Annotated in this window: 90 protein-coding genes and 2 tRNA genes (1 of these 92 running past the window's edge); 43 read left to right on the top strand and 49 right to left on the bottom strand. The window is 75.0% G+C overall.

What is annotated here, in order from left to right; genetic code table 11:
• Positions 1 to 2,161, top strand: partial view of an EAL domain-containing protein gene (locus WAA21_RS06715; RefSeq protein WP_336922004.1) — the 3' portion only. It extends 5 nt beyond the left edge of the window; the window shows 2,161 of its 2,166 coding nt (coding positions 6–2,166); the start codon falls outside the window, past its left edge; its stop codon occupies positions 2,159 to 2,161.
• A gap of 57 nt (positions 2,162 to 2,218) precedes the next feature.
• Here WAA21_RS06715 and WAA21_RS06710 read toward each other — a convergent pair whose 3' ends face one another.
• Positions 2,219 to 3,004, bottom strand: a complete 786-nt coding sequence (locus WAA21_RS06710; protein WP_336922003.1) for a hypothetical protein — start codon at positions 3,002 to 3,004, stop codon at positions 2,219 to 2,221.
• A gap of 57 nt (positions 3,005 to 3,061) precedes the next feature.
• Positions 3,062 to 3,409 (bottom strand): bifunctional 3-phenylpropionate/cinnamic acid dioxygenase ferredoxin subunit, encoded by a 348-nt coding sequence (locus WAA21_RS06705; RefSeq protein WP_336922002.1) that lies wholly within the window; start codon positions 3,407 to 3,409, stop codon positions 3,062 to 3,064.
• 538 nt (positions 3,410 to 3,947) lie between these two features.
• Between WAA21_RS06705 and WAA21_RS06700 the strand changes: the two genes are divergently transcribed.
• Both WAA21_RS06700 and WAA21_RS06695 read left to right on the top strand, forming a co-directional pair.
• A complete protein-coding gene (locus tag WAA21_RS06700) occupies positions 3,948 to 4,643 on the top strand; it encodes a hypothetical protein (RefSeq protein WP_336922001.1) in 696 nt (231 codons plus the stop codon).
• 21 nt (positions 4,644 to 4,664) lie between these two features.
• On the top strand, positions 4,665 to 5,675 hold the full coding sequence (locus WAA21_RS06695; protein ID WP_336922000.1) for an LLM class F420-dependent oxidoreductase: 1,011 nt from the start codon (positions 4,665 to 4,667) through the stop codon (positions 5,673 to 5,675).
• On the opposite strand, the gene WAA21_RS06690 is transcribed toward WAA21_RS06695, so the two are convergent.
• On the bottom strand, positions 5,597 to 6,883 hold the full coding sequence (locus tag WAA21_RS06690; protein WP_336921999.1) for an EAL domain-containing protein: 1,287 nt from the start codon (positions 6,881 to 6,883) through the stop codon (positions 5,597 to 5,599). The two genes, WAA21_RS06695 and WAA21_RS06690, sit on opposite strands and share 79 nt — an antisense overlap.
• Positions 6,884 to 7,043: 160 nt before the next feature.
• On the opposite strand from WAA21_RS06690, the gene WAA21_RS06685 reads away from it, so the two are divergent.
• The 7 genes from WAA21_RS06685 (at position 7,044) to WAA21_RS06655 (ending at position 16,542) form a co-directional block, all read left to right on the top strand.
• Positions 7,044 to 7,892, top strand: a complete 849-nt coding sequence (locus WAA21_RS06685) for a glucose 1-dehydrogenase (RefSeq protein WP_442893242.1) — start codon at positions 7,044 to 7,046, stop codon at positions 7,890 to 7,892.
• A gap of 83 nt (positions 7,893 to 7,975) precedes the next feature.
• Positions 7,976 to 9,598: a SpoIIE family protein phosphatase gene (locus tag WAA21_RS06680; RefSeq protein ID WP_336921998.1), complete on the top strand. Its 1,623-nt coding sequence runs from the start codon at positions 7,976 to 7,978 to the stop codon at positions 9,596 to 9,598.
• 88 nt (positions 9,599 to 9,686) lie between these two features.
• The gene (locus WAA21_RS06675; protein ID WP_336921997.1) at positions 9,687 to 11,759 is read left to right on the top strand and encodes a SpoIIE family protein phosphatase; all 2,073 of its coding nucleotides are present in this window, start codon (positions 9,687 to 9,689) and stop codon (positions 11,757 to 11,759) included.
• Positions 11,760 to 11,863: 104 nt separating this feature from the next.
• Positions 11,864 to 13,030: a mechanosensitive ion channel family protein gene (locus WAA21_RS06670; RefSeq protein ID WP_336921996.1), complete on the top strand. Its 1,167-nt coding sequence runs from the start codon at positions 11,864 to 11,866 to the stop codon at positions 13,028 to 13,030.
• Between the two features lie 48 nt (positions 13,031 to 13,078).
• Entirely contained in the window at positions 13,079 to 13,990 is a 912-nt protein-coding gene (locus WAA21_RS06665; RefSeq protein ID WP_336921995.1) for a potassium channel family protein, read from the top strand.
• A 180-nt stretch (positions 13,991 to 14,170) separates the two neighbouring features.
• On the top strand, positions 14,171 to 16,096 hold the full coding sequence (locus WAA21_RS06660; RefSeq protein WP_336921994.1) for a putative bifunctional diguanylate cyclase/phosphodiesterase: 1,926 nt from the start codon (positions 14,171 to 14,173) through the stop codon (positions 16,094 to 16,096).
• Positions 16,097 to 16,143: 47 nt separating this feature from the next.
• Entirely contained in the window at positions 16,144 to 16,542 is a 399-nt protein-coding gene (locus WAA21_RS06655) for a VOC family protein (protein WP_336921993.1), read from the top strand.
• Between the two features lie 123 nt (positions 16,543 to 16,665).
• On the opposite strand, the gene WAA21_RS06650 is transcribed toward WAA21_RS06655, so the two are convergent.
• Positions 16,666 to 16,738 (bottom strand) — tRNA-Arg (locus WAA21_RS06650).
• Positions 16,739 to 16,870: 132 nt separating this feature from the next.
• Here WAA21_RS06650 and WAA21_RS06645 point away from each other — a divergent pair.
• A complete protein-coding gene (locus tag WAA21_RS06645) occupies positions 16,871 to 17,257 on the top strand; it encodes a phage holin family protein (RefSeq protein ID WP_336921992.1) in 387 nt (128 codons plus the stop codon).
• 7 nt (positions 17,258 to 17,264) lie between these two features.
• On the opposite strand, the gene WAA21_RS06640 is transcribed toward WAA21_RS06645, so the two are convergent.
• From WAA21_RS06640 to WAA21_RS06630, 3 genes are read right to left on the bottom strand one after another with little or no spacing between them, the layout of a single operon-like run.
• Positions 17,265 to 18,431 (bottom strand): NAD(P)/FAD-dependent oxidoreductase, encoded by a 1,167-nt coding sequence (locus WAA21_RS06640; protein WP_336921991.1) that lies wholly within the window; start codon positions 18,429 to 18,431, stop codon positions 17,265 to 17,267.
• Positions 18,428 to 18,697, bottom strand: a complete 270-nt coding sequence (locus WAA21_RS06635; protein ID WP_336921990.1) for a helix-turn-helix domain-containing protein — start codon at positions 18,695 to 18,697, stop codon at positions 18,428 to 18,430. Before WAA21_RS06635 ends, WAA21_RS06640 begins: the two co-directional genes overlap by 4 nt.
• Positions 18,698 to 19,177, bottom strand: coding sequence for a DUF2975 domain-containing protein (locus WAA21_RS06630; protein WP_336921989.1), 480 nt, complete (start codon positions 19,175 to 19,177; stop codon positions 18,698 to 18,700).
• Between the two features lie 105 nt (positions 19,178 to 19,282).
• Here WAA21_RS06630 and WAA21_RS06625 point away from each other — a divergent pair, with 105 nt between their 5' ends.
• A complete protein-coding gene (locus tag WAA21_RS06625) occupies positions 19,283 to 20,749 on the top strand; it encodes an MFS transporter (protein ID WP_336921988.1) in 1,467 nt (488 codons plus the stop codon).
• Between the two features lie 151 nt (positions 20,750 to 20,900).
• Positions 20,901 to 22,811: a diguanylate cyclase gene (locus WAA21_RS06620; protein WP_336921987.1), complete on the top strand. Its 1,911-nt coding sequence runs from the start codon at positions 20,901 to 20,903 to the stop codon at positions 22,809 to 22,811.
• A 22-nt stretch (positions 22,812 to 22,833) separates the two neighbouring features.
• Here the strand turns inward: WAA21_RS06620 and WAA21_RS06615 are convergent, their stop codons facing one another.
• From WAA21_RS06615 to WAA21_RS06585, 7 genes are all read right to left on the bottom strand, one after another.
• A complete protein-coding gene (locus WAA21_RS06615) occupies positions 22,834 to 23,832 on the bottom strand; it encodes a Gfo/Idh/MocA family protein (RefSeq protein WP_336921986.1) in 999 nt (332 codons plus the stop codon).
• Positions 23,829 to 25,289, bottom strand: coding sequence for a GH1 family beta-glucosidase (locus WAA21_RS06610; RefSeq protein WP_336921985.1), 1,461 nt, complete (start codon positions 25,287 to 25,289; stop codon positions 23,829 to 23,831). Before WAA21_RS06610 ends, WAA21_RS06615 begins: the two co-directional genes overlap by 4 nt.
• On the bottom strand, positions 25,286 to 26,176 hold the full coding sequence (locus tag WAA21_RS06605) for a carbohydrate ABC transporter permease (RefSeq protein ID WP_336921984.1): 891 nt from the start codon (positions 26,174 to 26,176) through the stop codon (positions 25,286 to 25,288). Before WAA21_RS06605 ends, WAA21_RS06610 begins: the two co-directional genes overlap by 4 nt.
• Positions 26,173 to 27,150 carry a carbohydrate ABC transporter permease gene (locus WAA21_RS06600; protein WP_336921983.1) on the bottom strand — a complete coding sequence of 326 codons (978 nt, stop codon included), beginning with the start codon at positions 27,148 to 27,150 and terminating at the stop codon, positions 26,173 to 26,175. Before WAA21_RS06600 ends, WAA21_RS06605 begins: the two co-directional genes overlap by 4 nt.
• A 73-nt stretch (positions 27,151 to 27,223) precedes the next feature.
• Entirely contained in the window at positions 27,224 to 28,558 is a 1,335-nt protein-coding gene (locus WAA21_RS06595; RefSeq protein WP_336921982.1) for an extracellular solute-binding protein, read from the bottom strand.
• 430 nt (positions 28,559 to 28,988) lie between these two features.
• The gene (locus tag WAA21_RS06590) at positions 28,989 to 29,996 is read right to left on the bottom strand and encodes a LacI family DNA-binding transcriptional regulator (protein WP_336921981.1); all 1,008 of its coding nucleotides are present in this window, start codon (positions 29,994 to 29,996) and stop codon (positions 28,989 to 28,991) included.
• Positions 29,997 to 30,117: 121 nt separating this feature from the next.
• Positions 30,118 to 30,816, bottom strand: coding sequence for a FadR/GntR family transcriptional regulator (locus WAA21_RS06585; protein ID WP_336921979.1), 699 nt, complete (start codon positions 30,814 to 30,816; stop codon positions 30,118 to 30,120).
• Between the two features lie 27 nt (positions 30,817 to 30,843).
• Between WAA21_RS06585 and WAA21_RS06580 the strand changes: the two genes are divergently transcribed.
• Positions 30,844 to 32,067 (top strand): MFS transporter, encoded by a 1,224-nt coding sequence (locus WAA21_RS06580; RefSeq protein ID WP_336921978.1) that lies wholly within the window; start codon positions 30,844 to 30,846, stop codon positions 32,065 to 32,067.
• Positions 32,068 to 32,077: 10 nt separating this feature from the next.
• Here WAA21_RS06580 and WAA21_RS06575 read toward each other — a convergent pair whose 3' ends face one another.
• Positions 32,078 to 32,749, bottom strand: a complete 672-nt coding sequence (locus tag WAA21_RS06575; RefSeq protein WP_336921977.1) for a TetR/AcrR family transcriptional regulator — start codon at positions 32,747 to 32,749, stop codon at positions 32,078 to 32,080.
• Positions 32,750 to 32,800: 51 nt separating this feature from the next.
• Here WAA21_RS06575 and WAA21_RS06570 point away from each other — a divergent pair, with 51 nt between their 5' ends.
• Complete coding sequence (locus WAA21_RS06570) at positions 32,801 to 33,769, top strand: NAD(P)-dependent alcohol dehydrogenase (protein WP_336921976.1); 969 nt, start codon at positions 32,801 to 32,803, stop codon at positions 33,767 to 33,769.
• A 91-nt stretch (positions 33,770 to 33,860) separates the two neighbouring features.
• On the opposite strand, the gene katG is transcribed toward WAA21_RS06570, so the two are convergent.
• The 14 genes from katG to WAA21_RS06500 all read right to left on the bottom strand — a co-directional run bounded on the left by katG (position 33,861) and on the right by WAA21_RS06500 (position 48,091).
• Positions 33,861 to 36,125 (bottom strand): catalase/peroxidase HPI, encoded by a 2,265-nt coding sequence (gene katG / locus WAA21_RS06565; RefSeq protein WP_442893241.1) that lies wholly within the window; start codon positions 36,123 to 36,125, stop codon positions 33,861 to 33,863.
• Positions 36,126 to 36,177: 52 nt separating this feature from the next.
• A complete protein-coding gene (locus WAA21_RS06560; protein ID WP_336921975.1) occupies positions 36,178 to 36,603 on the bottom strand; it encodes a Fur family transcriptional regulator in 426 nt (141 codons plus the stop codon).
• A 48-nt stretch (positions 36,604 to 36,651) separates the two neighbouring features.
• Positions 36,652 to 37,008: a hypothetical protein gene (locus WAA21_RS06555; RefSeq protein ID WP_336921974.1), complete on the bottom strand. Its 357-nt coding sequence runs from the start codon at positions 37,006 to 37,008 to the stop codon at positions 36,652 to 36,654.
• Between the two features lie 61 nt (positions 37,009 to 37,069).
• Complete coding sequence (locus tag WAA21_RS06550) at positions 37,070 to 37,870, bottom strand: IclR family transcriptional regulator domain-containing protein (protein WP_336921973.1); 801 nt, start codon at positions 37,868 to 37,870, stop codon at positions 37,070 to 37,072.
• A gap of 10 nt (positions 37,871 to 37,880) precedes the next feature.
• Entirely contained in the window at positions 37,881 to 38,666 is a 786-nt protein-coding gene (locus tag WAA21_RS06545; protein WP_336921972.1) for a CoA-transferase subunit beta, read from the bottom strand.
• Positions 38,663 to 39,478 carry a CoA transferase subunit A gene (locus WAA21_RS06540; protein ID WP_336921971.1) on the bottom strand — a complete coding sequence of 272 codons (816 nt, stop codon included), beginning with the start codon at positions 39,476 to 39,478 and terminating at the stop codon, positions 38,663 to 38,665. The genes WAA21_RS06545 and WAA21_RS06540 overlap by 4 nt, the downstream gene beginning before the upstream one ends.
• Before the next feature lies 1 nt (position 39,479).
• A complete protein-coding gene (locus WAA21_RS06535; protein ID WP_336921970.1) occupies positions 39,480 to 41,255 on the bottom strand; it encodes an FAD-dependent oxidoreductase in 1,776 nt (591 codons plus the stop codon).
• A complete protein-coding gene (locus WAA21_RS06530) occupies positions 41,252 to 42,229 on the bottom strand; it encodes a dioxygenase family protein (protein ID WP_336921969.1) in 978 nt (325 codons plus the stop codon). The genes WAA21_RS06535 and WAA21_RS06530 overlap by 4 nt, the downstream gene beginning before the upstream one ends.
• Positions 42,226 to 43,335: a maleylacetate reductase gene (locus tag WAA21_RS06525; RefSeq protein ID WP_336921968.1), complete on the bottom strand. Its 1,110-nt coding sequence runs from the start codon at positions 43,333 to 43,335 to the stop codon at positions 42,226 to 42,228. The genes WAA21_RS06530 and WAA21_RS06525 overlap by 4 nt, the downstream gene beginning before the upstream one ends.
• The gene (locus tag WAA21_RS06520; RefSeq protein ID WP_336921967.1) at positions 43,332 to 44,396 is read right to left on the bottom strand and encodes a branched-chain amino acid ABC transporter permease; all 1,065 of its coding nucleotides are present in this window, start codon (positions 44,394 to 44,396) and stop codon (positions 43,332 to 43,334) included. The genes WAA21_RS06525 and WAA21_RS06520 overlap by 4 nt, the downstream gene beginning before the upstream one ends.
• Complete coding sequence (locus WAA21_RS06515) at positions 44,393 to 45,259, bottom strand: branched-chain amino acid ABC transporter permease (protein WP_336921966.1); 867 nt, start codon at positions 45,257 to 45,259, stop codon at positions 44,393 to 44,395. Before WAA21_RS06515 ends, WAA21_RS06520 begins: the two co-directional genes overlap by 4 nt.
• Positions 45,256 to 45,966 carry an ABC transporter ATP-binding protein gene (locus WAA21_RS06510; protein WP_336921965.1) on the bottom strand — a complete coding sequence of 237 codons (711 nt, stop codon included), beginning with the start codon at positions 45,964 to 45,966 and terminating at the stop codon, positions 45,256 to 45,258. Before WAA21_RS06510 ends, WAA21_RS06515 begins: the two co-directional genes overlap by 4 nt.
• A complete protein-coding gene (locus WAA21_RS06505) occupies positions 45,963 to 46,736 on the bottom strand; it encodes an ABC transporter ATP-binding protein (RefSeq protein WP_336921964.1) in 774 nt (257 codons plus the stop codon). Before WAA21_RS06505 ends, WAA21_RS06510 begins: the two co-directional genes overlap by 4 nt.
• Positions 46,733 to 48,091, bottom strand: coding sequence for an ABC transporter substrate-binding protein (locus WAA21_RS06500; protein WP_336921963.1), 1,359 nt, complete (start codon positions 48,089 to 48,091; stop codon positions 46,733 to 46,735). The genes WAA21_RS06505 and WAA21_RS06500 overlap by 4 nt, the downstream gene beginning before the upstream one ends.
• 947 nt (positions 48,092 to 49,038) lie before the next feature.
• Here WAA21_RS06500 and WAA21_RS06495 point away from each other — a divergent pair.
• From WAA21_RS06495 to WAA21_RS06460, 8 genes are all read left to right on the top strand, one after another.
• Positions 49,039 to 50,916: a phosphoenolpyruvate carboxykinase (GTP) gene (locus tag WAA21_RS06495; RefSeq protein WP_336921962.1), complete on the top strand. Its 1,878-nt coding sequence runs from the start codon at positions 49,039 to 49,041 to the stop codon at positions 50,914 to 50,916.
• A 96-nt stretch (positions 50,917 to 51,012) separates the two neighbouring features.
• Entirely contained in the window at positions 51,013 to 51,159 is a 147-nt protein-coding gene (locus WAA21_RS06490) for a hypothetical protein (RefSeq protein WP_336921961.1), read from the top strand.
• Positions 51,160 to 51,323: 164 nt separating this feature from the next.
• Positions 51,324 to 53,309 (top strand): penicillin-binding transpeptidase domain-containing protein, encoded by a 1,986-nt coding sequence (locus WAA21_RS06485; protein ID WP_336921960.1) that lies wholly within the window; start codon positions 51,324 to 51,326, stop codon positions 53,307 to 53,309.
• Positions 53,306 to 53,962 (top strand): NUDIX hydrolase N-terminal domain-containing protein, encoded by a 657-nt coding sequence (locus tag WAA21_RS06480; protein WP_336921959.1) that lies wholly within the window; start codon positions 53,306 to 53,308, stop codon positions 53,960 to 53,962. Before WAA21_RS06485 ends, WAA21_RS06480 begins: the two co-directional genes overlap by 4 nt.
• A 273-nt stretch (positions 53,963 to 54,235) precedes the next feature.
• Entirely contained in the window at positions 54,236 to 55,093 is an 858-nt protein-coding gene (locus WAA21_RS06475; RefSeq protein ID WP_336921958.1) for a copper resistance CopC family protein, read from the top strand.
• Entirely contained in the window at positions 55,093 to 56,448 is a 1,356-nt protein-coding gene (locus tag WAA21_RS06470) for a hypothetical protein (RefSeq protein WP_336921957.1), read from the top strand. Before WAA21_RS06475 ends, WAA21_RS06470 begins: the two co-directional genes overlap by 1 nt.
• Positions 56,449 to 56,552: 104 nt before the next feature.
• Entirely contained in the window at positions 56,553 to 57,617 is a 1,065-nt protein-coding gene (locus WAA21_RS06465) for a copper resistance D family protein (RefSeq protein WP_336921956.1), read from the top strand.
• Between the two features lie 78 nt (positions 57,618 to 57,695).
• Positions 57,696 to 58,061, top strand: a complete 366-nt coding sequence (locus WAA21_RS06460) for a hypothetical protein (RefSeq protein WP_336921955.1) — start codon at positions 57,696 to 57,698, stop codon at positions 58,059 to 58,061.
• A 46-nt stretch (positions 58,062 to 58,107) separates the two neighbouring features.
• Here the strand turns inward: WAA21_RS06460 and WAA21_RS06455 are convergent.
• Positions 58,108 to 58,196, bottom strand: a tRNA-Ser gene (locus WAA21_RS06455).
• Positions 58,197 to 58,240: 44 nt separating this feature from the next.
• Positions 58,241 to 59,734 carry an LCP family protein gene (locus WAA21_RS06450; protein WP_336921954.1) on the bottom strand — a complete coding sequence of 498 codons (1,494 nt, stop codon included), beginning with the start codon at positions 59,732 to 59,734 and terminating at the stop codon, positions 58,241 to 58,243.
• A gap of 382 nt (positions 59,735 to 60,116) precedes the next feature.
• Between WAA21_RS06450 and WAA21_RS06445 the strand changes: the two genes are divergently transcribed.
• Positions 60,117 to 62,465, top strand: coding sequence for a glycoside hydrolase family 43 protein (locus WAA21_RS06445; RefSeq protein ID WP_336921953.1), 2,349 nt, complete (start codon positions 60,117 to 60,119; stop codon positions 62,463 to 62,465).
• A gap of 112 nt (positions 62,466 to 62,577) precedes the next feature.
• On the opposite strand, the gene WAA21_RS06440 is transcribed toward WAA21_RS06445, so the two are convergent.
• Positions 62,578 to 62,940, bottom strand: a complete 363-nt coding sequence (locus WAA21_RS06440; protein WP_336921952.1) for a nuclear transport factor 2 family protein — start codon at positions 62,938 to 62,940, stop codon at positions 62,578 to 62,580.
• Positions 62,941 to 63,018: 78 nt separating this feature from the next.
• On the opposite strand from WAA21_RS06440, the gene WAA21_RS06435 reads away from it, so the two are divergent.
• Positions 63,019 to 63,813 (top strand): MerR family transcriptional regulator, encoded by a 795-nt coding sequence (locus tag WAA21_RS06435; RefSeq protein ID WP_336921951.1) that lies wholly within the window; start codon positions 63,019 to 63,021, stop codon positions 63,811 to 63,813.
• A gap of 12 nt (positions 63,814 to 63,825) precedes the next feature.
• Here WAA21_RS06435 and WAA21_RS06430 read toward each other — a convergent pair whose 3' ends face one another.
• Positions 63,826 to 64,641 carry a glycosyltransferase family 2 protein gene (locus WAA21_RS06430; protein WP_336921950.1) on the bottom strand — a complete coding sequence of 272 codons (816 nt, stop codon included), beginning with the start codon at positions 64,639 to 64,641 and terminating at the stop codon, positions 63,826 to 63,828.
• 346 nt (positions 64,642 to 64,987) lie between these two features.
• On the opposite strand from WAA21_RS06430, the gene WAA21_RS06425 reads away from it, so the two are divergent.
• From WAA21_RS06425 to WAA21_RS06410, 4 genes are read left to right on the top strand one after another with little or no spacing between them, the layout of a single operon-like run.
• Positions 64,988 to 66,070 (top strand): glycosyltransferase, encoded by a 1,083-nt coding sequence (locus WAA21_RS06425; RefSeq protein WP_336921949.1) that lies wholly within the window; start codon positions 64,988 to 64,990, stop codon positions 66,068 to 66,070.
• Positions 66,067 to 68,211, top strand: a complete 2,145-nt coding sequence (locus tag WAA21_RS06420; RefSeq protein WP_336921948.1) for a hypothetical protein — start codon at positions 66,067 to 66,069, stop codon at positions 68,209 to 68,211. The genes WAA21_RS06425 and WAA21_RS06420 overlap by 4 nt, the downstream gene beginning before the upstream one ends.
• Positions 68,208 to 69,167 carry a WcbI family polysaccharide biosynthesis putative acetyltransferase gene (locus tag WAA21_RS06415; RefSeq protein WP_336921947.1) on the top strand — a complete coding sequence of 320 codons (960 nt, stop codon included), beginning with the start codon at positions 68,208 to 68,210 and terminating at the stop codon, positions 69,165 to 69,167. The genes WAA21_RS06420 and WAA21_RS06415 overlap by 4 nt, the downstream gene beginning before the upstream one ends.
• Positions 69,164 to 71,581 carry a glycosyltransferase gene (locus tag WAA21_RS06410; protein WP_336921946.1) on the top strand — a complete coding sequence of 806 codons (2,418 nt, stop codon included), beginning with the start codon at positions 69,164 to 69,166 and terminating at the stop codon, positions 71,579 to 71,581. Before WAA21_RS06415 ends, WAA21_RS06410 begins: the two co-directional genes overlap by 4 nt.
• A gap of 9 nt (positions 71,582 to 71,590) precedes the next feature.
• Here the strand turns inward: WAA21_RS06410 and WAA21_RS06405 are convergent, their stop codons facing one another.
• Positions 71,591 to 73,303, bottom strand: a complete 1,713-nt coding sequence (locus WAA21_RS06405; protein ID WP_336921945.1) for an MFS transporter — start codon at positions 73,301 to 73,303, stop codon at positions 71,591 to 71,593.
• A 110-nt stretch (positions 73,304 to 73,413) separates the two neighbouring features.
• On the opposite strand from WAA21_RS06405, the gene WAA21_RS06400 reads away from it, so the two are divergent.
• Together WAA21_RS06400 and WAA21_RS06395 are read left to right on the top strand one after the other, a co-directional pair.
• Complete coding sequence (locus WAA21_RS06400; RefSeq protein ID WP_336921944.1) at positions 73,414 to 74,313, top strand: MBL fold metallo-hydrolase; 900 nt, start codon at positions 73,414 to 73,416, stop codon at positions 74,311 to 74,313.
• Between the two features lie 27 nt (positions 74,314 to 74,340).
• A complete protein-coding gene (locus WAA21_RS06395; protein ID WP_336921943.1) occupies positions 74,341 to 75,342 on the top strand; it encodes a hypothetical protein in 1,002 nt (333 codons plus the stop codon).
• On the opposite strand, the gene WAA21_RS06390 is transcribed toward WAA21_RS06395, so the two are convergent.
• The 4 genes from WAA21_RS06390 to WAA21_RS06375 all read right to left on the bottom strand — a co-directional run bounded on the left by WAA21_RS06390 (position 75,339) and on the right by WAA21_RS06375 (position 84,870).
• A complete protein-coding gene (locus tag WAA21_RS06390) occupies positions 75,339 to 78,860 on the bottom strand; it encodes an adenylate/guanylate cyclase domain-containing protein (protein ID WP_336921942.1) in 3,522 nt (1,173 codons plus the stop codon). The genes WAA21_RS06395 and WAA21_RS06390 overlap by 4 nt on opposite strands.
• A gap of 268 nt (positions 78,861 to 79,128) precedes the next feature.
• Positions 79,129 to 82,341 (bottom strand): MFS transporter, encoded by a 3,213-nt coding sequence (locus WAA21_RS06385; protein WP_336921941.1) that lies wholly within the window; start codon positions 82,339 to 82,341, stop codon positions 79,129 to 79,131.
• A gap of 133 nt (positions 82,342 to 82,474) precedes the next feature.
• Complete coding sequence (locus tag WAA21_RS06380; protein ID WP_336921940.1) at positions 82,475 to 83,122, bottom strand: response regulator transcription factor; 648 nt, start codon at positions 83,120 to 83,122, stop codon at positions 82,475 to 82,477.
• On the bottom strand, positions 83,113 to 84,870 hold the full coding sequence (locus tag WAA21_RS06375) for a sensor histidine kinase (RefSeq protein WP_336921939.1): 1,758 nt from the start codon (positions 84,868 to 84,870) through the stop codon (positions 83,113 to 83,115). Before WAA21_RS06375 ends, WAA21_RS06380 begins: the two co-directional genes overlap by 10 nt.
• 141 nt (positions 84,871 to 85,011) lie before the next feature.
• On the opposite strand from WAA21_RS06375, the gene WAA21_RS06370 reads away from it, so the two are divergent.
• Positions 85,012 to 85,518: a quercetin 2,3-dioxygenase gene (locus WAA21_RS06370; protein ID WP_336921938.1), complete on the top strand. Its 507-nt coding sequence runs from the start codon at positions 85,012 to 85,014 to the stop codon at positions 85,516 to 85,518.
• 43 nt (positions 85,519 to 85,561) lie between these two features.
• Here the strand turns inward: WAA21_RS06370 and WAA21_RS06365 are convergent, their stop codons facing one another.
• Positions 85,562 to 86,305 (bottom strand): NmrA family NAD(P)-binding protein, encoded by a 744-nt coding sequence (locus tag WAA21_RS06365; RefSeq protein ID WP_336921937.1) that lies wholly within the window; start codon positions 86,303 to 86,305, stop codon positions 85,562 to 85,564.
• On the opposite strand from WAA21_RS06365, the gene WAA21_RS06360 reads away from it, so the two are divergent.
• A complete protein-coding gene (locus WAA21_RS06360; protein ID WP_336921936.1) occupies positions 86,258 to 86,863 on the top strand; it encodes a WHG domain-containing protein in 606 nt (201 codons plus the stop codon). The two genes, WAA21_RS06365 and WAA21_RS06360, sit on opposite strands and share 48 nt — an antisense overlap.
• A gap of 109 nt (positions 86,864 to 86,972) precedes the next feature.
• On the opposite strand, the gene WAA21_RS06355 is transcribed toward WAA21_RS06360, so the two are convergent.
• Positions 86,973 to 87,413, bottom strand: a complete 441-nt coding sequence (locus WAA21_RS06355; protein ID WP_336921935.1) for a pyridoxamine 5'-phosphate oxidase family protein — start codon at positions 87,411 to 87,413, stop codon at positions 86,973 to 86,975.
• A gap of 608 nt (positions 87,414 to 88,021) precedes the next feature.
• Here WAA21_RS06355 and WAA21_RS06350 point away from each other — a divergent pair.
• Entirely contained in the window at positions 88,022 to 90,505 is a 2,484-nt protein-coding gene (locus tag WAA21_RS06350) for an amidase (protein ID WP_336921934.1), read from the top strand.
• Positions 90,506 to 90,569: 64 nt separating this feature from the next.
• On the opposite strand, the gene WAA21_RS06345 is transcribed toward WAA21_RS06350, so the two are convergent.
• Complete coding sequence (locus WAA21_RS06345; RefSeq protein ID WP_336921933.1) at positions 90,570 to 91,403, bottom strand: alpha/beta fold hydrolase; 834 nt, start codon at positions 91,401 to 91,403, stop codon at positions 90,570 to 90,572.
• Positions 91,404 to 91,553: 150 nt separating this feature from the next.
• Positions 91,554 to 91,964: a hypothetical protein gene (locus WAA21_RS06340; RefSeq protein ID WP_336921932.1), complete on the bottom strand. Its 411-nt coding sequence runs from the start codon at positions 91,962 to 91,964 to the stop codon at positions 91,554 to 91,556.
• A 597-nt stretch (positions 91,965 to 92,561) separates the two neighbouring features.
• On the opposite strand from WAA21_RS06340, the gene WAA21_RS06335 reads away from it, so the two are divergent.
• The 6 genes from WAA21_RS06335 (at position 92,562) to WAA21_RS06310 (ending at position 98,184) form a co-directional block, all read left to right on the top strand.
• Positions 92,562 to 93,395 (top strand): alpha/beta fold hydrolase, encoded by an 834-nt coding sequence (locus WAA21_RS06335; protein ID WP_336921931.1) that lies wholly within the window; start codon positions 92,562 to 92,564, stop codon positions 93,393 to 93,395.
• Positions 93,392 to 94,228 (top strand): alpha/beta fold hydrolase, encoded by an 837-nt coding sequence (locus tag WAA21_RS06330; protein WP_336921930.1) that lies wholly within the window; start codon positions 93,392 to 93,394, stop codon positions 94,226 to 94,228. The genes WAA21_RS06335 and WAA21_RS06330 overlap by 4 nt, the downstream gene beginning before the upstream one ends.
• Positions 94,225 to 95,157, top strand: a complete 933-nt coding sequence (locus WAA21_RS06325) for an alpha/beta hydrolase (RefSeq protein ID WP_336921929.1) — start codon at positions 94,225 to 94,227, stop codon at positions 95,155 to 95,157. The genes WAA21_RS06330 and WAA21_RS06325 overlap by 4 nt, the downstream gene beginning before the upstream one ends.
• A gap of 33 nt (positions 95,158 to 95,190) precedes the next feature.
• Positions 95,191 to 95,964, top strand: coding sequence for an MBL fold metallo-hydrolase (locus WAA21_RS06320; RefSeq protein WP_336921928.1), 774 nt, complete (start codon positions 95,191 to 95,193; stop codon positions 95,962 to 95,964).
• Positions 95,965 to 96,043: 79 nt separating this feature from the next.
• Positions 96,044 to 97,027, top strand: a complete 984-nt coding sequence (locus tag WAA21_RS06315; RefSeq protein ID WP_336921926.1) for a helix-turn-helix domain-containing protein — start codon at positions 96,044 to 96,046, stop codon at positions 97,025 to 97,027.
• Positions 97,028 to 97,161: 134 nt separating this feature from the next.
• The gene (locus tag WAA21_RS06310) at positions 97,162 to 98,184 is read left to right on the top strand and encodes a helix-turn-helix domain-containing protein (RefSeq protein WP_336921925.1); all 1,023 of its coding nucleotides are present in this window, start codon (positions 97,162 to 97,164) and stop codon (positions 98,182 to 98,184) included.
• Positions 98,185 to 98,308: 124 nt separating this feature from the next.
• On the opposite strand, the gene WAA21_RS06305 is transcribed toward WAA21_RS06310, so the two are convergent.
• Complete coding sequence (locus tag WAA21_RS06305; RefSeq protein ID WP_336921924.1) at positions 98,309 to 98,902, bottom strand: TetR/AcrR family transcriptional regulator; 594 nt, start codon at positions 98,900 to 98,902, stop codon at positions 98,309 to 98,311.
• Between the two features lie 68 nt (positions 98,903 to 98,970).
• Between WAA21_RS06305 and WAA21_RS06300 the strand changes: the two genes are divergently transcribed.
• Positions 98,971 to 99,810 (top strand): alpha/beta fold hydrolase, encoded by an 840-nt coding sequence (locus tag WAA21_RS06300; RefSeq protein WP_336921923.1) that lies wholly within the window; start codon positions 98,971 to 98,973, stop codon positions 99,808 to 99,810.
• Between the two features lie 663 nt (positions 99,811 to 100,473).
• Here the strand turns inward: WAA21_RS06300 and WAA21_RS06295 are convergent.
• The 6 genes from WAA21_RS06295 to WAA21_RS06270 form a co-directional block, all read right to left on the bottom strand.
• Positions 100,474 to 102,585, bottom strand: coding sequence for a glycoside hydrolase family 31 protein (locus tag WAA21_RS06295; RefSeq protein WP_336921922.1), 2,112 nt, complete (start codon positions 102,583 to 102,585; stop codon positions 100,474 to 100,476).
• Complete coding sequence (locus tag WAA21_RS06290) at positions 102,567 to 104,420, bottom strand: glycoside hydrolase family 127 protein (protein WP_336921921.1); 1,854 nt, start codon at positions 104,418 to 104,420, stop codon at positions 102,567 to 102,569. The genes WAA21_RS06295 and WAA21_RS06290 overlap by 19 nt, the downstream gene beginning before the upstream one ends.
• 139 nt (positions 104,421 to 104,559) lie before the next feature.
• Entirely contained in the window at positions 104,560 to 105,321 is a 762-nt protein-coding gene (locus WAA21_RS06285) for a carbohydrate ABC transporter permease (RefSeq protein ID WP_336922033.1), read from the bottom strand.
• Between the two features lie 101 nt (positions 105,322 to 105,422).
• Entirely contained in the window at positions 105,423 to 106,448 is a 1,026-nt protein-coding gene (locus tag WAA21_RS06280; RefSeq protein WP_336921920.1) for a carbohydrate ABC transporter permease, read from the bottom strand.
• A gap of 96 nt (positions 106,449 to 106,544) precedes the next feature.
• Positions 106,545 to 107,831: a sugar ABC transporter substrate-binding protein gene (locus WAA21_RS06275; protein ID WP_336921919.1), complete on the bottom strand. Its 1,287-nt coding sequence runs from the start codon at positions 107,829 to 107,831 to the stop codon at positions 106,545 to 106,547.
• A 105-nt stretch (positions 107,832 to 107,936) separates the two neighbouring features.
• On the bottom strand, positions 107,937 to 108,956 hold the full coding sequence (locus WAA21_RS06270) for a LacI family DNA-binding transcriptional regulator (RefSeq protein WP_336921918.1): 1,020 nt from the start codon (positions 108,954 to 108,956) through the stop codon (positions 107,937 to 107,939).
• 490 nt (positions 108,957 to 109,446) lie between these two features.
• On the opposite strand from WAA21_RS06270, the gene WAA21_RS06265 reads away from it, so the two are divergent.
• Together WAA21_RS06265 and WAA21_RS06260 are read left to right on the top strand one after the other, a co-directional pair.
• Positions 109,447 to 113,655 carry a LamG-like jellyroll fold domain-containing protein gene (locus tag WAA21_RS06265; protein WP_336921917.1) on the top strand — a complete coding sequence of 1,403 codons (4,209 nt, stop codon included), beginning with the start codon at positions 109,447 to 109,449 and terminating at the stop codon, positions 113,653 to 113,655.
• A gap of 135 nt (positions 113,656 to 113,790) precedes the next feature.
• Positions 113,791 to 115,200 (top strand): LacI family DNA-binding transcriptional regulator, encoded by a 1,410-nt coding sequence (locus WAA21_RS06260; protein WP_336921916.1) that lies wholly within the window; start codon positions 113,791 to 113,793, stop codon positions 115,198 to 115,200.
• The last annotated feature ends 143 nt before the right edge of the window (positions 115,201 to 115,343 follow it).

Raw genomic sequence — 115,343 nt, 5'->3', positions numbered from 1 at the left:
GAGGACCCCCTGGTCGGCGTCGCGGCGCGCGGCGTCCTCCCTCGCCCTCCTCCAGGCGACCCTCGACGCCTCGACCGACGCCGTGGTCGTGGTGGACGGCGACGGCGTCGTCCTCGCCGCGGGCCGGGCTGTCGCCGCCACGTGGGGGCTCGCCCGCGCGAGCGTCGCGGGGCTGTCCGCCGAGGAGCTGCTCGACCTCACGGCGGCCCGGACCACGGACCCGGCGGCCTTCCGCACGCGGATGTCGCTCGTCGGCGCCGACCCCGACGGCGAGGCCACCGAGGACGTGGAGCTCGTGGACGGCCGGGTCCTCCGCCTCCACACGGCACCACAGCTCGTGGACGGGGCCCCGGTCGGGCGGGTGTGGTCCGTGCGCGACCGCACGGCGGAGCGGCGCCTGGAGCAGGACCTGCGCCGGATGGCCTTCTACGACGACCTGACGGGGCTGGCCAACCGGGCGCTGTTCATGCAGCGCGGCCGGGCGATGGCCGACCGCGCGGTCGCCACCGGGCGCCCGCTCGCCGTCGTGGTCCTCGACCTCGACACGCTCAAGGTCGTCAACGACGACCTGGGCCACCAGGCCGGTGACGCACTGCTCCGCACCACCGCGGCGCGGCTGACCGCCTCGGTCCGGCCCGGCGACCTCGTGGCCCGCCTCGGTGGCGACGAGTTCGCCGCCCTCCTGCCCGACACCGACGGCGGCGTCGCCCTCGCCCTCGCCCAGCGCATGACGGACGCGCTCGCGACGTCCGTGGTCGTGGAGGGCCGGCCGGTGCACGCCTCGATGAGCGCCGGTACCGCCGCCGCGGCCGGCGAGGTGTCGCTCGAGCGCCTGCTGCACGAGGCAGACCTCGCGATGTACCGCGCCAAGGCCGACGGCCGCGGCCGCGTGCGGGCCTACGACTCCGCGGTCTCCCGCTCCGACCCGCGGCAGGCCGCGGCGGAGGTCGCCCGGCTCCTCGACGACCCCCGCAGCCTCACGACGGTGCTGCAGCCGATCTGCGACCTGGCCACCGGGCTGCTCGTGGGGCACGAGGCGCTCACGCGCTTCCCGAACCACCCCCACCGCGAGGTCGGCGAGTGGTTCACCCTCGCCCGCGCCGCCGGCCACGGCGCGGCGCTGGAGGCCCGGGCCGTGGCTCGCGCCCGGCGCCACCACGACCCCGACGAGGGCCGCTACCTCACCGTCAACGTCTCACCCGCGGTCCTCGGCGCGCCCGAGGTGCAGCGCTCGCTAGCCGGCGACCTGCGGGGCGTGGTCGTCGAGGTGACAGAGGACTCGCGGCTCGACCTGCCCTCGGTCGCGCTGCTGCTCGACGACCTCCGGCAGCGCGGCGCCCGCATCGCCATGGACGACACGGGCGCCGGCTACGACGGGCTGCGGCGGCTCGTCGAGCTGCGGCCGGAGATCGTCAAGCTCGACCGCGAGCTCGTCCACGAGGTACACGTCCGCCCCGAGAAGCGGGCCCTCGTGGAGTCGCTCGTGTCGTTCTGCCGCCAGACCGGCGCCGCCCTGTGCGCCGAGGGCATCGAGACCGCCGAGGAGCTGCGGGCGCTCGCGGAGCTCGGCGTCCAGCTCGGGCAGGGCTGGTTCGTCGGCCGGCCCGCGGCCGGCGCCCCCGAGGTCAGCGCGCAGGCCCTCGCCGCGTGCGGCGCGCTCCCGGTGACGCTCGGCGCGGGCGACCTCGGGCCGCTCCGGCAGCGCCTGGAGCGTGCCCGCACCGACTTCGACCTCACCCAGGCGGTGCGGGGGTCGGCGACGGCGCTCGGCGCCGACGACGTCCTGCTGTCGGTGCTGCGGCTGGACCGTCTCGTCGTCGTGCAGCCGCCCGGCTGGACCAAGGACGAGGTGAGCTACAACCTCGCCGACTACCCCGCCACCGTCCGCTGCCTGCAGGACGGGCGCCCACTGTCGGTGCGCACCGACGACCCGGACGCCGACGCCGGCGAGGTGCGCGTGCTGCGCGAGCTCGGGTTCCGCTCGGTCCTCGTGCTGCCCCTGCTGCACGACGGGGCCGCCATCGGCGTCCTGGAGGTGTACTCCCGCGCACAGCGGTCGTGGTCGGACCGCGAGCTGCGGCTGCTCGCCTACGTCGCCGACGAGGTCGCCGGCGCGCTCGACCGGGTGGAGCGCGGCGTCGGACCGGCCGGCGGGCTCTGAGCCCGACCGGGGGCTCCGAGCCGGCCCGGGGGACCGACCCCAGCCGTGCGCGGCCGCTCAGCCGCGCTCGCGGGCGACGGGCTCCTCGAGGAGCCCCGCGCGGTCCACCTTGCGGTGGTAGCGCGTGCCCGCGGCCCCGCCCAGCACGGCGCCGAGCAGCGCGACGAGCGCGGCGACGACCGCCGCCACGATGCCGCCGGTGGTGAGGTCGCCCTCGTTGACGGGGAGCCGCGGGAAGGCGTTGACCTGCGCGAGGACGTCGAAGCGGTCGCCCGCCAGCAGCCCGAGCACGGCGACCACCACCGCGACGACGACCGCCCAGAGCCACACCGCCACGCCCTGCTTCGCGCCGTCGAAGCGCGCCATGCGACCGGCGACGTAGCCGCCGGCGAAGTAGGCGAGGAGCAGCACCACGAGCAGGACGACGCCTGCGGCGATGCCGATCGTCTGCGGGTCGGACTGGACCGCGTCCTCCACCACGTCGGGCGAGGCCAGGCCGAACACGGCCCCCGCCCCGCTCAGCAGTCCCAGCAGGAGCGCGAGCAGCCCGACGGCCACGAGCCACCCGAAGAACGCCGAGCCGACCTTGACGCCGCCGTAGGCGTCCTTCTCCCGCGCCACCACGTCGTCCGGGTGGTTGGTGAAGAAGGTCGTCCCCGGCCCGCGCGGGTCCGTCGTCGGGCGCTCGCTCGGCCGGCCGGCCGCCACGGGGCGCTCCTCGACGCGGGTGTCGTCCTCGGCCCGGTGCTCGGCCGCGTGCTCGTCGCCGCGGCCGCCGTACCCGAGCTCCTCGGGCGGCACGGAGTCGTGGGGACGGTCGTAGCGGGGGTCGTTCGTGCTCATGGGGGCCTCCGGGGCGGGGACGCTCGTCACCCTCCGGGTACCCGGCCCCGGCGACCGCTAACCGGCCTGGGCCTCGCAGGGCGTGCCCGGCAGGAGCCACACCTCGCCGTCGCGGACCTCGACCCGGTGGCAGCGGGCGCGGACGACGGCCGGCAGGGACAGCGCCTCACCGGTCCGCAGCGAGAAGCGGGCGGCGTGCAGCGGGCACTCCACCTCGCCGTCCTCGACCCACCCGTCGGCGAGCGACGCCTCCTGGTGGGTGCACGTGTCGTCGAGGGCGAAGACCTCGTCGCCGTCGCGGAACACGGCGACGTCGTCGCCGGTGCCCGCCACGGTGCGGTCGACGACGAGCGCCCCGCCCTCGGGGACGTCGTCGAACCTCGCCACTCGGATGCCGTCAGCCACCCGCCCATGACAGCAGAGGGCACTGGACGACACCTCCCCGGGGCCCGCGCCCCGGTCCCGGAGAGCCTCCGGTCGAGGACGGACGCCGGGGTCCACGCGGTCCGCGTGCGCCGACGGGCGCCGTCGACCGGCGGGCGCCGCGGACCGGGGACCCGTCGTGCACGACCGTCCTGAGGGAACCCGTGCCCGACCTCGCTCATGCGCGACCGTGTCGCGCACGAGGGAGCCGCGCACAACCGTGTCGCGTGCGCCGCAGTCGTGCACGACACAGTCGCGTGCACCGCAGTCGTGCACGACACGGTCGCGAGCACCGCAGTCGTGCACGACACGGTCGCGTGAACCGCAGTCGTGCACGACACAGTCGCGGACGACGGACGTCGCGCACCGCCCCGCCTCGGCAGGGTCGTGCACGACACGGTCGTGCGCGACCGACCCCCTGCACCGCCCGAGGTCGGCGTGTCGCCCTCACCTCCGTCGGGTACTCCGGCTCCGCCGCGCAGTGGCGCGCCCACCGACCAGCACCCCACCGGAGGACCCCATGACCGTCGTGCTCGCCGTCGTCTGCGCGGACGGGGTGGTGATCGGCTCGGACTCCCAGATCACCGAGAGCGACCGCGGTCTCAGCTTCCCGGCCCAGAAGCTGCACGCCATGGGCGAGTGCGCCGCGTGGGGCGGGAGCGGCGCCCGCGGGGTGCTCAACGACCTCAAGCCGATCCTCGAGCAGTCGGCCGCCGCCATCCTCGAGTCGCCGGACATCGGCGACGAGATCCAGGAGCGCGTGCTGCCCGTCATGCGCAAGCACTACGCCAACTACATCGAGGACGTGCCCGGTGAGGGCGACGGCGGCGGGGTGTCGGCGTACCTGCTGGCCGCGGGCGTGAGCCAGGGGCAGCGCTGGATCGTCGAGATCAACCCCAACGGCCTGATCGGTCGCTACGAGGACGTCGGCTTCCACGCGATCGGCTCCGGTGCCCCCATGGCCCAGCAGGCGGGGGCGCTGCTGTCGCACTTCCGCATGACGGAGCGGCCCGTCGAGTACGGCGTCGTCGCCGTGGTCCGGGTGCTCGAGGCGCTGTCGCTCACCTCCCCCTCGGTCGGCGGGCCGCTGAGCGTCGCCCGCATCCGCGAGGAGGGCGCCCACCACCTCAGCGCCGAGGAGGTCGACGAGGCGCGCCGGCACGCCGAGCGCTGGGAGCAGCTGGAGAAGGACGCCCTCGACCACCTCTTCGACTGAGCACGGGTCTAGCGTCGGTACGTGACCTCAGGAGAGCGCCTTCGCGTCGGACTGTTCGTGCCGCAGGGCTGGCGGCTCGACCTCGTGGGCACCGAGCCCGCCGACCAGTGGGCCGCGATGCGTCGCGTGGCGGAGCGCGCCGAGGCCGGCCCGTGGGAGTCGGTCTGGGTCTACGACCACTTCCACACCGTGCCGCAGCCGACCGAGGAGGCGACGCACGAGGCGTGGACGCTCATGGGCGCGCTCGCCGCGGTCACCACCCGGGTCCGGCTCGGGCAGATGTGCACGTGCATGGCCTACCGCAACCCCGCGTACCTCGCGAAGGTCGCGGCGACGGTCGACGTCGTATCCGGCGGCAGGGTCGAGATGGGCATCGGGGCGGGCTGGTACGAGCACGAGTGGCGCGCCTACGGCTACGGCTTCCCCTCCGCCGGTGAGCGCCTCGCCGCCCTCGCCGAGGGCGTGCAGATCATGTCGGACCTGTGGCGCACCGGGTCGTCGACCTTCGAGGGCAGCCACTACCGCACGGACGGCGCCCTGTGCCGGCCGCTGCCGCTCCAGGAGGGCGGCATCCCGCTGTGGGTCGCCGGCGGCGGCGAGCGCAAGACGCTCCGCATCGCGGCCGAGCACGCCGCGTACACGAACTTCGACGGCACGCTCGAGGGCTTCCACCACAAGTCCGAGGTGCTCGCGGGGCACTGCCGCGACGTCGGACGGGACTTCGACGAGATCGTCCGGAGCGCGAACTACAACGTCGTGCTCGGCCGTGACGAGGCTGAGGTCGCGGAGCGCCTCGCCCAGCGGCGCGCCGTGCTGGAGTCCGTCGTCGGCGCGGAGGCGGCCGAGCGCGAGATGGGCTCCGTCGCACCGCACCTGCCCGGTGTGGGGACCCCCGAGCAGGTCGTCGAGAAGCTGCGCCCCGTCGTCGAGGCGGGCATGACGTACGCGATCGCCTACTTCCCCGAGGCGGCCACCGACCTCAGCGGGGTCGAGCTGTTCGAGCAGGAGGTGCTGCCGGCCCTGCAGGCCTGACCACCGGTCGGTCCGGGCGTGGGCCCGCGCCGGCGGGCCGAGGGCACAGCCGCGGACCGGGCTCCCTCGCGGCGCACGGGCCGCCCGAAGAGCCAGCCCTGGCCGAGCTCGACCCCGAGGGCCCGGGCCGCGGCGGCCTGCTCCCGCGTCTCCACGCCCTCCGCGAGCACCTGCCCGCCGTAGGAGCCCACGATGCGCACGACCGCCTCCACGACCGCGGCGGCGGTCCGGCCCGGCAGCGACTGCACGAGCTCGCGGTCGAGCTTGACGAGGTCCGGCCGCAGCCGGACCAGGCGGTTGAGCGAGGAGAAACCGGAACCGAGGTCGTCGAGGGCGACCTTGCACCGCTGCGAGCGGTAGTAGGCGAACACCCGCTCGAGGTGCTCGACGTCGGGCAGGTCGTGGGACTCCACGACCTCGAACACCACCTGCTCGAGACGGACGCCCGCGAGCGCCGCCGCCCGCTCGGTGGTGCGCAGGCACACCTCGGGGCGGTAGATGGACGTCGGCACGAAGTTGATGAACAGCAGCGCGTCGCCGAGCCACGGCCCGGCGTCCCGCAGCGCGGTCGTGCGTCCGACGCGGTCGAGCAGGTTCGTCCAGCCGGCCTGCTCCGCCGCGGCGAAGAGGTCGCCGGGCATGACGGGCGTGCCGTCGTCCCGCACCGCCCGCAGCAGGGCCTCGTGCCCGACGACGACCGTTGGGTCCTCGAGCCGGACGATCGGCTGGAACACGCTGTGGAACGCGGTCGACTCGGCGTGCAGCAGCGGGAGCAGGTGCGCGTTGTCGCGGCGCGCGGCCTCGGTGGCGAGCGACGGCGCGCGCATGGCGCGGGCGAGGAGCGACCGGCCGACGAGGTCGTCGGCGGCCACGGCGCCGTCGAGCAGGTCGCCGCCGGCGCCCCGGAGGCCGAGGACCCGGACCTCCGCCGCCTCGACGGGCGTGAGCTCCGCCGCCGCGGCGGCGAGGAAGCCCTGCGTCCCGGCGGCGTCCGTGTCCAGGCGGAGCAGGCCCGTGGTCTGCACGTGCAGCGGCGTACCGAGCCGGCGGGCCAGCGAGCGCAGCGCGGTCAGGGTGTGACCGACCGCGGAGGCGAGCAGCAGCCCACCACCGGGTGCCGGCCCGTCGGCGCGCGCGCACGTGCACGACGCGCACGCGGCGCCGGCCGGTCCGGCCGCGGGGCACCCGGGGTCGGTGGGGCTGGGCATCCGTCCTCCGTGGTGTGGGAGGCGCCGCTCACCCGTGGGCTGGAGGTGCGGAGGCGCTCGACCCGGTCATCGGGCGGGGGACGCCCCGCCTTGAGCACCCGGCCGCCGCGCGCGCACCGCGGGCGGGTGTGCGGCGGCCCGACGGGGGTAGGCACTGCTCGTGAGCGACGACCTCCAGCCCGCCCAGCAGCAGCAGCCGCCCGGCACGCAGGCCGACATGACCCCCGTGCCGGACTGCGGTGAGCACAGCTACGTCGGCCACGGCCGCCTCGAGGGCAAGCGCGCCGTGGTGACCGGCGGCGACAGCGGCATCGGCCGGGCCGTCGCGATCGCGTTCGCCCGCGAGGGTGCCGACGTCGTCGTCTCCTACCTGTCGGAGGAGGGCGACGCGCAGGAGACGGCCCGCTGGGTCGAGGAGGCCGGCCGGCGCGCCGTGCTCGTGGAGGGCGACATCTCCGACCCGGAGACCTGCCGCACCATCGTCCGCCGTGCGGTCGAGGAGCTGGGCGGCATCGACGTGCTCGTCAACAACGCGGCCTTCCAGATGAACCACGAGACCATCGAGGAGGTGAGCGACGAGGAGTGGCAGCGCACGTGGGCGACGAACGTCCACGCCATGTTCTGGCTCACGAAGGCGGCCCTGCCGCACATGGGGGAGGGCGCCTCGATCATCAACAGCTCCTCGGTGAACTCAGACACCCCGTCACCGACGCTCGCGCCGTACGCCGCGACGAAGGCCGCCATCGCCAACTTCTCCGCGAGCCTCGCCCAGCTGCTCGGTGAGCGGGGCATCCGTGTCAACAGCGTCGCGCCGGGTCCCGTGTGGACCCCGCTCATCCCGTCGACCATGCCCGCGGAGAAGGTCGCGTCCTTCGGCGGCGACACCCCGCTCGGGCGCCCCGGCCAGCCCAGGGAGCTGGCGCCCGTCTACGTGCTGCTCGCGAGCGACGACGGCAGCTACGTGTCCGGCGCCCGCGTCGCGGTGACCGGCGGCCGCCCGGTGCTGTGACGGTCGGTCACGGCGCCGTGGCCCCCGGGTGACACGACGGCCCAGGGCGAGCACGGCGCCGCCGGGGCGTATACCGTCCGTGCGTGCGAGGACCGCTGCTGGAGGCGACCGGGGCGCTCCGCGGTGCCTACGAGGCCGTCGACTGGGACGCGTCCCCGCTCGGCTGCCCCGAGGGCTGGTCGCCCGAGCTGCGTCACACGCTGCAGGCCGTCCTGGCCACGCGCTTCGCCGTCACGCTGCTGTGGGGTCCGGAGTACACGCTCGTCTACAACGAGGCGTACGCCAGGCTGATCGGCGAGAAGCACCCGCAGGCGCTCGGCCGGCCCGCGAAGGAGATCTTCCCGGAGATCTGGACCGACATCGCACCCCTGCTCGACGGGGTGCGCGAGACCGGCGTGGCGACCTTCCCCCTCGACATGCGCCTCGACATGGAGCGCAACGGCTCGCTCGACGAGGGGTACTTCACGTACTGCTACTCCCCCGTCCGGGCACCCGACGGGGAGGTGCTCGGGCTGCTCGACATCGCGCTGGAGACCACCGCGCAGGTCCTGGACCGGCGCCGCCTCGACGTGCTCACGCGGCTCGGCATGGTCCTGGCCGACGTCGACGAGCCGGCGGAGCTCGTGGCCGTCGCGACCGACCTGCTCGGCAAGGCCCACGACGACCTGCCGCAGGTCGAGCTGCTCGTCGACGGCGCGTCGCAGGTCTCCGACGCCGTGTGGCACGACCCCCTGCCCCCGGCGGAGCAGGCCGAGGAGGACCTGGTCCTCGTCGACGGCCCGCAGGGGCGGGTCGCGTGGCTCACCGTGCCCGTCCACGGGCCGCGATCCCGGCGGCCGCTGCTCGTCGTGCGGCTCAACCCCCTCGTGCCGGAGGACGGCCCGTACCGGGACTTCCTCGTCCTCGTGGGACGCGCCCTCGCCGCCGCCTTCGACCGCGTCCTCGCGCGCCAGGCCGAGCGCTCCGAGGCCGCCGCCGCACGGGCGATGTCGGAGGCGCTTCAGCGCAGCATGCTCACAGACCCGCCCGACCTCGCGCCGCTGGACGTCGCGGTGCGCTACCTGCCGGCGCGCAACGACAGCCGGGTCGGCGGGGACTGGTACGACGCGTTCCGGCTGTCCCAGGACGACGCCTGCCTCGTCATCGGGGACGTCGCCGGGCACGACCAGCAGGCCGCGGCGGTCATGGGCCAGCTGCGCAACGTGCTGCGCGGCGTCGCGCTCAGCGTCGGCACGCCGCCCTCGCGCGTCCTCGGGGCGCTGGACCGGGCGATGGACCGGCTGTCGCTGTCGGCCATGTCGAGCGCGGTCGTCATGGTCGCGGGGCTCGGGGGCGGGGACGGCGGCGACGGCACGACGATCGAGTGGTCGAGCGCAGGGCACCTGCCGCCCCTGCTGCTCGAGCCCGACGGCACCGTGCGCCTGCTGTGGTCCGACCCCGACCTCATGCTCGGGATCGACCCGACGACGGAGCGGCGGGACAGCCGCACCCACCTGCCGCCGGGCGCGACGCTCGTGCTCTACACCGACGGGCTCGTCGAGCGCCGCGACGTCGGGCTCGAGCTCGGGCTGGACCGGCTGCGCACCGCGGCCGAGGGCCTGCACGGCCTCGGCCTGGAGCAGCTGTGCGACCTGCTGCTGCAGCAGGTGGGTGGCGACCCCGAGGACGACATCGCCCTCGTCGCCGTCCGGCACCGCGCCGACTGAGGACCACCGGGCCGCACCACACGCCCGCTGGTGGCGTGTCGGTCCGGACCTGCTGGTTGACGACCCCCCGCACCGGGTACACAGCAGCATGACGTCCGGCAGTCCTGCCGCTGCGGACGCCGTGGTCCTCGGTGTGCTCGGCGCCGACGCGGACGACGCGGCGCTCCGTGGTGCCGTCGACCTCGTCCTCGCCTCGCCGCTGCCCATGTCGTACGCGCACGGCCCCGAGCTGCGCATGCTGTACAACGCCGCCTTCGCCGAGCTGCTCGGCACGGCCCACCCCGCCGCGTACGGCGCGCCCGCGGCGCAGGTGCTCGGCGACGTCTGGCAGCGCGGCTGGCAGCACGGCGCCGACGGGGTCGTGCGGGAGGGCCGCGGCGTGCTCGAGCACGTCGACCGGGGCGAGCGGACGTGGACCCGGTCGCACTCGCCGGTCCGGGCCGCCGACGGCCGGGTCACGGGCATCCTCACCGTCGCGGTCGAGACGACGCAGGGCCGCTCGGTCATCGACCGGCTCGGCCGGCTCGCCGCGGAGCTGTCGGAGGCGCTGACCCTCGACGACGTCGTGCGCGCGCTCCTCCGGCACGCCGTCGCCCAGCCGGGGCCCACCTACGCGCGGGTGTGGCTCGAGGAGCCGGCCCGCGGCGGCTGGACGACCGCTCGCCGGCTCGCGGCGGACGTCTCCGACCCGGCCGCCGAGCGGCTCCCCCTCATGTGGTCCGCGCCGACGCCGCGCCCCGACGCGCGCGTCGCGGCGGTCGCGGAACGGGGCGAGCCCGTGTGGCTGGAGGAGATGGGCGCGGGCGAGGTCGCCCCGCCCGACGTGCCGACCCTCGACGGGGTCGTCGAGCTCGACGCCGCCGACCGGGCGCTGCGCAGCGTCGCCCTGCTCCCCCTCGGCACCGGCCCGGACGGCCCGCGCGGGCTGCTGAGCCTCGGGCGCGAGGTGCCGGGTCCGTTCAGCACCGACGAGCGGGCCCTCATGACCTCCGCGGCCGCCCTCGCCGGCCGCGCCCTCGTGCGCGCCCGGCTCTTCGAGGAGCAGCGCGGCACCGGCTGGCTCCTGCAGCGCAGCCTGCTGCCGGACCGCCTGCCCGCGCCGGACGGCGTGCTCGTGGAGGGCCGGCACGAGCCCGCCTCGAGCGCCTCCGCCGCGACCGAGGTCGGCGGCGCCTTCTACGACGCCGTCTCGGTCGGGGACGGTCGGCTCGCCCTGCTCGTCGGTGACGTCGTCGGTCGAGGGGTCCCCGCGACGGTGCTCATGGGCCAGGCACGGGCCGCGCTGCGCGCGCTCGCGCTCGTCGACCCGTCACCCTCCGCCGTGCTGCACGAGGGGGACCGCGTGTTCCGCAGCCTCAGCGAGGCGAGCGAGGCCGCGAGCGAGGACGGCTCCCTCACGCTCGTGTACGCGCTCGTCGACCTCACCGAGGACTGCGTGCGGATCGCCTCGGCTGGGCACCCGACGCCGGTGCTCCGGCGTCGCGACGGCTCGACGGAGCAGCTGGCGTGCGACGTCGGCCCGCCGCTGGGGGTGCCGGGCGAGCGCCCGGTCACGACGGTGGAGCTCTCGGCGGGCGACCTGCTCGTCCTGTACTCCGACGGGCTACTGGAGCGGCCCGGGGAGACCGTCGCCGAGGCGATGGGCCACGTCGTCGACACGGTGGCCGCGGTGCGCGCCGCCGACCCCTTCGAGGTCGGCAGCCGCCTGCTCGACGGCCACGACGGGGCGCGCGAGACGGCCGTCCTCGCCCTCGGCCGGACGACGGCCCCGCACTCGACCGCCCGCACGACCCTGCCGGGCGACGCGACCGCGCCCCGCACCGCGCGCAGCTGGCTGCGGGCGCAGCTGCGAGGCTGGCACGCCACCTCGCGCGAGGACGACCTCGAGGCCGCCCTCACCGAGGTCGTGACGAACGTCGTGCTGCACGCCGGCACGAGCGGCACCCTCACCGCCCGTCACGGCGAGGGCCGGGTGTGGGTGGAGGTCGTCGACCGGGGCCGCCGCGGCGAGGCGCAGGCGCAGGACGTCGCCGACGACGCGACGAGGGGACGCGGCCTCACCCTCGTCGACGGGCTCGTCGACGCCTGGGGCGTGCAGCGCACGACGGCGGGGCACCGGGTGTGGTTCGAGGTGCACGACGGCGGCGCCCCGCCCGCGTGAGGTCGGCCCCGCCGGAGGCCGGGGTGTGAGATCCGGGTGGTCGGGTACTGCGGCTGCGAGCGCTCCGGCGCCCACCCTGACGTCCCCTGCTCCCGGAGGTTCCCATGACAGAGCCCCTGAACGCCGCCTGGGTGACGGTCGCGGACTTCGTGCCCCGGCTCGTCGCGTTCCTTCTCATCCTCGTCGTGGGCTGGGTCCTCGCCCGCCTGCTCGCCAAGGCCGTCGACAAGGTGCTCGAGCGCGTCGGCTTCGACCGCGCCGTCGAGCGCGGCGGCATCGCCCGCGCCCTGCAGCGCAGCCGCTACGACGCCTCGACCATCGTGTCGAAGCTCGTCTTCTACGCGCTGCTGCTGCTCGTGCTGCAGCTGGCCTTCGGGGTCTTCGGGCCCAACCCGGTGAGCGAGCTGTTGACGGGCATCATCGCGTTCCTGCCGCGCCTCGTCGTCGCCATCGTCATCGTCGTCGTGGCGGCCGCCATCGCCTCCGCGGTGAAGGACCTCATCGCCGGCACGCTCGGCGGCCTGTCCTACGGCCGCGCCCTCGCGACCATCGCGAGCGTCTTCATCATCGGCATCGGCGTCATCGCCGCCCTCAACCAGGTCGGCATCGCCACCACCGTGACCACCCCCGTCCTCATCGCCGTCCTCGCCACGATCGGCGGCATCCTCGTGGTCGGCGTGGGTGGTGGCCTCGTGCGCCCCATGCAGTCGCGCTGGGAGGGCTACCTCGACACCGCCGGCCGCGAGACCGAGAACGTCAAGCGCGAGGTCGAGCGCACCCGCGCGGACCGCGCGGCCGAGGCGGCGCTGGAGCAGCAGCGTTCCGAGCAGCGGGAGGCCCAGGAGCGCGCCGCCCAGGAGCGCGAGGCCGAGGCGCGTCGGGCGCACGAGGAGGAGCAGGCCCGGCAGGCCGAGCGGGCACGGCAGGCCGAGCAGGAGGGCCGGGGCGAGCCGGTCCGGGGCGGGCAGGAGCGCGACGCCGGCTCCGGCGCGTACGCCGCGGGCTACGGCGCGCGCGAGGACGCGTACGAGGAGCAGGGCGGCGACGCCTGGGGCGAGCCCCGGGAGGGGGCCTACCAGGGGCGGCGCGAGGGTTCCTACGACACCGCCGGCGACAGCGGGTACGACAACGCGTACGGCGGCGGGTACGGCAGCGGGTACGGCAGCTACGAGGACCTCGAGCGGCCGCGGGCGGAGCAGGAGGACCGGCGCGAGGTCGACCTCACCGACGACGCCACCCAGCCTCAGGAGCAGCAGGACCGTCGGTGGTGACCCCGCGCTGCTGACCGCGCCGCAGCCTCGGACGAGGGACCGAGGACGGTGAGCACCGCCGCGCAGGTGGTGCTCACCGTCCTCGGCGCCGTCACGGTCGCGGCGGTGCTCCGCGACATCTTCCTCACGATCTTCCACCCGAGCGGGCAGGGTCGCGTCGCCACGGCCGTCCTGCGCGGCACGTGGGCGGTCACCGGCCTCCGTGACGGGCGGCTACGCCGGGTCAGCGGGCCGGCCGGCCTCGTCCTCGTGATCGTGGCCTGGACCGGCGGCACGGCGCTCGGCTGGTCGCTCGTGTACCTGCCGCACGTGCCCGAGGGCCTGTCGTACGGGCCGACGCTCCTGTCGGACCTGCGCTCGCAGGTCGTCGACGCCGCGTACTTCTCGCTCGTCACCCTGGCGACGCTCGGCTACGGCGACCTCGTGCCGCAGCAGGCGTGGCTGCGCCTCGTCGCGCCGCTGCAGGCGCTGACGGGCTTCGCCCTCATCACGGCCGCGGTGTCGTGGGTGCAGCAGGTGTACCCGGCGCTGGGCCGGCGTCGCGCGCTCGCGGTGCGGCTCGACGGGCTGCGCTCGTGCGCGGCAGCCGACCGTGTGGCGCGGCTGGAGGGCACCGCGGCCCTCGGCCTGCTGGAGCCGCTGTCGGGCGAGCTCGCCCGCGTGCAGGTCGACCTCGTCCAGCACCCGGAGTCGTACTTCTTCCAGGACGCGACGGACGACGAGAGCCTCGCGGCGACCGTCGGCTACGTACCCGCGCTCGCGCGCGCAGCCCGTCACGCGCCCGCCGAGGAGACGCGACTGGCCGGTGAGCTGCTCGAGCGCTCGGCGGACGGCCTCGCCCGCGCCCTCGTGGACCAGGGTCTGCTGCGCCGGCACGTCGAGGGGACGGGTGAGGACGGGGCGGTGGCGGCGCGCGACGTCTTCCGCGCCTACGCCGTCGACCACGGCCGCGCCGGCTGAGGCCCGCCCGACGTCGCGGTGTGTCGGCGCCCCCGCGCCACGGAGGCCCCCGGCCCGGGTCGTCACGCCCCGTCCGGACGGGTGGTGACGACGGACCGCCCTCACCTGCGCGGCGTGGCGGCCGAGTACATCGGTGTGACACGTGCCGGAGCCCCGAGGAGTCCCGCGGGTCGCTGGCTCGTGACCTGGCGCGCCCTGGCCGCGCTGCTCGTCGTGGCCGTGCTCGGCCTGGTGCTGGGCGCCGTGGCACTCGAGCGGCAGGAGTCGCGGCGCCTGTTCGACGACCTCGTCGCGGAGGCGCAGCTCGTCGTGGACGCCGCCGTCGAGCCCGGCCTCGACCGCACGGACCCGGTCGGCGACCTGCGCGCCGGCCCCCACCACGACCGAGTCCTCGCCGCAGTCGACCACCTCGTCGAGAAGGGCCGTGTCGTGGGCGTGCAGGTCCTCGGCCCCGACGGCGCGGTGCTGCTGAGCGACCACTCCGACGGCGACCCCCTGAGCGCGGACGAGCTGGCCCTGCTCGACGCCGTGACGACCCGTGGCCCGCAGGTCGTCTTCGAGCGCGACGAGGGACGGGAACCCACGGCCACGGTGCTCGTGCGGCCGGACGTGCTACCGGTCGACAGCGGCGTGGTCGTCGAGGTGCTCCTCGCCCAGGACACCGTGGCCGCTGCGCTGCGCGACACCGCACGCCGGCTGTACGGCGCGTCGGGGGCGCTCGTCGTCGTCATGGTGCTCGTGGTCGTCGGGGTCCGTCGTCGGGCGGTCGCGCGCGAGCACGAGTCGCTCCACGACCCGCTCACCGGCCTCGGCAACCGGGCCTTGCTGGGGCGGGCAGCCGGGGACCTCCTCCGGCGGCGCGGTCCGGCGCACGAGCAGTCCGCCCTCCTCGTGCTGGACCTCGACGGCTTCAAGCTCGTCAACGACAGCCTCGGGCACGCGGTCGGTGACCGGCTGCTGGAGCTGGTCGCGCGTGCGCTCGCCGGTGCCGTCCGACCGGGCGACACCGTGGTCCGGCTCGGGGGCGACGAGTTCGCCGTGCTGGCGAGCCGGCTGCCGACGACCGAGGCCGCGCTCGTCGTGGCGGACTCGGTCGAGCGTGCGGTCCGACAGCCCTTCGACGTCGACGGGGTCTCGCTGGAGGTGGGCGTCAGCGTCGGAGTCGCGGTCAGCCCGGCCGACGGCGACGACCTCGGCACGCTGCTGCGGCGCGCGGACGTCGCCATGTACCAGGCCAAGCGAGACGGCGGCGGCAGCCGCCGCTACGACGAGGCGGCCGACCCGCACGACGCCGACCAGCTCCGGCTGCTGTCGGACCTCCGGACCGCCATCACCGAGGGTCAGCTCCGCCTGTACTTCCAGCCCAAGGTGGCGGTGCGGGAGAGCCGCACCGTCGCCTTCGAGGCGCTCGTGCGCTGGGAGCACCCGGCCCACGGCCTGCTGCAGCCCGCGCAGTTCGTGCCGCTGGCGGAGCGGACGGCGCTCATGCGGCCCCTGACGTGGTGGGTGCTGCGCGAGGCGGTCCGCCGGTGCGCCGACTGGCAGGCCGCCGGACACGACGTCGGCGTGGCCGTCAACATCTCTCCGCAGACGCTCCTCGACCCCGACCTGCCCCTCACGGTCGTCGACCTGCTCGCGGAGACCGGTCTGTCCGGGTCGCTGCTCGAGCTGGAGATCACCGAGACGGCGGTGATGGCCGAGCCCGAGCGGGCGCTGGACACGCTGCGACGGCTCCAGGCGCTCGGCGTCTCCGTGGCCATCGACGACTTCGGCGCCGGCTACACCAGCCTGTCGTACCTCAAGACGCTGCCCGTCAACAGCCTCAAGATCGACCGCCGCTTCGTCACCCACCTGCTCGAGGACGCGCGCGACGAGGCGGTAGCACGCTCGGTCGTCATGCTGGGGCACGACCTCGGCATGACGGTCGTCGCCGAGGGCGTCGAGACGCCCGGGGTCCGTGACCGGCTGCGCGAGCTCGGGTGCGACGAGGTGCAGGGGTTCCTGCTGGCCAGGCCGATGGCCGCCGACGAGGTCGACGGCTGGCTGCTCGACCAGGTGGGTCCCGCGGCCGTGACCCGCGACGCGGACGTCGCCACCGCCGGCTGAGGCCCGCCCGACCGGTGAGTCCCCGGGCCGGCCACGGTCCACCACCCGTGACCGACCTGCTGCCCGGCGCCGAGGCCCTCGGCGCCCTCACCGTGTTCGTGCTCGACGTCGAGGCGGAGGCGGCCTTCTGCCGCGACGCTCTCGGGCTGACGCCCGTGCTCGCCGACGAGCAGTCGGCCGTCGTCCGTCTCGGCGCCACGCTGCTCAACATGCTGCGCGCCGACGCCGTCGGCGACCTCGTCGCCCCGGCGCGCTCGGCCGCGGTCGGCGAGACGGCCCGCATGCTCCTCAGCCTCTGGGTCGACGACGTCGACGCGGTCTGCGCCGAGCTCGGCCGTCGCGGCGTCCCGCTGCTCAACGGCCCCGTCGACCAGCCGTGGGGCAAGCGGACCGCGGCGTTCCGCTCCCCGGCGGGCATCGTGTGGGAGGTCGCGCAGGACCTCTGATCCGGGACCCGAGAGCCGGGCCGCTCCCGTACGGCCACCCCCACCAGGCAGTGCCCGTGGACAGAAGCAGAGGCCCGGGCCGGCGCATCCGCCGACCCGGGCCTCCTCTGTCTCAACCTTGCGCGCGCCCGGAGGGACTCGAACCCCCAACCTTCTGATCCGTAGTCAGATGCTCTATCCGTTGAGCTACGGGCGCACTCGCCTGCGCCGTCGAGCGGCGCGGACCGCAGAAGACTACCGGACTCCCCGGCGTGGGTACGAACCCGCCGGGGCGGACCCGACACGCCGTCCCGACCGCGCCGGGGGCGCGGTCGCTACCGTCGGGGGTGTGAGGTTCCTCGTCAGGGTGCTGTCGACCGGGGTCGCCGTGTGGCTCGCGACGCTCGTCGTGCCGGGCATCGAGCTGGGGGCGGGCGGCACGGCCGAGGCGGTGTGGACGCTGCTCGTCGTCTCGGTCGTGATCGGCGTGGTCAACGCCGTGCTGCAGCCCGTGGCGAAGACGCTCGGCTGCCTGCTCTACCTGCTCACGCTCGGCCTGTTCGGGCTCGTCGTCAACGGGCTGCTGTTCTGGCTGTCCGGGTGGCTGTCGGGACGGCTCGGCCTGCCGTTCGACGTCGACGGCTTCTGGGCCGCGTTCTGGGGCGCGCTGATCGTCGCCGTCGTGGGCGGGATCGTCGGCGCGGTCCTGCGCCGCCCGCTCGGCGTCGAGCGCTGAGCAGCCCTCACCGCCTCACCGCGCCGACCGGGACCGGCACCGGGCGCGGGTCGGGGAACGAGCCGTCCCCGAACAGCACCCTGCGGGCGAGCGCGCGTCCCGGGCCGGTGCGCAGCGCCGCGAACGCCGCCTCGGCCTGACGGGACCCCCGGACCCGCGCGAGACCGTCGCGCAGCAGCAGCCGGCCGCGGAAGCGGGCCCGCAGCGCGGCGCCGTCGTAGTGCCGCAGCGCGTCGGACCGCCCGGTGCGCAGCGCGTCGGTGAGCACGTCGGCGGCGTGGTCCGACAACCGCAGGCACGGGTCGAGCCCGCCCGCGGTCAGCGGCGACACCGCGCCGGCCGCGTCGCCCACGAGCAGGCCCGCGGGTGAGGCGATGCGGCGCAGCAGGCCCCCCACCGGGATCGGCCCGCCCCGCTGCTCGACGCCCACGTCGGCGGGACGCCTCACGCCGACCGAGCGGGCCACCTCGTGCACGTCCTGCACGACCCGTCGCAGCGGCGAGGCGAAGCGGTGCGCGTAGCCCGCGGTGCCCACGTGGGCGTGCCGGCCGTCGTCCACGACCCACGCGAGGTAGCCCGGCGCGAGCCGCGGGTCGACGACGCAGTGGAAGGTCGGCTCCCGGTCCTGCGGCGCGACACCGAACACCTCCTCCGCGCCGACGAGCAGGTGCGTGTTGCGGTCGAGGCCGAGCTCACGGGCCACGCGGGACCGCGCGCCGTCGGCCCCGACCACGAACCGGCACCACACGTGGCCCGCACCGTCCGGGCCCTCCAGCCGGACCACGACGCCGGCCGGCGTCCGCAGCAGCCCGTCCAGACGGGCGCCGAGCAGCACCCGCACCCCGGCACGCTCGGCGGCGGCCTGCGAGGCGACGTAGAGCGGACCCATGTCGCCGACGCGGAACTCGTCGACGTCGCTCGCGAGGTCCACCGGGCGGCGCAGGCTCGGCGGGTACAGCACGACCCGTCGGATGGGCGGGCCGAGGTGCTCCTCCGGCAGGTCGAAGTCGACGAGCGTCCGGCGGACGAAGATGCCCGTCGTGCGAACGGCCGCGGCCAGGTCGTGGCGGCGGTCGACGAGCACGACCTCGTGCCCGTTGGCGGCGAGCCGGGTCGCGACCCGCAGACCGGCCAGACCCGCCCCGACCACGAGGACGTCGCACGTGGTGCTCACCGCTCCTCCCCCGCCTCGAGGCGCAGCGCCCCGGCCGACCCGGCCGCGTCGGCTGCGTCGTCGTCGGCGACGTACTCGAGCAGGTCGCCGGGCTGGCACCGCAGCACGCGGCACATCGCCTCGAGCGTGCTGAACCGGATCGCCTTGGCCCGGCCGTTCTTGAGCACGGCGACGTTGGCGGGGGTGAGGCCGACCGCGTCGGCGAAGTCGCCGACCTTCATCTTGCGGCGCGCGAGCTCGACGTCGATACGCACCACGATGGGCACTCAGATCACCCCGTCCAGGTCGGTGCGCAGCGCGGTCGCCTGCAGCAGCAGCGCCCGCACCACGAGCAGCAGCAGGGCGAGCACGGCCCCCGCGACGGCCATGAGGCCGAGCAGGAACGACAGGCCGGTGAGGCCGAAGGCGAGCAGCAGGTGCGCGACCTCGCCGAGCAGCAGCAGCTCCGCCACGACGACGGCCGCGACGATCGCGTCGAGCCAGCGGGAGGAGGCCTCGGTGAAGATGCGGTCCTGCTCGACCATCGTGAGCAGCCGCCACGTGCACACCACGACGACCTGCAGGCACACGACGTGCAGCACCGAGACCACGAGCACCGGTGCCCGCAGGTAGGCGAGGTCGGGGTTGGCCTCGGCGAGCCGGGCGAGCTGGTCCGGCAGCGTGTGCACCTGCGCGACGACGAGCGCGACGAAGGCGACCACGAGCAGGACCCGGAGCGGCGCGACCGCGCGCCTGGCCAGCAGCATGCATCGACAGTCGCGCACTACCTATCGAAAGTCAATCGGTCAGGCGGGTGGTCGACGACGCGTCCACCGGTTTGCGGCGACGACGCCGCGCCCGGATGCTGAGGGGTGCCCAGGGACGACCAGCAGGACGCCTCGACCGAGCAGCCCGTCCCGAACCCCTGGCGGGCCCTCGCGGTCACCCTGCTCGCCGGGTTCATCGTGCTGCTCGACGTCACGATCGTCGCGGTCGCGCTGCCGTCGCTGCAGTCCGACCTCGACACCGGCGCCCCCCAGGTGCAGTGGGTCGTGTCCGGCTACACGCTCACCTTCGCCCTCGTCCTCGTGACGGGCGGGCGGCTCGGCGACGCGTGGGGCCGGCGCCGCATGTTCGTGGTGGGGCTCGCCGGCTTCGTCGCGTGCAGCGCGCTCGCGGGCCTCGCCCCTTCGATCTGGTGGCTCGTCGCGGCGCGGCTGCTGCAGGGCGTGGCCGGCGGGGCGCTCACGCCGCAGAACGCGGGGCTCATCCAGCAGCTCTTCGCCCGCGAGGAGCGCGGGCGCGCCTTCGGCTGGCTCGGCGGGACCATCGGGCTCGCGACGGCCCTCGGCCCCGTTCTCGGCGGCGGCATCCTCGCCCTCGCCCCCGGGGAGGACGGCTGGCGGTGGATCTTCTTCGTCAACGTCCCCGTCGGACTCGTCGCCCTCGTGCTCGCGCTGCGGCTGCTGCCGCGCGACGAGCCGCGCGGCCGGCTCCGGCTCGACGTCGTCGGGACGCTGCTGCTCGGCCTCGCGACCTTCGCCGCGCTTCTCCCGCTCGTGACGGCCGAGGCGGGCGGCCTGCGGCGGTTCTGGTGGCTGTTCGCCGTCGCCGCCGCGCTCGGGGCGCTCTTCGTCCGCTGGGAGCACCGCGTGGTCGCGCGGGGCGGCGCGCCGCTGCTCGACCCGCGCCTGGTCACCCGCACGCCCGGCTACGCCGCGGGCGTCGCGCTCATCAGCGTGTACTTCGTCGGGTTCTCCGGCGTCTTCCTCGTCCTCGCGATCTTCTTCCAGACCGGGCTCGGCTGGACGCCGCTGCAGTCCGGCCTCGCCGTCACGCCGTTCTCGATCGGCTCCGCCGTCGCCGCCGTGGTGGCCGGACGGCTGGTGGGCCGGCTCGGGCGCCGGCTGACGGTGCTCGGGCTCGCGGGCGTCGCCGCCGGCTTCGCGCTCACGGCGGTCGCGCTCGCCCTCGCGCCGTCCGCGGTCGCGGCCTTCTGGGCGGCGCCCGCGCTGCTGCTCGCCGGGGTCGCCGGCGGGTGCGTGATCTCCCCCAACACGACGATGACGCTGTCCGACGTGCCGCCGGGGTCCGCGAGCGTCGCGAGCGGCACGCTGCAGACCGGCCAGCGGGTGGGCGCGGCCATCGGCACCGCGCTCCTGCCGGCCCTGTTCTACGTCGTGCTCGCCGACGCCGACCCGCGCCGCGCGGTCGCCGCCGCGCTCGGCGGCTCGGTCCTCGTCGTGCTCGTCGCCCTGGGTGTCGCCGTCCTCGACCGCCGCGCCGAGGCGCGCCGGCAGACCCGTCGCCCCGAGGAGGCGGTCAGGACCGGCAGGTGACGGTGCCGGCGAGGCGGGACCGCGGTCGGAACCGCCCGCGCCCCGCCGCCCGCGGAACGCCCCGGGTGGCTACAGGCACCGGAGCCGGTGGCCGATACCAGGGTCGAGCGGCGCGCCGGGCGTCCTCTCGCCGCCGGGACGAGGAGGGCCCATGCGCGTCGCGCTCGTGGCCAACGGCCTCGGCGACTACGTCGTCCGGATCGCCGCGGGCATGTCCGAGGTCATCGGCACGGCGGGCGGGTCCGTGCTGGTCGTCGTCCTGCCGCCGGTGCCCGTGACCCGGGGCCGCTGGCTCGCCCGCGTCGTCGCGGGAGGGGCGGTCGACGCGGTCGCCCTCACCTCCGTCATGGACCCGGTGTCGGGCGAGGCCTGCGTCGCCGACCTCCTCGAGCAGGCGGCGGGTGTCCCGCTGGTCACCCTCGGGGTCGCGCACCCGGCGGTGCCCGACGTCAGCTGCGACAACGCCGCAGGGGCCTCGGCCGCCGCACGGCACCTCCTGGGCCTCGGCCGACGCCGCCCCCTGCTCGTGGCCGGCATGGCGGACAGCACCGACAGCACCGTGCGGGAGGCGGCGTTCCTCGCCACCTGTGAGCAGCTGGGCGTGCCCGGCGGCGAGGTCCGCCTGCTGCGGGCGGGCTACTCGCGCGAGCTCGCCTACCGCCGCACGACGGCGCTGCTGCGCGAGGACGCCGTCGGCGGCACCCGTGCGCCGGACTGCGTCTTCGCCGTCAACGACGAGATGGCGATGGGCGTGGTGGACGCCCTCACGGTGCACGGGCTGCGGGTGCCCGACGACGTCGCCGTGGTCGGCTTCGACGCCACCGAGGCCGCGGTCGCGGTCGAGCCCGGCCTCACGAGCCTCGACCAGGACCTGCTGGAGCAGGGACGCTGCGCCGCCCGGATCCTGCTCGCGCGGCTGCGGGGCGGTCGCGTGCCGCGACGGGTGCGGACGAGGGCACGGCTCGTCGTGCGCGGCTCGACCGACCCCGCGGCGGCGCGCGAGGACCCGGGGCCGGCGGTGCCCGCGGGCCCCGCGGGAACCACCGCCCGCAACCACGAGCTGCTCCTGCTCCACCCGGGTCTGCTGAGCGCCTCCAGCGCGCCGGACCTGCGGGCGGAGCTGGCGGCCCTGCTGCCGCGCACGCCGCTGCGGCGGGTCCTGCTCTCGCGTGCCCGCGACGGCGAGGGCGAGCTCGTGCACGGTCACGGTGTGGACGTCGACGTCAGCCCGGTGCCGCGCTTCGCGCTGGAGCGGCTGGTGCCGACCTGCGTGGAGACCCAGCTCGACCACGGCCTGCTCGTCGTCCACCTGCTGACCGACGGCGACCGCGAGACCGGGGTGCTCGTGCACGAGCACGACGCCGCGCACCGCCTCAGCGGCGAGGCGCTGCACCGCGTGCTCACCGCGGCGCTCGCGCGGCTGGTCCGTGCCGAGCAGCTGCAGGAGCACGCCGCCGCCCTCGAGGAGCTCGTGACCTCGCGCACGGCGGAGCTGCGGGAGGCGAACGAGCGGCTGCGGGCCGCGCTCCTCGTCGACGGCCTCACGGGCCTGCAGAACCGGGGCTCCTTCGACGCGGCCCTGCAGGCCGCGTGGGACGAGCACGAGCGGACGGGTCAGCCGTTGAGCGTCCTCATGTGCGACGTCGACCACTTCAAGGTCTACAACGACGTCCTCGGGCACCTCGCGGGCGACCGCTGCCTCCGGGCCGTCGCCGGGTCGGTGGCCGAGGCGGTGCGGGGCGGGCGCGACCTCGTCGCCCGCTTCGGCGGCGAGGAGTTCGTCGTGCTCCTGCCCGGCGCGGACGCCGAGGCGGCCGACAAGGTGGCGCGTCGGGTCCTGCGCCGGCTGCGGGCGGCGGGGCTGCCCCACCCCGGGGCGGCGTCGGGGCGCGTGTCCGTCAGCATCGGTCACGCCACGAGCGCCCGGCCGGACGTCCTCGGCGAGCCCGCCGTGCTCGTCGGCCGTGCCGACCAGGCGCTGTACCGGGCCAAGACGCTCGGGCGCGACCGCAGCGCGGGCTGGGTGGACGCCGGGACACCGTCGGTGACCGCGAGCCCCTGAGGGCGCCCGGCGCGGCCGCGGGTCACGCCTGGGCCGCTGCCACCTCGCGCGGCTGGGCGACGCCGAGCTGGTCGAGCGCCTCCTGCAGGACCGTCATGACGGCGAGGGTCGTGTCGAGCGGGTGCAGCGGGCTCTCGCTCCGACCCTCGCGCAGGCACTCGTGCACGTGCTCGAGCATGTGCCCGTAGCCCGCCCCCCGGTACCCGGGGCGCACGGTGCGCTCCGGCGCGCCGTCGAGGGACACCGTCAGGCCCGACGGCGCGTACACCGGCGCGTCGAGCCGCAGCCGTCCCGCCGTCCCCTCGAGCACGGCGTCCTGCGCCGCCCGGCTGCTGAAGGACGACGACAGCAACGACACCGCGTCGTCACCGTGCTGCAGGAGCAGGCCGCTCAGCACGTCGACACCCGCGTCGGACACCCGCCCCGCCGCGGCGACCGACGTGGCCCGGCCGAGCAGCAGCACCGCGAGCCACACGGGGTAGACCCCGACGTCGAGCAGCGCACCGCCGCCCTGCCGCGGGTCGTGCAGCCGGCTGCCGGGCACCGCCGGCACCACCGTTCCTATGGAGGCGTGCAGCGCCCGCGGCTCGCCGACCTCCCCGGCGCCGACGGCGTCGAGCAGCGCGACGGTCACGGGCAGGAACCGCGTCCACATGGCCTCCATGCAGAACACCCCCGCCTCCCACGCCGTGGTCGCGAGCTCGCGCGCGCCCGCGAGGGTGGCGGTCAGCGGCTTCTCCACGAGCACGGGCGTCCCGGCGCGCAGCACCGCCGTCGCGGCTCCGAGGTGCGCGGTGTGCGGGGTCGCGACGTAGACGACGTCCACGTCGGCCGCGAGCGCGGCGGGATCGGTGTAGGTGGCGTCCGCACCGTGCGCGCGGGCGAAGGCCGCGCCCCGCTCCGGGCTGCGCGAGCACACCCCGTGCAGCACGGCTCCGGGGGTCGCCGCGAGGTCGCCGAGGACCTTCGCGGCGATCGGCCCGGTGCCGACGACGCCCCACCGGACGGGCGCTGGGCTCACGCGCCGCCCAGCCCGTGCCGGCGGATGACGTCGGCGTACCAGAGCGCGCTGTCCTTGAGCGTGCGCTCCTGGGTGTCGTAGTCGACGTGGACGATGCCGAAGCGCTTGGAGTACCCGTAGCCCCACTCGAAGTTGTCGAGCAGCGACCACAGGTAGTACCCGCGCACGTCCGCCCCGTCCGCCAGCGCGCGGTGCACCGCCCGCAGGTGCGCGTCGACGTAGCGGATGCGGTCGGTGTCGTGCACCCCGCCGTCGGGCGCCACCACGTCGGGGTACGCGGCGCCGTTCTCGGTGACGTACAGCGGCACCCCCGGCGCCTCCTCGTGCAGGCGCAGCAGCAGCCGGCGCATGCCCTCGGCGTCGACGGGCCAGCCCATGTCGGTGACGTGCCCGGCCGGCTCGGGGAACTCCAGGTCGCTGCTGCCGACCCACGGGCTCGACGCGCTGGACCCGTGGCCGTCGGCCTCGGCCCGCACGCCGGTGCCGTCCCACGCCCGCACGACCGTCGGGGAGTAGTAGTTGAGGCCGAGGGCGTCCAGCGGCTGGTGGACGAGGGCGAGGTCGCCGTCGCGTACGAACGACCAGTCGGTGACGGCGGCGGTGTCGGCGAGCACGTCGGCCGGGTAGCGCCCGTGCAGCACCGGGTCGAGGAACACCCGGTTCTGCAGGCCGTCGACCCGGCGGGCGGCGTCGACGTCGGCGGGGTCGGCCGGGTCCTCCGGTCGCACCCACGCGAGGTTGAGCGTGACCGCGACGGGCAGGGCCGGGGCCTGCTCGCGCACGGCCGCGGTCGCGAGGCCGTGGGCGAGGTTGAGGTGGTGCACGGCCGCGAGCGCGGCGGCCGGTTCGGTGCGCCCGGGCGCGTGCACGCCGCTGGCGTAGCCGAGGTAGGCGGAGCACCACGGCTCGTTGAGCGTGATGACGGTCCGCAGCCGGTCCCCGAGGTGCCGGGCGACGACGGCCGCGTACTCCGCGAACCGCTCGGCGGTGCGGCGGTCGGTCCAGCCGCCGCCGTCCTCCAGCGCCTGCGGCAGGTCCCAGTGGTACAGCGTCGCCGCCGGGGCGATCCCGGCCTCGAGCAGCTCGTCGACGAGCCGGTCGTAGAAGGCGACGCCGGCGGCGTTGACCGGCCCGAGCGCGTCGGGGGTGACCTGCGGGGTGATGCGGGGCCACGCGACGGAGAACCGGTAGGACGCGAGCCCGAGGCGGCGCATGAGCGCCACGTCGTCGCGGTAGCGGTGGTAGTGGTCGTCGGCCACGTCGCCGGTGTCGCCGCCCGCGACCTTGCCGGGCGTGCGCGAGAACGTGTCCCAGATCGACGGGGTGCGGCCGTCCTCGTCGTGCGCGCCCTCGACCTGGTACGCGGCCGTGGCCGCGCCCCACACGAAGCCGGGCGGGAAGACGAGGCCGTCGGCCTGCTGCGGGAGCGACGCGGGGCGCGCCTCGACGGCGGTCACCCCTTCACCGCCCCGGCCATGATGCCGCTGACGATCTGGCGGCCGAGCGCGACGAACACGACGACGACGGGCAGCGTGCCGACGAGCGTGCCGGCCATGATGATCGCCTGGTCGGGCACGTAGCCGCTGCCGAGGTTCTTCAGCGCGACCTGCACCGTCGGGTTCGACGACAGGAGCGCGATGACGGGCCAGAAGAAGTCGTTCCACGCGGCCATGAAGGTGAGCATGGCGAGGACGGCCATGCCGGGCCGCGCGATCGGCAGGACGATGCTCCACACCGTCCGCAGCGACGTGGCCCCGTCGACGCGGGCGGCCTCGAGCAGCTCGTCCGGCAGGGTCTGGATGAGGTACTGGCGCATGAAGAAGACTCCGAAGGCGGTGACGAGGGACGGGAGCACGACCGCGGTGAGCTTCCCGGTGAGGTCGAGCGCGGCCATGACCTGGTAGAGCGGGACGACGCCGAGGGTCGGCGGGATCATCATCGTGCCGACGGTCAGCGCGAACAGCGCCTTCTTTCCGGCGAACTGCTGCTTGGCGAAGGCGAAGCCGGACAGCGTGCACAGCAGGACCGTCGTGACGGTGATGACCGACGACACGGCGACGGAGTTCCAGATCGCGAGCCCGAGCGGCTGCGCGTCCCACGCGCTCACGACGTTGCGCCACAGCCCGCCGCCCGGGGTGAGCGGCGGCGGGAACTGGTTCATCTCCGACATCGGCCGGCTCGCCGCGACGACCATGTAGTAGAAGGGCGCGAGGAAGAGGAACGCCGTCACGACGAGCAGCACGTAGGCCAGCGGGCCCGCGTGGTCGTCGCCGCGGCGGCGCCGGCGGCGGGCGGGCGCGGGCGGGCGCACCGCGGCCACCTCGCGGACGGTCGTGACGGTCATCGGGCGGCCTTTCCCTCGCGGGTGCGCCAGCGGGCGATCCCGGTGTTGAGCAGGACGAGTGCGACCACGAGCACGAACGTCACCCACGCGACGGTCGCGGCGCGGCCGAGGTTGAAGTACTCCCAGCCCTGCTGGTACATGAACAGGCCGAGCGTCTGGTACTGGTTCATGGCCCCGCCGTTGGCCTGGCCGTTGCCGAACAGCAGCGGCTCGCCGAACAGCTGGGTCGCGCCGATCGTCGACACGACGACCGTGAAGAGGATCGTCGGGCGCAGGCCGGGCAGCGTGACGTGACGGAACTGCTGCCACTTGCTCGCGCCGTCGATGGCGGCGGCCTCGTAGAGGTCGCGCGGGATCGACTGCATGCCGGCGAGGTAGATGAGCGCGTTGTAGCCGGTCCAGCGCCACGTGACGATGACGGCGATGGCGATCTGGGCCGTCAGGTCGCCGTTGCGCCAGTCGACCGCGTCGACGCCGAACCACGACAGCACCCAGTTGACGAACCCCGCGTCGCGCCCGAACAGCTGCGCGAAGACGAGGGTCGAGGCGGCGACCGAGGTCGCGTACGGCATGAGCATGGAGATGCGGAAGAAGTTCCGCACCACCATCTGGTAGTTGAGGAGGTGCGCGAGGCCGAGCGCGAGCAGCAGCTGCGGGACCGTCGAGAGGATCCCGATCGTGATCGTCCGCCACAGCGAGTTGTAGAACTCCGGGCTGCTGAACAGCCAGCGGTAGTTGTCGAGCCCGACGAAGGTCATCGGCGAGCCGAGCGTGAACTCGTTGAAGCTGATCCACGCCGTCCACACCAGCGGGAACAGCCCGAAGGCGAAGAAGAGCAGGAAGAACGGCGAGACGTACAGGTAGGGGGCGGCGCGCGTCTCGAACCGGAACAGCCGGCCGCGCCACGTGGGCTGCGGGACGGACCGGGTGACGGCGGGTGTCGCGGTGCGCCCCGGCGCGGTCTGCAGGGCCATGACGACCTCCTCGGTCGACGACGGACGGCGGGGGTGGACGGGCGCGGCAGGCAGCACCCGTCCACCCGCGGCGTCAGCCGAGCTGGTTGTCGACCGCCCGCTGGGCGGAGGTCCAGGCGTCGTCGGGGCTCACGTCGTTGACCTCGACGGTGAGGAGGGCGTTGGTGATCTCGTTCTTGAGGATGCCGTCGTCGGGTCCGAGGATCTGCGCCGGCGCGTTCTTCGCGATCTCGCCGAAGATCTCGCCGATGGGCGCGCCGCTGAAGTACTCGTCGGTCGTGCCGGCGACGGCGTCGATGGCGGTCGTGTTCGAGGGGAAGTTGCCGCCGACGGCGAACACCTTCTCCTGCTGCTCCGGTGCGGTCAGCCACATCGCGAGCCTCACCGCCTCCTCCTGGTTCTCCGAGCTCGCGGGCACGCCGAGGTAGGCCCCGCCCCAGTTGCCGGCGGCACCGCCGGGCAGGGAGGTGACGCCCCAGCTGCCGCTGCCGGCCTCACCGGCCTGGCCCTTGATGTAGCCGATCATCCAGGAGGGGCAGGCGATGGTCGCGAAGGCGCCGTTGCCGAAGCCGGGGTTCCACTCGGGGTCCTCGAACTGCGCGAGCTTCGCGGTGAGGTCGTCGTCGGCCGCGGTCGCGGCGAGGTCGAACGCCTCGCGGACGGCCGGGTTGGTGTCGTAGACGAGCTCGCCCGCCTCGTCGTAGTAGATCTCCTGCTCGGTGGAGATGATCGCGTTGTAGAGGCCGCCCGCGGAGTCCGTCCACGCGCCGCTCGCGCCGGAGGCCTGGTACTGCCGGCCCAGCTCGAGGTAGTCCTCCCACGAGCCCATGGCGTCGGCGAGCTCGGCCGGGTCCGTCGGCAGGCCCGCCTCCTCCAGGAGGTCGGTGCGGTAGCAGATGCCCGTCGGGCCGATGTCGGTCCCGAGGCCGATGACGCGGCCGTCGTCGGTCGTGGCGGCGTCGAGCTTGGCCTGCGTGTAGTCGTCGAGCTGCTCGGCGGCCGCGGTCTGCGACAGGTCGACCCAGCGGTCGGCGAGCTCGGTGGTGGCGGTGCGGATGCGGGCCACCTCGATGCCCTGGATGTCGGCGGCGCCGCTGCCGGCGTTGAGCTTGGTGAGCAGCGCGGGCCAGTACGTGTCCTCGCCCTGCGTGGTCTCGTACTCGATGGTGATGTTCGGGTTCTCCTCCTCGTACTGGTCGAAGAGGCCCGCCTCGTCGTAGCCGAAGGTGCCGAAGAGGCTGACGGTGAGGGTCGTCTCCTCACCGCCCCCCGCGTCGTCGGCGGCGGCGGCCTCGGGCGACCCCTCGGCGGAGGCCGGGGCGACGTCGTCCCCGCCGCAGCCGGCGAGGGCCAGCGCGGTCACGGCCGCGACCGCGGCGACCGCTGCGTGTGCTCGGTGTCGGATCATGTCGGTCAGTCCTTCCGCCTCGTCCTCGAGGCCACCTGGGTCCGGCGTCACTGCTGTGTCGCAGGTGTGGGAGCGCTCTCACGCTCCCGTGCCGGGAAGACTGCACGTGGCTGGGGCCTGGTGTCAACGATTCGGGCCGAACTCATGGGAGCGCTTCCACGTCACGTGTGTCTGCATTCCTGTCGACACACGCCGCGTACGTCGACGTTCCTGTCGACACACGCCGCGTACGTCGACATTCCTGTCGACACACGCCGCGCACGTCGACATTCCTGTCGACACACGCCGCGCACGTCGACATTCCTGTCGACACACACCGCGTGCGTCTGCGTTCCTGTCGACGGACGACGCGTACGTCTGCGTTCCTGCCGACAGGTCGGTCGGTGCGAGGCGCCGCGCGACGGCGCCGCCGGCCCGGCGACCCCGGGGGTCAGGCCGAGGCGCGCACCACGAGGTGCGTGTGCAGGCGCACGTGCAGCGGCGCCCGCTCACCGCCCATCGACGCCACGAGCGACTGCGCCATGGTCCGGCCGAGGTCCTCGATCGGCTGGTGCACGGTCGTCAGCGGGGGCTGCGTCGCCTGCGCGATCGGGATGTCGTCGAAGCCCGCGACGGCGACGTCGTCGGGCACGGCGAGACCGCGGTCGGCGACGGCCCGCAGCGCCCCCGCCGCCATGAGGTCGTTGGCCACGAACACCCCGTCCACCGGCGGGGAGAGGTCGAGCAGCCGCTGCATCGCCCGGTGCCCGCCCTCGACGGTGTAGTCGCCCTCGGCCACGTCCTCGTCGGCCGGCGTGCGACCGGCCTCGGCGAGCGCCCGCCGCCAGCCGTCGAGCCGGTCGATCGCCCCGGCCATGTCGGTCGGGCCGCTGATGGTCGCGACCCGTCGACAGCCGCGCTCGAGCAGCCGGCGCGTCGCGACGACGGCGCCCTGCGCGTTGTCGACGTCGACGACGGGCAGGCTCGCGGCTCCCGGGTGCAGCGAGCGGCCGGCCATGACGACGGGGACGCCGAGGGCGTCGAGCCGGGTGGGCATGTCCTCGCTGCCGTGCAGCGACACGAACATCGCCGCGTCCACGTGGCCGCCGGCCGCGAAGCGCTCGAGCCGGTCGCGGTCCTCGTCGGTCGACACCACGACGAAGACGATCTGCAGGCTGTGCGCCGCCAGGACGTGGTGTGCGCCCTTGAGGACGGTGGAGAAGAACGGGTCGGAGAAGAACTTCTCCTCCGGCTCGCACACGACGAAGGCGACCGTGTCGCTGCGGCGGGTGACGAGGCTGCGGGCGGCCGCGTTAGGGACGTAGGACAGCTCGCGCGCGGCGGCCAGCACCCGCTCGCGCGCGGACTCGCTCACCCTGGGCGAGCCGGTGAGCACGCGGCTCGCGGTGGCGCGGGAGACCCCCGCGGCCGCCGCGACGGACTCCAGCGTCGCGGGCACGCGGCCACCCGACCCGACCATCGCCGTCCGCCTCCTCCGCGCCCCGTCCGGCGGGGCGACGACAGCGTAGGCGCAGCGGGACTGCCGGACGCCCGCCTCCCGCGCGACGGCCCCCGACGCCCTACGCGTCGTCGATGAGCGGCTCGAGGATGGACGTGACGGCCGACGCGGCCTCGTCCGGGCGCTGCTCGACGACCGCGCGGACGAGCCGCTCGTGCTCGGCGGAGTGGGGGTCCTCGTCGTGGTCGACGTCGGCCGTCAGCACCTCCTCGTACAGCGGCACGAGACCGTCGTACAGCTCGAGCAGCAGCTCGTTGTGGGTCGCGGCCGCGACGGCCCGGTGCAGGGCGACGTCCGCGCTGACGCGGGCCGCGCGGTCCGCCGAGCGCCAGGCCCGCGTGCGCTCGACGAGCGCGGCCTCGAGCGCGGCGACGTCGTCGTCGTCGCGCCGGCGCGCGGCGATGGCGGCGGCCGCCCCGTCGAGGGCCGCGCGCAGCTCGAGCCCGTCGCGCCGGTCGACCGAGGTCGCGCGGCGGGCGACGGAGATGACGAGCGCCGAGCGGGCGGTCACGTACGTGCCCCTGCCCTGGTGGCGCCGGACCAGGCCCGCCTGCACGAGCGACTGGATCGCCTCGCGGACGGTGTTCCGCCCGGCGCCCACCTGGGCCATGAGCTCCGACTCGACGGGGATGCGCTCGCCGACCGGCCAGGCCCCCGACTCGATCGCCTCGTGGAAGCGGGCGGTGACGGCGTCGGTGAGCTTCTCGCCCGGGCGGGGCGAGGGGGTCGCCCGGGCCGGCGGGGCCTCGCTCGTATTCATCCCATCATCCGATCTATCGTGGGCCGGGTGGACACCCGACCTGCCTCCGGCGCCCTGCCCCTGCTCGCCGTCGTGCTGACCGCCCTCAACCTACGCACCGCGGTCACCGGCTTCACGCCTCTCCTGGACGTGGTGGGGGACGACCTCGGCTTCGGCCCGTCGCTGTACGGCGTGCTGGGGACGGTCGTGACGGCGTGCTTCGCCGTCTTCGGTCTCCTCGGCGCCGGGGCCGGCCGGCGGCTCGGGCTCGAGCGCGCCCTTGCGCTCGCGACCGCCTGCACGACCGCCGGCATCGTGCTCCGCGCCCTGTCCCCGACGACGACGGTGCTCGTGGTCTCCACCGTGCTGGCGCTCACGGGCGTCGGTGCGTCCAACGTGCTCGTGATCCCCCTGGTCAAGCGGTACTTCGCCGAGCGGCTCAAGCTCGTGAGCTCGATGTACATCGCGCTGCTGCAGGTCGGGCAGTTCGTGGCGCCGCTGCTCGCGGTGCCCGTCGCGCTCGCGGTCGGCTGGCGGTGGGCGGTCGGCATGTGGGCGGTGCTGACGGGCGTGGCGGTCGTGCTGTGGGTCGTGCTCGCCGCGCGCGGTGGCGCAACCGCGGCTCCCGCCGTGACGGCGACCAACGCCGCGCCGCCGAGGCTGGACGGCGCCTGGCGCACGCCGCTGCTGTGGTCGATGGTCCTCATGATGGGCATGACCGGCCTCAACGTGTACGCCATCATCACGTGGCTGCCGGCGGTCCTCGTCGACGCGGGCGCCGACCCGGCCTCCGGCGGCGCGCTGCTCGCGCTCTTCTCGGTGTTCGGGCTGCCGGCGGCCTTCGTCGTGCCGCCGCTCGCGATGCGGCTGCGCAACCCGTTCGTCGTGGTCGCGGTGTGCGCGGCGTGCATGGCCGGCGGCTACCTCGGCCTCCTGCTGTCGCCCGGGACGGCGGCGGCCGCGTGGGTCGTGCTCCTCGGCGTCGGCGTCAGCACGTTCCCGCTGTGCCTCGCGCTCGTCAACGTGCGCACCCGGACGACGGCCGGCTCGACGGTCCTGTCCGGCGCCATGCAGGGCGTCGGCTACGGCATCGCGTGCCTCGGCCCGCTCGGCATCGGCCTGCTCTACACCGCGACAGGCACGTGGACCGCGTCGCTCCTCGTCCTCGTGGCGAGCCTCGTGGTGCTGGTGGCGGCCGGCGTCGTCGCCTGCCGTCCCGCCGCCCTGGAGGATCAGGTGGCCGAGCGGACCCCCGTCCTCGTCGGGGTCTGACACCGGCGCCTCACGTCCGGCCCCGGGCCCCGGCGAGCGCGCGCTCGAGGCCGTCGAGCAGCAGGTCGAGGGCGAAGCCGAAGGCGCTCGCGGCGTCCGGGTGCTCCGCGTGCCACTCCACGTGCGCCACCAGGTCGGGGTAGGCCCCGAGCCCGGGGCGCTCGAGGAAGCGGCGGGCGGCCACCTCCAGCGGGTCCGCCGCGTCCGACCGGTGGGAGAAGGCCACCGCCTGGACGGCGTGGCCGACCACGTGGTTCTGCAGCGAGTGGAACGCGAGCTCCAGCAGCGAGGGCGGGAAGCCCGCCCCGCGCAGCGTCGCGAGCACCGCGTCCATGTGGCGCAGCCGCTCCGGACCGACCTCCGCGGACTGCCCGGCCCACAGCGCGGCGCACCACGGGTGGCGCAGCAGGGCGTCGTGGGTCCGGCGGTACCGCTCCTGCAACGCGTCCCGCCACCCCAGCGCCGGGTCGGGCTCGGGCACCTCCCCCGCGACCAGGTCGGCGATGCCGGCGAGCAGCGCCGCCTTGTTCGGCACGTGGTGGTACAGCGACATCGCCTCCACGCCGAGCTCGGCGCCGAGCCGGCGCATCGACAGCGCGGCGAGCCCCTCGGCGTCCGCCACGGCCGTGGCCGCGGCGAGGACCCGCGGACGGTCGAGGGCGGGACGGGGCTTGACGGCCATGGCCCCGGACTTTACCTTACGCCGTAAGATTTACAACGTAAGGAGACGGTGATGAAGGCAGTCGTGCAGGACCGGTACGGCCCGGCCGAGGAGGTCCTCCGCCTCGAGGACGTCCCCGAGCCGGAGGTCGGCCCGCACCAGGTGCTCGTCCGGGTCGCGGCCGCCTCGCTGAACGCCGCGGACTGGCACCTGGGCGAGGGGCTGCCGCTGTTCGTCCGGGCCGGTGAGGGCCTGCGCCGGCCCCGCCGCCGCTGCCCCGGGTCCGACCTGGCGGGGCGGGTCGAGGCCGTCGGCGCGGCCGTGACCCGGGTCCGTCCAGGCGACGACGTCGTCGCCTGGACCGAGGGCGGCGCCCTCGCGGAGCTCGTCGCGGTGAGCGAGGACGACGTCGTGCTCCGTCCCACCACGCTGGACCCGGTCGAGGCGGCCGCGCTGCCGCTCGCGGGGACCACGGCGCTGCAGGCCGTGCGCCACGGCGGCCCGGTGCGGCCCGGCGAGCGGGTCCTCGTGACCGGCGCCTCCGGCGGGGTCGGGACCTTCGCCGTGCAGCTCGCCGTCGCCGCGGGCGCGCACGTGACCGCGTCGTGCCGCACGGAGAACGTGGAGCTGGTCCGCAGGCTCGGCGCGCACCACGTGCTCGACCGCACCCGCGAGCCGGTGCCGGGCGACGGCCCCTGGGACCGCGTGCTCCAGGTGGCGGGGACCACGCCGGTCCTCGCCGTGCGGCGGGCCCTGACCCCCGGGGGCAGGCTGGTCCTGCTCTCCGGCGACGGCGGGCGCCTGCTCGGCCCGCTGCCCGGCATGCTGCGCGCCGCGGCGCTGTCCGCCGTGTCCTCGCAGCGGATGGGGTTCCTCATGGCCACCACCACCCGCGACGACGTGCAGACCCTCGTCGACGAGGCGGCGACGGGCTCGCTGCGGGTCGTCGTCGACCGCACCTACGACCTCGTGGACGCCGCGGCCGCCCTCGCCCACGTGAGGACCGGACGCGCCCGCGGCAAGGTCGTCGTCACGCTGTGATCCGGGACCGACCACGTGAGCGGGGGGTCCCGCGGCGACACGCCGGGCGTGCCGCACGCGGGACCCCCCGCTCACCGGGGCGGGGTGGGGCTCAGCGCACGTCGTAGCGGTCGAGCATCATCACCTTGTCCCACGCGGCCACGAAGTCGCGCACGAAGCGCTCGTGGGCGTCGTCGGCGGAGTACACCTCGACGATGCCGCGCAGGATCGAGTTGGAGTTGAGCACGAGGTCCGCGGCGGTGGCGGTGCGCACGACCTCGCCGGAGGCGTCGAGGCCCTCGTAGACGCCCTCGGTGTCGACGGAGGTCCGCCACTGGATGCCGAGGTCGAGCAGGTTGCGGAAGAAGTCCTGCGACAGCACCCCGACCCGGTCGGTGAAGACGCCGTGCGGCACGCCGCCGGTGTTGGCGCCCAGCACTCGCAGGCCGCCGAGCAGGACCGTCAGCTCCTTGGGCGTGAGCTCGAGCATGTACGCCCGGTCGACGAGGAGCTTCTCCGGCTCGACCTTCGTGCCCTCGCGCACCCAGCTGCGGAAGCCGTCGGCGCGGGGCTCGAGCCAGCGGAAGCCCGCGACGTCCGTCTGCTCCTGGCTGGCGTCGGTGCGCCCGGGCGTGAAGGGCACGGTCACCTCGACACCCGCGTCCGCGGCTGCCTTCTCGACCGCCGCGCAGCCGCCGAGCACGATCGTGTCGGCCAGCGAGACCGGTCGCCCGAAGGCCTGTCGCACCTCGTCGAGCCGGTCGACCACCTCGGCGGTGCCGGCGTTCACGGCCCACGAGCGCTGCGGCTCCAGCCGCAGGCGCGCGCCGTTGGCCCCACCGCGCTTGTCGGTGCCGCGGTACGACGCCGCCGCCGACCAGGCCGTGTGCACGAGCTGGGAGACGGTCAGGCCCGAGTCGAGGATCTGCCGCTTGAGCTCGGCGACGCCCTCGGCGTCGAGCAGCTCGTGGTCGACGGCCGGCACCGGGTCCTGCCACAGCAGCTCCTCGCTCGGCACGTCGGGACCGAGGTAGCGGCTGCGCGGGCCCATGTCGCGGTGGAGCAGCTTGAACCACGCGCGGGCGTAGGCGTCGGCGAAGGCGTCGAAGTCCTTGTGGAAGCGCTCGGAGATCGCGCGCAGCTCGGGGTCGGCGACGAGCGCGACGTCGGTCGTCGCCATCATCGGCGGGTTCTTCTTGCCCTCGATGTGCGCGTCGGGCACGAGCTCCTGCGCCTCGGGGTCCTTCGGCTTCCACTGCTTCGCGCCGGCGGGGCTCTCGGTGAGCTCCCACTCGTACGCGAAGAGCGTCTCGAAGTAGCTGTTGTCCCACTGGGTCGGCGTGGGCGTCCACGCGCCCTCGAGGCCGCTCGTGATCGTGTCCGCGCCCTTGCCGGTGCCGAACTGGCTCTCCCAGCCGAGCCCGTCACCGTGCACCGGGCAGCCCTCGGGCTCCGGGCCGACGAGGTCGGGGCTGCCCGCGCCGTGGGTCTTGCCGAAGGTGTGCCCGCCCGCGACGAGCGCGACGGTCTCCTCGGCGTTCATGCCCATCCGCGCGAAGGTGATCTTGATGTCGTGCGCGGACGCGAGGGGGTCCGGCCTGCCCTGCGGGCCCTCCGGGTTCACGTAGATGAGCCCCATCGTGACCGCGGCGAGGTCGCCCTCCTCGAGGTCGAGCGGGGTGTCCGCGTCGGCGTAGCGCTCGTCGCCGAGCCACGTGTCCTCCGGACCCCAGAACACCTCCTCCGGCTGCCACGTGTCCTCGCGGCCGAAGCCGAACCCGAAGGTCTGCAGGCCCATGTCGTCGTGGGCGACGTTGCCGGCGAGCACGAGCAGGTCCGCCCACGACAGCGCGCGGCCGTACTTCTGCTTGATGGGCAGGAGCAGGCGGCGGGCCTTGTCGAGGTTGGCGTTGTCGGGCCAGGAGTTGAGCGGGGCGAAGCGCTGCGCGCCCTGGCCGCCGCCGCCGCGGCCGTCGGCGATCCGGTACGTGCCGGCCGCGTGCCAGCTCATGCGGATGAACAGCGGGCCGTAGTGGCCCCAGTCCGCCGGCCACCAGTCCTGCGAGGTGCGCATGAGCTCGCGGAGGTCCGCCTTGAGGGCGTCGACGTCGAGCGTCGCGACGGCCGCCCGGTAGTCGAAGTCCTCGCCGAGGGGGTCCGAGGAGCGCGCGGGCCGGTTGAGCACCGACAGGTCGACCTGGTTCGGCCACCAGTCGCGGTTGCTGCGGGGCCGGTTCGTGACCTGCACCGTCGGCGAGGAGATCGCCGGGTTCTCGCTCTCGCTCGTGCTCGCCGTGGTCGGCGCGGCCTGCGGGTCGGCCGAGGTGTCGTACGGCTTCGGGCTGTCGACCGGGCTGTCGGAGGGCGACGTGCTCACGGAGTTCCTCTCGTCGGTGTTCGGTGGTCGGTTCTCGGGTGGGACTCGGGCCTCACGCGGAGGCGGCACAGGCGGGGCAGCGGCCCCAGTAGACGACCTCGGCCTCGTCGACGACGAAGCCCCGGTCGTCCGAGGCCGTCAGGCACGGGGCGTGCCCGACGGCGCAGTCCACGTCGGCGACGACGCCGCAGCCGCGGCACACGAGGTGGTGGTGGTTGTCGCCGGTGCGCGCCTCGTACCGCGCGACGGAGCCCGCGGGCTCGATGCGCCGCACGAGGCCGGCGGCGGTGAGCGCCCGCAGGACGTCGTAGACGGCCTGGTGGGAGACGGCGCCGAGCCGCTCGCGCGCGGCCCGGATGACGGCCTCGGTGTCGGCGTGCGGGTGGGCGTGCACGGCGTCGAGCACCGCGAGACGCGGCTGCGTCACGCGCAGCTCGGCGGCGCGGAGCGCGTCCGTCAGCTCCCCCGTCGTCGGCACGTCCCCCACCTTGGTGCGTTCTCTGGAACGAGTCAAGACAAGGTGCCGCTACGGCTGGATGCTGCCGAACACCGCACCCGTCACGAGGTACAGCGCGCCGAGCTGGAGGAGGACCACGGTGAGGACCAGCATCGGCGGCATGCCCCCCGCTCGGCACACCGCACCCAGGGTGCCGGGGAAGGTCCAGCGCACCCGACGGCGCCGCACCAGCACGCTCAGGCCCACGGCTGACACGAGCCCGAAGCCGGCGACACCGAGGAGCCAGGAGCGGAGGAACCACGCGTCGTCCCAGGCCACGACGATCTGCAGCAGCATGAGCACCGGGCCTGCGAGCCACGCGACGATCCCGACGAGCAGCAACCACGCCCGCACGGGACCGACCGGCGACTCCGCGCGCGCCTGCACGAGCGGACCGTAGCCGAGCGGACCGGCCCGACGGGCGGTCGCGAGCCACCGTGCACCGGCCTCAGTGCGCGAGCAGGTCCGCCTCGCAGGCACGGGCCGCCGCGAGCAGCGGCGGCAGCAGCTCGTCGCGGATCTCGTCGAGCGAGCCGCGCTCCAGCGGCGCGGCCACGTTGAGCGCGGCCACGACCTCGCCGCCGCGGCCGTGCAGCGGGGCGGCCATCGACCGCAGGCCGAGCTCGAGCTCCTGGTCGACGACGGCGTAGCCGTCGGCGCGCACCTGGGCGAGCGCGTCGGCGAGCAGGTCGGCGTCGGTGACGGTGTGCTCGGTGAGCGCGTCGAGGCGCACCCGCCGCAGGTAGTCGGTGAGCTCCGCGGGGGGCAGGTGCGCGAGCAGCACGCGCCCCATCGACGTGCAGTACGCCGGCAGCCGCGTGCCGACGTCGATCGCCACCCGCATGATCTTGCGCGCCTGCACGCGCCCGACGTAGACGAGGTCGTCGCCGTCGAGCACCGACACCGACACCGACTCGTGCACCTCGGTGCTCAGCCGCTCCATGTGCGGGCGGGTGACGTCGAGCAGCGGGAGCCCCGACAGGTACGCCCAGCCGAGCTCGAGCACCCGGGGGCGCAGCGAGAAGACGCCGTCCGCGGCGTGCACGTAGCCCAGCTCCACGAGCGTGAGCAGGAAGCGGCGGGCGGCCGCGCGGGTGAGCCCGGTCCGGCGGGCGACGTCGGACAGGGTGAGGCGGGGGTGGTCGGCGTCAAAGGCCTTGATGACGGCGAGACCGCGCTCGAGCGAGCGGACGAAGGTCTCGCTGCTCACGGTCACCTGCCTCGCGTCGAGGGTGGCGCTCGTGCTCACCCGGGAGCGCTCATGGTGCCGCACCCGCCCGCGGCGCCGCGGTCGCCTCGATCGCACGCAGCACCTCGAGCTCGCGGGCGCTCGGGGGCTCCGTCGTGCGGAGGTCCGGGGCGACCCGGAGGTCCCACCCGGTCGCCTCGCGCGCCTGCTCGGGCGTGGCGCCGGGGTGCAGCTCGGTGAGGACGAGCTCGCACGAGGCGGGGTCCGGGCGCAGCACGCCGAAGTCGGTGATGACCTGCGACGGTCCTCGGCCGCGCAGGCCGTGCCGCTCCCGGTGACCGGGGCCGTCGCCGAAGCCGACGGACGTGACGAAGTCGACCCGCTCGACGAAGGTCCGCCGCGACTGCGCGACGACGACGACGACCTCCCCGCACGAGGCGGCGATCTCGGGGGCGCCGCCGGCGCCGGGCAGCCGGACGCGCGGGTCGTCGTAGGAGCCGATGACGGTCGTGTTGATGTTGGCGTACCGGTCGAGCTGCGCCGCGCCGAGGAACCCGACGCCGATCCGGCCGGGCTGCAGCCAGTAGTTGAAGATCTCCGGCACGCTCACGACCGTCGTCGCGGTCTCGGCGAGCACGCCGTCGCCGATCGACAGCGGCAGCCGGTCCGGCTTCGCGCCGATGGTCCCGGACTCGTAGACGAGGACGAGGTCCGGCGCGTGGGTCGCCCGGGCGAGGTTCGCCGCGGTCGACGGGGTGCCGATGCCGACGAAGCACGTCGTGCCGTCCCGCAGCGCCCGGGCGGCGGCGACGGTCATCATCTCCCGCGTCGACCAGGGCTGCCCCGTGCCGGTCACGACGTCACCTCGTCGAGGACGGTCTCGTGCAGCCACCGCTCGAACGCGTCCCGGTCGCGGCTCACCGCGTCCCACGCGCGGTACGCGTCGTTGTCGCGCTCGGTGTACCCGTGGGCGTACGACGGCGCCGACCCGCCCGGGACCTCGACGACCGCGTCGACCACCCACGACGGCAGGACCACACCACCGGGACGCGGCTCGAGGGTGTCGACGACCTCCTCGACCGTGAACAGCACCCGGCGCGAGGCGAGGGCGACCTCCTTGGTGACGCCCGTGATCCCCCACAGCTGCACGTTGCCGTCGCGGTCGGCCTGCTGCGCGTGCAGGACGGCGACGTCGGGGTTGAGCGCCGGCACCGCGGTGAGCTCCTCGCCGGTGAACGGGCAGGTGACGGTGGCGATGGTCGCCGTGTGCGCCGGCAGGTCGGTCCCGCGGTAGCCGCGCAGCACCCCGAACGGCAGGCCGCTCGCCCCGGCCACGTAGCGGTTGGCCATGCCGGCGTGGGAGTGCTCCTCGATCTCCAGCGGCCGTGGCCAGCCGTTCTGCACGGCGTCGCGGAAGCGGTGCAGCGACCCGACGCCCGGGTTGCCGCCCCAGCTGAAGACGAGCCGCGACGCGCACCCGGCGCCGATCATCTGGTCGTAGACGATGTCCGGCGTCATCCGCACGAGCGTGAGGTCGCGCCGGCCCTGCCGGATGACCTCGTGCCCGGCGGCGACGGGGATCAGGTGCGTGAAGCCCTCGACCGCGACGGTGTCCCCGTCGTGGACGAGGTCGGCCACGGCCTCGGCGAGGCCGAGGACGCGCGCCACCTCACACCCCCGAGCCGGTGGACCGGTCGAGCACCCGGCACAGCACGTCTCGCAGCGTCGCGACTGCGTCGTCGACCGGCTGCGCCGCGCGCCACGCGACGTGGTTGTCCGGGCGCACGAGCACGCAGCCGTCCTCGGCGACCTCGCGCAGGCGCGCCCAGTCGTCGTACAGGTCGGTGTAGCGCCGCCCGGGCCCCACCACGGCGGCGTGCACCTCGACGCCGAGCTCGCGCGTGAGCGTCTCCGCCGCGTCCGCCCACGCCTGCCCGCCGATGCCGGTGAAGAGCGTGAAGCGACCGTGCCCGGCGACGTCGTGCGTGGAGACCCGGCGGTAGCCGGACTCCTCGCGGTGCCCGAGCCAGCAGTGCGGCAGGCGCGCACCGGGCCACGTCGTCGGGTGGTAGTAGAGCTCGGGGTCGCGGTCGTAGGCGGGCTCGGCGCTGCCGTCGGGCACGACCGCTCCGCTCGCGTAGCGCTGGTTGAGCTCGACGCCGTGGGCGTTGAACTCGTAGTCCTTGAGCTCGAGCGCCTTCCGCAGCGCCTCGCGCTTGGCGCGCCCCTCGGGGCTGTCGTCGGCGCGGTCGGCGATCCGGGCCGTCATGACCTCGGGGTCGGACGTGTCGGTGAGGCCGAGCGCCTCGAAGATGGGCCCGAACTCCTCGATCGACTTGTTGGCGCGCAGCACGATCTGCTTCGCGACGGGCGCGCGCTCCGGCTCGTAGGTGTCGAGCAGTCCCGGGCCCGCGGTGGCGCGCAGCACGTGGGCGAGCTTCCACGCGAGGTTGTACGCGTCCTGGATCGACGTGTTCGACCCGAGGCCGTTGCTCGGCGGGTGCCGGTGCACGGCGTCGCCCATCGCGAACACGCGACCGCGCCGCAGCTCGGTGGCGTACCACTTATTGTTGCCCCACAGGCTCGTGGCGACGAGCTCGACGTCGACGGTGTCGTCGCCGACGAGGTCGTGGACGACCTTCGTGGCGAACGCCTCGTCGACCACCGGCGGCTCGGCGGTGATGTCGTAGCCCCACACGACGAGCCACTCGTCCCACGGGCGCACGCACCGCACGAGGCCGAGGCCGATGCCCCCGACGTCGCTGCCCGGCTGCAGCACCCAGTAGAGGATGGACGGGCGGTCGGCGACGTAGCGCGACAGGTCCGCCTTGAACACGATGTTCATCGACCCCGCGACGTCCATCTGCCCCTCGGAGGCGAGTCCCAGGTCCTGTACGACCTTCGAGCGCCCGCCGTCGGCGCCGATCACGTACTTCGCACGGATCGGGTACTCGTGGCCCGTCAGCCGGTCGCGGACCTGGACCGTCACGCCCTCGTCGTCGGCCTCCATCGACACGTACTCGGTGTCGAAGCGCACGTGCGCGCCGCGCTCGGCGGCGTTGCGCACGAGGATCGGCTCCATGAGGTTCTGCGGGATGTCGCAGATGCTCGACGGGCTCGCGAGCGTGTAGTCGGCCTGCCGGCGCGGGTGCGTGCCCCACGTGCGGACGCGGCCGAGCTCGTCGCCGGCGAGGCTCGTGCAGAACACCGTGTCGCCCATGAGGTGCTGCGGCACCGCGAGCGGCGTCACCTGGTCCTCCACGCCGAGGTCGCGGAGGATCTCCATCGTCCGCTGGTTCGTGATGTGCGCGCGGGGGGAGTTCGCGGTCCACCGGTACTTCGTGATGACGGTGTGCTCGACCCCGTACGTGGCGAGGGCGAGGGAGCACGCGCTGCCGGCGGGCCCGGTGCCGATGACGAGGACGTCGGTCTCCAGCATGGTCATCCGTTACCTCCACTGGTCGCGGCCGCGCCCGGGGACGGCGCGAGGACGATGTCGAAGCGGGTGCGGACCCACGGGCCCTCGACGCGCCGCCCCGCGGGCGCGTCGCCCGCCGGCTGCTCGACGAAGTCGAGGACGAGGGAGTCCTTGACGCCGAAGACGGCGTCGGTGGCGAGGTAGGGGTCGCCCGCGACGAAGACGTGCGTGACGAGGGTGCGCAGCCCGTCGCCGCTCACCATGAAGTGGATGTGCGCGGGCCGGTACGGCGAGCGGCTCGCGGCGGCGAGCAGGTCGCCCACCGGGCCGTCGTGCGGGATGGGGTAGCTCGCGGGCAGCACCGACCAGAAGCCGTACGTGCCGTCCACGGCGGAGAACAGGTGCCCGCGGCCCTGCGTGGGCGGGCGCCCGCCGTCGGCGGCGGGCTCGCGCTGCACGTCGTAGAACCCGTCCTCGTCGGCCTCCCACACCTCGATGCGGGCGCCCGCGACGGGCGCGCCGGAGGTGTCGGTGACGGTGCCCTCGACCCAGCACGGCACGCCCTTCGCACCGAAGGCGACGTCGCCGCCGACGGGCACCTCGGGCGCGCCGTCGACGAAGAAGGGACCGAAGACGGTGGCGTCGGTCGGACGCCGGTCCCCCGGCACCTCGGCGCCGACGGGGTTGTTGACCGCGATGGTCTGCATGGACACGCCGAGCACGTCGGACAGGAGGATGAACTCCTGCCGGGTGCCGGTCGTGATGTCGCCGCAGCGGCGGAGGAACTCGATGGCGTGCGCCCACTCGGCCTCGGTGAGCCGGGTCTCGCGGACGAAGGCGTGCAGGTGCTCGACGAGGCCCGTCATGACCTCGCGGTAGCGCGCGCTGCCGGCGGTCGCGAAGCTCGCGACGGTCCGGTCGGTGACGTCGCGCTCGACGGCCCGCTGGGCGGGGTCGACGGTGGGGTCGACGGTGGGGTCGACGGTGGGGTCGACGGTCATCCGGCGCCTCCGGTCGGCGGGGTTCCCGGCCGCCCGGCCCACGCGGCGCGCACGAGCGCGGCCACGTCGGCGCGGGCGACCGGTCGGGGGTTGGGGATGCGGCGGTCGGCGACGACGTCCGCGACGAGCGCGGCGGCCTCGGCGACGTCGGCCTCGGCGAGCCCGATGTCCCGGAGCCCGGCCGGGACGCCGAGGTCGTCCTCGAGCCCGGCGAGCGCCGCGGCCGCGTCGGGCGAGGACCCGCCGGGGTCCAGGGCGGCGCGCAGCCGCTCCGCGCGGGCCCCGAGGGCGGGCAGCTGGAAGGCCAGCACGTGCGGCAGCACGACGGCGTGCAGCTCGGCGTGCGGCAGGTCGTAGGCCCCGCCGAGCACGTGGCACGTCTTGTGGTGCAGCCCGGACCCGGCCTGCGCGAAGGCGCTGCCGGACAGCCACGCCCCGAGCAGCACGTCGGAGCGGGCGGCGAGGTCGGCGCCGTCGGCGAGCACCCCGGGCAGGCCGCGGCGCAGTGCGGCGACCCCCTCGTAGGCGACGAGGTCGGTGACGGGGTTGGCACCGGGCGCCCAGACCGCCTCGACGCAGTGCGCCATCGCGTTGAGCGCGCTCGCCGCGGACAGCGCCGGCGGCAGCCCGACGGTGAGCTCCGGGTCGTAGACGACGGTCCGCGGCGCGACGGCGTCGTCCACGCCCGTCGTCTTGCGGCCGGCGTCGGTGAGGCCCCACACGTTCGTCATCTCCGAGCCGGCGTACGTCGTGGGCACGGCGAGGACGGGCAGGCGCTCCGTGAGCGCGACGGCCTTCGCGGTGCCGGTGGTGGACCCGCCGCCCACGCTCAGCACGAGGTCGGCACGGTGCTCGCGCGCGGCGGCACGGGCGGCCTCCGCGCACTCGACCGGCACGTGCCGGCGCACGTCGTCGGCCGTGGCGACCACCCGGTCCCCCAGCGGCCCCGCGAGCCCGCGGGCGAGGTCGAGCTCCGCCTGCCCCGCGACGAGGAGCACGCGGGTGGCCCCGAGCCGGTCGACCTCGGCGGCGAGGTCGGCGCGGGCCGCGCCGACGCCGAACACCACGCGCTGCCCGAGCGCGGTGTGCGTGAAGGATGCGCTCACCGGGCCCCCCTCCCGTGCACCAGCCGGTACGAGACCGGGAACAACCCGTACCTGCGGTGGGGGTCGACGAGACCCCACAGCCCGCGCGGGGCGAACAGCACGACGACGACGGCGACGACACCGAGCACGACGAGGTACCACGTGCCGAGGTCACCGAGGGCCTGCTGCAGCGCGAAGAAGACGACGGCGCCGAGGAGCGGCCCCTCGAGGGTGCCGACCCCGCCGATCACGACCATGAAGACCATGAACGCAGTCCACTGCACGCTGAAGACGCTGTCGGGCTGCACGCGCAGGTTCGACAGCGCGAGCAGCGCCCCGGCTGCACCGGCCCCCGCGGCGGAGGCGACGAAGACGAGCCGCTTGACCCGGGTCACGTCGACGCCGTTGCTCGCGGCGGCGCGCGCGTCGTCGCGCACGGCCGTCAGCGCGATGCCGGTCCGCGAGGCGACGAGCCACACCGTGCCGGCCACCACGACGACCGCGACGAGCAGCGCCGTCCAGTACGTGAAGGCGATCCGCAGGCCGGCGTCGGTGCCCGCGAGCGAGCGCAGCGACGTGCCCGAGCCGGCACCGACCTGCGGCACCTGCACGACGACGAGCCGGACGACCTCGGCGACGACCCACGTGCCGATCGCGAAGTAGCCGCCGACGAGGCGGAATGCGAGCAGGCTGACGGGGATGCTGAGCAGCGCGGCGAGCAGCGCGGCCAGCGGCACCGCGAGGAACGGGTCGACCCCGGCGAGGTCGCTGAGCACGACGAGGCCGTACGCGCCGAGGCCGATGTAGGCCTGCTGCCCGACCGACACCATGCCGCCGTAGCCGGCGAGCAGGTTCCACGTCACCGCGAGCACGACGTAGACGAGGAAGAGCGTGAGCGTGCTCTGCGTGGCTGGGCTCGTGAGGTACGGGAGCGCGGCGAGGACGACCGCGCCCGCGCCGAGCACCGTGGTGCCGACGGTCGACGCGCGGCTGCCCCGCGCCACCCGCGCAGGCCCCGCGGGCGGTGCCGCGGTCGCCTCGCCCGCCGCCGGCTCGGGCCGGTCCCGCTGCTCGACGCTCATGCCGCGGCCACCTTCGGCAGCAGGCCCTGCGGCCGCAGGGCGAGGACGAGGAGGAACACGAGGTGCCCGGCGAGGACCTGCTGGGCGGGGTCGACCCACGCCCCGACCGTCTGCGCCACGCCCAGGACGACGCCGCCGAGCAGGGTGCCCCACACGTTGCCGAGCCCGCCGATGATGACGGCCTCGAAGGCGAAGATCAGCAGGAGCGGTCCGCTGAGCGGGCTGAAGCTCGTCTGGATGCCGTTGACGACGCCGGCCAGCGCGACCGTCGCGAACGCGATGGCCGCCGCGACGCCGTACACGTGCCCCGCGTCGACGCCCATGAGCCGCACCGCCTGCGGGTCGTCGCTCGTCGCCCGGATGATCCGGCCCGTGCGCGTGCGGGCGAGGAACAGCGACAGCCCGGCCAGGAGCACGACGGCGAGCACGAAGACCGCGAGCGGGACGTAGCCCACCGACACCCCGCCGACGCCGAAGCTCGCCGCCGTGAGCGCGCCGAGGCCGAGCCGCTGCTGGTCGGCGGTGAACAGCGACAGCAGGAGGTTCTGCAGGACGATCGCGAGCCCGAACGTCACGAGCAGGCTCGGCAGCGGGCTCGGCCCGACCGTCCGCACGAGCACGAGGCGCTGGGTGGCGTAGCCGAGCAGCGCCGCGACCGGCACCACGACGAGCAGCGACAGCAGCGGGTGCACCCCCAGCGCCGTGCCGAGCACGAGGGAGCCGAAGGCCCCGAGGACGGCGATGTCGCCGTGGGCGAGGTTGACCAGCCGCATCACCCCGAACACGATCGACAGGCCGGTCGCGAACAGCGCGTACAGACCGCCGAGCAGCAGGCCCTGCACGACCGCGTTGAGCAGCGTCATGCCGGCACCACCCCGAAGTACGCCGCCGACACCTGCGCCATCGAGACCTCGCCGCTGCGGGCCGTCAGCGAGGTGCGTCCCTCGAGCAGGCAGTGGACGGAGTCGGCGACGGCGAGCGCCTGCCGCACGTCCTGCTCGACGACGAGCACGGTCGTGCCGCGCGCGGTGATGGTCGGCAGCGCCGCGTACAGCTGGCCGACGACGACGGGGGCGAGCCCGAGGGACACCTCGTCGAGCAGGAGCAGGCGCGGGTTGCTCATGAGCGCCCGGCCGATGGCGGTGGCCTGCTGCTCACCGCCGGACATCTGCCCGGCGCGCCGGGCGCGTCGCTCCGCGACGAGCGGGAACAGCTCGTACACCGCCGCCAGGTCCCACGGTCCCGGCCGCCGGCTGCTCGCGCCGACGAGGAGGTTCTCCTCCACGGTGAGGCTGCCGAACAGGCGCCGGCCCTCGGGGACCATGGCGATGCCGGCGCGCACGCGGCGGTGCGCCCGCACCCGGGTGACGTCCCCGCCGTCGAAGCGGACGTGGCCGGCGCTCGGGCGGAGCAGGCCGGTGACGGCGCTCAGCAGCGTCGACTTGCCGGCCCCGTTCGCGCCGATGACGGCGAGCACCTCGCCCTCGGCGACGGCCAGGCTCACCCCGCGGACGGCGACCAGGTCCCCGTGGCGGACCTCGAGGTCCTCGACCTCCAGGAGCGCGCTCACGACGCCCGTCCCGCCGCTGCGCCGGCGGGCCCGGCGCCCGGGCCGTCGGGGGCGCTGCCGAGGTAGACGCGGCGCACCTCGTCGCTCGTCATGACCTCGTGCGGGTCGCCCTCGGCGAGCACCTCGCCGTACGTGAGGCAGAGCAGCCGGTCGGCGACCGCGAGCAGGGCGTGCACCACGTGCTCGATCCACACGATCGCGACTCCGCTGCGGCGCAGGCCGTCGACGGTCGCGACGAGCTCGGGCGTCTCCTGCTCCGTGAGCCCGCCCGCGATCTCGTCGAGGAGCACGAGCCGGGGCCTCGTGGCGAGGGCACGGGCGAGCTCCAGGCGCTTGCGGTCCAGCAGCGGCAGCGCTCCCGCGGGGGTGTCGGCACGGTCGAGCAGGTGGGTGCGCTCCAGCACGTCCACCGCCGTCTCGCGCGCCTCCCGCCGGTGCATCCCCCCGCCGAAGGTCGCCGCCACGAGCAGGTTCTCCAGCACGCTCATCTGGCCGAACGGGCGCGGCACCTGGTAGCTGCGGCCGATGCCGGCACGGCAGCGGGCGTGGGCCGGCACGGCGGTGACGTCGCGGCCGTCGAGGCGGACGGTGCCGGACTGCGGGCGCACCACACCGGTGAGGACGTCGAGCAGCGTCGACTTGCCGGCGCCGTTGGGGCCGACGACCCCGAGGGCCTCGCCGGGCTGCACGCGCACGTCGACGCCGTCGAGCACCTGCAGGCGCCCGTAGGCCACCCGGAGACCGGTCGCCTCCAGCAGCGGGGTGCTCACGCCAGGGCCTCCACCTCGCCGGCGGTCGGGATCTCGGGCGCCTGGGCGTTGGAGACGATGACGAGCTCGGGCTCGCCCGAGCCGGTGCGCCACTGCCCGCCCACGAGCTTCGTCTTCGCCACGTTCGGCACGGGGCCGGCCGTCCAGTCCACGGTCCCGACGACGGTGTCGACCTGCAGGCCGGCGAGCGCGTCGACCAGACCCTGCCGGTCGTCGGGGCCGCTGGTCTCGGCGAAGGCGGCCGCGGCGACCTCGAACAACGCGTGCACGAAGCCGATGGGCTGCGTCCACGGCTGGCCCGTCGCCTCGGTCCACGCCTCGGCGAGCTCGGCGGCGGACTGCCCGGTGAGGCTGCTGGTGTAGGGGTGCGACGGGCTCCACCACACCTCGGTCGACAGGTTGTTGCCGCGCTCGCCGACGGCGGCGATGGAGCTGGGGAACAGCAGGGCCTTGCCGACCGTCGCCATCCTCGGGCGGAAGTCCTGCTGGCCGGCCTGGTCCCAGAACGTCGTGAAGTCCGGCGGGATGGGGACGCCGATGAGGATCTCGGCGCCCGCCTCCTTGAAAGCGCTGATCTGCGCGGTGAAGTCCTGCGTGCCGTTGGCGTAGAAGCCGGGGTCGACGATCGTGTAGCCGGCCTCCTGCGCCGGCGGCGGGAACCCGAGCTCGGGGTCGCCCCACGCGTTGCCGTCGGGGTCGTTCGGCCACAGCGCGCCGATGGTCCTGTTGGTCTCGACCGAGCCCCACAGGTCGGTGAAGACGGCGATGACGTCCTCGAGGCCCCAGAAGAAGTGGTACGTCCAGCGGAAGGGGTTCTCCGGGTCGCCGCCGCGGCCGAGGAACCACGGCTGCCACGGGGCGAGGCTCGACAGGCACGGCACCCCGTTCGCCTCGCACTGGTCGGCGACCGGGTTCGTCGTGTCCGGCGTGGAGCCGACGAGGACGAGGTCGACCTGGTCGTCGAGGATGAGCTCGGAGGCGGCGTCGGCGGCGTTGGTCGAGTCCGACTGGGTGTCCTTGACGATGATCTCGACGTCGCTGCGCCCGGCGCCGGTCTGCAGGCCGTTCTCCGCGAAGTACTGCGTGACCTGGTCGACGACGAAGCTGTCGGCCTCGCCGAAGGGCGCCAGCGCCCCGGTCTGCGGCGTCACGTAGCCGATGCGGATCGTGCGGGCGCTGCCACCCGTCGAGGCCCCGGGGCTGACCGCGGGAGCCGAGCCGGCGGCCGGCGCGGCAGCGCCGTCACCCGTGCGGAGCTGGTCGGCGCACCCGGCGAGGCCGAGGGCGGCCGCGGCGGCGGTGCCCTGCAGCACGGACCGACGGGCGGGACGGGAGCTGCTGGGGGTCTCACGCATGGTTGCCTCCATTGGCAACGGTTCGCTGAGCGAACGACTGTGCGGCTGCAGAACAGGGTGCGCGCGAGTCCTTCACATGTCAACAGGTGCGCGCCAGGTCCTGACGGTGCACCGGCGAGGTCCGACGCCGCACGGCGAGGTCCGACGGCGCCCGGTCCGGTCCTGGCCGCGTCCGGTGGTCACACCGTCCGGATCACGGCCCCTCGGTCCGGTCGTGGCCGCGTCCGGTGGTCACACCGTCCGGATCACGGCCCCTCAGTCCCGTCGTGGCCGCGTCGGTGGTCGTACCGTCCGGATCACGGCCCCTCAGTCCGGTCGTCGCCGCGCCCGGTGGTCACACCGTCCGGATCACGGCTCGCCGGTCCGGTCATGGCCGCGCCCGGTGGTCACACCGTCCGGATCACGGCTCGCCGGTCCGGTCATGGCCGCGCCCGGTGGTCACACCGTCCGGATCACGGCTCGCCGGTCCGGTCATGGCCGCGCCCGGTGGTCACACCGTCCGGATCACGGCTCGCCGGTCCGGTCATGGCCGCGCCCGGTGGTCACACCGTCCGGATCACGGCTCGCAGGTCCGGCCGTGGCCGCGCCCGGTGGTCACACCGTCCGGATCACGGCCCCTCGGTCCCGTCGTGGCCGCGTCCGGTGGTCACACCGTACGGATTACGGCTCACGCGCCCACCCGGGCCCATGCCTCGCGCCCTCGAGCAGCCGGCTCGCCTGGCGGCTCCCGCGCCCTCCCACAGCTCCCCGGCCATGGCCTGCCGACCATTAGTTGGTCGCGGCAACTGGGTGATGTCGCTCACCGTGACCCAGGTCTCACCTGCGGGTTCTCACCCTTCGGACGGTCTTAGCCTCGCTCCACGCCAGCGCGGCCCGGGGGCAGGGACGGGGCGCGGACGGTGCCGGCCGCGGCACCGCCTCCCGGGCGGACGAGCAGGAGGAGACGCATGAGCATCACGGCCGACCGACCCGGCACCATCGGCGACACCCCCGGGCGCCGGGGCGCCCCACGCCCGTCCGCCAGCCCCAGATGGACCACGCACGCCGGCCTGCAGCGGTGGTTGGAGGAGGTCGTCGCCCTCACCACGCCCGACCGGGTGCACGTGTGCGACGGCTCGGACGCCGAGTGGGCGCGCCTTACCGACGAGATGGTGGCCACGGGCACCCTCGTGCGCCTCGACGCCGCCCCCAACAGCTTCCTCGCCCGGTCCGACCCCGACGACGTCGCCCGCGTCGAGGACCGGACGTTCATCTGCAGCCGCGACCCGCGCGACGCCGGCCCGACGAACAACTGGCTCGACCCGGCGGAGATGAAGGCGGTCCTCACCGGTCTGTTCGACGGGTCGATGCGCGGCCGCACCCTCTACGTCGTGCCGTTCGTCATGGGTCGGCCGGACGCCGAGCACCCCATGTTCGGCGTCGAGCTCACCGACTCGCCCTACGTCGTCGCCTCGATGCGGATCATGACGCGGATGGGCGCCGCGGTGCTGCGCGAGCTCGAGCGCACGCAGGCCGACTTCGTGCCCTGCCTGCACTCCGTCGGCATGCCGCTCGCCGACGGGCAGGCCGACGTGCCGTGGCCGAGCAACGAGACGAAGTACATCGTGCAGTTCCCCGAGGAGCGGGCGATCTGGTCGTACGGCTCCGGCTACGGCGGCAACGCGCTGCTCGGCAAGAAGTGCTACGCGCTGCGCATCGCGTCGGTCATGGCGCGCGACGAGGGCTGGCTCGCCGAGCACATGCTCATCCTCAAGCTGACGTCGCCGCAGCGGGAGGTCCACTACGTCGCGGCCGCGTTCCCGTCGGCGTGCGGCAAGACGAACCTCGCGATGCTCGAGCCCACGATCCCCGGCTGGACGGTCGAGACCCTCGGCGACGACATCGCGTGGCTCCGCTTCGGCGAGGACGGCCGGCTGTGGGCCTCGAACCCCGAGTTCGGGCTGTTCGGCGTCGCGCCCGGCACCGGCTGGCACACCAACCCCAACGCCATGCGCACGATCGCCGAGGGCAACTCGCTGTTCACCAACGTCGCGCTCACCGACGACGGCGGCGTGTGGTGGGAGGGCATGACCGAGGAGCCGCCCGGGCACCTCGTCGACTGGCGCGGCGAGGACTGGACGCCCGGGTCCGGGCGGCCCTCGTCGCACCCCAACAGCCGCTTCTGCACCCCGATCACCCAGTGCCCGGTGCTCGCCCCGGAGTACGACGACCCGCGCGGGGTGCCCATCTCCGCGGTCCTGTTCGGCGGGCGCCGGCGCACGACCGTCCCGCTCGTCACGGAGGCGCGCGACTGGGCGCACGGGGTCTTCATGGGCGCGACGCTGTCGAGCGAGACCACGGCCGCGGCCACCGGGCGCACGGGCGTCGTCCGCCGGGACCCGATGGCGATGCTGCCGTTCATCGGCTACGACGCGGGCGACTACTTCGCCCACTGGCTCGAGGTGGGCAAGCAGGCCGACGCCGCGCGCCTGCCCCGGGTGTTCTACGTCAACTGGTTCCGCCGCGAGGGCACCGACGGCGACGGCGCCTTCCTGTGGCCCGGGTTCGGGGAGAACATCCGCGTCCTCAAGTGGGTCGTCGACCGCCTCGAGGGGCGCGCCGCCGCCAAGGACACGCCCATCGGCCGCGTCCCGGTGTACGGCGGCATCGACACCACCGGCCTCGACGTCGACGAGGAGCGGATGGCCGCCGCGCTGCGCGTCGACCGCGACGAGTGGGCGCGGGAGCTGCCGCACATCCGACGGTGGTTCGACACCTTCGGCGACACCCTGCCGTCGGTCCTGCGCGACGAGCTCGAGACGCTGCGCACGCGCCTGACCGGCTGAGGTCGACCGCCGCTCCGAGGGTGTTGACCGCCGTGCGGCACGGGAGGACGCTTGACCTCCCGTGCCGTACGAGGGGCCTCACCGAGGAGGTCCACGATGTTCGGTCGCATGCTCTGCCGGGTCCGGCTGCACCACTGGCGGCGCACCCCTGCCCGGGACGGGAACGGGGTGTACCTGGTCTGCCGGCGCTGCGCGCGCGAGGCGGACTACAGCGGCACCCTCTACGTCGGCGAGCGGTGGTAGCCGTGGGACGCCTGCTCTGCCTTCTCGGGTTCCACCACGAGGTGAGACGGCGGAGCCCGGGTGGCGACGGCTTCTACGGCCACTGCACCCGGTGCGGCAGGGACCGCGACATCCGCGCGAAGGTCGTCCACTAGGGCCGGAGGCCGCCGTGGCAGCATCGCCGGGTGCGCAGGTCCCGGGGGTGGCTGTGGTGGGTGCTCGGCGTCGTCGTCGTGCTCGGGGTGGGCGGTGTCGCGGCGTACGCGACGGTCGTCGTGCCGCGCGAGCGCGAGGCCGCCGCCGACGCGGCGGCGCGGCAGGCGCTCGCCGACGTCGTGGAGCGCTGGGGCGCTCGGGACCTCGGCGCGTTCCCCGCCGACGTGCCCTACGCCGCCATCACCGACGGGCTGTCCGGCCTCGCGCCCGCCGACCTCGTCGGTGAGCCCGTCCCGGGCGAGGGCGACGCCGAGCTCACGCCGGTGTGGCCCCGGAGCGTCGCCCTCGGCCCGGTGGAGCGCGACGGCGACACGGCCACCGGGGTGCTGACCGTGACGTGGCCCTTGGGCCCCGACGGCTGGACCTACGACGTCTCCGTCGAGGCCGCCCGCGCCACCGAGGACGCGCGAGGCGGGCTGCTCGGGACCTTCGACACCGACGGCGGCACCTGGGAGGCCGAGGTGACGACCCGGACGGTGCACCCCGACCTCGCCGACGGCGGCCTGCTCGACGCCCAGCGGGAGGTCGCCGAGCGCGGCGACGTGCTCGGCCGCGACGGCGAGCCGGTCGTCGAGCCGCGGAACGTCGTGGAGATCGGCGTGCAGCCGTCGCGCGTCGAGGACCTAGACGGGCTGACCAGCACCTTTGCGAGGGTGCTCGACATCGACGGCGCCGGTCTCGCCGAGCGCGTGCGGGCGGCCGGACCGGACGAGTTCGTGCCCGTCATCACGCTCCGCCGCGAGGACTACGAGCCGGTGCGGGACGTCGTGCGCGCCCAGACCGGGGTCGTCTTCCGCGAGGGGCAGCAGCCGCTCGCCCCGACGCGGGCCTTCGCCCGCGCCACGCTCGGACGGGTGGGACCGGCCACGGCCGAGCTCGTCGAGGCCTCCGGCGGACGCATCCGGCCCGGCGACACCACGGGTCTGTCCGGGCTGCTGCGGCAGTACGACGAGCGCCTGGCCGGTTCGGCGGGCTTCACGGTCGTGGCCGTGTCCGGGGAGCAGACCACCGGCCTGTTCACCGTCGAGCCGACCGCGGGCGAGGACGTGACCCTCGGGCTCGACGAGGACGTGCAGGTCGCGGCCGACCAGGCCGCCGCGAGCGCCGCCGAGGGCAACGGCAACGTCGCGGTCGTCGCGATCGACGTCCCGACCGGCGACGTCGTCGCGGTCGCCAACACCCCCGTGACCGGCACCGACCGCGCCCTCACCGGCACCTACCCGCCGGGCTCGACGTTCAAGACCGTCAGCACGCTCGCGTTCCTGCGCGCCGGACTGGACCCCGCGCAGACGGTCCCCTGCCCCCGGACGGCGACCGTCGACGGCCGGGCGTTCGGCAACGTCGAAGACTCCGAGCTCGGCGACGTGCCGTTCTCGACGGACTTCGCCCGCTCGTGCAACACCGCGTTCGTCGGTCTCGCGCAGGACCTCGAGGCCGGCGCGCTCACCGAGGCGGCGGACGCGTTCGGCATCGGCGGGACGTGGGACGTGGGGGTGCCGACCGCCACGGGCTCGGTCCCCGTCGCCGACAGCGACGTCGAGAGGGCGGCGGCGAGCATCGGGCAGGGCCGTGTCCTCGCGAGCCCGCTCGTCATGGCGCAGGTCGCCGCGACGGTCGCGGGCGGCGAGTGGCGCCAGCCGCGGCTCGTCCTCGACCCCGCCCCGGCAGCGGCCGAGGTGGCGCAGGCGGAGCCCGAGCGGCTCGCGACGGTCCGGGACCTCATGCGCGCCGTCGTGACGGACGGCAGCGCCTCGGCGCTCGCCGACGTGCCCGGTGAGCCGGTCCACGCCAAGACCGGCACGGCGGAGTACGGCACCGAGCAGCCGCCGCGCACCCACGCGTGGGTGGTCGGCTTCCAGGGCGACCTCGCCTTCGCGGTCCTCGTGGAGGACGGCGGCAGCGGGTCGCGGGTCGCCGTCCCCGTCGCCGAGACCTTCCTGCGGCTGCTGCAGTGAGCGGCGGGACCGGGGACACCGCGCTGCCGGCGGGCGAGCGCGTGCGACGGGCGGCCGTCCGGCTCGCCGCGCTCGCGCAGGACGGGCTCACGTTCGCCGGCAACGACTACGAGACCGAGCGGTACACCGCGATCTCCGGTCTCGCCGTCGAGCTGCTCGCCGCCGTCTCGGGCCGGGACGGGACGGAGCTGGCCGTCGAGCTGGGCCGCGACAGCGGCTACGCGACCCCCAAGGTCGACGTGCGCGGCGCGTGCTTCGACGAGCGCGAGCGGGTGCTCCTCATGCGCGAGCGCGTCGACGGCCTGTGGTCGCTGCCCGGCGGCTGGGCCGACCCGGGGGACACGCCGACCGGTGCGGTCGTCCGCGAGGTCCGCGAGGAGGCCGGCGCCGACGTCGTCGTCACGAAGCTCGTCGGCTGCTGGGACCGGGACGCGCGCGGGCACGTGCCGCCGCTGCCCGTCGCGGTCGTCAAGCTGTTCTTCCTGTGCGAGGTACGCGCGCTCGGCGAGCCCGACGCCCTGGAGACGCTCGAGACCGGATGGTTCGACCTCGACGGGCTGCCCCCGCTGTCGCTCGGCCGCGTCGACGAGCACGAGCTGCGCCGCTGCCTCGCGCACCACCGTGACCCGTCGCTGCCCACCGAGCTGGACTGAGGGCCCCGACGCACGTCGACACGACCGCCGACACACATGCCACGTACGTCGACACGACTGTCGACACAGGCCACGCACGTCGACAGGACTGTCGACAGACGCGGCGTACGTCGACACGACTGTCGACACACGCGGCGTACGTCGACACGACTGTCGACAGACGCGGCGTACGTCGACACGACTGTCGACACACGCGGCGTACGTCGACAGGAAGGCAGACCCCGGCGGCGGACCGCGCCACGGATAGTTGGACCGACGTGCTGAAATGCCCCCATGCGATGGAGCACCCGACGGGCCACGGCCGCGGCGCTCGCGGCGGTGGCCGCGGCGCTCGGTCTCGCGGCCACGGCGGCGCCGGCCGCCGCGCACGGCAGCCTCGTCATGGAGGAGTCGACCCCCGTCGAGGGCGCGCGGCTCTCGGAGCCGGTCGAGTCGGTGCGGCTCGTGTTCACCGAGGCGCCGGTCCCCGTCGCCCACGTGACCGTGACCGCCCCGGACGGCACCCGCGTCGACGGCGTGTGGTCCAACGGCCAACCGTTCCCGCTCGACACGCCGGTGCAGGAGTTCAACCTCGTCGACGACACGTGGGAGCCCGTGTACTACAGCACCGGCTTCCCGGTCGACGTGCCGGTCGCGCACTGGCCGGAGGCCGGCGACTACACCGTCGACTACACGACGGTCGCCTCCGACGGCGACGTCGTCGAGGGCACGTACGCCTTCTCCTACACCGGCGAGCCCACCGCCGCCCCCGACGGCTGGGAGCCGCGCACCGAGGGGCCCGACCCCACCCTGGAGGCGCTGGTCGCGCAGGCGGAGGCCCCCGCCGAGCTGGGGCCGGGCGGCAGCCGCGACACCGGCGAGGTCCTCGCCGAGGGGACCGCCGCCGAGCAGCCGACGGCCGCGGTCGACACGGACGCCGTCGAGGGGGCCTCGGCCTCGCCCGGTACGTCACCGGCGGTCTACGTCGTCGTGGGCGTGCTCGTCCTCGCCGCACTCGCCTCCGTGGTCGCGGTGTCCCGGCGCGGTCGCGCCCGGCCCGCCGCCGTCGCGACCGGCGCGACGGGGGCGCCGCCCCGGCCCCCGGTGAGGAGGCCGAAGCCGAGGCCCAAGGCGCGCAAGAAGCGCCGCTGATGCTCGCGCGGCTCGGCGGCGTCCTCGGCGACGTCCTCGGCGACGTCCTCGCCCACGGCGTCGGGTCCCGGCAGGACCTGCCCCTGCCGTTCCTGCACGTCGTCGTCGGCGCGGCCGCCGCGATCGCCGTGTCCTTCGTCGTGCTCGGCCTCGCGTGGCGCACGCCGCAGCTGCTCGTGCAGGGCGCGGGCACCCCACTGCCGCGCCCCGTCGCCCGGGTCCTGGACTCCCCCGCACTGCGCTGGGTGCTGCGCGCCGCGGTGCTCGCGGTCACGCTGCTGTTCGCGCTCGCGCTCGTGCTCGGACCCGACGACGTCGACAACCCGGCGCCCGGCATGTTCTACGTGTGGCTGTGGGCCGGCCTCGTGCCCGCCTCGCTCCTGCTCGGGCCGGTGTGGCGGGTGGTGAGCCCGTTGCGGACCGTGCACGCGGGCCTCGCGACGGTGCTGCGCGTCGACCGCGAGCACGGCCTGCTCGAGCTGCCGGCACGGCTCGGCTGGTGGCCGGGCGCGGCGGGCCTCGCCGCGTTCGTCTGGCTGGAGCTCGCGGCGCCCGGCCGCGCCACCCAGCCGGTGCTGCAGGCGTGGGTGGGGGCCTACGTCGCGGTGCACCTGGTCGCCGGGGTCCTCTTCGGCGCCCGCTGGTACACCCGCGGTGAGGGCTTCGAGGCCGTCAGCGACGTCGTCGGCCGGCTGTCGCCGCTCGGCCGGCGGGAGGACGGCGTCCTCGTGCTGCGCACCCCCCTCGACGGTGCGGCGTCGCTGCGCCCCGCGCCGGGCCTCGTCGCGCTGCTGTGCCTCCTGCTCGGCTCCACGATGTTCGACTCGCTCACCTCCGCGACCCGCTACGTGAGGGTGGCGCAGAGCTCCGGGCTGCCGCGCGTGGTGGTCGACACCGTCGTGCTCGCGGGAGTCGTCGGGCTCGTCGTGCTCGCCTACGTCGTCGCCACCCGCGCCGCGGCGGGCGGCGACCGCGGGCTGCGGGACGTGCTGCCCGGCGAGCTCGCGCACTCCCTCGTGCCGATCGCGGTGGGGTACCTCGTCGCGCACTACTACTCGCTGCTCGTCCTCGAGGGACAGCGCACGCTCGCCCTCGCCTCCGACCCCCTGGGGACCGGGGCCGACTGGTTCGGCACCGCGGACCTCTCGGTGAGCGCCGCCCTCACCGACCCGGCCGGCGTCGCGCTGCTGCAGGTCGTCGCGATCGTCTTCGGTCACGTGCTCGGCACGGTCCTCGCGCACGACCGCGCCCTCGCGCTGCTGCCGCGCGGCAGGGCCGTCGCCGGGCAGGTCCCGCTGCTGCTGCTCATGGTCGCCTACACCGTCGCGGGATTGGTGCTCCTGTTCGCCGGGTGAGGCCCACCGACCGGTCCGCCCCGCGGCAGGCGACGCCCGCGCGGCTAGGGTGCAGGACGCGACGGGGCGGCAGGGACGCACGCCCCCCGGCTCGAGGGAGAGGCGTGACGGGCAGCGGCAGGACGGGCGGGACGGCACCGGTCGCGGTGACCGGGGACCGGTCCCCGGACGCGCGCAGGGCCGCGCGGCCGCCGGTCCGTGGCCTCGTCCCGGGCCTCGTGGGCGGCGCCGCGCTCGCGGTCCTCCTGCTCGTCGGGTGGCTCACCGACCCGGGTGAGGTGTCGGTCCTCGACGACGCGGGGCCGCTCACCCGCGCCCTGCTGCCGGTGGCCCGGCTGGCCGGCGAGCTCGCCGCCGTCGCCGTCGTCGCGGGGCTGCTCACGTGCGTGCTCGCGCCCGCAGGGGCGCTGCGCTCCTCACCGGCACGCGGCGTGCCGGGCTGGGCGGCGGGGTGGGCGGCCGTCTCGGTCGCCTCGGCGCTCCTCGGCGCCTCCGACATCTCCAACCAGCCGGTCCCCGCCGTCCTCGGCAGCGGCCAGGTGCTGGACTACCTCGTCATCATCCCGCAGGCCCGCACCCACGCGGTGACGGCCGGGCTCGCGCTCGCGCTCGCCGCCACCACCGCCGTCCTGCTGCGCCGCGACGGCCGGGTCGGCCCGCGGACGGCCCTCGTGCTCCTCGTGCCGACGGGTGTGGCCGTCGCCTACCCGCTGCTCACCGGGCACTCCGCGTCCGCCGCGAACCACCAGCTCGCGCTCACGAGCCTCGTCGTCCACGTGCTCGCGGCCCTCGCGTGGGTGGGGGGCCTGGCGGGCGTCACCGTGCACCTGCGGTCCTCGCCCGACGCGCTCGTGCCGGCCGTCGCCCGCTTCGACGGGCTCGCGCTCACGGCCTTCGTCGTGGTCGCCGCCTCCGGCCTGCTCAACGCGTGGGTCCGCATCCCCGACCCCGCCGCGTGGGTGTCGTCCGCGTACGGCGTCCTGCTGCTCGGGAAGGTCGCGGCCCTGCTGCTGCTCGGCGTGGCGGGTGCGCTGCACCGGACGCGCACCCTGCGTCGGCTGCGCGCCGGCGAGGCGGGGGCCTTCCGTCGTCTCGCCGTCGCGGAGGTGGGCATCATGGGGGCGACGTTCGGGCTCGCGGTCGCGCTGTCCCGGACGCCGACGCCCTGACGCGGGCAAGCCCGCGGCCCGCGCACTCGACCGCGGGCCCCGCGACCCGTCCCGCCCACCGCAGCCGAAGGAGCCCCCGTGCACCGCACCGCCGCCCGAGCCCTCACCCCGCTCGCCGTGGCCCTCGCCGTGGCCGGGGCGGCGGGCTGCGGCGGCGGGAGCCCCGCCGCCGAGCCGGGCGACCCGGTGACGCTGACGGCGGAGCTCGTCGACGGCGAGGTCGTCATCCCCGAGGAGGCGCCCGAGGTGCCGCGCGGCACCGAGGTGACCCTGCAGGTGACGTCCGACGCCCCCGTCGAGGTGCACGTGCACGGCTTCGACGAGTACGTCCGCCTCGACGGCCCCGGCACCGGCGAGACGACGTTCACGGCGGACCTGCAGGGCGTCTTCGAGATCGAGACGCACGACACCGGCCTGCTCATCTACCGCCTCGCCGTCCGCTGAGACGGCAGTGGGCCCGGCCCTGCCGGGCCGGACCCACGTCCTGGAGCGGAGGCGGCGGGATTTGAACCCGCGAGGGGGTTACTACCCCCAACCCGCTTAGCAGGCGGGCGCCATAGGCCACTAGGCGACGCCTCCGAGGACAGAAGAGTACTGGGTCGACGGGACCCGTCGAGCCGGGCTCAGGCGCAGATGTCGTCGGTCGCGGCGCGCACCGACAGGGTGGGGCTGCTCGGGTCCTGCGGCAGGGTGCGCTCCGGCAGCGGCTCGTCGCCGAGCCGGTTCGGGACCTCCTGCACGAACGGCGCCCCGTCGCCGAGCTCGACGCGGATGCGCTCGAGGCCGGGCCCGGACTCCACGTCGGCGCCCTCGAACGCGGCCGCCACGGTGCGGGCCGCCTCCTCCTGGCCCGGCGGCACGAGCAGCCGGACGCCGGCCACCTCGGTGTCGCCGTTGAGGATCGAGGCGACGGTGAAGCCCTGGATGCGCAGGTCGGTCGCGGCGTCACCGGCGGCACCGCCCCGGGAACCGGCGTTGACGACGTCGACGCTGATCTCGTCGGGACCGACCGTGAGCGGCGGCGGGGCCTCGGTCGCGCTCGGTGCCGCGCTCGGCTCCGGCTCGGGCTCCTCGCCCGGCAGCGGCTCGTCCTCGCGGATCGCCTCCCACACCTGCTCGGCCTCCGCGCTCCACACGACCCGGTTGGGGTCCTGCGGCCACGGCTCGTTCGGCACGGTGAGGAAGCGGACGTCCTCGGCGGGCAGCGCCTGCACCGAGCGCGCGACGCTCGCCAGCGCCGTCACGCTCGCGAGGCCGGGGTCGGTGGTGAGGGAGCGCGTGCCGGCGTCGAGGACGCTGATGAGGCGGTTCGGGCGCGTGAGCAGGCCCGAGCTCGTGGCCTGCTGGACCATGGAGGACAGGAACGCCTGCTGCCGCTCGATGCGGCTGAGGTCGGAGCCGTCACCGATCTTGCGCGCCCGCACGTAGGCGAGCGCCTGGTCGCCGATAACCGTCTGCTCCCCCGCGGGCAGGTCGAGCCCGGAGAAGGAGTCGTCGACGGCCTCGGGCAGGCACACCCGCACCCCGCCGAGCGCGTCGACGATGTCGATGAAGCCGTCGTAGTCGACGACGACGTAGTGGTCGATGAACACGCCGGTCGCGGCCTCCAGCGTCGCGATCGAGCAGGCGGCGCCGCCCACCTCGAACGCGGAGTTGTACTGGATGAGCCCGCCCGGCGAGCGCGTGCCGTCCTCGAGGAGGCACGACGGGCTCTGCACCATGGAGTCGCGCGGGATGCTGACGAGCGTCGCGCGCGAGCGGTCCGCGGTGAGGTGCACGAGGATCGAGGTGTCGGAGCGGCGGCTCTGCTCCGTGGCCCCGCCGAGCTGCACGTCGGCGCTCTCGCTGCCGGCGCGGTCCGCGCCGAGCACGAGGATGTTGAGGGCCTCCCCGCCGCTGGTGCCGTCGGCCCGCACCGTCGGCGTCGGCCGGTCCTCCAGCAGCGGCTCCACGTCCGCGGCCTCGATGTTGCCGTCGAGCTGGCGGACGAGGACCGCCGCGGCGGTCAGCGAGACGACGAGGACGGCGGCGACCGCCGTCAGCAGCCCCCGCAGGAGCAGCGACAGCGCCGGGTGCCGCGGGTCGCGGACGTGCCGACCGCGCGCGTTCGTGCTCATGCCCTACCTAGTGCTCGGCTGGGCCGGACGGGCGTCCGGCCTGGACGGATCTGCTGACTCACGGTACAGCCGGTATCGGCAGCCCCCTGGTATGACGTGAGGGGCACGACCGTGGTTCCCATATCGCCCTCGACCCGTTGACGGCCCTCGTGTTAGCGCTAATACTCTTGATCGGTCGATGGCGACCGGTCCTGGCCGACCGGGCGCTCGACCTCGCCGGACCGCGCACGACCCAAGGGCGGCGTCGGGCCGACGGGACGAGCCCGCAGCGGGCGGGCTCCCGAGGCGACAGAGAGGTACGCCGATGGACATGTCGAGGACGACGAGATGGGGGCAGGTCGGGAGGGGCTCGCTCAGGTCGAGCAGCCGGACCCCGGCCCGCATGGTCGCGATCGCGGCCGCAGGGGCCGTGGGTGTCGCGGTGCTGACGCCCGCGCCGGTGTCGGCGCGAACCCCGGGCGGGAGCGACACCGGCTCTACCGCCGCGGTCGGAGCTGCGGGCGAGGCCGCTGTCGGGACGGCGGTCACAGCGGTCGACACGGCGGCCGCTCCGGCGGAGACGGCTCCGGATGGCACCCCCTACGAGCGGTACGTCTTCGCCTCCTTCCACGGCGGCGACGACGGCGGGCGCAACGGCGAGCAGATCTGGCTCAGCGCGTCCAAGGGCAACGACCCCTTCAACTGGTACGAGCTCAACTACGACGAGGGCACGTCCGTCTCCCAGCCCGTACTGCAGACTGTGAACCCGCCGCAGGGCCAACAGGGGCTGCGCGACCCGTCCCTCATCCGCTCCGGCGACGGCGAGAAGTTCTACCTGCTCGCCACCGACCTCAAGACCTACCAGGACGGCCAGTCGTGGTCGTACCGGCAGTCGCGCGGCTCCCGCAACCTCGTGGTCTACGAGTCCGAGGACCTCGTCAACTGGTCCGACGCGCGGTTCATCAAGGTCGAGGACGACCACGCCGGCAACGTCTGGGCGCCGGAGGCCTTCTACGACGAGAGCCGGGACGAGTACATCGTCTTCTGGGCCTCGAACCTCTACCCCGACGAGAACATCGCCACCCGCGACACCCGGCAGATCTCGTACAACCGGATCAGGGTCACGACCACCAAGGACTTCGTGACGTTCACCGAGCCGAAGACGTGGGTGAACCTCGACCGGTCCACCGGCCGGCAGGGCTGGGGCATGATCGACTCGACGATGATCGCGACGGACGACCGCGTCTACCGCCTGACGAAGGACGAGAACGGCTTCCGCGTCCTGCTGCAGTACATCGACTCCCTCGACGACCTCCACGACACGTGGGGTCCGGAGGACACCGAGCCCTATGCGGTGAACAAGATCCCGATCACGCCGCTGTCGACCGACGCCGGCGCGTGGACGATGGTCGGCGAGCCCGACGGGTCGAGCAAGTGGCAGGTCCCGGGGCTGACCGGCGGCAACCTCGAGGGCCCGCTCGTGTTCAAGGACAACGTCGAGGACATGTACTACGTGTTCATCGACTACGCCTCCGGCGGCGGGTACGTCGCGTGGCGCGCGCCGTCCATGGACGTGCCCCCGGACGAGTGGGAGTACCTCGGCCAGTCGTGGTGCAACACCACCGGCCTGTCGCGCACGTGCGACGCCGTGGACGAGACCTCGCCGTACTGGTCGCTGCCCGTGAGCCCGCGCCACGGCTCGGTCATCCCCGTCACCCTCGAGGAGTGGGAGACGCTGATGGCCGGCTACAACTCCCCGGTCCACGTCGAGACGACCGTCGTGACGGCAGACGGCGAGGCGGTCGCCGAGGACGAGTGGCTGAACGAGGCGCCGGAGCTGCGCGTGGAGTGGACCGACTACAACGGCACCGGCCTCGCTCCGGCGTGGCTGCGTCTCGTCGAGGGCCACGACGGCGGTCCGCGGACCGTGGCGGACGAGCAGGTCACATCCGGCATCGAGCAGGGCATGACCCTGCCGCTCGACGCGGTCGAGGGCACGAACTGGGCACAGGTCGAGTACCGCGACGCCTCCCTCGGCGGTGACGACGTCATGCTGTGGAGCGTCGAGGACTACTACCGGCTCGACACGACGGCCCCGGTCGTCGACGCGAGCGTCGACGGGTTCGACCTGTCGGTGTCGGTGACGGACCCGCTGCCCGAGGGCGTGACCGAGAGCTCGGGCGTCGCGTCGTGCGAGTACCGGGTCGACGGCGGCGAGTGGGCCGCCTGCGGGGACGGTGCCTACCTGGGGGCGGCCATCGGGGACCGCACCGTCACGGTGCGGGCGACCGACGTCGCCGGCAACACCACGACCGTCGAGGTCACCGCACCGGACCAGTGCACCGAGACGTGGACCGGCGACGTCCGGGGCGCCGTGCGGGTGACCGAGGGCGTCGCCTGCGTGGACGGCGCCACCGTCCGCGGCCGGGTCACGGTCGGCGAGGGGGCGACGCTCGTCGCCGTGGACGGCCGGTTCAACGGAGGCATCACCGCCACCGACGCGGCCGTCGTGTCGCTGGACGGCGTGCGGGTCAACGGCCGCGTCGAGCTGACGGGCACCACGGGCGAGGTGCGCGTCACCGGCGCCGACCTGCGCGGGACCGTGAGCGTCGACGGCTCGACCGGTGAGGCGGCAGCCGACCTCAGCGGCACGTCGGTGCGCGGCGACCTGTCGTGCACGGGCAACGCCGGCGCACCCGTCATGACGGGCACGACGGTGCTGGGCCGCAGCTCGGGCCAGTGCGAGGTGTGACGACCGTGGCGTGACGGCGTGGTCCGACGACCACGCCACGACGGCGGGCCGGGGGGCGCTCCCCCGGCCCGCTGTCGTCCTCGATGCGGCCCGCCACGACGGCGGTGCGCCATCAGCCCTCGGCGTCGGCGATGACGAGCTCGGCCACCGAGTCGCCACGCAGCGTGAAGCGGTGGTCGAGCTCAGCGACGCCGCCCGGGAACGTGCCCTCGAGCCGCAGCGTCACCACCCAGCGCATGTCGTCCACCTGCCGGACGCCGATCTGCTCGGTCGTGTAGTCGAAGGCGGTGCTCGCCTCCCGGAGGAGGGCGAGGGCGGCGTCGCGGCCGTGGACCGTTCGGCCCTGGTCGGTGACGACGACGTCGTCGCTGAGGAAGATCACCGCGGTGTCAGGGTCGCGAACGACGTGCGCCGCGACGAAGTCACGGACGGCGGCGGGGAGGCTGGCGGTCTGCGAGGCGGGTGAGGTCGTCATGCGAGCACCATCCGGCCTCGCCACGCGGGAGGGTCCAGCGCTGGACCCTCCCCCTGGGGGAGGGTCGACACTGCGCAGGTGCTCACCATCGGGGAGTTCTCGCGCCTCACGCACCTGAGCGTCCGCACCCTGCGCCGCTACCACGAGGCGGCCCTCCTCGAGCCCACGGTCGTGGACCCGGCCACCGGCTACCGGTACTACGACGTCGACCAGGTACCCGTCGCACAGGTGGTGCACCGGCTCCGCGAGCTCGACGTGCCGCTGGCCGAGATCGGGCGCATCCTGCGTGCACCGGACCCGTGGGTTCGCGCGGGCCTCGTGGCGCAGCACCTGCAGCGGCTCGAGGCGGAGCTCGACCGCACGCGGTCCGCGGTCGCCTCGTTGCGCCGCCTGCTGCGTCCCGAGCCCTCGCCCGTCGAGGTCGGGCTGCGGGCCGAGCCCGCCCGTACCGTCGCCGCCGTGGCGGACGTCGTGCACGCCCACGACGTGCTGAGCTGGTACGCGGGAGCCATGGCCGAGCTCGACGCAGCCGTGGGTGACGCCGCGGACGGGCCACCCGGCGGCGCGTTCGACAACGCCCTGTTCGAGGAGGGGCAGGGTCGCGTCCTCGTCTACCTGCCGGCACCCGACCCACCCCGGACAGGGCGGGTGCACGGTGCCACCCTGCCCGCCGTCGAGCTCGCGGTCACCACTCACGTGGGCGCCCACGACGACATCGACGTCACGTACGGCGAGCTCGGCAGCTGGGTGGTCCGCAACGCGATGTCGGTCGCCGGGCCGGTGCGGGAGTCGTACCTGGTCGGCCCGCGTGACACGCCCGACCCCTCGGCGTGGCGGACCGAGCTCGGGTGGCCCGTCTTCCGCATCAGCTGAACCCCGTCGGCCCTACACCTCCCGCAGCGTCGTCCCGTCCGGGTCCCACTCGACCCGCCCCTCGGCCGCCAGGTCGGCGAGCCACCCCGCCATCGGCCACCACCCCCACGTCCGCCGGAACGTCGAGGCGTTGCGGACGATGTCGGGCACGCGGTCCCGGCGGCCGACCTCCTCGTGGTGCTGGTGGTACGCCCACGCGCCGCCCACCCAGTGCAGCGGCGCGCCGCTCGCGCGCAGCCGCATCGCGAGGTCGGTGTCCTCGGCGCCGTAGCCGGTGTAGCGCTCGTCGAAGCCGCCGACCCGGCGCAGCAGCGCCGCCGGGGCGGCCATGGACACCGTCCACAGCAGCTCCCACCGCTGCTCGGGGAGCAGCTCGCCGTCGGCGGGGACGGGGCGGGCCGGGTGCGGCCGGCCCGCCCCAGCGAGCGTGCCGAGGTCCGCGTGCGTCGCGGGCACACCCGCGGGCAGGTACGACACCGGTCCGGCCACGGCCCCGCCGGTGCGCTCCGCGGCGTCGCCGTAGCGGCGCAGCGTCTGCGGGCCGGGGACGGCGTCCACGTCGAGCAGCACGACGGTCTCCCCCGACGCGGCGGCGATGCCGGCGTTGCGGGCCGCCGCCAGCGGCAGCGGCGAACCGTCCGGCACGTCGAGCTCGACGAGCACGGGCCGTGGCCCCTCGGTGAGGACCGCGGACGGGTCGGGCCCGCCCATGCGGACGACCACCCACTCCGGGTGCGGCTCGTCCTGCTCCGCGAGGCCCCAGCCCTGCCGGCGCAGGTGCTCCAGCCGGCCCCGCACGATCGTCACGACGCTGACCCGGGGGCTCACGACCGTCCTCCCCGCGTACCGCCGGGCTGCGTCCCGGGCACACGTCGGGCGGGGGCGGGCGGGGGGCGTCCGGGCACGCGCCGATGACAGCACAGCCGTCGACGCCCGGCGCGCCGGTGGGCCCGGCGGCGTCCGGCGGTCGAGTGGTGGGGGCGCAGCCCCGCCGTGATACTGCGACAGCCATCTCACGTGGCTCACGGACCGGCGGTGTCGCCGTACGTCGACGTCGCCCCCACGGGGGCCAGCAAGGGATGGAGCACGGATGGCGCGAGCCGCAGCAGACCTCGTGGCGACCGATCTGTCCCGTCTGCCCCGTCGGTACCGGGGCCGCACCCGCACCCGTCCGGTGCCCCCCGCGCCCGACCCCGCGCTGCGCCCGCTGCGGATCGGCCTCGTCGCGGGGCTGCGGTTCCCCGTCGCCCAGCCGTTCGCGGGCGGCCTGGAGGCGCACACCTGGTCGCTCGCCCGCTCGCTGACGGCGGCCGGGCACGAGGTCGTCATGTACGCCCACGGCGACAGCGACCGCTCGGTGGCCACGGTCGTCCCCGTCTTCGCCCCGCCGCCGGTGTCGGCGGCCGCCCGGGCCGACATCGCCGCCCCGCCGGAGCACTTCCTGTGGGAGCACCGGTGCATGCAGCAGACCATGTCCCGGCTGCTGCGCGACGTGGACCGGCTCGACCTCGTCCACAACAACAGCCTCCACTACCTGCCGCTCGCCATGGCGCCGCTGCTCGGCACGCGCATGGTCACGACGCTGCACACGCCACCGAACGCGTGGCAGGAGGCCGGCGCGCTCGACGGGGCCCTCGCGAGCCGCTTCCTCGCGGTCTCCCGGGACGTCGCCGAGCGCTGGTCCCACGTGCTCGGCGAGGTCGAGGTCGTCGGCAACGGCGTCGACCCGCTGCTGTGGCCGGCCGGCCCCGGCGGACGCGACCTCGTGTGGTCGGGGCGGATCGTGCCGGAGAAGGCGCCCCACCTCGCGGTGCGCGCGGCCCGGCTGCTCGACCGCGACGTCGTCCTGGCGGGCCCGGTGCACGACCAGCGCTACTTCGCCGAGGAGGTCGAGCCGCTGCTGTCCGACCGCGTCCGCTACGCCGGGCACCTCGGCGTCGACGCGCTCGCCCGGCTCGTCGGGAGCTCGGCCTGCGCGCTCGTGACGCCGTGCTGGGACGAGCCGTTCGGCCTCGTCGCGGCCGAGGCGATGCTGTGCGGCACGCCCGTGGCCGCCTTCGACCGCGGCGGCCTGCGCGACGTCGTGGGCAGCCGCGGCGGCGTGCTCGCCGCACCGGACGACGTGGCGGACCTCGCCCGGGCGGCGGACCGCGCGCTGGCGATGGACCGCCGTCGGGTCCGGTCCCACGCGCTGGCGACGCTGAGCGTGACGGCGATGGCCGAGCGGTACGTGCAGGTGTACCGGGCGGCCGCATGATCGGTTGGTACGTCCACGACCACGGCTCCGGCCACCGGCGGCGGCTCGAGGCCGTCGCGCCGCACCTGGGGGAACCGGTCACCGGCATGGGCAGCGGCGAGCCGGCGAACGGTGTGGAGTGGCTGGCCCTGCCGCGGGACACGGGCTCGGCCCGCACCGACGACCCGACCGCCGGCGGCGCGCTGCACTGGGCGCCACGGGGCGAGAGCGGGATGCTCGGTCGGGCCGAGGCGGTCGCGGCGTGGGCGCGTCGCACCGGGTGCCGGCTGCTCGTCGTCGACGTGTCGGTGGAGATGCTGCTGCTCGGCCGGCTGCTCGGCCTGCCGACCGTCGCGGTGCTCCAGCCCGGCGTGCGGGACGACCCCGCGCACCACCTCGGCTACGCCACCGCGGCCGCCCTGCTCGCGCCGTGGCCGCGCACCGCGCACGGCGGGGACGAGCCCGGGTGGGCGGGCAGGACCCGGTGGACCGGCGCCTTCTCCCGCTTCGACGGACGGCCACCCGCGGTACCCGACCGCGGCTGCCCGCCCGGCCGCTGCGCGGTCCTCGCGGTCGGGACGGGCGGGCACGGGGTGCGCGGGGCCGACGTCCGCGCCGCCGCGCTCACAACGACCGGGTGGCACTGGCACGTGGCGGGCGAGCTGGAGGGCGCGGTCGGGCGGCCCGACGAGGTCGTCGAGCACGGCCACGTCGCCGACGTGTGGCCGCTGCTGAGCGGCGCGGACGTCGTGGTCGGGCCCTGCGGCGGCGGGCTCACCGCCGACGTCGCCGCGGCGGGCGTCCCGTTCCTCGCCCTGCCGCAGCCACGCCCCTTCGACGAGCAGGTCGAGCTCGCGCGGCTGCTGCGCACCGCCGGGGTGGCGGAGACCGCCGACGCGTGGCCCGCGCCGGCGCGGTGGCCCGCGCTCCTCGACCGGCTGGCCGCGGACCGCGACGCCGCGGCGGCCCGCTGGCGCACGTGGTCCGACGGCGCCGGCGCCGTCCGCGCGGCCGCGGTGGTGCGCGAGGTCGCCGCCTCGACCGTGTCGTCCGCCGCCCCGCCGCCCGTGCGGGTCGTGCACGTGCCGGCCGACCACGACTACGTCCGCCACGCGACGACCGTCGAGGGCGCGGCCACCCCGGCGTCCGCGGCCTACCCGGTCACCGCGCCCGTGGTCGACCCGCCCGTGCGGACCTCGCAGCCGGACCTGCCGCCGTTCCGCTGGCGCGACGGCCGGCGCTGGCTGGCCGAGCACGGCGCCGCGGTCGACGTGCTGCACGTGCACTTCGGCTTCGAGTCCGTCGGGGTCGAGGAGCTGTCGGCGGTGCTCGACGCCGCGGACGACGCCGGTGTGCGCGTCGTGTGGACGGTGCACGACCTGCAGAACCCGCACCTGGTCGACCAGGCACCGCACGAGGCGCAGCTCGCGCTGCTCGCCCGGCGCGCCGCGGGGCTGCTCACCCTCACGCCCGGGGCCGCGGACGAGGTCGCGCGGCGCTTCGGGCGCCGCCCCGTCGTGGTCCGGCACCCCCACCTCGCACCGCCCGACGTGCTGGGCCGGGCACGGACGCGCCCGGCCGAGCGGGTCGTCGGCTGCCCGCTCGGCCTGCTGCGCCCCGGCACCGACCCGGCCGTCGTGCGCGCGCTGCTGGGCCCGCAGGTGCGCGAGGCGCTCGCCGACCTCGGACCCGCCACGCTGCGGGTGACGCTGCGGCAGGAGGTGCTCGAGCCCGGCTTCCCCCGGCCCGACGCCGACCTCGTCGCCGTCCTCCGCCGGGCCCACGACGACGGCCTCCTCGACCTGCAGGTCGGTCCCCGGACGCCGGCGGAGCGTCTGTGGCCGGAGCTCGCCGGGCTGTCCGCCCTGGTCCTGCCCTACCGCTGGGGCACCCACAGCGGGTGGGTCGAGGCGTGCCACGACGTCGGCACCCCCGTCGTCGCGCCCGCGCTCGGTCGGTGGGCCGAGCAGCACGAGGTCCACGCCTTCCCCAGCGGGCCGGCCGGGCCGGACCCCGCCGCGCTGGCCGGTGCCCTCAGCGCCGCACTGCGCCGGGACGGCGACCGTGCCCCCGTGCTCGCCGAACGCCTGCACGAGCGCGCGGCGGTCGCCGCCGAGCACGCCCGCCTGCACACCCTCGCCGCCGCCGGCGGGCGCTGGTGACGGCCACCCCGCCGGTCGACGGCCGCACCCGTCACTACGGCGACTTCTACGGCGTGGGCGACGCGACGGCCGGCGACGACCGGCCGGTGCTCGTCGTGCACGGCAACTGCCAGGCCGAGGCGATGCGGGTCGTGCTCGAGACGAGCACGCACACGTTCCGCTGCGTCCGCGTGCCGCCGGTGCACGAGCTCGTCGCCGGCGACGAGCCCCACCTGACGCGCCTGCTGCGGACGTGCGCCGTGCTCGTGTCGCAGCCGGTCCGGGACGGCTACCACGGGCTGCCGCTGGGGACGGCCGAGGTCGCCGCAGCCGCCCCGGCGGCGCGGCTGGTCCTCGTCCCGGTCGTGCGGGACTCCCGGCTGCACCCCTACCAGGCGCTCGTCCGGGTCGACGGCGCGGGCGAGCCCCCCGTCGTGCCGTACCACGACCTGCGCACGCTGGCCCTCGCCGCGCGGACCGCCGCGCCCGCCGGGTCCGCGCGGGGCGGCGCCGGGGCGTCGGAGGCGCCCCGCACCGCCGGGCGGGCGGGTCTGCTCGCCGTGGCCGACCGGAGCCGGGCCGAGCTGCGTCGCCGCGAGGCCGCCCACGGCACCCTCGTCGTGTCCGACCTGCTCGAGGCGGCCGGCGCCGAGGCCTCCCACACCCTCAACCACCCCGGCAACCCTGTGCTCGTCGGGCTCGTGCAGCGCGTCCTCGACGCGCTCGGAGCCGGCGCCACGGCCCGCGACCCCGGGCGCGTGCTCCTGCGCTCGGTCCTCGCGCCGCTGCACCCGGAGGTCCTCGACGCCCTGGGGCTCGACCCCGCCCGGGCGCGGCCCGACTGGCTCGTGAACGGCGAGCCCGTCACCGACCGGGCCGTCCGCGAGGCGCAGCTGGCCTGGTACGCCGAGCACCCCGAGGTCGTGACGGCCGGCCTCGCCCGCCACGCCGACGCGATGCGGGACCTGGGCCTGTGACGGACGGGCTGCGCCACCTCGTCGTCGGGCCGGTCGGGCACGGCGTCGTCCGTTACGCCGAGCTGCTGCTGCGCGGGGCCGGGGTCGCGGACGCGCACGTCCTGCGCGTGCCGCGCCGGGTCGGGTCCAGCGACCTCGACGACCTCGTCCACGGGCTCGACCTCCTCGACGGGCTCGACGCCCCGGCCGGCGCCGGGGTGCACCTGCACGTCACCGACCACCTGCTGGGGGGGTCGCCCGAGGAGGCCGCCGACGTCGTCGAACGGCTCGCGGCGCGGGTGCCGCTGTCGGTGACGCTGCACGACCTCCCGCAGGCCTCCGACGGGACGCCGGCCCTGCGCCGTCGTGCGGCGTACGCCCGTGTGGTCGGGGCCGTCCGGGGTGTCGTGGTGAGCAGCGAGCACGAGGCGGACCTGCTCCGTGCGGCGCTGACCGCGGAGCACGCGCCGGAGCCGGCGGGGCTCCGGGTGGTGCCGCTGGCGGTGCCCGACGCCAACGCCCCCGTTGCCGTCACCCCGGCCGGGCGGCGCGACGGGCCGCGCGAGGTGGCCGTGCTCGGCTGGGTGTACCCGGGCAAGGGGCACGCCGAGGTCCTCGACGCGCTCGCCGGCCTGCCCGACGACGTCGGGCTGCGGGTCCTGGGCGGGGCCTCACCCGGCCACGACGACGTCGTCGCGGAGCTCGTGCGCCGCGGCGGGGCCGCGGGCCGCCGCGTACGCGTCGACGGCTGGGTCGACGACACCGACCTGCCGGGACTGCTCCGCGGCGTCGACGTGCCGGTGTTCGCGCCGCGGCACGTGTCGGCGTCGGCGTCGCTGACCGCGTGGGCCGCCGCCGGCCGCCGGCCGGTCGCGACCCGCAGCCGCTACACCGAGGAGGTCGACGCCCGCGCCCCCGGCTCGCTCCTGCTCGTCGACGACACCCCCGAGGCGCTGGCCGCGGGCATCCGTGCCGTGCTCGCGGACCCGGCCCTCTCCTGGCGCGGCGACGGCCCGGGCGTGGGGCCGACGCCGGCCGAGGCGGCCCGCCTCACCTTCGCGCCCTGGCCCGCGGGCGCCCCGGGTGACGACCTGGCGGCGCCGCGGGTGTCGGTCGTCGTCGCGCACTACGACGCCCCCGACCTGCTCCGGCTCGTGCTCGAGGGCCTCGCGGCGCAGACGCTGCCGCCCGCCGGCTTCGAGGTCGTCGTCGCCGACGACGGCTCCCAGGAGCCGCCCGCGCTGCCCGCGCAGCCGTACCGGCTGCGCCTGGTCCGCCAGGACGACGACGGCTTCCGCCTTGCGGCGGCGCGCAACCTGGGCGTGGCCGCCTGCACCGGTGAGGTGCTGTGCTTCCTCGACGGCGACACCGTCCCGGAGCCGGGCTACCTCGAGGCCGTCCTCGCCGCGTGCGACGACGCGGCGGCCGCGGACCCGGACGGCACCGGTGAGGTGCTCGTCGTGGGGCGCCGCCGTCACGCCGACCTCGCCGGGCTCGGCCCGGCCGCGCTGCGTGCGTGGTTCTCCGGTGACGGTCCCGCGCCGTCCGAGCTGCCCGAGCCCGGCTGGCTGCGGGACGGCTACGGCTGGACCGACGACCTGCGCCGCGCCGACGACGAGTCCTACCGCTTCGTCATCGGCGGCGTCATGAGCATGCACCGGAGCCTGTTCGACCGGGTCGGCGGCTTCGAGGAGTCGTTCCGCGCGTACGGCGGCGAGGACTGGGAGATGGCGAACCGCTGCTGGCTCGCCGGAGCCGGGCTCCGCCACGCGCGCGCGGCCGTCGCGTGGCACGACGGGGTCGACTTCGCGGGCCGCGACGTCGACCGCCGTGCGGTCCAGAACCAGCAGGCCCTCACCCTCGCGGCCCTGCTGCCGTCGCGAGCGACCCGCCCGCCGGGCCCGGTGTGGGAGCACCCGCTCGTGGTCGCGGAGGTCGACGACCGGGGCTGGACCGCGGAGCAGGTGCTGCTGGTCGTCGCCCCGCTGCTCGCGGCGGGCGACGTCGGGGTGTGGCTCGCGTCCGCGGCACACGCCGACGCGCTCGCCGGCGACCCACGGGTCCGCACCGGGCCCGTGCCGGAGGCGTCGCTGCGCCGGTGCCGGGCCCGGGTCCGGGTCGACCGGCCCGTCGAGCCGTGCGTGCCGCTCGACGCGCTCGTCGGCCGTGCACCGCTCGACGCGCCCGGCCTGCGGGTGCGCCACGCCCGGGACCTCGCCCGCCGCGGCTGGGCGCCGCACGCGCTGACGGGCGACGTCGCGCTCGACATCACCGCGACGCAGCCGGTCGGCGCCGAGCTGTCGCTCGGCGGCGAGCTGCGGGCCCGTGCCGAGCGGGCCGAGCGGGCCGAGCGGGCCGAGCGGGCCGAGCGGGCCGAGCGGGCCGAGCGGGCCGAGCCGGCCGAGCCGGCCGAGCGGGCCGCCGCAGCAGGCTGACGCCTGTCGTCAGGGGGTGGCCTCCGGCGAGCGGTCCCCGCGCGCGGTGTCCCGCTGCTCGTCGCGTGAGCGGGTCTCGGCGACGGACCGGCGCCCGGCGACGGCGCTCGCCGGGTAGCCCGTCACAGCCGTGAGGAAGGCCGAGCGGCGGAGCGCCGCCAGCCGCAGCGGACCGTCGGCACCCGCGCGGACCGTCGCCGTCCGCGGCACGTCGGCGAGCAGGGCGACGTCGCCGAAGCCCGCGCCGCGCTCGAGGACGTTGACGAGGCGGCCGTCGCGCACGACCTCGGCCCGGCCGGACACGACGACGAAGTACTCCTCGCCCGCCTCGCCCTGCGCCACGACCGTCGCACCGGGCGCGTGGGTCGTGTGCTCGAGGTCCGCCGCGAGCTGCTCGACGGTCGTGGCGGGCAGCGCCTGCAGCATGGGCACCGCGCGCAGCACCTCGATGTCGGCGTCGCGCACCCGCAGCTCGTTGTCGAGGCGGCGCAGCGCCCCGTGGCGCAGCACGACGGCGACCGGCGCGAGCAGCCCGACCGCGACGAGCGACCCCCGCGCCCCGAGGGTGTCCACCGCGAGCGGCGCCAGGAGACCACCCGCGGCCACGCCGAGCATGAGTGCGGCCTCGAAGGCGGCGAACATGCGCGCGAGCACCCTCTCGTCGGTGCGGCGGGCGAGGATCGTGAAGCCCGCGACGTCGACGAGGGCGTTGCCGACCCCGACGAGCGCGAGCGCGAGGAGCGCCACGACCTGCACCGGGACGGCCCCCACCAGGACGAGCGGCAGCCCGAAGAGGGCGACCCCGGCGCCGAACCAGGACGCGAGCCGGCCCCGCCCGACCAGCGCGAGCGCGCCGAGCGAACCGAGGACCCCGCCGGCCCCGACCGCGGCGTTGAGGACGCCGACGCCGGGTTCGCCGGTGTCGAGCAGCTCGAGCGCGACGACGACGGTGAGCACCGTGAGCGCGCCGCGCGTGAGCGTCTGCGCGACACCGAGCGACGTCACGAGCGCGAGGTCGCGGTTGCCGGCGATGGTCGCGAGGCCCTGGACGAGCGTGCGCGTGACCGGGGCGCGGACCGCGGCGGCGCGCGGCGGCGCGTCGTAGGGCAGCGCCAGCACGGCGAGGCCCGACAGCAGCGACAGCACCGCTCCCACCGCGAACACGGTCGCGGCGCTGCTGGTGGCGAGCAGCGCCCCCGCGACGAGCGGCCCGCCGAGCGCCGACACGGAGTCGAGCATCCCGCGGACCGCGTTCGCGCCCGTGAGGTCGCGCGGCGAGCGTGCGAGGGCCGGCAGCAGGGCCGAGTGCGCCGGGCGGTACAGGGCGAGCGCGACGGTCGCCACGGCCGCGCAGCCGTACGTGACGGCCATCGGGCCGCCGACGGCGGCGACCACGGCCGTGCCGCCGAGCGCGGCGGAGCGGACGAGCCCGATGGTGACGAGGACGACCTCGCGGCGGACCCGGTCCGCCGTCGCGGCGAGGAACGGCGTGAACGCGGCAGCCGTCACCATCCGCACCGCCGTCACCACCCCGACGGCCGCGAGGCCGCCGTCGCGGAAGGCGACGACCGCGAGCGCCACCATGAATGCGCTCTCGCCCGTCCACATGAGGCCGAACGACGCCTGCGCGCGGCGTAGCGGCCCGCGCCCGGGCCCGGGGTCGGCGGGCGCGGCACCGCCGCCGCCGGACGAGTCGGAGCGGGTCGTGCGACCGCTGGCCACGAGGCCGAGCGTCCCCCACGCGCGACCGGCGTGACCAGACCCCGGTTGTGTCATCCAGACGACATACGGGCGAGGTGCCGCGCCGTTATGTTGCGCGCCATGTGGGCGCGATGAAGGTCGACCTCCTGGGGGTCCGCGGCTCCACCGCCGCGCCGGGACGCGAGTTCGTGCGGTACGGGGGGCACACGTCGTGCGTCGCCGTCACCGCCGGGGGCGCCGACGTCCCGACCCTCGTGCTGGACGCCGGGACCGGGCTCCGCACCCTGACGGAGCGGCTGGCCGGACGTCCGTTCACGGGCTCGATACTGCTGAGCCACCTGCACTGGGACCACGTGCAGGGCCTGCCCTTCTTCGCCGCAGGCGACCGCGACGACTCGCGCGCCGACCTCCTCGTGCCGGCGCAGCACGACCTGACGGGCCGCGACCTGCTCGCCCAGACCCTGTCGCCGCCGGCGTTCCCCATCACCCCGGAGGGCCTGCGCGGCCGCTGGCGCTTCCACGCGTGGGACGGCACCGCCCGCGACGTCGAGGGCTTCCGCGTCCGCGCGGTCGACGTGCGGCACAAGGGCGGTCGCACCCTGGCCCACCGGGTCGAGCGCGACGGCGTCTCGCTCGCCTACCTGCCCGACCACGCGCCCGCGGCAGGGGTCTCCGACGCGCTGCTCGAGCTGCTCGACGGGGTCGACCTGCTCGTGCACGGCGCCCAGTTCCTCGACCACGAGCGCCCGCGCGCGGTCGACTACGGCCACTGCACGGTGCAGGAGGCCGTCGACCTCGCCGTCGCCTGCCGCGTCCGCTCCCTCGTGCTGTTCCACCACTCGCCGGCCCGCACCGACGAGGCGCTCGACGAGATCGCCGGCTGGGCGCCGGACCTCGCCCCCGCCCTGCCGACGTCGGTGGGTCGGGAGGGCGACCGGATCGTGCTCCGCCGCACCGCCACGGACGGGGAGGAGGTCGAGGACCCCGGGACCCGCGCGAACGGCGGCCCGCACCACGTCACCACGCGCTGAGGGCGCGACCACAGGAAGAACCCGCACATGCCGACGTCTCTGCCGCACCGCTCCCACGCCACCACCGCCACCCCGCCGACCCGCCGGACCCGGTCGCTGCTCGCGCTGCTCGGCGCGCTCCTGCTGGCCGTCACCCTCCCCGCGAGCGGCGCGCTGGCCGCTCCCCGGTCCGCAGGACCGGTCGCCGACACCGTCACCGTCTCGGTCACGGGCCTCGACCTGCCCGCCGCGTCGGGCACGCCCGACGTGCTGCTGCTCGCCGGGGCGCCCTTCTCCCTGACGGTGACGCTGCGCGCCGGGACGGTCCCCGCGGCGTACAGCACGAGGTCGGACACCGACGTGCGGGTGGCGACGGCCGACGGCGGCACGCTCACGACCGTCACCGTCCCGGCCGGCGCGAGCTCCGCCACTGCGACCGGCCTGCGGCTGCCCGCCGCGAACGGCGTGGTGCTCACCGCGGCCGCCCTCGGTCGCAAGCCGTCCGCCGACCTGCACCCCGGCACGGCCGGACCCTTCGACGTCGTGCTGAGCGCGGACACCGTGCGCGTGCCCGCGGGTCAGCGCGACGGCAGCCTGTTCGTCAGCCGCACCGGCGCCACCGAGCCGTGCGTCACCTCCGCCGCACCCGGGGAGCAGACGTGCGTCGACGCGGTGCTGCCGAACGGCGTCGACAGCGACGTGTTCTTCTCCACCGGCCTGTGCACGGGAGACATCGGCTGCCGGGCCGAGGACGGCGTCGTGCTGCAGGTGCTCGCCGACCTCGGCACGCGCTACTCGGCCACCTCCCCCGCGACGCTCGTGGTGCGCTGCGACAAGAGCCGCTGCGGCAACGGGTCGATCCAGAGCAACGGGCTGCAGGTGAACCTCGACCCGACCGGCGACCTCACGCCCTCACCGGCGTGCGGGGCCAAGGGCGTCATGACCGGACCGGACGGGCACTGCATCGACTACGTGCAGAGCCGGCGCGACGGCTCCGGCACGACGTACCTGTACCTGCTCATCACGCGCGACGCGCGCATGAGCCACTAGGCCGAGGGCTGCCGCCGCCCCGACGACGCGAGCTCCGCCTCCGCGTCGTCGAGGGCGGCGAGCTCCTGCGTGAGCCCGAGCCCCGTCAGCCGCGCCCGGGCGTCGGCCAGGTGGGCTCTCGCCTCCTCCGCGCGCCCGAGCCGCACGTACAGCTGGCCGGTCTCGCGCAGCACGAGGGCGACGAGCTCCTCGTCGCCCACGGCACGAGCCGCCGCGAGCGCGTCGCGCAGCAGCGGCCCGGCCTCGTCGTGGCGGCCGAGCCGCAGCATCGCGTCGCCCGCGTTGTACGTGGCGTTGGCCTCGTCGGCCTCGTCGCCCAGACGCCGGAACACCTCTCTGGCCCGACCGAAGAGCTCCGCCGACTCCGCGAGCCGGCCCGCGTCCAACGCCTCCACGCCGAGGTTGTTGACGCAGTGCCCCTGCCCCGCGAGGTCGCCGAGCTCCTCGTAGGCGAGCAGGGCGAGCCGCCCGTACGGCACGTCCTCCTCGACGCCCGCGTAGTAGTGCGCGGTGTGCAGCGTGTTGTACGCCAGCGCGAGGGTGGGCTTGTCGCCGGACTCCTCCGCCTCGCGCGCGCCGACCGTCGCCCAGCCCAGCGCGTCGTCGTAGCGGCCCTGGCTCCACCGGCCCAGGGCGTACCTCGTCGCGAGGTCCGACCGCGTCGCGGCGGCCTCCGGTCCCTCGACGCCCTCGAGCGAGGCGAGGGCGCGGCGGACCAGGCGCAGGGACTGCGTGACGCGGCCGAGGCGCTGGGCCGTACGGGCCTGCTTGGACAGCAGCCGGGCGGCGGCGACCGGGTCGTCGGCCACCCGCCGACGCGCCGAGCGGTACGCCTCGAGCGCCGGTCCGGAGCGGCCGGCGAGGTGCGACACGTCGCCCAGCGCCTCGAGCACGCCCGCGACCTCCTCCGGCACGACCTCGCCCGCGGAGCGCCGGGCCGCCTCGACCGCACGGCCCAGCAGCTCGATCGCCTCGCCGTTGGCGTACTGCTCGCGCGCGAGCTCACCCGCCGCGCGCGAGAACTGCCACGCCCGGTCGAAGCGACCGGCGTGGAAGTAGTGCAGCGAGAGCAGCACGCTCACCTGCTCCGGGTCCTCGGCGGCCGCCTCCAGCGCCTCCCCGACGTGCAGGTGCAGCAGTCGGCGTAGCCGGTACGGCAGGCCCTCGTAGGCGACCTCGCGCATGAGGGCGTGCCGGAAGCGGACCTGCCGTTCCCCGTACGGCACGAGGAACTCCGCCAGCGCCGGCAGGTGCTCGGCGAGCCGGACGTCGCTGCGGTGCGCCGCGAGGAGCCGGTCGAGCACGTCGAGGTCGGCGGTGACGCCGAGCACCGCGGCGTAGCGGAGCACGAGCCGGTCCAGCGGCGCGAGCCGGTCGACCTGGCTCGTCACGAGGTCCTGCACCGACTCGGGCAGGTCGGCGACGCCGCCGGGCTTCGCCGGCGTCGTCGCGAGGAGCTCCTCGAGGAACAGCGGGTTGCCGCCGCTGCGGGTCATGAGCGCGACGACCTCCTGCCGCGTGAGCGGCGTCGGCGCGGCCGCACGGGCCAGCGCGAACGACTCCGCCGGCGTCAGCGGCCCCGGCTCCACCACGAGCACGTCCGGCCCGGGCTCGAGGGCGACCGGGCCCGGCCCGTCCCGCCGGGTGAGCAGCAGCAGCCACGGTGCCTGCGGTGCGGCGGCGACGAGCCGGGCGAGCAGGTCGGCCGAGGCGGGGTCGAGGAGGTGGGCGTCCTCGAGCAGCAGCACGAGCGGCCCGGTGACGGCGCGCAGCAGGAGCTGCTCGACGGTCTCCTCCAGCCGGGCCCGGCGGTGCCGCGGGTCGAGCTCCTCGCTCTCGCGGCTGGCCGGCACCTCGACGTCCAGCGGCAGCGCGAGCAGCGGCTGCCACGGCAGCAGCTCCGGCGCGGAGCGGGCGAGGACCTCGTGCAGCCGCCGGGCGGTCGGCTCGGGGTCGGCGCCCGGCTCGAGGCCGAGCGCCTCGCGCAGCAGCGCCCGGAACGGGAAGTACGGCGTGCTCGAGCGGTAGTCGCCGCCCCGGCCGCGCACGACCGTCACGCCGGACGCCTCGCGCAGCAGCTCCGCCACGAGCCGGCTCTTGCCGATCCCCGCCTCGCCGACCACGTCGACCGTCAGCCCCCGCCCGTCGGCCGCCCGCGCGAGGGCACCACGGAGCGCGCCGAGCTCGGCCTCGCGGCCGACGAAGGGCGTGCCGGCGCGGAGGCCGCCCTCGGTGCGCAGCGCCGGGCCGAGCCGGGACGCGCGGACGGGCAGGCTCTTGCCCTTGACGAGGAACGGCGGGAGCGGGTCCGTCTCGAAGCGGGTGCGCGAGCGCTCGAGGGTCGCCTCGGTGACGAGGACCTCCCCGTGGCCGGCGCGTCCCATGACGCGGGCGGCGAGGTTCACCGCGTCGCCCTTGATGGAGTACGTGCGCCGGAACGCCGGCCCGAAGCCGCCGGTGAACACGTGCCCCCGGTTGACGCCGATGCGCAGCGGCAGCACCCCGGCGCCGTCCATCACCGCCCGGACGGCGAGCAGCATCCGCTCCTCGTCGTGCCCGCTGCTGCGCGGTGCGCCGGAGACGAGCATGACCTTGCCGCCGTCGCGGGCGATGTCGGTCTCGAGGAAGGTGACGTCGTGCTCGGCGCAGGCACGTTGCACGACCCGGACGCACTGGTCGAGGGCGTCGGCGACGGCCGAGGCGCCCCGGTCGCGCGAGAGGTCGTCGGTGCCGGTGAGGCCGACGAACGCGACCGCGACGGAGCGGTGCTCCGCCTCGCCCTGCTCCGACAGCAGGTGGTCCCGCAGGCTCGTGGGCAGGAACTGCTCGAGCGAGCCGGGCTCGAGGCGCGTGGGCCGCGGCGCGACCGCGGTGGCGCGGTCGTCGGGACGGGCCCGGAGCAGGCGGCTGCCCGGCTCCGGTCCGGGGCGGTGCGCGCGGGCGGGCAGGAGCGCCGCGGTGTCGTCGCTCAGCGCCACCTGGCCGGCGTCGGCGAGCGCCTCCAACCGGGCCGCCTCGCTCGCGGCGGGTCCCACGACGAGCAGCTCGCGGTGCAGCGCGGGGTCGCCGACGAGGTAGAAGTCGAACGGCCCGCTGTGCACGCCGACGGACATGCGCAACCTGAGGGTGCCGCCGGTGGCGACGGGAGGGCGGACCGTGCGCAGCGTCGTGCGCATGTCGACGGCCGCGCGGCACGCGCGGGCCGCGTGCTCGGGGCCGGTGAACAGCAGCAGGACGGCGTCGCCGCCCCACTTGACGAGGTCGCCGGCCTGGTCGCGGGCGGCGGCGAGCAGCGCGGAGAAGGTGGCGTCGAGCAGGTCGCTCATCTCCTCCGCCCCGACGTGCCCGCGGCGCGCGAGCCGTTCGGTCAGCCGGGTGAAGCCGGAGATGTCGACGAAGGCGAGGGTCCCGTCGAGGCGCATGTGCCGCTCGTCGCCGTGGGTCGGCGACCACGACAGCAGCAGGTCCGGGACGTAGGCCCGGAGCCCGTCAGCGAGCACGGCGCCGGACCGCGGCACGACCGCGCCTCAGGCGACCGGGGGCCATGAGCAGACCCTAGGCGGCGGCGCCGGCCGCGCACGGGGTTTTCGTCCCGGTGTGCACCTGGGTACAGGTGCACACCGTCCAGCACGTGGCGCCGGGCCCGGCGCACTCCCATGAGGTCGAGCCACAGCGGCATGAGCAGCTCCGGGCCGCGGCCGGCCGCGATGCCGCCGAGGTCGGGCACCCGAGGTCCGGAGCAGGTCCGGGACGTGGGGCCGTACCCCGGCGACTCTCACGCGCGACTCACCGCGACAGCAGCGCGACGACCTGCGGCAGTGCCTGCTCCACGGCGGCGCGGCCGACCTCGCGGGCGCGGTCGATCTGGTGGAACTCCAGCAGCCCGATGCCCCGCGTGTCCGGGCGCAGCACGAGGTCCGCGGCCTCGAAGGCCCGCACGGAGGCGTCCCCGCTCGCCATCATCATGGTCCGCATGAGCGTGTCCGCGAGCGCGGGCACCCTCGGGGGCCCGCTGCGCACGCCGGAGGACGGTCCACCGGCCCCGCCGAACCCGACGCTGACGGCCACGAGCGGCCCCTCGGACCGGGACAGGGCGGAGACGGGCAGGTTGTCCAGGACGCCCCCGTCGACGTGGAGCGTCCCCCCGGACTCGTACGGGGGGTACAGGCCGGGGAGCCGGAGCGAGCAGAGCACGGCGTCGGCCAGCGGGCCGCTGCGGTGCACGACCCGGCGACGCCGGAGCAGGTCGACGCTCACGCACCGGAACTCGTGCGGCAGCTCCTCGACGAGCAGCCCCCGCATGCCCTCGGTCAAGAGGGCGGCCGTGCGGCGGCCGCTCACCAGGCCCCTGGTGGGCAGTGTGTAGTCGTTGATGGGGTTGCGGCGGACGAAGTTCTCGTAGACCGCGGCGTCGACGGCGGCGGCGTCGAGGCCCGCGGCCGCGAGGCCCGCGACGCAGGCGCCGACGCTCGTGCCCGCGAAGCGGTCGACGACCACGTCCGCCTCCTCCAGCGCCTCGAGGACGCCGATGCCCGCGAACGCCCGGGCGCCGCCGCCGCCGAGGACCAGGCCGAGCGAACGGCCTGCGAGGCGGGCGGCCAGCGGCCGGAGCGACGCCGCGGACCCCTCGGGCGCGACGTGGACGGAGCGCGGCTGCAGGGCGGTCTCCCACCGCGCGCGCTGCTCGCGCCCCGCGGGCGGTCCCGTCAGGACCAGGTCCGCGCCGCCCGCCCGTGCCGGTAGCCCGCCGGCCGGCGGCTCCGGGTCACCGGAGACCAGCACGACGCGGTCGGCCACCCGCAGGCACAGGTCCCGCCAGGCAGGGTCGTCGACCGTGGCGGTGAGCAGCACCGTGTCGGCGTCCTGCTCCGCCCGCTCCAGCCCCTCGCGGTCGACGCGTCCCGGGTCGACCGCGCGCACGTGGCGTCGCAGCCGGTCCAGCAGCCCCGCCGAGCACGCCTCGACCGACGCGGCGACGTCGAGGCCGACGACCGCGACGACGGTGTCGGCCGCCCCTGACCGGGACGTCGGCGGCGGGGCGATCTCCTGCAGCCGCACCGCGAGGTTGCGGGCGAGTCCTGCCATGACCTCCGGGCCCGCCACCTGCGCGAAGTGCTCGGCGGGCAGCCGGGTCAGCCGGCTGTCGCGTACCGCGCGCACCGCCGCGCTGCGTACCTGCCCGGTGAGCAGGCCCAGCTCCCCCACGACCGCGCCGCGGCCGAGCTCGGTGAGCACCACCTCGCCCTGCGCCACCTGCAGCCGACCGCTGCGCAGCACGTACAGCCCGTCCGCCGGGTCGCCCTGGTCGAACAGCAGGTCCCCGGCGTCCACCTCGACGTCCTCGGCGGAGCGTTCCAGCCGCGCGAGCGCCTCGGCGGACAGACCGGCGAAGAGCGGCACGTCGGCGAGGGCGTCCACGAGGACGGGAGCCGGGTCGCGGGGCGGTGGCGGCGGCGCCTGCAGCACGGTGGGCGCCACCGGCAGGGGCGCGACGGCCGCGGTCGCCTCGGGGGGCGTCGCGCGGCCGGGCCCGGTTCGACCGAGCAGCGGGGTGGCGAGCGCGACGGCGGCCAGGCACAGCGCGGCGAGGACCCAGCCGGCCCGGAGCGCCTCCCGTGCCTCCTCGGGGCTCGGTGTGCCGATGAGGACGACGAGCACGGCGATGCCGAGGACGGCCCCGAGCTGCCGGGCGCTGGTGACGACCGCGGACGCCGTCGCGTACGCGGCCCCCTTCGGCAGCCGGGCCACGGCGGCGCTGCCGAGGAGCGGGAGGGTGGCGCCGACGCCGATGCCCTGCAGCACCTGTCCCGGCAGCCACTGGGTGACGAGCTCCGGCGTGGGGCCGACCCGCTCGAGGTACCACAGCAGGCTCAGCGCCCACACGGCCGCGCCCGGCAGCAGGATGACCCGGTGGCCGTGCCGGTCGGCCACCTTGCCGAGGAGGGCTGCCACCACCGCGGCGACGAAGGCGGCCGGCGCCACCGCGAGGCCCGCCTGCAGCAGGGAGTACCCCCACACGTAGCTGAGGTACAGCACGTGGGTGAGCAGGTAGGCGTAGAAGCCGGCTCCGGCCACCACCGTGAGGGCGTTGCCGACGGCGAAGGAGCGGATGCGCAGCAGAGCGGGGTCGAGCAGGGGTGAGCGGTGCGTGCGCGAGCTGCGCACGAAGCCCGCGAGGGCGAGGCCGCCCACGACGAAGGCGCCCAGCACGCGCCAGTCGCCCCACCCCCGGTCGGGACCCTGGACGAGACCGGTCGTGAGGGCACCGAGGGCGGCCGCGAGCAGCAGGGCCCCGAGCAGGTCCGGCGTGCGGCGCACGCCGGGCGACCGGCTCTCCACGAGGCACCGCCGGGCCAGCACGACGGCCGCGATCCCGAGGGGGACGTTGACGAGGAAGGCGAGGCGCCAGCTGTCCACCGCCACGAGGGCACCGCCGGCCGGCGGCCCCAGCCCGGAGGCGATCGCCGCGGCGGCCCCCCACAGGCCGACGCCGTGAGCCCTCTTCGAGACGTCGAACGCCTCCACGACGAGGGCGAGCGAGGCGGGGACGAGCAGCGCGGCTCCGACGCCCTGGAGGACGCGGAAGCCGACGAGCTGCTCCACGGTGGTCGCGACGGCGCACAGGGCCGACGCGACCGTGAAGACCGCGACGCCGAGCACGAAGACGCGCCTGCGCCCCAGCAGGTCGGCGAGGCGTCCCGCGGCCACCAGGAACGCGGCGAGCACGATGTTGTAGGCGTTGAGCACCCACGACAGGCTCGACAGCGCGGCGTCGGGGAACGAGCGTTGCATGTCGGGGAAGGCGACGTTGACGATCGTCGAGTCGAGGAAGGCGAGGAACGCGCCGAACGACGCCACGAGCAGCACGACCGACGGCCGCGGCTGGCGGCGCACCCGGGGGAACGACGCCGCGGGCCCGGGGAGGGGCGCGGGCCCGTCGAGGAGCACGGGGCCGTCGAGGAGCGCGGGGCCGTCGGAGCCGGTGGTCGGACTGCTCACGCGGCCTCCGGGACGGCGGTGGGCGCGGTGGGGCAGTCCCGTCGCGCGGCTCGCCGGAGACTATGGGGCGTCGCTCCGGCCCCGCACCCGTCCTAGGTCGGGTCTTCGCGGCCTGCCACCGCGGCGACGCGCGTCAGCGGGACAGGTAGCGCAGGACCGCGAGGACCCGACGGTGCTCCTGCCCGGTCTGCTCCAGCTCCATCGCCGCGTAGACCTTCGACACGTGCTCGACGACGGACTTCTCCGTGATGACGAGCTCCTGCGCGATGGCGGCGTTGCTGAGGCCCCGGGCCAGCAGGGCGAGCACCTCGGACTGACGGGGGGTGAGGGAGGAGACGCGGTCGTCGACCCGCCCGGCCCGAGCCACCGCCGCCGCGGCGATCTCCGGGTCGATGACGGTCCCTCCCTCCCCCACGGTCCGCACGTCGGCGGCGAACCGCCGGGCGTCGGCGACGCGCTGCTTCAGCAGGTACCCCACTCCCGGCCGGCCGGGCTCGAGCAGGTCGAGCGCGTACTGGCGCGACAGGTGCTGCGACAGCACGAGCACCCCGGTGGCGGGCAGGCGGGTCGCGAGCGCCACGGCGGCGCGCAGGCCGTCGTCGGTGCCGTCCGGCGGCATGCGGATGTCGCTGACGACGACGTCGGGCCGGTGCTGAACCGCCACGCGCACGAGGCTGTCGGCGTCGCCCACGGCCGCGACGACGTCGAAGCCGGCCCGGTCCAGCAGCAGCACGAGCCCCTCCCGCAGCAGGACCTCGTCCTCCCCGATGACTACCCGCACGGCAGCACCGCCCGCAGCCGGGTCCCGCCGGGGCCGCTGTCGACGGCCAACGTCCCTCCCAGGACGTCGACCCGGTCGCGCAGCCCCGTCAGCCCCGTCCCCGTCCCGTCCGCACGCGCGCCGCCGCGGCCGTCGTCGGCGACCTCGACGACCAGCGACAGCTCGTCCCGGCGCAGCACGACGTGCACATCGGTGGCCCCGGCGTGCTTGACGACGTTGGTCAGCGCCTCGGCGACGATGAAGTAGGCCGTGCTCTCCACCGCCGACGGCAGCCGCCCCCGCACCTCGTCCAGCTCGAGCCGCGCCCGTACCGGCAGGTCGTAGGCGAGCTCCCGCACGGCGGCCGCCAGCCCGCGCTCGACGAGCGGCGCGGGCATGACGCCCTGGACGAGAGCGCGCAGCGCGGTGGCGGCCTCGTCGACGTCGGCGGCGAGGCGGGTGACGAGGGCGCCGCCCGGGGCGCCCGGCGCCTCCTGGGCGAGGCGGCCGACCTGCAACGACATCCGCACGAGGGAGACCTGTAGGCCGTCGTGGAGGTCCCGGGCGATGCGTCGGCGTTCTCGGTCCGTCTCCGACAGCAGGCGCGAGGACGCCTCGCGCAGGGCGGCGCGGCTGGCGAGGACCTCGCGGGCGAGCATCTCGCGCTCCAGCGCGATGGCGGTGACCCGCCCCACGGCGAGGACCGTGGCCGGGTCGGTGCCGAGACGGGCGTCGTGCACCACCGCGCCGACGCGCCGGTCGCCGACGGCCACGTGGATGGTGGACCGGCCGTCGTCGGGCAGGGCGGCGGGTCGGCCGTCGGCGTCGACGTAGCCGTCGCCGTCCGCCGACCGACGCAGCAGGACGGCGTCCGGGTCCCCGAGGGTCGCGGCCATCGCCTCGTCGAGCGTCGGGGACGCCCCCGACGACGTGCCCGACGTCGAGCCGGGCGGCGCCGTGAGGGCGGTGACGTACGCACCCAGCTCGGAGGTGCGGGCGAAGCCGCCGAGCAGGACGACGACGAGGAAGGCGAGCGGCACGGTCGACAGGGCCGCGACCTGCAGGGCCGCCGTCGCCTCGCCTCCCAGCCCCAGCAGGGGCCGGACCACCCGTGCCACGAGCGGGACGGCGATCGCGGCCAGCAGCCCGAAGGCGAACAGCGGGGCCATCACCCACCGCTGCCGTCCGCGCAGGGTCCGGAGCCGCCGGAGGAGCACCGCGGCGGTCACCACGACGACGACGGCGCCCAGGACCTGCTGCGCCCGCTCGCCGGCGAGCGCGAGACCGGGCCGGTCCGCGACGACGAGCAGGTCGTACGGCGCCTCGGCCGCGCGGAAGAGGTAGTGGGGGGCCTGCAGGACCAGGCCCAGGACGTAGGCCGCCGCGACCGTCACGTGCGAGACCCGGCCCTCCACCCTCCCGCTCGGGGTGGCGTGCAGCAGGTGGAGGACGACGGAGACCGGCAGGACGGCCGTGACCGTCCCAACCGCGACGAGCACCGGGTCGCCGGTGTTGGCGAGCGAGGCCGCCCACGTCGCGAGGCCGGCCGCTGTGAGCAGCGCGCCGAGCCGGTTGGCCGGTCGACGCCACCACGCGAGGAGGCCGGCGACGGCGTACAGGCAGCCCATGCCGACGAAGGCGTACGCCAGCGGCAGGTCCGCCAGCGGGCCGGCGTGCACGAGGACGACCATGAGCGCCGCCCCGGCCGCGAGCACGGCGGCCAGGACGACCAGTGCCCGTTCCAGCGGCGCGGACACGGCGGCTCTCACCACCCCACCCTTGCGCAGCGGAGGGCACCCCGGGAGCAGAACCCGGAGCGTCAAGAAGACCCGACCTGGGACGGGTGCGTGCGCGTGAGCCCGGCCCCTAGTGTCCGGCTCAGTCGCACCGCCGGCCCGAGAGGACACCCCATGACCACGCACGAGGTCGACACCCCGGCGCCCTTCGGCCTCGGGCCGCAGGACGGTGAGGCCCGCTGGTTCCTCGGGCAGCTCATGACGTTCAAGGCGACGACGGAGTCCACCGGCGGCCGCATGGCGCTCATCGAGGGCCGGGCCGCCCAGGGCCCCGCCTCCCCCCTGCACGTGCACCGCCGCGAGGCCGAGTGGTGGTACGTGCTGGAGGGCGAGCTCGTGGTGTGGGCCGGGGGGTCGGTCATCGAGGCGCCCGCGGGGTCGTTCGTCTACGGACCGCCCGACGTGCCCCACACCTTCTCCGTCGTGTCCGACGAGGCCCGGTTCCTGCTGGGCACCGAGCCGGCCGGGTTCGAGCAGTTAATGCGCCTGTGCTCCGAGACCGCCGGCTCCCCGACCCTGCCGGCGCCCGAGGGGGCCTACGCCCCCGACCCGGCGCTGCTCACCGAGCTCGCCGCGCACCACGGCATCGAGATCCTCGGCCCGCCCGGGCTGCCCGCCTGAGGGCACGCCGCACGGGCACCGCGGCCGGGCAGCGCGGGGACTCTCACGCCGAGCGGCTGGTCCAGGCGGTGCCGCGCAGCTCGGCGGCCAGGGCGTCGCGGACCGTGGTCGGGGTCCGTCCGAGCAGGCCGGTCAGGGTGGGGTCCGTGGTGGCGAAGTCGCCCCGGCGGGCGGCGGTGAAGTAGCTGAGGAACAGGGGCACGTAGGCGTCCGGCGTGCCGGCGGCCCGGAGGTCGGCCGTGTACTCCTCGTCCGGGACGGTCGTGCGGACCACCCGTCGCCCGGTGAGCTCCGACAGCAGGCGCGCGACGTCGTCCATGTCGAGCAGCTCGGCGCCCGTCAGCGGCGGGGTCGGCCCCTGGAAGCGGTCCGGCTCGGTGAGGGCGACCGCGGCGGCCACGGCCAGGTCCTCCTGCGTGGTCCAGCAGACGGGGCCGTCGACGGGCACCCGCAGCTCGCCGGTCCGCAGACCTGCCTGCGCCATCTGCAGGGCGCTGGAGGCGTGGAAGCCGTTGCGCAGGGCGGTCCACCTCAGGCCCGAGGCCGCGAGGTCCCGTTCCGTCTCGGCGTGCCCGACGGCCGGGGCGAAGAGCGGCTCGGGCCGGGCGCCGGCGGCCGTGTGCGAGGTGTAGACGACGTGCTCCGCGCCGGCGGCGACGGCCGCGTCGACGGCCGCCCGGTGCACGTCGGCCCCGCTGGGCCCTGAGACGACGAGGACCCGGGTGGCTCCCTCGAAGGCGTGCGCGAGGGTCGCCGGTTCGGTGTAGTCGCCGCGGCGTACCCGCACGCCGCGGTCGGCGAGGACGCCGTCGCCGAGCACGGCTGGACGACGTACCTCGCCGCCAAGCCGCCTCGGCGCCCCGGGGCCGACCCTGTCGAGGAGCTACGGGCCGGCTGGGACCTCCACGTCGAGTTCGGGCTGGCGAACCCGGCGCTCTTCTCGCTCATGTACGGCGACCCCCGACCCGGTGAGCCGTGCGAGGCCGCGGTCACCGGGCAGGAGATCCTGCGGTCGAAGGTCGACGCCGTCGCGGCGGCCGGGCGGCTGCGGGTCGACGCCGCCCACGCCGCCCTGCTCATCCACGCGGCTGCCTGCGGCGTGGTCCTCGCGCTCCTCGCGGCGCCCCCCGAGCAGCGCGACACGGCGCTCTCGAGGACCGCCTTCGACGCGGTCGTCGCGGCCACGACGACCGACGCGGCGGCTCCTGTCGCCGGGGAGGACCGTCACGTCGTCGCCGCCAACGTCCTGCGTGCGGACCTCGGCTCCCTCACGTCGTTTACGGCGGCGGAGCGCGGGCTGCTCGACGAGTGGCTGGCCCGCACCACGCACCGACCGGCCGGCTGAGACGCCGCGTCCGCGCCGCCCCCACCCCGGTCCCTCCGTCGGTGACCGTCCCGGACGCCAGCGCCCGCTCCGGCACCGGACGGGACCCAGGCCTTCCGGCCGGTCCTGTTCAGGGCACCGGATCGCCGACCGGGTCCTGACCGCGCACACGGAAGCGTCGGCCGGTGACACCCGTCGGCTCGATGCGCACGAGGTGCGGCTTGCCGGCGGGGTGCGCCGGGGTGAGGGGCAGCCGGAGCACGTCGAGGGCGTCGTGCAGCTGCCGGACCTCGTGGGCCTCCCCCTTGACGACGACGCTCCACGCCTCGCCGCTGCCCGGGTCGTACCCGTCGACCTCGTAGGCCACGGGGCCGGTACCGGCCGCGGCCAGCTTGGTGCCGTCGGCGGTGCGGAAGACCAGGCTGCCGTGGTCCACGACGTGGGTGACGGGGAAGATGTCCGGTGCGCCGTCGACGACCACGGCGAGGCGCCCCGTCACCGCCTCCCGCAGCAGCGCCCAGCACTCGTGCACGGCGAGGTGGACGGGAGGGGCCGACGGCGACGTGGACATGTCGACACCCTCCGCCGTGGGCGCGCCGCCCACCAGAGACGAAGGTCCCGGCGGGCCGTGTGCTCGTGACGCACCGGCGACGACCACCGAGCGCGCCGAGGTCCGGTCGTGTCAGGCCTGGTTGCCGATGGCGAGCTCGGCGATGCGGTCCTCGTGCAGCGTGAACCGGTAGTCCGGTCGGCGACGCCACCGGGGAAGCCGCCCTCGAGCCGCACGGTGACGACGTCGTGGGTGTCGTCGACACGGTGAGCACACATCTGCCCGGTCGTGTAGTCGAGCTCCGAGAAGGCCGCTCGCACGAACGCGTGGACCGCGTCGCGACCTGCGAAGGTCCCGCCCTGGTCGGTGGCCACCACGTCGTCGGTGGGAACGAGCCGGCGGTGTCGGCGTCGCGGGCGGCGTGTACTCAGGTCGGTGCGGTCCGCGGCGAGCCGCGTCAACACTTGTCTTCCCGCGGTAACGCGACCGGAACACCCCGCTGGTTCCGTTTGCGCGCGCCCACGTTCGGGCGCCCTCGCGACAGAAGGACAGTGATGCAGTCTTCCTCTCCCGCCGGCGGCCGCCGACGCGGTACCGCCCGCCTCGCCGCCGCCACGGTCGCCGTGACCGTGAGCAGCGCGACCCTCCTGGTGGCCTCCCCCGTGGCCGCCGTCACGGACGTCTCGCCCGGGCCGGTCACCTGGCAGGTCCACGACGCCGCCCCACCCGGGCTCGACACCGGCAGCCTCCGGACCGTCAGCGGCACGTCGGTCCAGGGCTTCGGCAACCTGTTCGCCGACGTGGACACGGACCCCGCGCCCCTGTTCGACGAGCAGATGGTGCGCGGGTTCGGCATGACCTTCGACGGCGACGACACCTTCGTCCCGACGCGCTCGGTGCCCCTGGGCGAGGTGCTGATCACCCGCGAGCTGCACGTCGACGACGACGGGACGTGGGTGCGCTTCGTCGACAGCTTCACCAACCCCACCTCGGCGTCGGTGGAGGTGGACACTTCCTTCGGGGGCGCGCTCGGCTACGGCTCCGGCTCCCAGCTGGGCACGGTCGCCACGACCTCCTCCGGCGACGCCGTCATCGACACCACCGACACGTGGACGGTCGTGTCGACCCCCAGCGCCCAGGTGCGCCCGGTCGCGCTCGTCGTCGGTGAGCCGGGCACCCCCGGCGCCCTGACCGGCACCGGCAACCAGGAGCGCAACCCGTTCCGCACCCCGCTGGCGACCAGCGGCCACGAGGCGAACTTCTACGGCTACCTCGCCACGGTCGACCTCGAGCCGGGCGAGACCCGGTCCCTCGTGCGGTTCGTCGCCGTCGGGGAGCCCGGGGACGTCGCGAGCGCCGCCGCGTCCGCCGCCGCGCTCGCCGCGGACCCGGACCTCTCCGAGCTGGACCCGGCGCTGGCCTGCACGGTGGCGAACTTCACGCCGGCCACCCTCGGCCTGGACGCCGCGCGGTGCGCCGAGGCCGGCGAGCCGAGCCTGCCCGAGGCCCCCGAGCTCCCGACGGCGACCTCCCGGTCGGCATACGACGTCTCCACCGCGACCATCGCGCAGATGCGCGCCGACCTGCGGGCCGGCCGCGTGACCTCGCAGGAGATCACGCGCGCCTACCTCGACCGCATCGCCGTCTACGACTCCGGGCCGTACGCCTTCCACGCGTTCATCACGGTCGCCGAGGACGCCATGAAGCAGGCGAAGGCGGCCGACAAGGCCCGGAAGAAGGGCAGCACCGCGGAGCTGCTCGGCATCCCCATCGCCGTCAAGGACATCTACGACACCGCCGACATGCCGACCACCGGGGGCACCCGCGCCCTGGAGGGCTGGCAGCCGGAGACCGACGCCCACCAGGTCGCGCTGCTCCGCGAGGCCGGCGCGGTGATCATCGGCAAGACCAACACGTCCGAGTTCGCCAACTCCGGCGGGTACTCCGAGTCCGGCTACGAGCAGACGTGGAACGCGCTGTACCCGTCCAAGACGTCGTTCGGCTCCAGCGGCGGGTCCGCGGTCGCGGTCGCCACCGGGATGGCCGCCGCGGGGATGGGCTCGCAGACGGGCGTGTCGCTGTACGCCCCCGCGACGGGGAACAGCCTCACGACGTTCCGCGGCACCGACGGCATGGCCAGCGTGCACGGGGTCATGCCGCTGACGTGGGGGCAGGACTACGCCGGACCCATCGCCCGCACGGTGACGGACCTCGCGTACCTGCTCAACGCGACCACGGGGACCGACCCCAAGGACCCGCTGACCGCGCAGGCGGACCGGTACCGGCCGACGGACTGGACCGACGCGCTGGACCCCTCGGCCCTGGCCGGGGCGCGCATCGGCTACCTGCCCACCTCGTTCGTCTCGTCCTACGCCGACGACGGCACCGGGGAGGCGGTCCGGGCGCGGTTCGCCGACCTCGAGGCCGCCGGCGCGACGATGGTCGAGATGACCCCGCCCCCCAGCGGCGGCGCGAGCCCGGGCGGGTCGCGGAACGAGGAGGGCTGGGCCCGGTACATCGGCCTGCACCCCGACTTCCCGTACCCGGACGGGGACGCCCTGCTGGCCTCCCCGCTGGTGCTGCCGTACAACCAGCGGACGCTGCGGGACACCCCGCGGATGACCGAGGAGCAGGTGGACGCCTGGCTCGCGTACCGCAACCAGTACAAGGCGCGCATCGCCGCCTGGATGGACGCGGCGGACGTCGACGCCGTCGTCTACCCCGGGTTCCTCAGCGACGTCTACAACAACGACAGCGCGAACAACCAGCTCACCGCGGACCGCGGGACCGGGGTCCTGACCTCGGCGGTCGGGCTGCCGACCGTCGTCGTGCCGGTCGGGACCAACCCGCACGGCTACTCGATGTCCATGCAGCTCATGGGCAGGGCGTGGGACGACGCCGCGGTCCTGGGGATGGGGTACGCGCTGGAGCAGCAGGCCGACGGGCAGCTGCTGACCTCCTTCGCCCCGCCCCTGGCGTACGACCCGACGCGGCCCCCGCACTCGTTCCGACAGGGTCGCCCGGAGCACTCCTTCGAGACCGGTCGCCCGGCGCACGCCCCCGGGTCCGGCCCCGCCACCGGCCGGCTCCCGGAGTCGCAGTACAGCGACTGACCGGCACGTGGGGACGACGGAGGCCCGGCCCTGCGCCGGGCCTCCGTCGTCGCGTGGGGGCGGCTCACCCCGACGCGGACGTGTCCTCGAACAGGCGGCGCAGCTCGTCGGCCAGGTCGGCCGGGTGCGTCAGCGGCCCCGCGTGCCCGGCGCCGGGGACGACGTGTCGTCGCCCCTGGGGCAGGTGGTCGAGGACGTGCTGCGCGCTGGCGGTGAACAGCGGCCGGGTGCCTGAACCGTGCAGCACGGTCACCGGCGCGTCGATCCTGCTCAGCACCTCCGGGGCCTCGGGCATGACGCCGTCGTAGCCGACGAGCTGCCCGAAGACGTCGAGCACGTGAGGGGCGTACCTCCCGGTCGCCCGGAAGTAGCCGGCCGCGTCCGCCGCGTCGAGGTCGTCGGGGGTGAAGGGGAACGCGGCCATGGCCCGCGTGGCGCCTGGCAGGTCGCCGGCGTCGACCAGCTCACGACCCCGGACGAGGGCGCCCCCCAGCGCGGCGCGCTGCTCCTCGTCCATGCAGGGACCCGCGATCGGTTCGTACGCGGCGGTGGCCCTGACGGCGGCCGAGCGGGAGGCGACCGCGAGGGCGTGCCCCGCGCCGGATGACCAGCCGACCAGCCCGACGGGTTCCCCGACGCTCTCGACGTACGTCGTGTAGTCGGTGACAATCCGGTCGATGCGGAGGTTCGGGTTCCCGTCGCTGCGCCCTCGACCTCGCATGCTGGGCAGGTGGCACGTGAACCGGCCCACCAGGTGGGGCAGCAACGCCCGCCAGTCGACGTCCCCGTCGCCCAGCACCCCCTGCAGCAGCACGAGCGGCGGACCCTCGCCGTGGACGGTCGCGCGGATCGTGACACCGTCGTCGACGACGACCTCGTGGCTCCGCGGCACCTGCATGACCGGCTCCCGTCCTCGCGCGGCTGCTGCCCGATCGTCCCGGCGCACGACCGGTGGCGCAAGGCATCCCGGCGGTCCGACCGTCCGTACACGGCACCGGGCCCCGTCGTCGGCGGCGGAGCGCGGGTGGGGCTCCCCTGGCTCGTCCGGTCACCCGCTGATCTCGTCGTCACCTCCCGGGCGCACGACGCCGGCGGGCCGTACCGCCCGCTTCGGCCAGTGGCCCCGCCACCGGAGGCTGCGGGCGTCGAGCTCACGGAGCAGGGCGTCGCCCTCGGCCAGCACCTGCTCGGCCAGCGCGACCGCACCGGCGAGCTGCGCGTCGTCCAGCTGCGCGAAGGCAGGAGAGCGCCGCCGGTCGAGGACGTCGTACCAGCGCCCGCCGACGGCGTGGTCGAGCAGGATGCGCCCGAAGCAGTGGTCCTCGGTCACCACCCAGCCGCCCGCTCGCGCCGCCCGCGGCAGGTCCTCGCGGGTGAGGGCCCGGTACCGGGCGAGCAGCCGGTCCCGCTCGGCCGTGCCCTGAGGCCGTCCCTCGCCACCGGTCGTCGCCGCCGCCACCGTCCGAGTCTGCCGGTGTGGCCCGTGGAGCGCGCGAGGGGTCGGCCGCCGCCGCGACGCTCGGGACCGGGGTACCTGAGGTGCGTGGGCACGGACAGGAACCCTCTCGAGGGACGGCAGCAGCACAGACACCCACGACCGCGTCGACGCCAGCGGGACGATGACTCTCGGCCACGACGGGCGCCTGCGCTCCTTCGGCATCGAACCCACGCCCGGTGGACGTCTCACAGATCCACTGAACAGGAGTGGTTACCTGTCGACGGTTTTCACGTGCGTCTGCTGTACCGCCCCCTGACCTGCACGTTCATGGGCCATCCGTCGTTCGGGGGCACGGGACGGGCACAGTTCTCACCACGTCGCTCGATCCGTAGGTGACCGCTGCTGGTCGGTGACCACCGGACACGGACGCGCGCCGGGCTCCCACGTCGTGGGGCTCTCGGCGGGCACGAGGACTGCGCGCGCAGGGCGGGCAACGCGGACGTGCATGGACAGCGCACAGGCGTGCACGCACACGACACACGGAGCCTCGCGCCGCTGCCACGTTGCGGTCAGCGGTCCGACCGCGACCGCGACATCCCGTTCGAGAGGGGACCCACCATGGGCTTCGTCACCGCGCCGGACGGCGCGCAGATCCACTACAAGGACTGGGGCGAGGGCCGCCCTGTCGTGCTCAGCCACGGCTGGCCGTTGCACGCCGACAGCTGGGAGGCGCAGCAGCTGCTGCTCGCCGGGAACGGCTACCGCGCCATCGCCCACGACCGGCGGGGGCACGGCAGTTCCACCCAGACCTGGCACGGCAACGACATGGACACCTACGCGGCCGACCTCGCCGCCCTGCTCGAGGCCCTCGACCTCCACGACGTCACCCTCGTCGGGTTCTCGACCGGCGGCGGTGAGGTCACCCGCTACATCGGCCGCTACGGCACCGAGCGCGTCGCGCAGCTCGTGCTCGTCTCCGCCGTGCCGCCGCTCATGGTCCGCCGCGACGACAACCCGGGCGGCGTGCCGGTCGAGGTGTTCGACGGCATCCGCGCCGGGTCTGTCGCGGACCGTTCCCAGCTGTACCGCGACCTCGCGGACGGGCCGTTCTTCGGTCACAACCGCGAGGGCGCGAACGTGTCGGAGGGGATACGACGGGCCTTCTGGCTGCAGAGCATGGCGTGTGGCGCGCGCAACGCCTACGAGTGCATCCGTGCGTTCTCCGAGACCGACTTCCGTGCCGACCTGGCCGCCGTCGACGTGCCGACGCTCGTCATCCACGGCGACGACGACCAGGTCGTGCCGTTCGAGGTGGGCGGGCAGGCCTCGGCGGCACTCGTCGCCGACGCCAAGCTGCTCGTGTACCCGGGCGCCCCGCACGGCATCACCGACACCCACAAGGACCAGCTCGGCGCCGACCTGCTCGCCTTCCTCGGGGAGGTGGCGGGGTGAGGCGCTCTCTTCGCGCCGCGCTGGCGTACGTCACCGCCGCGGCCGTCACCCTCACCGCCGGCGCGGCGGCGTCTGCTCCTGCGAGCGCTTCGCCGCCCCGGCCCGCGGCGGCGAAGCCGACCGTCGTGCTCGTGCACGGCGCGTTCGCCGACGCCTCGAGCTGGACCCCGGTCACCGACCGGCTCCTGGCCGCCGGCTATCCCGTGCTCGCCCCGACCAACCCGCTGCGCGGCGTCACGACCGACGTGCAGTACCTGCGCGAGGTCCTCGCGTCAGTGTCGGGGCCCATCGTGCTCGTCGGGCACTCCTACGGCGGGTTCGTCATGACGAACGCCGCCGCGGGCGACGCCGACGTCGAGGCGCTGGTGTACGTGGCGGCCTTCGCGCCGGAGATCGGCGAGACCGCCGGCGGCATCTCGCAGTCGGCGGGCACGTCGCTGCTCACCCCCGACCGCCTCGACATCCACCCCTACACCGGCGCCGACGGCGCCACGCACTATGAAGCCACCATCAAGGTCGAGCACTACCGGGAGGTGTTCGCCGCCGACGTGCCACCGCGGACGGCGGCCTCTCTGGCGGTGTCGCAGAAGCCGGCGGACGTCTCGACGCTCTTCGCGCCGTCGGGCGAGCCCGCCTGGCGCGACGTGCCGACGTGGACCCTCGTCGCCACCCAGGACAACGTCATCCCGCCGGAGGCGCAGCGCGCCATGGCCTCGAGGGCCGGCGCCACCACGGTCGAGGTCAAGGCCTCGCACTCCGTCGCCCTCTCCTCACCGGCGAAGGTCGCCGCGCTCGTCATCGACGCGGCCCGCACCGTGCAGGTCAGCCCGTGACGGGCCCCGGCGGGCCGTCACCGCGCCCGGACAGCAGGCGGCTGCAACGACGGGAGGACGGCCCCGGCACCATCGTGCTCGTCCACGGCTTCTGGGTGACCTCGCGGTCGTGGGAGCACTGGAAGGCCCGGTACGAGTCGCTCGGGTACACCGTGCACACCCCCGCCTACCCGGGCTTCGAGGTCGAGGTGGAAGGGCTGCGCGCGGACCCGACGCCGGTGCGGCAGCTGACGATCCGAGCCGTCGTCGACCACCTGTCGGCGTTCCTCGACGGCCTCCAGCCGGGCTCCGCCGGCAGCGGGAGCAGCAGGCCCGTGCTGATCGGGCACTCGGCGGGCGGCTGCTTCGTGCAGGTACTCCTGGACCGCGGGTACGGCTGCGCGGGCGTGGCGCTCAACTCCGCCCCGCCGGAGGGGGTCCGGACCACCCCGCCGAGCCAGCTCCGGTCGGTGCTGCCGGTGGTGCGCAACCCGCTCAACAGGAGGGCGGCGATCGGTCTCACCCGCCAGCAGTGGCGCTACGCGTTCGCCAACACGTACCCGCAGGGGCACTCCGACGCGCTGTACGACCGGTACCACGTGCCGGCGTCGCGGCGGGTGCTGCTGGACTCGGTGCTGGCGAACTACCTGCCAGGACGGCAGGACGCGTGGGTCGACTACGGCAACACCTCCCGCGCACCGCTGCTGCTGCTGTCCGGTGGGGAGGACCACCTCATGCCGCCCGTCGTCCAGGCGGACACCCTCGCCCGCTACCACGGGCATGGCACGGTCACCGAGCAGGAGGTCCTCGACGGCCGCCCGCACCTCATGGGCGCGGGACCGGGTTGGGAGGAGGTCGCCGACCGCTCGCTCGAGTGGGCGCTGGAGCACGCCGGCTGGCGGACGCCGACCTCCGCGACCACCGCGTCGACCCCGCCCGCGGGGCGCTGAGCCGTGCTCCTCCTCCTCGGGGACGGCTGAGCGGTGGTCACCCTCACCTACGTCGGCGGTCCCACCACGCTGCTCGACGTGGCGGGGTGGCGGGTGCTCACCGACCCCACCTTCGACGCCCCCGGCCGCACCTACCGGTTCGGCTGGGGGACGTCGTCGACGAAGACCACCGGCCCCGCGCTGTTCGCGGGGTCGGTGGTCGCCGACGTCGTGCTCATCAGCCACGACCAGCACGCCGACAACCTCGACGACGCCGGTCGGGAGCTGCTCCCCGGCAGGACGGTCCTCACAACCCGACCCGCGGCAGCCCGCCTCGGTGACGGCGCCCGCGGTCTACGGGCGTGGGAGTCGACCCGGCTCACCGCCCCCGGCCGCCCGGACCTGGTCGTCACCGCGACGCCGTGCCGGCACGGCCCGCCAGGCAGCCGGCCGATCGTCGGGGAGGTGGTCGGGTTCGCGCTGCAGTGGGAGGGGCAGCGCGGCGGGGCCCTGTGGGTCTCCGGTGACACCGTGCTCTTCCCCGGCGTACGACACGTCGCCCGGCGCATCGACGTCGGCATAGCCGTCCTCCACCTCGGCGGGGTGCGCTTCCCCGCCACCGGGCCGCTGCGGTACTCGATGACCGGTGCGGACGCCGTCGCGCTGTGCCGGGAGCTGCGACCGCGGGTGGTCGTCCCGGTGCACCACGAGGGCTGGTCGCACTTCGCCCAGCCGCGCGAGGAGCTCCAGCGGGAGCTGGCCGACCCCGCCATGACAGCGGCCGTCATGTGGCCGGTCCCCGGCGAGCCCATGGCGCTGACCGGCTGACGAGGCGGCCCTTGCAGCGGGCCCGTCGGCGCTGGACGATCCTCTCCGTCCTGCGCCTGCTCCTGAGGAGTGGTGTCACGTGCCTGTCCTCGACACCGACGCCCTCGCGCCGCACGAGCGGAGCGAGGCCATCGTCACGCACATGCGCGAGGTCGCGTACGCCTCCCACGTCGTCGTGCTCGACCCGGCAACCGCGTTCATGCGTACCGACGTCCACACCCTCGGCGACGTCCGGCTGGTCCGCCTCCACCGCTCAGGCCTGCACATGGAGGTCACGCGGGAGCGCGACGACGTCGTGCCCGCGGTCGCGCTCACGCTCGGCACGGCTGCCCGCGCCCACTGGGAGCAGTTCGGGCACGTCGTTCGGCAGCGGCGCGGTGTCGTGGAGATGATGGAGCTGCACCGGCCGCACACCAGCAACAGCGAAGGGAACCCCGGCGGCTGGAGCCTCACGATTCCCTTGACGGCGCTGAGGCTGCCGGCGCAGACCGTCACCCGGGCACGGCCCGCGCTCGCCCGGAGCCCGCTGCAGGCCGTGTACGCACAGCACCTCCGCGCGTTGACCCGACGGTTGGCAGAACCAGCCACCGACAGGACCGGGCACGCGCTGACGGTGGGGCAGCTCAGCGCGGCACCGGGCCTGGCCAGCACCGCGCTGACCCGGGCGCTGCTCAGCACCGCGGCCGGGGACCAGCGCACCGCGCGGGAGGCGCTGCGCGAGTCGCTCCTCCCCCGCGTCGAGGTCTTCGTCCTGCGTCACCTGCGGGACCCGGGGCTCAGCCCCAGCACGATCGCTGCGGCGCACCACATCTCCGTGCGTCTGCTGTACCTGGTGCTGGCCGAGGCCGGTGTCCCGCTCGAGCAGTGGGTCATCGAGGAGCGTCTGGCCGGTGCGCACAGGGAGCTCGGCAGCGCCGCGGGGCGTCGGCGAAGCGTCACGGCTGTCGCGATGGGATGGGGGTTCGCGTCACCGGCGCACTTCAGCCGCCGCTTCCTGCGCCGCTACGGCATGACACCGCAGGAGTGGCAACGGCTCGCCCACAGCCACGGGCCGCGAACCTGACCACCTGGCGTGAGCCGTGCACGGGCACAGGGTGTGCACGCAGGGACAAGCACCCGCCGGGTCGTGCCTGGCACAGTGCCGACGCGTCGTCGTAGTCGCCGCGGCGGGGCCGCGGCCGGACCCGGCAGGTGCCCATGAAGGTGCTCGACACCCGCTCGCTCCCCGCGGCCGACCGCGCCCCTGCCTACCAGGAGGCGGTCAGCGCCAACTGCACCAGGAGCCTCGCGTCCTTCGAGGACGAGAGCGGCTTCCACGCCCGGTGCCACGTGCAGCAGCTCGGGGCGGCCAAGGTCTTCACCATCGACGCGTTGGGCATGACGCTGCGGCGCTCCGCGCGTACCGCGCGGGGGATGAACGACTGCCCGGTTGCCGTGGCGCTGCCGATGCGCACGACCAACCGGCTGGAGCGTGGTCGAGACGACCGGCAGACGTTCGGCGCCCGGGACCTCATGCTCGTCGACCTGTCCTCCCCCTACGTCTACGGGTGGAGCGGCGCCGGCGCGTCGTACGCCCTGCACGTCGAGCTCGACGAGCTCGCGGTGCCGATGGACGCGGTACGGCGGGCGAGCGAGCGGCTCGAGAGCAGCCCGCTGTACGGGCTGGTGCGCGACCACGTGCACCGGGTCATGACGACGGCCGAGGAGCTGGCCGCCGCCGGGGCGGGCGCCGAGGTGGGTGCGGCATCGGTGGAACTCATCCGCGCCCTCGTCGTGTCCGCGGGCGGGGACCCTCGGCGGGACGAGTCCTTCCACAACACGCTGCGGGCCCGGGTCGAGGCGTACGTCCGCGCCCACCTGCGTGACCCCGACCTCAGCCCCGCCCGGATCGCCGCCGCGAACGCCATCTCCCTGCGTACCCTGTACAAGCTCTACCAGGGGCGCGACCGCAGCCTCGAACAGGTGATCATCGCCGAGAGGCTCGCCGGAGCCCGGGCCGACCTGGCGCGCACCTCCCTGCGCCACCGGACCATCGCCGCAGTGGCCGCCTCGTGGGGGTTCAGCAACGCGAGCTTCTTCACGAGCCGCTTCTCGCAGGCGTTCGGCGTCACCCCCAGGGAGTGGCGCGCGATGCAGCAGGCGACACAGCAACCGGGCGCGTCCCTGCCGTCGCCCCGCAACCCGGAGCCGGTGACCTCCAGCGGGCCTCCCGAGCGCTGACACCCGCTACCGGTAGTGCCCGCGCGCCGACGCTCCGACGACGGCGGGGGTCCGACAGCTCCGACGAGGACCTGCTGGTCCGTGACCGTCAGAACCTTCCGCGGGCATGGTCGAGTCCCGGGGCTCACTCGACCAGCGGCAGCAGCATCTCGAGCACCGCCCGCTCGGTCTGCCGTGCGGACAGGCCGCCGTCCACACGCAGGACGCGCCACGTGCTCGCGTCGCACAGGGCGACCACCTGGGCCGCGCGCACCGCACGCGCCGTCGGCGTCGTCACCCGCGCTATCGGGCCGGCGAACACGTCCCCGCACCAGCGGACGTGGTAGGCCCGCGCGCGGTCGGCGAGCTCGGGCACCCCCGGAGCCTGGTGGGCCTCCGCGTACAGCTTGAGGATGAGCAGGCCGTGGTGCTCGTAGAACTGCACGAGGGAGCGCACGGTCGCGCGCGCGTCCGCACCTCGCGCGTCCTCCCGGTCGGCCGCCAGACGCGACAGCTCGCGCTCCACCGTCGCGGCGAGCAGTCCGTGCTTGCTGCCGAAGCGACGGACGACCGTCTGCACCGTGACGTCGGCGTCGGCCGCGACGTCCTCCAGCCGGATCCGGTCGTACGGGGTGCTGGAGAAGCGCTCGAGCATCGCGTCGACCACCCGTTCACCGGTCCGCTCGGCGGCCCGCGCCCGCGCCGTCATCCGGTACGGACGAGACGCCTTGACATCCATGTGAGTGACACTAACATCATGTTTTATTAATGTGAGTGACACTCACACCGACATCGAGGAGACCGGCCGTGTACCGAACCCCCGCGCCCCGCCCCACCGCCGACTGCACGCTGCGGGTCCCCACCCGCCTGGGCAGCCTGTCCATCCGCACCGCCGGCTCCCCCGACGGTCCGCCCACCGTCCTGTGGCCGTCGATGTTCGTCGACAGCCACACGTGGGACCGGTTGCTGCCGCTGCTGCCGGCCGACCGCTCCTACCTGCTCGTCGACCCCCCGGGGCTCGGCCTCAGCGACCCGCTGCGCCACGAGAGCGACATCGTCGGCGCGGCCGACGCCGCCGTCGACGCCCTCGAACACCTCGGCCTGCCCGCAGGGGTCGACTGGGTGGGCAACGCCTTCGGCGGTCACGTCGGCTTCGAGCTGGCCGCCCGCCCCGGCGTCCTCCGCAGCCTCGCGGCCATCAGCTCCCCCGCCGAGCCCGTACCGGCTGCGTTGCGACGCCAGATCGTCACGTCACTGCCGCTCATGCGGGCGCTCGGCCCGGTCGCCCCCGTCCGGGAGTCCATCGTCCACGCGATGCTCACCGACGCGTCCGCCGCCGACCCCGGCGTGCGGCAGGTCGTCGTCGACTCCCTGCGCAGGCCGACGAGGCGCAGCGCGGCCCTCGCCGTCCGCTCGTTCATCCTTAACCGGGTCGACGTCACACCCCGCCTCCGCGACGTCACCATCCCCTGCCTGTTCGTCGCCAGCGACGACCGGGGCGACTGGAGCCCCGAGGACGCCGAGGCCACCGCGGCCCTGGTGCCCAGCGCCCGGACCGTCGTCGTCAGGGGAGCACGGACCCTCGTGCCGCTCGAGCAGCCGAGCGAGGTGGCGTCCCTGCTCCGGCAGTTCTGGGCGGAGGCGTGAGCGGTGCTCGGCCAGCTTCCGTCAGGATCGCCGGTGCCCGTCTCCGGTCGGCCGACGAATGTGTCCCACTTCTCGGCCGGCTCCCAGATCGCGTCGGAGGGTCGTGACGGGCCGGGCCCACCCACACCGTGCAGTTCGACGACGGCCCTCGCGGCGCACAGGGTCCGGTGTCATCTTGTTGCGAAGCAGCTCCTGGCTTGTCGCAAGCCAGAGACATCTTGTGGAATGCGGAGGGCGTGGGATTCGAACCCACGGAACGGGGGTGAGTACCCGCTCAACGGTTTGCAAGAGCGTCTGCTGTACCGCTTCTGACCTGGGGGTTCACCCGCGATTAGCGGGCCGGGGGGCACAGGACGGGCACGGACCTTCGCATGACAACGGGCGTCAGTCGGCAACGGTCGGACGCTCACTGGCGCGAAGGCCCGACCGCCGCGTTCGAGTGGGCTCCGCAAACTGAAGTCCCGTCGCCAGCTGGCACGACGCCGCACGACAGGGTCGGCCGACATCACTGCACAGAACAGGTGACACCTATCCGCGCAGTAGTCGCCCCCGCTACTCAGGGCAGACGGAGGGCCCTGTACACCGCGCCGTTGTGAGACGCCTGGGCATCGTTGCCGGTTGCGTCTGCGGGGAGCCTGACGCGGGCGCCGGGAGGACCCCTCCTCACTCATGTGAGGGCAGCCGCCTCCGCAGGGCCTCAAGAAGCTCCGGGTGCGCCGTCGTCCGGGCGAGCACCGGCACGCTGGCCAGAGGCGCCGCGAGCTCGACCTCCTGGCCGCCGGACCACGACCGGCCGGTTCGCGGGTCCAACCACTCTGCCCCCTCGGGCAGGTACACGAGCCGGGACGTGACTCCACGTTCCAGCACGGGTGCCACGAGGATGTCCGACCCGAGCAGGAACTGGTCGTCGACGTCCCAGCAGACGGAGTCGTCTGGGAAGTCGTGGAAGAGCCCCCGCATGACGGGTTGGCCCTCGGTGTGGGCGAGCGACATGACCTCTCGAAGGTACGGCCGCATGGCCTCGCGCAGGTGCACGTACGGCGCGAGGAGGTCGTAGACCTCCTCGCCGTAGCTCCACAGCTCGTTCGGGGCGCCCGTGCGCAGCCGCCGTGAGCCGTCGGCGGCGCGCACGTCGGCGTGCGGAAGCCGGTCGCCGTGCAGGCGCATGACCGGGCAGAACGCGCCGAACTGGAACCACCGCACGAGCAGCTCGTGGAACGCGGGGTCGGTGCTGTCGCCGGCGTGGAAGCCGCCGATGTCCGTGGTGAACCACGGGATGCCCGCGACGCCCATGTGGATGCCCGCCGTCAGCTGACGTCGCAGGTCGGTCCACGTCGAGGAGATGTCGCCGGACCACACGAGCGCGCCGTGGCGCTGGCTGCCGGCCCACGCGCAGCGGACGAGGTTAACGACGTCGGTCTCGCCCGCCGCGCGCAGACCCTCGTCAAAGGCGGCCGCGTACAGCTGCGGGTACACGTTGCCCACCTGCGCCACGGGCCCGAGGTGGTAGCGGTAGTTGTCGAAGTCGTAGACGCCGTACTCCGGCTCCGCCTCGTCGAGCCAGAAGGTGCGGATGCCGTGGGCGAGGTAGTTCTCGCGGCACAGCCGCCACAGCTCCGCCCGCGCGCGGGGGTTCGTCATGTCGAGGAACCGGCTCGGACCCTCGAAGGCCATGTGCGGCGCCATGCCGCGGTCGGTGCGGACGAGGAGGTTCTCCTTGGCGAAGCGGTCGGAGTTCTCGCTGTCGAGGGCGACCTGCGGCCACACCGAGACCATGAGCTCGACACCGTGCTCACGGAGCTCGGCGACCATGGCGGTCGGGTCCGGCCAGAACTCCTCCTCGAAGCGGAAGTCGCCCATCCGGGGCCAGTGGAAGAAGTCGGCGACGACGACGTCGAGCGGCAGCCCGCGACGCCGGTGCTCCCGGACCACCTCCAGCAGCTGCTCCTGGTCGGTGTAGCGCAGCTTGCACTGCCAGAAGCCGAGTCCGCGCTCGGGCATGGGCGGGGCGTGGCCGGTAGCGTCGGAGTACGCGGCCGTGATCTCGGCCGGGGTGTCGCCGACGGTGAGCCAGTAGTCGAGCTGGCGGGTGTGCCCGGCCTCCCACTCGGTGCGGTTTCGCGCGAACGTCGCCCGCCCGACCGCGGGGTTGTGCCACAGCAGGCCGTACCCGGCGCTCGACAGGACGAAGGGGACGCTCGCCTGGGAGTTGCGGTGGGCGAGCTCCAGCGTGCAGCCCTTGAGGTCGAGGACGTGCTGCTGGTACTGCCCCATGCCGTAGAGCTTCTCGTCGGGCCGGGCGTGGAAGGCCGCAGTCAGGGCGTGGTCACCACCGGGGTGGGCGCGCCAGTCTCGGGCCCGCATCTGCAGCGACCCGCCGGTCGGGACCTCCTCGAGGAGCACGTCGCCGCGGGCGTCGAGGAAGCGCAGCCGGCACCGGTGGACGGTGTGCCCGACGGACTCGTACAGCGTCGACGTCGCCTCGGCGACGACCGTCAGCCGCCCGACCCGCAGCCGCGCGGTCGTCGTCGACCCCTGCGGCAGCGGCTGGGGTGCCTCCACCTCGGTCGTCGCCGTGACGTCGGCCGGGGGCAGCAAAGCCCAGTCCGTGTCGAGGACGTCGCCCGTCATGACGGCGCGCACCCGTACGGCGTCGGTGCCCCACGGCTCGACGACGAGGGTCTCGCCGTCTCCTCTCCACACGAGGCGCCCACCGTCGGTCTCGAAGGCGGCCACGTCCACCGTCGGGTCGGTCGTCACGTCGTCGGCAGCCACACCCGCATCGTGGTTGGAGCCCGCTCCGCCCACGAGTGGTAGGGCACGAGGGGGAGCTCGAACGGTCGACCGCTGTCCGCGGGCGGGCGCGGGCCGAACGGCGGGCGACCGCCCTCGGCCGGCTCCGGCGCGGGGACCACGGCCCCGGCGGCGCGCGCACGCCCGGCCCCCACCGGGCGGACCCGGCCCGCGGGATCGACTCGGACCTCCTCGACGTCGACACCGGCGGGCAGGTCGGTCGACTCCACGCACAGCACCAGCGGACCCGCCTCGACCGCGACGCAGCCGCGCACGGCGTCGACGCGCGGATCCGGCCACGTGAACCGCGGCGCCACCGGGAGCAGCAGGCGAATGCGCTCCCCGACCGCGAACCGCCGCGTGACGTCCGCCCAGCCCGGCGGGGCCTCGCCCTCGCCCTGCGGGGTGACGAGCCGCGCCCCCTCTGCCCAGTGCGGGACCCGCAGCCGCACGGTGACGGGCCGGTCCGGCGCCTCGACGACCTCGACGTCCACCTCGCCCTCGACGGGGTAACGGGTGCGGACGCGGAGCGCCAGGTGGCCGCCCCCTGTCAGGCCCACACGCACCTCGGCTCCGGCGTACTGCAGCAGCGTGACGACGTCGCCGCCGCCGGGCGTCTGCTCGACCCCCACCGCGTACGCCTGCCACGACGCGAGGGTGCGAGCCACGTTGGTCGGGCAGCACGACACGTCGAACCACGGCGCGCGTGTGCCGCCCTCGGCACGAGGGTTCTCGGTGTCCTGGTCGACGTCGGAGCCCGCGACGCGCTGCTGCAGCGGGTTGGCGTAGAAGAACGCCCGGCCGTCGGAGCGCGGCGACGTCGCGACCACGTTGAAAAGCGTCCGCTCCATGAGGTCGACGTAGCGCACGTCACCCGTGGCCAGCCACAGCCGCCACGACACCATGACCGAGGCGACGCCGGCGCAGGTCTCGCAGTAGGCCCGGTCCGGTGGGAGCTCCCAGTCCTCGCCGAAGCCCTCGTCCTGGTGCCGGGAGCCCATCCCGCCGGTGATGTAGGTGCGCCGCTCGACGGTGCGGTCCCACTGCCGTCGCACCGCGTCCAGCAGGTCGTCGTCGCCGAGGTCGACGGCGACGTCGACCGCGGCGGCGCCGAGGTACAGGGCACGGACGGCGTGCCCGCGCCACACGTCCGCCTCCCGGACCGGGAGGTCGTCCTGGAAGTACTGCGGTCCCAGCAGCGGGATGGCCCCCAGCCTGCCGTGCCCGCGCCGCTCGACGAAGAGCAGGGCCTGCTCGACGTACCGGCGCTCCTTCAGCGCACGCCCGAGCTCGGCGAGACCGAGCTCGACCTCTGGGTGGCCGCAGATGCCGTCGCGACCGGAGGAGCCGAACTCGCGGCACACGTGGTCGGCGAGACGGCGGGCCACACGGACCAGCTCGTCCTCCGGGGCCGTGCGGGCCCGCGCCACCGCGGCCTGGAACAGGTGCCCCGCGCAGTACAGCTCGTGGCCCTTCTCGAGGTCGCTCCAGCGGGGGTCCTGGCCGTCGTGGCCGAAGCACGTGTTGAGGTAGCCGTCGTCGTCCTGGGCTGCGGCGACCCGGACGGTGAGCCGGAGCAGCATCGCCTCGGCGTCGGGGTCGCCGGTCCTCGCGTGCTCCCACGCGAGCGCCTCCATCAGCTTGTAGACCTCGGAGTCGGAGAACTGCCAGCCCGGCCGGTACCCACCGGTCGTCCCGGTGAGCACCCGGTCGAAGTTGTCCAGCCAGCCGAGCCGCTCCAGCCACGCGAAGCAGTGGGCGAGCGTGGCGTAGCCGTTCACCCGCTGCCGCTCCGCCCAGAAGCCGTCGGTGAGCACGACCTCGTCGAGGTCGACCCCGCGACGGGACGCGCCGCTGGGTACAACCGGACGGGCGCCGGATGCGTCGAGGGGGGCAGCGGCTCGTGCCGCCGCGGTTGCACGCGGCGGTGCGGTGTGGGTCACGTGGTCCTGCCTTCTAGTCCTTGACGGCGCCGGCGGTGACGCCGGCGGCCACGTAGCGCTGGGCGATGACGAGCAGCACCGCAGCAGGCACCGACGCGACGACGGCCGTGGCCATGATGGCGTTCCACTGCGTGGTGTTGTTGCCGATGTAGGCGTAGATGCTCAGCGTGATCGGGATCGCGTCGCCGTTGCGGTTGAGGGTCGAGGCGAACACGAAGTCCGACCACGCCCAGAGGAAGGCGAACAGCGACACGGTGATGACGGTGTTGCGGCTCAGCGGCAGCACGATGGAGCGAAAGGTGCGCCACGTGCTGGCGCCGTCGACCTTCGCGGCGTTGATGAGCTCGTCCGGCAGGCCGCTGATGAAGGCGGTGAAGAGCAGCACCGCGAACGGCACGGCGATGGTCGAGTCGGCGATGACGAGTCCCCAGACCTCGTTGAGCAGGCCGAGGCGGACGTAGATCGCGTAGAAGCCCATGGCCATGACCACGGCGGGGATCATCTGTGCGACGAGCAGCAGGAACGACACCGCACCGGCGCCGGGCGGGCGGAGCTTGGCCAACGCGTAGCCGGCGGGCGCGGCCACGACCACGGTCAGCACGACCGTCGCGAGGCCGATGAAGAGGCTGGTCGCGAGGGCCGGGAGCTGTTGGTCGAGGACTGCCCGGTAGCCCTCGAAGGTGGGGTCGACCGGGAAGAGCTGGGGCGGGTCGCGGCGCAGGTCCGACGTGCGGGTCAGCGACACGTTGAGGATCCAGTAGACCGGGAAGAGCATGACCGCGGTGAGCAGGACCCCGATCGCCGTGAGCCCCCAGCTCCTCGGGCGTGGCCGCCGCCGGGTGGCCGCGCGGGAGGTGGTCGTGGTGGTGGTGGCGCTCACGAGCGGGCCTGCCGACGCTGCAGCCACAGGTAGAGGAAGCCACCCGCGAGCGCGACGAGGATGAGGAGGTTGCCGACGGCGGCCGCGGGCGAGAAGTCCGGCCGGCCGGTGCCGAACGCCTCCCGGTAGGACCAGACGGCGAGCGTCGTGGACGCTCCGGCGGGACCGCCGCTCGTCATCACCCAGATGATGTCGACGACCTTGAGCGTGTAGATGAGACCGAGCAGCAGGGTGACGGTCGACACGGGCACGAGCAGCGGGAAGGTGATGCGGGTGAACTGCTTCCAGCCGCCGGCCCCGTCGAGCGCGGCGGCCTCGTACAGCTCGCCGGGGATGTTCTGCAGGCCGGCGTAGAGGATGACGAGGTTGAAGGGGATGCCGAGCCAGATGTTGGCGATGGTCACCGAGGCGAGCGCCCAGCCCGGAGAGGTGAGCCAGTTGACCTGGTCGACGCCGAAGAGGGCGAGGAAGGCGTTGACGACGCCGTTCTCGCTGTTGAGCATCCACGCCCACGCGGAGGCGGAGACGATGAGCGGCAGGAGCCACGGCACGAGGAACAGCGCCCGCAGCCACATCGACAGCGGGAAGTGGCGTCGGAAGAAGACGGCGAGGGCCAGCCCGAGCGCGTACTGGAAGACCAGCGAGACGCCGGTGAACACCACCGTGTTGAACACCGCCTGGTCGAACAGCCGGGAGGTCACGACGTCGACGTGGTTCTGCAGGCCGACGAACTCCGCGTCGCCGGTCACGAAGGCGCGGATCGTGTAGTCGTGCAGGCTCAGGTCGACGTTGCGGTACAGCGGGTAGGCGTAGAAGGCGACGAGGTAGGCCAGCAGCGGCGCCATGAACAGCAGCGCGGTCCAGCGGCTGCCGGATCGCCCGCCGCGGCGTCCGGTGGGCCGCGGGCCGGCCGGGGCGTGGGGGCCGTCCCCTGACGGCACCACCCCGGGGTCGCCTGCGCCAAGGTCCCGCACGACGTGTGCGGTCCTGCCTCTCGCCTCGCGCACGGGCGGGACGCTCATGGGTCTCCTCCTCCTGCTCGCAGCGACCTGTCGCTGCCGGTGGGCCACGCGCCCGGCGGTCGTGCCCGCCGGGCGCGTGGGTGTCCGGCCTCGCGGTCAGCCGACCTCGGAGCTCGCGTCGGTCTGGGCCTGGGACAGGGCCTCCTCCGCGGAGAGGCTGCCGCTGAGGGCCTGCTGCACCGCGGTCCACAGCTGCTCGGAGATGATCGGGTAGTCCGTGCCGAGGTTGTCGCTGGTGCGACCCTTGGCGCTGCGGACCGCGTCGACCCACGGCTGCAGGCTGTCGTCCTCGCTCAGCAGCGCCTCCTGCCCGTCCTCGGTCGGCGGGATGTAGTACGCGAACGTGGTGGCGGTCTCGACCGCGCCCTCGGTGTCGGTCATGCACTCCGCGATCTGGCTGGTGACCTCGTACCGCGAGGTGTCCTCCTGCACCGGCGCGATGAGGAACTCACCACCGGTCGGCGTCGGTGCGACGCCTCCGTCCTGGCCCGGGATCTGGATGATGCCCGTCTCGAAGTCGGCCTCGAGAGCGCTGTTCACCTGCCACGTGCCGTTCTCGGCGAAGGCGAAGTTCCCGGTGAGGAACTCCTCCCAGACGGTGTTCTGAGAGTTGGTGATGACGGTGTTCGGCGCCAGTCCCTGCTCGAGCCAGTCCGTCCACAGCGTGAGCGCCTCGACGGCCTCCGGCGAGTCCAGCTGCGTGAGGTCGGCACCTGCGCCCCAGAACCACGGGAGGAACTGGAACGAGCCCTCCTCGGTCCCGATGGCGGAGAACGTGATGCCCTCGCTGCCGGCCTCGGTGACCGTCTGCAGCGCCGTCGTGAGGGAGTCCCAGTCGGTGATGGACGCCGGGTCCACGCCGGCCTCGGAGAGGACGTCGGCGTTGTAGTACAGGGCGAGCGTGTTCGCCCCGATCGGGATGCCGTAGGTCTCGCCGTCGACCTCGCCGGCCGCGAGCAGGTTCGGGTCGATGTTCGAGGTGTCGAGGCCGAGCTCGTCGACCGTGGTGACGATGCCGGTCTCCGCCAGCGTCGACACGGCCGGGTTGTCGAGCAGGATGATGTCGGGGCTGGTGCCCTCCTGGGCGCTCAGCAGCGCCTGGTTGGTGAGGGCGGTGGTGTCGTAGGCGGTCCGCTCGATGGTGACGCCGGCCTCGTCGGCGCACGCCTCGACACGGTTCTGCCAGTCGCTGCCGGCCTCGTGCTGGGGGTAGGGGTCCCACCACGTGTACGTGCCGCCGGCTGCGGCGTCGCCGTCACCGGCGCCGGCGGCGGCGGTCGACCCGTCGAGCGCGGCCTCGTCGGACGCGCACGCCGCGAGGGCGAGCAGGCAGGCGGTCGCGGCGACGGCAGTCGCGGCGCGCCGGTGGAGATGGGTTCGCACGGTGTTCCTCCTTGAACGGGTGGTGCGTGGACGCGACGCGCTGCGCGCGACGCGTGCGGACGTGACGGTGGGGCGGTGGGGTCGGAGCGGTGGGACGTGACGCCGTCAGGGACGACGGGACGTGCTGCCCCGGTCGTCGAGGACCGGGGAGACCAGCCGTACGACGTGCGGCTCCGAGGCAGCTGCCGCGCCGTTCTCGATGCGCTTCACCAGCTGGCGGACCGCCATGCGCCCGAGCCGGTCGGGCGCGCTCTCGACGAAGCTGTAGGGCAGGCAGAAGTACTGCGCGAACTGGCTCGACCAGCGGCCCACGACCGACAGGTCGTCGGGGGCCCGCAGCCCGCGCGCGCTGAGCACCGAGGGCAGGGCGGTGCCCGCGGCCTCGTTGTTGAGCAGCAGGCCGGTGGCGCCCGGGTGGGCGTCGAGCAGCTCGTGGATCCGCTGCGAGACGTCCGCCTGGTCAGGTGGGCCGTAGGCGGTGTGCAGCACGACACCGCGTCGCACCGCCTCCTCGCGGGCGGCGTCCTGCAACCGCCACACGTAGGCCCCGCCGCGCTCGACGACGTGCTCCGGCTGGGACAGCAGCACGAGCTCGCGGTGACCGAGCCGGTGAAGGTGCTCCACCATGAGCCGCCCGGCCTCCTCGAAGTCGAGGTCGAAGACGTCGACGCCGCGGCAGTCGGCCGGCAGCCCGACCAGGGCACCCGGCTGGCTCGCCTGCTGCAGCACCGGCACGCGGGCGTCCTGCTCGGCGACGTTCAGGAGCACGACACCGTCGACCATCCGCGAGGAGAGCACCCGCTCGAGCGCGGCGGGTCCGTCGGGCTCGCTGATGAGCAGGACGTCGTAGCCCAGGGCGCGTGCGGTGTTCGAGACGCCGAGGAAGTACTGCATCATCGCCGGGGCGAACTCGTCGTCGTAGAACTGCGCCAGCAGTCCGAGGACCTTGGTCTGCGACGTTGCGAGCGCCCGGGCGCCGGCGTTCGGCGTGTAGCCGAGCTGCTCGACCGCGGCCGCCACGCGGCCGCGGACGTCCTCGGACAGGGACCGCTTCCCCGACAGCGCGTAGCTGACGGTGCTGCGGGACACACCCGCGACACGGGCCACGTCGCCGATGGTCGCCACGAGCTGCTCCTTTCCGGACGACGACGGTCCGCTTCGGCGGAACCGGTTCGACACGGCGTCGAGGGGCCGTCCTGGCGCCGATGACAGCAGCGGGAGCGGAACCGCGTCAAGTGTCGGAGGAAAATTTGTCGAACCGGTTCGCCAGACGCGCACCGAGTTGCGCGGCGGGACAAACTCGGTGATAGCCCGTCCCACCTGCGTCGATGCGACTGGCGGCCGTGTCGGCGTGCCCGTTCCTACGGACCGGAGACAGGTGCACTACGTACCGACCGGGCCCTTCAGGACCAGGAAATGGCGAAGCGGTTCGACTAATCGACTCGCCGCCACGGGTTGACGGTCCAGCCGCGGCGGCGTACACACTGCGACAGCCACCCGTTTGGATCCGTTTGGCACATCACGCTGTCGAACCGGTTCGACACAGTGGCGTCGCACGAGGTCGTGCCAGGCGTCGTGCGGTCCCCCGACCACGAAGGAATCGGAGATCCCAGCGATGGAGCTGACGCCACACCACCACCCACGTCCGGGTGGTGCACGTCTCGCCAGGAGCGCCCTCGCCGGCGTCGCCGCGGGCGCGCTGCTCGCGGCCGGTCTCGCGGCCGCGCCCGCCCAGGCGGCCCTGCCCGCGCCCACCGTCCACTACGACTTCGACGGCGACCTGACCGGCGGCGTCGTCGCCGACTCCAGCGGGTCCGGTCTCGACGCGACGCTCGTCAACCCGGGCACCGCCTCCAGCGTCGACGGGCCGGACGGCCGCGCCCTGTCGCTTCCCGGTGGCGCAGCCGCCACGAGCGCCTACGTCCGCCTACCCCGAGGCGTCCTCGAGGGCTCGACGGACCTCACGGTCTCCGTCCGCGCCCTGTGGGACGGCACGGGCGGGCCATGGCAGCGCCTGTTCGACCTCGGCTCGAACACCACCCGGTACTTCTTCGCCACGCCGTCCAACGGCGACGGGCGGCTGCGGACCGCGATCACCGTCGGCGGCGGCGGCGCCGCCGAGGACGTCGTCACGGGCGGGGCGGCGATGCCCGCGCAGCAGTGGCGCACCAACACCGTCGTGCTCGACACCGACGACGACACGCTCACCCTCTACCTCGACGGCGTCGCCGTCGGCTCGACCGAGACCGACGTCACCGGCGCGCAGCTGCTCACCGCGACGGCGACGAGCTCCGGCTACATCGGCCGCGCGTTCTACCCGGACCCGCTGCTCTCCGGTGACGTCGACGACTTCCAGGTCTTCCACTCCGCCCTCGACGCCGAGCAGGTCGCCGAGCTCTACGGTGCGGAGCTGCCGACCCTCGACGCCGTCGCGGCCACGGAGTTCAGCATCCGCACGGCCATCGGCACGGCTCCGGACCTCCCCGCCGGCGTCCTCGGTGAGTTCTCCGACGGCTACGACCGCCAGGTCCCTGTCGAGTGGGAGCCCGTCGACGCCACGCAGTACGCGCAGGCGGGCCGCTTCACGGTGACCGGCACCGCGGGCGGCACGACCGTCACGGCGACGGTCGACGTCGTCCGCGAGGGCGAGCTCACCGTCGACCTCGGCAGCGACACCGGGGACTTCCTCGGCGGCGCGGCCGGTGTGCTGTACGGGTTGTACGACGACGGCATGCCGAGCGACACCCTCGTCGAGGGCTTCGGGCTGCGGACGGTCGCGACCAAGGGCCAGGACGGCGCCCAGCACCCCGGCTCGGACGCGCTGGAGGTGCTCGAGTCCCTCGCCCGCACCACCGAGGGCAAGGTCTACGTCCGCACGACGGACTACTACCGCGGCTTCCCCTACCAGTGGCCCGGTGACACACCCACGGAGCGGCTCGAGGGCTACTTCGACGTCATGGAGATGCAGCTCGACCAGATCGCCGAGCTGCTCGCCGAGAAGCCCGAGCTCACCGACAACGTCGTGATCGAGCCGTTCAACGAGCCCGAGGGCAACATGTTCGGCACTGGGCAGTGGAGCTACAACCGGGTCAGCTGGCTCAACGACCCGACGGACTACTTCGCCGCGTGGGACCGCTCCTACCGCCTCATCGAGGAGAAGCTTCCCGGGGTCGAGATCGCCGGGCCGGGCACCAGCGTGCTGTTCGGCCAGGTCCGCGGCTTCATGGAGCACACGCTGGAGGCCGGCACCACCCCGGACATCATCACGTGGCACGAGCTCAGCGACCCCGCCACCATCCGCGACTCGGTCGAGCGCTTCCGCAGCTGGGAGGACGAGCTCTACGCCGGCACCGACCGCGAGGGCACGCACCTGCCGATCAACGTCAACGAGTACGCCTTCAACTATCACACCTCCGTGCCCGGCCAGATGATCCAGTGGATCTCCGCGGTCGAGGACTCGAAGGTCGAGGGCATGATCGCGTTCTGGAACATCAACGGGAACCTCGCGGACTCCGCGGTCGGCTCCGACCGGGGCAACGGCCAGTGGTGGCTGTACAACGCGTACTCCGCCATGACGGGGCACACCGTCGAGGTCACCCCGCCGCAGCCCGGCGAGAGCTACACCCTCCAGGGCGTGGCGACGCTCGACGAGGAGCGGCGGATGGCGAAGGCCATCATCGGCGGCAAGGAGGGCGCCTCCTACGTCAACATGATCGACGTCCCCGCCGACGTCTTCGGTGACGAGGTGCGGGTCACCGTCGAGGAGATCCCGTGGACGGGCCAGCTCGGCGACTCGCCGCAGCCACGGTTCGTCGACGAGCTCACCGTCGACGTCGTTGACGGCGCCATCGGCCTCGACTTCGGCGGCGCGCGCCTCCCGGGCCTCACGGAGTCCTCCGCGTACGAGATCACCGTGACGCCGGTCGGCACCGGCGAGACCACGCAGGTGCCCCCGACGTCGTTCGACGCCTCCTTCGAAGCCGAGGCGGCCACCTGGGTCGGCGGCGCCGGCTACAGCCGCAACGGCCCCGAGGGCAGCCCGCAGAACGTGAGCGGCTTCTTCACCTCGGGCCTGTACAACGTCGGCGGCCTGCGCACGGGCGTCGACGGGCGGCTCGACTTCACCGTCGAGGTGCCGGAGGACGGCACGTACGACCTCCAGGTCTTCACCAGCACCCTCAACACCTTCGAGCGGGTGCAGGAGCAGGGCCCGACCAACGTGTTCGTCCGGGTCGACGGGGCCGCGGAGCAGGAGCTCTTCCTGCCGCTCGGCTACAAGTGGGTGGTGTGGGACCACGCCGACACCACCGTCGAGCTGACCGCCGGCACCCACACCATCTCGCTGGCGACCCGCAGCCTGGACGGCACGCAACAGACCGTCGGTGACGCGATCATCGACCGGATCGTCCTGAAGAAGCCGTCCCCGACCTCCGCCACGGCGGTCTACGAGGCGGAGCTGGCCGAGCCCTTCGGCGCCGACGCGCGCTACGACCTCACCGGTGAGATCTCCGGTGCCGGTGGCGCCGCGGTCGGCGAGGGGGACGAGCTCACCTTCTGGGTGTACGCGGCCGAGCCCGGTGAGCACACGCTCACCGTCGACGCCGCGGACGACGGGACGGGCACCCTGCTCGTCGGCGGCACCGAGGCCAGCGGCCTCAGCGGGACCACCGCCGTGCCCGTCTACCTCAACGGCGGCGTCAACAAGGTCGTCGTCACCGGCGACCTCGTCGTCGACCGGCTCGTCGTCGAGGCGACCGAGGGCGCCCTCAACGCCACGGACTACGAGGCGGAGGACGCCGAGCTCGCGGGCGACGCCGTGGTCGTCGACCTCTCGCTCGCCGGCGGCGGCCAGGCCGTCGACGGGATTGGCGGGGGGCCCGGCAACAGCAACACCCTCACCTTCACCGTCGAGGCGGAGCAGGCGGGCACCCACGCGATGACCGTCCGCTTCTCCAACCCCGAGCAGGTCCCCGCCACGCACTACAACCCGAACCCGATGGCCCGCTACGCGTGGCTGTCGGTCAACGGGGGCGAGGACCGGCAGGAGATCTTCGTGCCGACGTTCCACGAGAACCAGTTCGCGGAGAAGACGATCCTGCTGCAGCTCGAGGCGGGAGAGAACACCATCCGCTGGCGTTCCGAGGAGCCGACCAACTGGGACGGCGAGACGTACGCCAGCGACACCTGGCCCGACCTCGGGCTCGACCTGCGGGCCGACACCGCCCCCGTCGTCGACCGCATCACCGTCGCGCCGTTCTCGGTGCCGGCGGCGGAGGAGCCGGAGCTCGGCACGGACACCTCGCTGGGTGACGTGCTCGGTGCGGACACGTCCGGTCCGGAGAACCCGCGTGAGGCCGACGGGTCGGACTTCGACCTGCTGGCCTTCGCGGTGGGCCGGGTGCTCGCGGCCCGTCCCGACTCCCCGGTCTCGTTGCTGGGTGACCCGACGCAGCCGCTGACGGCGTTCCTGCCGGACGACGACGCGTTCGTGGCCTACCTCGACGCGACGACGAGGGGTCGGGTGCCGAACGAGAAGGCAGCGGCCGGCCGGCTGCGCGGGCAGTTGTCGGTGGACGCGCTGGAGGCGCTGCTGCTGGACCACGTCGTGCTGGACGCGACGCTGGATTCCGAGCAGGTGCTCGCCTCCGACGGCGCGGAGCTGACCACGGCCGGGGGCGCCACGCTCACCGTCGACGTGGCCGGCACCACCGTGCGGCTGCTCGACGCCGACGGTGACGTGGTGGCCACGGTCACCGACGTCGACGTCAACCTCGGGCAGGTCCAGGTCGGCCACGTCGTCGACCGGGTGATCGCGCTCGGCTGACGCACCGCCCCGCTCCACCAGCTGCGGCCCGGGTCCGGTCTCCGGGCCCGGGCCGCAGCGCTCCACCACCCCACCCGGCACGCCCCCGCACCAAGGACCCCGGTGACGGCCTCACCAGATCGACTGGAACCGCTGATGGCGAAGAACGGTCGTCCCAGCCAGCACGACGTCGCCCGGCTGGCGCAGGTCTCGCACCAGACGGTCTCGCGGGTCCTCAACGACCGCGAGGGCGTCGGACCCGGCACCCGCCGACGGGTGCACGAGGTGATGGCGGCCCTCGGTTACCGGCCGGACGAGTCGGCCCGGGCCCTCGTCACGCGGAGGAGCACGGTCATCGGCGTCGCCGTCGCTCGGGTGGACCTGTACCGCCAGGCACGCATCGTGTCGTCGGTCGAGCGGGCGGCACGTGAGCGCGGCTACACCACCCGGCTGCGCGCGATCGACGACCTTGCGCCCCGCAGCGTCGGTGCGGCGCTGGCGGACCTGCTGGACGCCGCGGTCGCCGGCGTGGTCATCGCCGCACCCGTGCGCCGGTCGGGCGCGCCGACGGCGGGGCGCGTGCCGGCGGTGTCCATCGACGGTGATCCTCGGGGGGCCTGGTCCGTGCTGGCCAGCGACCAGCGGGCGGGCGCTGCGCTCCTCACGCGGCACCTCCTCAGGTTGGGCCACCGGACCGTGCACCACGTGGCCGGTCCCGCGACCTGGCGCTGCTCGCAGGAGCGCCTCGACGGCTGGGAGCAGGCACTGCTGGAGGCAGGGGCGCCGGTCCCTGCTGTCGTGCGAGGTGACTGGTCCGCGCGCAGCGGTTACGCCCGGGGGCGTCACCTGGCGCGCGACGAGAGGGTCACCGCTGTCTTCGCCGCGAACGACGCCATGGCCCTCGGCGTCGTGCGAGCCGTGCAGGACTGTGGCCGCGGCGTCCCGACCGACGTGAGCGTCGCGGGATTCGACGACGTGCCACAGGCCGCCTTCTACGGCCCTGGACTCACCAGCGTCCGGCAGGACCTGGCACGGCTGGGCGCGTCCGGTGTCGAGGTCGTGCTGGCCATGGTCGCCGGTGGTCGGGGCGGCCCGGACGAGCAGCCCGCCACGCTGCCACCGTCGCTGCTCGTCCGGCGGGCCTCCACCGGACCGCCGCAGGCTCGCCGACAGGGCACGACCAGCTCCGCGGACGACCTGGTCTCGCGTACCCCGCCGACGACGACGTCGCGACGCAGGCGCCGAGCGCGGCTCACCGTCGACCCTGCTCGCGCGACGAGGCCCGTAGACAGGAGCAGCACGACCCCGCCGACCGCGACGTCGGCCCATCCGGATGCTTTGGGACGTCGCGATGCGGAGCCGATGACCGCACTCAGGTGGACGCTTCCAGGGGCAGCGACGGAGCCAGTCGACGCAGCGAGCGATGGGAGGCACGAGGGCGTCAGACAGCTCGGTGAACACCGGCAGCAGCGACCCGGTACACCTTCGCGCCGGTCGGGCTGGGCCGCACGGTCTTGGCGACCCGCCTGCTGCAAGGGGGCTGCAGCATGGACAGGTGACACATGACCTCCACTGCCTGTGGATAACGCTGCGGCAACCTTGACCAGACCCCTCTCGTGGTGGATTATTCCTCTTGCGGAGGGCGTGGTGTGTGGGCTCAGGACATCCCGGACGGATGTCTCAGGTGATCCCGGACTGCTGTCTCACGA

It is taken from the genome of Aquipuribacter sp. SD81, assembly GCF_037153975.1.
Classification (GTDB): Bacteria; Actinomycetota; Actinomycetes; order Actinomycetales; family JBBAYJ01; genus Aquipuribacter.
Note: the sequence above shows the minus strand (reverse complement) of the source record. Positions and strands in the feature narration are given on the sequence as shown.

Excerpts from the sequence above, each read along its gene's own strand:
- WAA21_RS06710 (WP_336922003.1), bottom strand. The coding sequence starts at position 3,004 with ATGAGCACGAACGACCCCCGCTACGACCGTCCCCACGACTCCGTGCCG.
- WAA21_RS06700 (WP_336922001.1), top strand. The coding sequence starts at position 3,948 with ATGACCGTCGTGCTCGCCGTCGTCTGCGCGGACGGGGTGGTGATCGGC.
- WAA21_RS06690 (WP_336921999.1), bottom strand. The coding sequence starts at position 6,883 with ATGCCCAGCCCCACCGACCCCGGGTGCCCCGCGGCCGGACCGGCCGGC.
- WAA21_RS06675 (WP_336921997.1), top strand. The coding sequence starts at position 9,687 with ATGACGTCCGGCAGTCCTGCCGCTGCGGACGCCGTGGTCCTCGGTGTG.
- WAA21_RS06670 (WP_336921996.1), top strand. The coding sequence starts at position 11,864 with ATGACAGAGCCCCTGAACGCCGCCTGGGTGACGGTCGCGGACTTCGTG.
- WAA21_RS06630 (WP_336921989.1), bottom strand. The coding sequence starts at position 19,177 with ATGCTGCTGGCCAGGCGCGCGGTCGCGCCGCTCCGGGTCCTGCTCGTG.
- WAA21_RS06620 (WP_336921987.1), top strand. The coding sequence starts at position 20,901 with ATGCGCGTCGCGCTCGTGGCCAACGGCCTCGGCGACTACGTCGTCCGG.
- WAA21_RS06605 (WP_336921984.1), bottom strand. The coding sequence starts at position 26,176 with ATGACCGTCACGACCGTCCGCGAGGTGGCCGCGGTGCGCCCGCCCGCG.
- WAA21_RS06600 (WP_336921983.1), bottom strand. The coding sequence starts at position 27,150 with ATGGCCCTGCAGACCGCGCCGGGGCGCACCGCGACACCCGCCGTCACC.
- WAA21_RS06595 (WP_336921982.1), bottom strand. The coding sequence starts at position 28,558 with ATGATCCGACACCGAGCACACGCAGCGGTCGCCGCGGTCGCGGCCGTG.
- WAA21_RS06585 (WP_336921979.1), bottom strand. The coding sequence starts at position 30,816 with ATGAATACGAGCGAGGCCCCGCCGGCCCGGGCGACCCCCTCGCCCCGC.
- WAA21_RS06575 (WP_336921977.1), bottom strand. The coding sequence starts at position 32,749 with ATGGCCGTCAAGCCCCGTCCCGCCCTCGACCGTCCGCGGGTCCTCGCC.
- WAA21_RS06570 (WP_336921976.1), top strand. The coding sequence starts at position 32,801 with ATGAAGGCAGTCGTGCAGGACCGGTACGGCCCGGCCGAGGAGGTCCTC.
- WAA21_RS06535 (WP_336921970.1), bottom strand. The coding sequence starts at position 41,255 with ATGACCATGCTGGAGACCGACGTCCTCGTCATCGGCACCGGGCCCGCC.
- WAA21_RS06530 (WP_336921969.1), bottom strand. The coding sequence starts at position 42,229 with ATGACCGTCGACCCCACCGTCGACCCCACCGTCGACCCCACCGTCGAC.
- WAA21_RS06520 (WP_336921967.1), bottom strand. The coding sequence starts at position 44,396 with ATGAGCGTCGAGCAGCGGGACCGGCCCGAGCCGGCGGCGGGCGAGGCG.
- WAA21_RS06515 (WP_336921966.1), bottom strand. The coding sequence starts at position 45,259 with ATGACGCTGCTCAACGCGGTCGTGCAGGGCCTGCTGCTCGGCGGTCTG.
- WAA21_RS06500 (WP_336921963.1), bottom strand. The coding sequence starts at position 48,091 with ATGCGTGAGACCCCCAGCAGCTCCCGTCCCGCCCGTCGGTCCGTGCTG.
- WAA21_RS06495 (WP_336921962.1), top strand. The coding sequence starts at position 49,039 with ATGAGCATCACGGCCGACCGACCCGGCACCATCGGCGACACCCCCGGG.
- WAA21_RS06490 (WP_336921961.1), top strand. The coding sequence starts at position 51,013 with ATGTTCGGTCGCATGCTCTGCCGGGTCCGGCTGCACCACTGGCGGCGC.
- WAA21_RS06475 (WP_336921958.1), top strand. The coding sequence starts at position 54,236 with ATGCGATGGAGCACCCGACGGGCCACGGCCGCGGCGCTCGCGGCGGTG.
- WAA21_RS06470 (WP_336921957.1), top strand. The coding sequence starts at position 55,093 with ATGCTCGCGCGGCTCGGCGGCGTCCTCGGCGACGTCCTCGGCGACGTC.
- WAA21_RS06450 (WP_336921954.1), bottom strand. The coding sequence starts at position 59,734 with ATGAGCACGAACGCGCGCGGTCGGCACGTCCGCGACCCGCGGCACCCG.
- WAA21_RS06445 (WP_336921953.1), top strand. The coding sequence starts at position 60,117 with ATGGTCGCGATCGCGGCCGCAGGGGCCGTGGGTGTCGCGGTGCTGACG.
- WAA21_RS06440 (WP_336921952.1), bottom strand. The coding sequence starts at position 62,940 with ATGACGACCTCACCCGCCTCGCAGACCGCCAGCCTCCCCGCCGCCGTC.
- WAA21_RS06420 (WP_336921948.1), top strand. The coding sequence starts at position 66,067 with ATGATCGGTTGGTACGTCCACGACCACGGCTCCGGCCACCGGCGGCGG.
- WAA21_RS06400 (WP_336921944.1), top strand. The coding sequence starts at position 73,414 with ATGAAGGTCGACCTCCTGGGGGTCCGCGGCTCCACCGCCGCGCCGGGA.
- WAA21_RS06395 (WP_336921943.1), top strand. The coding sequence starts at position 74,341 with ATGCCGACGTCTCTGCCGCACCGCTCCCACGCCACCACCGCCACCCCG.
- WAA21_RS06370 (WP_336921938.1), top strand. The coding sequence starts at position 85,012 with ATGACCACGCACGAGGTCGACACCCCGGCGCCCTTCGGCCTCGGGCCG.
- WAA21_RS06355 (WP_336921935.1), bottom strand. The coding sequence starts at position 87,413 with ATGTCCACGTCGCCGTCGGCCCCTCCCGTCCACCTCGCCGTGCACGAG.
- WAA21_RS06345 (WP_336921933.1), bottom strand. The coding sequence starts at position 91,403 with ATGCAGGTGCCGCGGAGCCACGAGGTCGTCGTCGACGACGGTGTCACG.
- WAA21_RS06335 (WP_336921931.1), top strand. The coding sequence starts at position 92,562 with ATGGGCTTCGTCACCGCGCCGGACGGCGCGCAGATCCACTACAAGGAC.
- WAA21_RS06310 (WP_336921925.1), top strand. The coding sequence starts at position 97,162 with ATGAAGGTGCTCGACACCCGCTCGCTCCCCGCGGCCGACCGCGCCCCT.
- WAA21_RS06305 (WP_336921924.1), bottom strand. The coding sequence starts at position 98,902 with ATGGATGTCAAGGCGTCTCGTCCGTACCGGATGACGGCGCGGGCGCGG.
- WAA21_RS06285 (WP_336922033.1), bottom strand. The coding sequence starts at position 105,321 with ATGCTCTTCCCGGTCTACTGGATCCTCAACGTGTCGCTGACCCGCACG.
- WAA21_RS06280 (WP_336921920.1), bottom strand. The coding sequence starts at position 106,448 with ATGAGCGTCCCGCCCGTGCGCGAGGCGAGAGGCAGGACCGCACACGTC.
- WAA21_RS06265 (WP_336921917.1), top strand. The coding sequence starts at position 109,447 with ATGGAGCTGACGCCACACCACCACCCACGTCCGGGTGGTGCACGTCTC.
- WAA21_RS06260 (WP_336921916.1), top strand. The coding sequence starts at position 113,791 with ATGGCGAAGAACGGTCGTCCCAGCCAGCACGACGTCGCCCGGCTGGCG.